The 112,100-nt window shown below is 67.7% G+C and carries 105 protein-coding genes (2 of these 105 cut by a window edge); 68 read left to right on the forward strand and 37 right to left on the reverse strand.

Annotation, left to right across the window (positions count from 1 at the left end; genetic code table 11):
* Positions 1 to 461, reverse strand: the beginning of a protein-coding gene (locus tag ABIA73_RS08230) for a nucleotide disphospho-sugar-binding domain-containing protein (RefSeq protein WP_223482968.1). The gene continues 772 nt to the left of window position 1, outside the view; the window shows 461 of its 1,233 coding nt (coding positions 1–461); it begins with the start codon at positions 459 to 461; the stop codon falls past the left edge of the window.
* 203 nt (positions 462 to 664) lie between these two features.
* Between ABIA73_RS08230 and dnaQ the strand changes: the two genes are divergently transcribed.
* The 8 genes from dnaQ to ABIA73_RS08270 all read left to right on the forward strand — a co-directional run bounded on the left by dnaQ (position 665) and on the right by ABIA73_RS08270 (position 8,291).
* Positions 665 to 1,174 (forward strand): DNA polymerase III subunit epsilon, encoded by a 510-nt coding sequence (gene dnaQ / locus ABIA73_RS08235; protein WP_354275631.1) that lies wholly within the window; start codon positions 665 to 667, stop codon positions 1,172 to 1,174.
* Positions 1,175 to 1,414: 240 nt separating this feature from the next.
* Entirely contained in the window at positions 1,415 to 1,651 is a 237-nt protein-coding gene (gene rpmB, locus ABIA73_RS08240; protein ID WP_005411638.1) for a 50S ribosomal protein L28, read from the forward strand.
* Positions 1,652 to 1,661: 10 nt separating this feature from the next.
* Positions 1,662 to 1,829 carry a 50S ribosomal protein L33 gene (gene rpmG, locus ABIA73_RS08245; protein WP_170272460.1) on the forward strand — a complete coding sequence of 56 codons (168 nt, stop codon included), beginning with the start codon at positions 1,662 to 1,664 and terminating at the stop codon, positions 1,827 to 1,829.
* 206 nt (positions 1,830 to 2,035) lie between these two features.
* A complete protein-coding gene (cls, locus tag ABIA73_RS08250) occupies positions 2,036 to 3,454 on the forward strand; it encodes a cardiolipin synthase (protein WP_025878058.1) in 1,419 nt (472 codons plus the stop codon).
* A gap of 24 nt (positions 3,455 to 3,478) precedes the next feature.
* On the forward strand, positions 3,479 to 4,900 hold the full coding sequence (locus tag ABIA73_RS08255; protein WP_354275632.1) for an FAD/NAD(P)-binding protein: 1,422 nt from the start codon (positions 3,479 to 3,481) through the stop codon (positions 4,898 to 4,900).
* A gap of 9 nt (positions 4,901 to 4,909) precedes the next feature.
* Positions 4,910 to 7,102: a DNA helicase II gene (gene uvrD, locus ABIA73_RS08260; protein ID WP_059065625.1), complete on the forward strand. Its 2,193-nt coding sequence runs from the start codon at positions 4,910 to 4,912 to the stop codon at positions 7,100 to 7,102.
* Positions 7,103 to 7,199: 97 nt separating this feature from the next.
* A complete protein-coding gene (locus tag ABIA73_RS08265; RefSeq protein WP_059065622.1) occupies positions 7,200 to 7,526 on the forward strand; it encodes a low molecular weight protein tyrosine phosphatase family protein in 327 nt (108 codons plus the stop codon).
* A gap of 210 nt (positions 7,527 to 7,736) precedes the next feature.
* Positions 7,737 to 8,291, forward strand: a complete 555-nt coding sequence (locus ABIA73_RS08270; protein ID WP_033832536.1) for a hypothetical protein — start codon at positions 7,737 to 7,739, stop codon at positions 8,289 to 8,291.
* Between the two features lie 89 nt (positions 8,292 to 8,380).
* Here ABIA73_RS08270 and ABIA73_RS08275 read toward each other — a convergent pair whose 3' ends face one another.
* The gene (locus tag ABIA73_RS08275) at positions 8,381 to 8,539 is read right to left on the reverse strand and encodes a hypothetical protein (protein ID WP_165780913.1); all 159 of its coding nucleotides are present in this window, start codon (positions 8,537 to 8,539) and stop codon (positions 8,381 to 8,383) included.
* A gap of 78 nt (positions 8,540 to 8,617) precedes the next feature.
* A complete protein-coding gene (gene rtcR / locus ABIA73_RS08280; RefSeq protein ID WP_354275633.1) occupies positions 8,618 to 10,210 on the reverse strand; it encodes an RNA repair transcriptional activator RtcR in 1,593 nt (530 codons plus the stop codon).
* Between the two features lie 187 nt (positions 10,211 to 10,397).
* Between rtcR and ABIA73_RS08285 the strand changes: the two genes are divergently transcribed.
* The 4 genes from ABIA73_RS08285 (at position 10,398) to ABIA73_RS08300 (ending at position 15,438) form a co-directional block, all read left to right on the forward strand.
* Positions 10,398 to 11,945 (forward strand): VWA domain-containing protein, encoded by a 1,548-nt coding sequence (locus tag ABIA73_RS08285; RefSeq protein WP_025878049.1) that lies wholly within the window; start codon positions 10,398 to 10,400, stop codon positions 11,943 to 11,945.
* Positions 11,946 to 12,474: 529 nt separating this feature from the next.
* On the forward strand, positions 12,475 to 13,701 hold the full coding sequence (locus ABIA73_RS08290) for an RtcB family protein (protein ID WP_134833270.1): 1,227 nt from the start codon (positions 12,475 to 12,477) through the stop codon (positions 13,699 to 13,701).
* Between the two features lie 81 nt (positions 13,702 to 13,782).
* Positions 13,783 to 14,799, forward strand: a complete 1,017-nt coding sequence (gene rtcA / locus ABIA73_RS08295) for an RNA 3'-terminal phosphate cyclase (RefSeq protein WP_354275634.1) — start codon at positions 13,783 to 13,785, stop codon at positions 14,797 to 14,799.
* A 192-nt stretch (positions 14,800 to 14,991) separates the two neighbouring features.
* On the forward strand, positions 14,992 to 15,438 hold the full coding sequence (locus ABIA73_RS08300; RefSeq protein WP_025878044.1) for a universal stress protein: 447 nt from the start codon (positions 14,992 to 14,994) through the stop codon (positions 15,436 to 15,438).
* 628 nt (positions 15,439 to 16,066) lie between these two features.
* On the opposite strand, the gene ABIA73_RS08305 is transcribed toward ABIA73_RS08300, so the two are convergent.
* Complete coding sequence (locus ABIA73_RS08305; RefSeq protein WP_025878043.1) at positions 16,067 to 16,351, reverse strand: DUF2782 domain-containing protein; 285 nt, start codon at positions 16,349 to 16,351, stop codon at positions 16,067 to 16,069.
* A 97-nt stretch (positions 16,352 to 16,448) separates the two neighbouring features.
* Here ABIA73_RS08305 and polA point away from each other — a divergent pair, with 97 nt between their 5' ends.
* Both polA and ABIA73_RS08315 read left to right on the forward strand, forming a co-directional pair.
* On the forward strand, positions 16,449 to 19,223 hold the full coding sequence (polA, locus tag ABIA73_RS08310; RefSeq protein ID WP_248151463.1) for a DNA polymerase I: 2,775 nt from the start codon (positions 16,449 to 16,451) through the stop codon (positions 19,221 to 19,223).
* A gap of 315 nt (positions 19,224 to 19,538) precedes the next feature.
* On the forward strand, positions 19,539 to 20,021 hold the full coding sequence (locus ABIA73_RS08315; RefSeq protein WP_025878041.1) for a DUF421 domain-containing protein: 483 nt from the start codon (positions 19,539 to 19,541) through the stop codon (positions 20,019 to 20,021).
* A gap of 144 nt (positions 20,022 to 20,165) precedes the next feature.
* On the opposite strand, the gene hemF is transcribed toward ABIA73_RS08315, so the two are convergent.
* The 6 genes from hemF to ABIA73_RS08345 are packed head-to-tail and all read right to left on the reverse strand — an operon-like array spanning position 20,166 to position 26,909.
* On the reverse strand, positions 20,166 to 21,062 hold the full coding sequence (gene hemF / locus ABIA73_RS08320) for an oxygen-dependent coproporphyrinogen oxidase (protein WP_059065612.1): 897 nt from the start codon (positions 21,060 to 21,062) through the stop codon (positions 20,166 to 20,168).
* Positions 21,063 to 21,072: 10 nt separating this feature from the next.
* Positions 21,073 to 22,254 (reverse strand): hypothetical protein, encoded by a 1,182-nt coding sequence (locus tag ABIA73_RS08325; protein WP_354275635.1) that lies wholly within the window; start codon positions 22,252 to 22,254, stop codon positions 21,073 to 21,075.
* A gap of 41 nt (positions 22,255 to 22,295) precedes the next feature.
* Complete coding sequence (locus ABIA73_RS08330; protein WP_354275636.1) at positions 22,296 to 23,489, reverse strand: hypothetical protein; 1,194 nt, start codon at positions 23,487 to 23,489, stop codon at positions 22,296 to 22,298.
* A gap of 37 nt (positions 23,490 to 23,526) precedes the next feature.
* A complete protein-coding gene (locus ABIA73_RS08335; RefSeq protein ID WP_059065607.1) occupies positions 23,527 to 24,090 on the reverse strand; it encodes a hypothetical protein in 564 nt (187 codons plus the stop codon).
* A 30-nt stretch (positions 24,091 to 24,120) separates the two neighbouring features.
* Entirely contained in the window at positions 24,121 to 24,540 is a 420-nt protein-coding gene (locus tag ABIA73_RS08340) for an NUDIX hydrolase (RefSeq protein ID WP_025878033.1), read from the reverse strand.
* Positions 24,537 to 26,909, reverse strand: a complete 2,373-nt coding sequence (locus ABIA73_RS08345) for a S9 family peptidase (RefSeq protein ID WP_354275637.1) — start codon at positions 26,907 to 26,909, stop codon at positions 24,537 to 24,539. Before ABIA73_RS08345 ends, ABIA73_RS08340 begins: the two co-directional genes overlap by 4 nt.
* A gap of 166 nt (positions 26,910 to 27,075) precedes the next feature.
* Here ABIA73_RS08345 and ABIA73_RS08350 point away from each other — a divergent pair, with 166 nt between their 5' ends.
* From ABIA73_RS08350 to ABIA73_RS08475, 26 genes are all read left to right on the forward strand, one after another.
* The gene (locus tag ABIA73_RS08350; RefSeq protein WP_025878030.1) at positions 27,076 to 27,405 is read left to right on the forward strand and encodes a hypothetical protein; all 330 of its coding nucleotides are present in this window, start codon (positions 27,076 to 27,078) and stop codon (positions 27,403 to 27,405) included.
* A 37-nt stretch (positions 27,406 to 27,442) separates the two neighbouring features.
* A complete protein-coding gene (locus ABIA73_RS08355) occupies positions 27,443 to 28,087 on the forward strand; it encodes an RNA polymerase sigma factor (RefSeq protein WP_099844141.1) in 645 nt (214 codons plus the stop codon).
* Entirely contained in the window at positions 28,084 to 28,299 is a 216-nt protein-coding gene (locus tag ABIA73_RS08360; protein WP_080149569.1) for a hypothetical protein, read from the forward strand. The genes ABIA73_RS08355 and ABIA73_RS08360 overlap by 4 nt, the downstream gene beginning before the upstream one ends.
* 264 nt (positions 28,300 to 28,563) lie before the next feature.
* The gene (locus ABIA73_RS08365) at positions 28,564 to 29,961 is read left to right on the forward strand and encodes a cytochrome ubiquinol oxidase subunit I (protein ID WP_080149570.1); all 1,398 of its coding nucleotides are present in this window, start codon (positions 28,564 to 28,566) and stop codon (positions 29,959 to 29,961) included.
* A 1-nt stretch (position 29,962) separates the two neighbouring features.
* Entirely contained in the window at positions 29,963 to 30,976 is a 1,014-nt protein-coding gene (gene cydB / locus ABIA73_RS08370; RefSeq protein ID WP_025878022.1) for a cytochrome d ubiquinol oxidase subunit II, read from the forward strand.
* A gap of 229 nt (positions 30,977 to 31,205) precedes the next feature.
* Entirely contained in the window at positions 31,206 to 31,952 is a 747-nt protein-coding gene (locus tag ABIA73_RS08375) for a beta-ketoacyl synthase chain length factor (RefSeq protein ID WP_279208192.1), read from the forward strand.
* On the forward strand, positions 31,945 to 32,742 hold the full coding sequence (locus tag ABIA73_RS08380; protein ID WP_025878020.1) for a lysophospholipid acyltransferase family protein: 798 nt from the start codon (positions 31,945 to 31,947) through the stop codon (positions 32,740 to 32,742). The genes ABIA73_RS08375 and ABIA73_RS08380 overlap by 8 nt, the downstream gene beginning before the upstream one ends.
* A complete protein-coding gene (locus ABIA73_RS08385; RefSeq protein WP_005411610.1) occupies positions 32,729 to 32,986 on the forward strand; it encodes a phosphopantetheine-binding protein in 258 nt (85 codons plus the stop codon). Before ABIA73_RS08380 ends, ABIA73_RS08385 begins: the two co-directional genes overlap by 14 nt.
* 16 nt (positions 32,987 to 33,002) lie before the next feature.
* On the forward strand, positions 33,003 to 33,260 hold the full coding sequence (locus ABIA73_RS08390; RefSeq protein ID WP_025878014.1) for an acyl carrier protein: 258 nt from the start codon (positions 33,003 to 33,005) through the stop codon (positions 33,258 to 33,260).
* 22 nt (positions 33,261 to 33,282) lie between these two features.
* A complete protein-coding gene (locus ABIA73_RS08395; protein ID WP_032976935.1) occupies positions 33,283 to 33,834 on the forward strand; it encodes a COG4648 family protein in 552 nt (183 codons plus the stop codon).
* Entirely contained in the window at positions 33,827 to 35,515 is a 1,689-nt protein-coding gene (locus ABIA73_RS08400; RefSeq protein ID WP_279208193.1) for an ApeI family dehydratase, read from the forward strand. The genes ABIA73_RS08395 and ABIA73_RS08400 overlap by 8 nt, the downstream gene beginning before the upstream one ends.
* Complete coding sequence (locus tag ABIA73_RS08405) at positions 35,505 to 36,275, forward strand: glycosyltransferase family 2 protein (RefSeq protein WP_080149573.1); 771 nt, start codon at positions 35,505 to 35,507, stop codon at positions 36,273 to 36,275. The genes ABIA73_RS08400 and ABIA73_RS08405 overlap by 11 nt, the downstream gene beginning before the upstream one ends.
* 1 nt (position 36,276) lies before the next feature.
* A complete protein-coding gene (locus ABIA73_RS08410) occupies positions 36,277 to 37,218 on the forward strand; it encodes a lysophospholipid acyltransferase family protein (RefSeq protein WP_025878007.1) in 942 nt (313 codons plus the stop codon).
* Entirely contained in the window at positions 37,208 to 38,758 is a 1,551-nt protein-coding gene (locus tag ABIA73_RS08415; protein ID WP_279208194.1) for an HAL/PAL/TAL family ammonia-lyase, read from the forward strand. The genes ABIA73_RS08410 and ABIA73_RS08415 overlap by 11 nt, the downstream gene beginning before the upstream one ends.
* Entirely contained in the window at positions 38,745 to 39,176 is a 432-nt protein-coding gene (locus tag ABIA73_RS08420; protein WP_025878003.1) for an acyl-CoA thioesterase, read from the forward strand. Before ABIA73_RS08415 ends, ABIA73_RS08420 begins: the two co-directional genes overlap by 14 nt.
* Positions 39,173 to 39,802 (forward strand): outer membrane lipoprotein carrier protein LolA, encoded by a 630-nt coding sequence (locus ABIA73_RS08425; RefSeq protein WP_354275638.1) that lies wholly within the window; start codon positions 39,173 to 39,175, stop codon positions 39,800 to 39,802. The genes ABIA73_RS08420 and ABIA73_RS08425 overlap by 4 nt, the downstream gene beginning before the upstream one ends.
* Positions 39,795 to 42,140, forward strand: a complete 2,346-nt coding sequence (locus ABIA73_RS08430) for an MMPL family transporter (protein ID WP_088101872.1) — start codon at positions 39,795 to 39,797, stop codon at positions 42,138 to 42,140. Before ABIA73_RS08425 ends, ABIA73_RS08430 begins: the two co-directional genes overlap by 8 nt.
* A 62-nt stretch (positions 42,141 to 42,202) precedes the next feature.
* On the forward strand, positions 42,203 to 43,477 hold the full coding sequence (locus tag ABIA73_RS08435) for an NAD(P)/FAD-dependent oxidoreductase (protein ID WP_032976809.1): 1,275 nt from the start codon (positions 42,203 to 42,205) through the stop codon (positions 43,475 to 43,477).
* The gene (locus tag ABIA73_RS08440; RefSeq protein WP_033832520.1) at positions 43,465 to 44,019 is read left to right on the forward strand and encodes a DUF3261 domain-containing protein; all 555 of its coding nucleotides are present in this window, start codon (positions 43,465 to 43,467) and stop codon (positions 44,017 to 44,019) included. Before ABIA73_RS08435 ends, ABIA73_RS08440 begins: the two co-directional genes overlap by 13 nt.
* Positions 44,016 to 45,203 carry a beta-ketoacyl-[acyl-carrier-protein] synthase family protein gene (locus ABIA73_RS08445; RefSeq protein WP_025877995.1) on the forward strand — a complete coding sequence of 396 codons (1,188 nt, stop codon included), beginning with the start codon at positions 44,016 to 44,018 and terminating at the stop codon, positions 45,201 to 45,203. Before ABIA73_RS08440 ends, ABIA73_RS08445 begins: the two co-directional genes overlap by 4 nt.
* Positions 45,200 to 45,658 (forward strand): hotdog family protein, encoded by a 459-nt coding sequence (locus tag ABIA73_RS08450; protein WP_025877993.1) that lies wholly within the window; start codon positions 45,200 to 45,202, stop codon positions 45,656 to 45,658. Before ABIA73_RS08445 ends, ABIA73_RS08450 begins: the two co-directional genes overlap by 4 nt.
* Entirely contained in the window at positions 45,655 to 46,386 is a 732-nt protein-coding gene (locus ABIA73_RS08455) for a 3-ketoacyl-ACP reductase FabG2 (RefSeq protein ID WP_279208197.1), read from the forward strand. The genes ABIA73_RS08450 and ABIA73_RS08455 overlap by 4 nt, the downstream gene beginning before the upstream one ends.
* Positions 46,386 to 47,624: a beta-ketoacyl-ACP synthase gene (locus ABIA73_RS08460; protein ID WP_025877989.1), complete on the forward strand. Its 1,239-nt coding sequence runs from the start codon at positions 46,386 to 46,388 to the stop codon at positions 47,622 to 47,624. Before ABIA73_RS08455 ends, ABIA73_RS08460 begins: the two co-directional genes overlap by 1 nt.
* Before the next feature lie 37 nt (positions 47,625 to 47,661).
* Entirely contained in the window at positions 47,662 to 48,102 is a 441-nt protein-coding gene (locus tag ABIA73_RS08465; RefSeq protein ID WP_025877987.1) for a hypothetical protein, read from the forward strand.
* Between the two features lie 159 nt (positions 48,103 to 48,261).
* Positions 48,262 to 48,522 (forward strand): YcgL domain-containing protein, encoded by a 261-nt coding sequence (locus ABIA73_RS08470; RefSeq protein ID WP_025877986.1) that lies wholly within the window; start codon positions 48,262 to 48,264, stop codon positions 48,520 to 48,522.
* Positions 48,515 to 51,853, forward strand: a complete 3,339-nt coding sequence (locus tag ABIA73_RS08475) for an ankyrin repeat domain-containing protein (protein ID WP_312400705.1) — start codon at positions 48,515 to 48,517, stop codon at positions 51,851 to 51,853. The genes ABIA73_RS08470 and ABIA73_RS08475 overlap by 8 nt, the downstream gene beginning before the upstream one ends.
* 246 nt (positions 51,854 to 52,099) lie before the next feature.
* On the opposite strand, the gene ABIA73_RS08480 is transcribed toward ABIA73_RS08475, so the two are convergent.
* Entirely contained in the window at positions 52,100 to 53,887 is a 1,788-nt protein-coding gene (locus ABIA73_RS08480; protein WP_032976814.1) for a monovalent cation:proton antiporter-2 (CPA2) family protein, read from the reverse strand.
* A 344-nt stretch (positions 53,888 to 54,231) separates the two neighbouring features.
* Between ABIA73_RS08480 and mgtE the strand changes: the two genes are divergently transcribed.
* The gene (gene mgtE / locus ABIA73_RS08485; protein WP_025877611.1) at positions 54,232 to 55,602 is read left to right on the forward strand and encodes a magnesium transporter; all 1,371 of its coding nucleotides are present in this window, start codon (positions 54,232 to 54,234) and stop codon (positions 55,600 to 55,602) included.
* Positions 55,603 to 55,739: 137 nt separating this feature from the next.
* Positions 55,740 to 58,466, forward strand: coding sequence for a bifunctional acetate--CoA ligase family protein/GNAT family N-acetyltransferase (locus ABIA73_RS08490; RefSeq protein WP_099844117.1), 2,727 nt, complete (start codon positions 55,740 to 55,742; stop codon positions 58,464 to 58,466).
* A gap of 42 nt (positions 58,467 to 58,508) precedes the next feature.
* On the opposite strand, the gene ABIA73_RS08495 is transcribed toward ABIA73_RS08490, so the two are convergent.
* The gene (locus ABIA73_RS08495; RefSeq protein ID WP_025877607.1) at positions 58,509 to 58,889 is read right to left on the reverse strand and encodes a YbjQ family protein; all 381 of its coding nucleotides are present in this window, start codon (positions 58,887 to 58,889) and stop codon (positions 58,509 to 58,511) included.
* A 45-nt stretch (positions 58,890 to 58,934) separates the two neighbouring features.
* Between ABIA73_RS08495 and ABIA73_RS08500 the strand changes: the two genes are divergently transcribed.
* Positions 58,935 to 59,636 (forward strand): alpha/beta fold hydrolase, encoded by a 702-nt coding sequence (locus ABIA73_RS08500; protein WP_223482991.1) that lies wholly within the window; start codon positions 58,935 to 58,937, stop codon positions 59,634 to 59,636.
* A 73-nt stretch (positions 59,637 to 59,709) separates the two neighbouring features.
* On the opposite strand, the gene dkgB is transcribed toward ABIA73_RS08500, so the two are convergent.
* The gene (gene dkgB, locus ABIA73_RS08505) at positions 59,710 to 60,519 is read right to left on the reverse strand and encodes a 2,5-didehydrogluconate reductase DkgB (protein ID WP_033832513.1); all 810 of its coding nucleotides are present in this window, start codon (positions 60,517 to 60,519) and stop codon (positions 59,710 to 59,712) included.
* Between the two features lie 85 nt (positions 60,520 to 60,604).
* Complete coding sequence (locus tag ABIA73_RS08510; protein WP_025877602.1) at positions 60,605 to 61,819, reverse strand: MFS transporter; 1,215 nt, start codon at positions 61,817 to 61,819, stop codon at positions 60,605 to 60,607.
* Positions 61,820 to 61,924: 105 nt separating this feature from the next.
* On the opposite strand from ABIA73_RS08510, the gene ABIA73_RS08515 reads away from it, so the two are divergent.
* Entirely contained in the window at positions 61,925 to 62,827 is a 903-nt protein-coding gene (locus ABIA73_RS08515) for a LysR family transcriptional regulator (protein ID WP_218788177.1), read from the forward strand.
* A gap of 102 nt (positions 62,828 to 62,929) precedes the next feature.
* On the opposite strand, the gene ABIA73_RS08520 is transcribed toward ABIA73_RS08515, so the two are convergent.
* A complete protein-coding gene (locus ABIA73_RS08520; RefSeq protein ID WP_218788176.1) occupies positions 62,930 to 65,050 on the reverse strand; it encodes a methyl-accepting chemotaxis protein in 2,121 nt (706 codons plus the stop codon).
* 183 nt (positions 65,051 to 65,233) lie between these two features.
* Between ABIA73_RS08520 and ABIA73_RS08525 the strand changes: the two genes are divergently transcribed.
* Both ABIA73_RS08525 and ABIA73_RS08530 read left to right on the forward strand, forming a co-directional pair.
* A complete protein-coding gene (locus ABIA73_RS08525; protein ID WP_032976824.1) occupies positions 65,234 to 65,689 on the forward strand; it encodes an Rrf2 family transcriptional regulator in 456 nt (151 codons plus the stop codon).
* Positions 65,679 to 66,584, forward strand: coding sequence for an NAD(P)/FAD-dependent oxidoreductase (locus ABIA73_RS08530; protein ID WP_032976825.1), 906 nt, complete (start codon positions 65,679 to 65,681; stop codon positions 66,582 to 66,584). The genes ABIA73_RS08525 and ABIA73_RS08530 overlap by 11 nt, the downstream gene beginning before the upstream one ends.
* A gap of 66 nt (positions 66,585 to 66,650) precedes the next feature.
* Here ABIA73_RS08530 and ABIA73_RS08535 read toward each other — a convergent pair whose 3' ends face one another.
* The gene (locus ABIA73_RS08535) at positions 66,651 to 67,607 is read right to left on the reverse strand and encodes an aldo/keto reductase (protein WP_105164849.1); all 957 of its coding nucleotides are present in this window, start codon (positions 67,605 to 67,607) and stop codon (positions 66,651 to 66,653) included.
* A gap of 169 nt (positions 67,608 to 67,776) precedes the next feature.
* On the opposite strand from ABIA73_RS08535, the gene ABIA73_RS08540 reads away from it, so the two are divergent.
* Positions 67,777 to 68,634 (forward strand): class I SAM-dependent methyltransferase, encoded by an 858-nt coding sequence (locus ABIA73_RS08540; RefSeq protein ID WP_059065564.1) that lies wholly within the window; start codon positions 67,777 to 67,779, stop codon positions 68,632 to 68,634.
* A gap of 80 nt (positions 68,635 to 68,714) precedes the next feature.
* Positions 68,715 to 69,254: a pseudouridine synthase gene (locus ABIA73_RS08545; protein WP_354275639.1), complete on the forward strand. Its 540-nt coding sequence runs from the start codon at positions 68,715 to 68,717 to the stop codon at positions 69,252 to 69,254.
* A gap of 90 nt (positions 69,255 to 69,344) precedes the next feature.
* On the opposite strand, the gene ABIA73_RS08550 is transcribed toward ABIA73_RS08545, so the two are convergent.
* Together ABIA73_RS08550 and hrpB are read right to left on the reverse strand one after the other, a co-directional pair.
* On the reverse strand, positions 69,345 to 69,734 hold the full coding sequence (locus tag ABIA73_RS08550) for a hypothetical protein (protein ID WP_025877588.1): 390 nt from the start codon (positions 69,732 to 69,734) through the stop codon (positions 69,345 to 69,347).
* Positions 69,735 to 69,862: 128 nt separating this feature from the next.
* On the reverse strand, positions 69,863 to 72,370 hold the full coding sequence (hrpB, locus tag ABIA73_RS08555; protein WP_140228480.1) for an ATP-dependent helicase HrpB: 2,508 nt from the start codon (positions 72,368 to 72,370) through the stop codon (positions 69,863 to 69,865).
* A 68-nt stretch (positions 72,371 to 72,438) separates the two neighbouring features.
* On the opposite strand from hrpB, the gene ABIA73_RS08560 reads away from it, so the two are divergent.
* On the forward strand, positions 72,439 to 73,236 hold the full coding sequence (locus ABIA73_RS08560; protein WP_025877584.1) for a TatD family hydrolase: 798 nt from the start codon (positions 72,439 to 72,441) through the stop codon (positions 73,234 to 73,236).
* An 81-nt stretch (positions 73,237 to 73,317) separates the two neighbouring features.
* On the opposite strand, the gene ABIA73_RS08565 is transcribed toward ABIA73_RS08560, so the two are convergent.
* The 4 genes from ABIA73_RS08565 to ABIA73_RS08580 form a co-directional block, all read right to left on the reverse strand.
* Positions 73,318 to 74,235, reverse strand: a complete 918-nt coding sequence (locus ABIA73_RS08565) for an NAD-dependent epimerase/dehydratase family protein (protein WP_502960547.1) — start codon at positions 74,233 to 74,235, stop codon at positions 73,318 to 73,320.
* A 10-nt stretch (positions 74,236 to 74,245) separates the two neighbouring features.
* Positions 74,246 to 75,184 (reverse strand): 2-dehydropantoate 2-reductase, encoded by a 939-nt coding sequence (gene panE, locus ABIA73_RS08570; protein ID WP_315829950.1) that lies wholly within the window; start codon positions 75,182 to 75,184, stop codon positions 74,246 to 74,248.
* 686 nt (positions 75,185 to 75,870) lie between these two features.
* On the reverse strand, positions 75,871 to 76,671 hold the full coding sequence (locus ABIA73_RS08575; protein ID WP_354275641.1) for an ABC transporter permease: 801 nt from the start codon (positions 76,669 to 76,671) through the stop codon (positions 75,871 to 75,873).
* Complete coding sequence (locus ABIA73_RS08580; protein ID WP_051501690.1) at positions 76,668 to 77,636, reverse strand: ABC transporter ATP-binding protein; 969 nt, start codon at positions 77,634 to 77,636, stop codon at positions 76,668 to 76,670. The genes ABIA73_RS08575 and ABIA73_RS08580 overlap by 4 nt, the downstream gene beginning before the upstream one ends.
* Positions 77,637 to 77,720: 84 nt before the next feature.
* Between ABIA73_RS08580 and ABIA73_RS08585 the strand changes: the two genes are divergently transcribed.
* Positions 77,721 to 78,470, forward strand: a complete 750-nt coding sequence (locus tag ABIA73_RS08585; protein WP_354275642.1) for a ferredoxin--NADP reductase — start codon at positions 77,721 to 77,723, stop codon at positions 78,468 to 78,470.
* A 17-nt stretch (positions 78,471 to 78,487) separates the two neighbouring features.
* Here ABIA73_RS08585 and ABIA73_RS08590 read toward each other — a convergent pair whose 3' ends face one another.
* The 4 genes from ABIA73_RS08590 to ABIA73_RS08605 form a co-directional block, all read right to left on the reverse strand.
* Complete coding sequence (locus tag ABIA73_RS08590) at positions 78,488 to 78,769, reverse strand: DUF1883 domain-containing protein (protein ID WP_025877572.1); 282 nt, start codon at positions 78,767 to 78,769, stop codon at positions 78,488 to 78,490.
* Positions 78,770 to 78,856: 87 nt separating this feature from the next.
* Entirely contained in the window at positions 78,857 to 80,029 is a 1,173-nt protein-coding gene (locus ABIA73_RS08595; protein ID WP_025877570.1) for a lytic polysaccharide monooxygenase, read from the reverse strand.
* Between the two features lie 215 nt (positions 80,030 to 80,244).
* Entirely contained in the window at positions 80,245 to 81,414 is a 1,170-nt protein-coding gene (locus ABIA73_RS08600) for a lytic polysaccharide monooxygenase (RefSeq protein ID WP_354275643.1), read from the reverse strand.
* A gap of 236 nt (positions 81,415 to 81,650) precedes the next feature.
* Positions 81,651 to 82,136: a DUF1203 domain-containing protein gene (locus ABIA73_RS08605; RefSeq protein WP_354275644.1), complete on the reverse strand. Its 486-nt coding sequence runs from the start codon at positions 82,134 to 82,136 to the stop codon at positions 81,651 to 81,653.
* Positions 82,137 to 82,406: 270 nt separating this feature from the next.
* On the opposite strand from ABIA73_RS08605, the gene ABIA73_RS08610 reads away from it, so the two are divergent.
* From ABIA73_RS08610 to ABIA73_RS08620, 3 genes are read left to right on the forward strand one after another with little or no spacing between them, the layout of a single operon-like run.
* The gene (locus tag ABIA73_RS08610; RefSeq protein WP_354275645.1) at positions 82,407 to 83,933 is read left to right on the forward strand and encodes an alpha/beta hydrolase; all 1,527 of its coding nucleotides are present in this window, start codon (positions 82,407 to 82,409) and stop codon (positions 83,931 to 83,933) included.
* Positions 83,930 to 84,676 carry an ABC transporter ATP-binding protein gene (locus ABIA73_RS08615; RefSeq protein ID WP_025877565.1) on the forward strand — a complete coding sequence of 249 codons (747 nt, stop codon included), beginning with the start codon at positions 83,930 to 83,932 and terminating at the stop codon, positions 84,674 to 84,676. Before ABIA73_RS08610 ends, ABIA73_RS08615 begins: the two co-directional genes overlap by 4 nt.
* The gene (locus ABIA73_RS08620; RefSeq protein ID WP_059065550.1) at positions 84,673 to 85,857 is read left to right on the forward strand and encodes an ABC transporter permease; all 1,185 of its coding nucleotides are present in this window, start codon (positions 84,673 to 84,675) and stop codon (positions 85,855 to 85,857) included. The genes ABIA73_RS08615 and ABIA73_RS08620 overlap by 4 nt, the downstream gene beginning before the upstream one ends.
* 72 nt (positions 85,858 to 85,929) lie before the next feature.
* Here the strand turns inward: ABIA73_RS08620 and ABIA73_RS08625 are convergent, their stop codons facing one another.
* Positions 85,930 to 86,733, reverse strand: coding sequence for an AraC family transcriptional regulator (locus ABIA73_RS08625; RefSeq protein ID WP_279208207.1), 804 nt, complete (start codon positions 86,731 to 86,733; stop codon positions 85,930 to 85,932).
* 75 nt (positions 86,734 to 86,808) lie between these two features.
* On the opposite strand from ABIA73_RS08625, the gene ABIA73_RS08630 reads away from it, so the two are divergent.
* The gene (locus ABIA73_RS08630) at positions 86,809 to 87,063 is read left to right on the forward strand and encodes a hypothetical protein (protein WP_059065545.1); all 255 of its coding nucleotides are present in this window, start codon (positions 86,809 to 86,811) and stop codon (positions 87,061 to 87,063) included.
* A gap of 74 nt (positions 87,064 to 87,137) precedes the next feature.
* On the opposite strand, the gene ABIA73_RS08635 is transcribed toward ABIA73_RS08630, so the two are convergent.
* Together ABIA73_RS08635 and ABIA73_RS08640 are read right to left on the reverse strand one after the other, a co-directional pair.
* A complete protein-coding gene (locus ABIA73_RS08635; protein ID WP_059065543.1) occupies positions 87,138 to 88,145 on the reverse strand; it encodes an energy transducer TonB in 1,008 nt (335 codons plus the stop codon).
* 200 nt (positions 88,146 to 88,345) lie between these two features.
* Positions 88,346 to 88,975, reverse strand: a complete 630-nt coding sequence (locus tag ABIA73_RS08640) for a TIGR00645 family protein (protein WP_059065540.1) — start codon at positions 88,973 to 88,975, stop codon at positions 88,346 to 88,348.
* 113 nt (positions 88,976 to 89,088) lie between these two features.
* Here ABIA73_RS08640 and ABIA73_RS08645 point away from each other — a divergent pair, with 113 nt between their 5' ends.
* The 3 genes from ABIA73_RS08645 (at position 89,089) to ABIA73_RS08655 (ending at position 92,702) form a co-directional block, all read left to right on the forward strand.
* Positions 89,089 to 89,778, forward strand: coding sequence for a glutathione binding-like protein (locus tag ABIA73_RS08645; RefSeq protein ID WP_033832494.1), 690 nt, complete (start codon positions 89,089 to 89,091; stop codon positions 89,776 to 89,778).
* Between the two features lie 157 nt (positions 89,779 to 89,935).
* The gene (locus tag ABIA73_RS08650) at positions 89,936 to 92,161 is read left to right on the forward strand and encodes a S9 family peptidase (RefSeq protein WP_100437056.1); all 2,226 of its coding nucleotides are present in this window, start codon (positions 89,936 to 89,938) and stop codon (positions 92,159 to 92,161) included.
* Positions 92,162 to 92,186: 25 nt separating this feature from the next.
* Positions 92,187 to 92,702 carry a cytochrome c oxidase assembly factor Coa1 family protein gene (locus ABIA73_RS08655; protein ID WP_354275646.1) on the forward strand — a complete coding sequence of 172 codons (516 nt, stop codon included), beginning with the start codon at positions 92,187 to 92,189 and terminating at the stop codon, positions 92,700 to 92,702.
* Between the two features lie 624 nt (positions 92,703 to 93,326).
* Here the strand turns inward: ABIA73_RS08655 and ABIA73_RS08660 are convergent.
* The gene (locus tag ABIA73_RS08660) at positions 93,327 to 93,881 is read right to left on the reverse strand and encodes a DUF6990 domain-containing protein (protein WP_354275647.1); all 555 of its coding nucleotides are present in this window, start codon (positions 93,879 to 93,881) and stop codon (positions 93,327 to 93,329) included.
* 19 nt (positions 93,882 to 93,900) lie between these two features.
* The gene (locus tag ABIA73_RS08665; RefSeq protein ID WP_354275648.1) at positions 93,901 to 94,083 is read right to left on the reverse strand and encodes a hypothetical protein; all 183 of its coding nucleotides are present in this window, start codon (positions 94,081 to 94,083) and stop codon (positions 93,901 to 93,903) included.
* Between the two features lie 312 nt (positions 94,084 to 94,395).
* Here ABIA73_RS08665 and ABIA73_RS08670 point away from each other — a divergent pair, with 312 nt between their 5' ends.
* Positions 94,396 to 96,192 (forward strand): DUF885 domain-containing protein, encoded by a 1,797-nt coding sequence (locus ABIA73_RS08670; protein ID WP_354275649.1) that lies wholly within the window; start codon positions 94,396 to 94,398, stop codon positions 96,190 to 96,192.
* 76 nt (positions 96,193 to 96,268) lie between these two features.
* Here the strand turns inward: ABIA73_RS08670 and ABIA73_RS08675 are convergent, their stop codons facing one another.
* On the reverse strand, positions 96,269 to 96,724 hold the full coding sequence (locus tag ABIA73_RS08675; RefSeq protein ID WP_354275650.1) for a hypothetical protein: 456 nt from the start codon (positions 96,722 to 96,724) through the stop codon (positions 96,269 to 96,271).
* A 181-nt stretch (positions 96,725 to 96,905) separates the two neighbouring features.
* On the opposite strand from ABIA73_RS08675, the gene ABIA73_RS08680 reads away from it, so the two are divergent.
* The 4 genes from ABIA73_RS08680 (at position 96,906) to ABIA73_RS08695 (ending at position 99,507) form a co-directional block, all read left to right on the forward strand.
* Positions 96,906 to 97,154 carry a hypothetical protein gene (locus tag ABIA73_RS08680; protein ID WP_032952021.1) on the forward strand — a complete coding sequence of 83 codons (249 nt, stop codon included), beginning with the start codon at positions 96,906 to 96,908 and terminating at the stop codon, positions 97,152 to 97,154.
* Between the two features lie 123 nt (positions 97,155 to 97,277).
* Positions 97,278 to 98,195 (forward strand): bestrophin family protein, encoded by a 918-nt coding sequence (locus ABIA73_RS08685; RefSeq protein ID WP_218788169.1) that lies wholly within the window; start codon positions 97,278 to 97,280, stop codon positions 98,193 to 98,195.
* A gap of 19 nt (positions 98,196 to 98,214) precedes the next feature.
* A complete protein-coding gene (hemB, locus tag ABIA73_RS08690; protein ID WP_032976846.1) occupies positions 98,215 to 99,204 on the forward strand; it encodes a porphobilinogen synthase in 990 nt (329 codons plus the stop codon).
* A gap of 33 nt (positions 99,205 to 99,237) precedes the next feature.
* Positions 99,238 to 99,507 (forward strand): gas vesicle protein GvpG, encoded by a 270-nt coding sequence (locus ABIA73_RS08695; protein WP_025877541.1) that lies wholly within the window; start codon positions 99,238 to 99,240, stop codon positions 99,505 to 99,507.
* 341 nt (positions 99,508 to 99,848) lie between these two features.
* Here ABIA73_RS08695 and ABIA73_RS08700 read toward each other — a convergent pair whose 3' ends face one another.
* Positions 99,849 to 100,712, reverse strand: coding sequence for a hypothetical protein (locus ABIA73_RS08700; protein WP_218788168.1), 864 nt, complete (start codon positions 100,710 to 100,712; stop codon positions 99,849 to 99,851).
* Positions 100,713 to 100,760: 48 nt separating this feature from the next.
* On the opposite strand from ABIA73_RS08700, the gene aroE reads away from it, so the two are divergent.
* From aroE to dinG, 3 genes are all read left to right on the forward strand, one after another.
* Positions 100,761 to 101,606, forward strand: coding sequence for a shikimate dehydrogenase (aroE, locus tag ABIA73_RS08705; protein WP_033832490.1), 846 nt, complete (start codon positions 100,761 to 100,763; stop codon positions 101,604 to 101,606).
* Positions 101,607 to 101,609: 3 nt separating this feature from the next.
* Positions 101,610 to 101,960: a hypothetical protein gene (locus ABIA73_RS08710; protein WP_025877535.1), complete on the forward strand. Its 351-nt coding sequence runs from the start codon at positions 101,610 to 101,612 to the stop codon at positions 101,958 to 101,960.
* Between the two features lie 152 nt (positions 101,961 to 102,112).
* Positions 102,113 to 104,215, forward strand: coding sequence for an ATP-dependent DNA helicase DinG (gene dinG / locus ABIA73_RS08715; protein ID WP_025877533.1), 2,103 nt, complete (start codon positions 102,113 to 102,115; stop codon positions 104,213 to 104,215).
* Positions 104,216 to 104,255: 40 nt separating this feature from the next.
* Here dinG and ABIA73_RS08720 read toward each other — a convergent pair whose 3' ends face one another.
* A complete protein-coding gene (locus tag ABIA73_RS08720; protein ID WP_223483003.1) occupies positions 104,256 to 104,867 on the reverse strand; it encodes a hypothetical protein in 612 nt (203 codons plus the stop codon).
* Positions 104,868 to 104,949: 82 nt separating this feature from the next.
* Complete coding sequence (gene ilvD / locus ABIA73_RS08725; protein ID WP_025877530.1) at positions 104,950 to 106,788, reverse strand: dihydroxy-acid dehydratase; 1,839 nt, start codon at positions 106,786 to 106,788, stop codon at positions 104,950 to 104,952.
* Positions 106,789 to 107,290: 502 nt separating this feature from the next.
* Here ilvD and ABIA73_RS08730 point away from each other — a divergent pair.
* The 3 genes from ABIA73_RS08730 to ABIA73_RS08740 are packed head-to-tail and all read left to right on the forward strand — an operon-like array spanning position 107,291 to position 109,693.
* Positions 107,291 to 107,860, forward strand: a complete 570-nt coding sequence (locus tag ABIA73_RS08730; RefSeq protein WP_032976852.1) for a DUF1190 domain-containing protein — start codon at positions 107,291 to 107,293, stop codon at positions 107,858 to 107,860.
* Between the two features lie 7 nt (positions 107,861 to 107,867).
* Positions 107,868 to 109,046, forward strand: coding sequence for a glutathionylspermidine synthase family protein (locus tag ABIA73_RS08735; RefSeq protein ID WP_354275651.1), 1,179 nt, complete (start codon positions 107,868 to 107,870; stop codon positions 109,044 to 109,046).
* Entirely contained in the window at positions 109,046 to 109,693 is a 648-nt protein-coding gene (locus tag ABIA73_RS08740) for a hypothetical protein (RefSeq protein WP_025877524.1), read from the forward strand. The genes ABIA73_RS08735 and ABIA73_RS08740 overlap by 1 nt, the downstream gene beginning before the upstream one ends.
* A gap of 163 nt (positions 109,694 to 109,856) precedes the next feature.
* On the opposite strand, the gene ABIA73_RS08745 is transcribed toward ABIA73_RS08740, so the two are convergent.
* On the reverse strand, positions 109,857 to 111,155 hold the full coding sequence (locus tag ABIA73_RS08745) for a DUF58 domain-containing protein (protein WP_059065525.1): 1,299 nt from the start codon (positions 111,153 to 111,155) through the stop codon (positions 109,857 to 109,859).
* On the reverse strand, positions 111,152 to 112,100 hold the 3' portion of the coding sequence (locus ABIA73_RS08750) for an AAA family ATPase (RefSeq protein ID WP_025877520.1). Its footprint extends 38 nt past the window's final position; 949 of the gene's 987 nt are visible here — the last part of the coding sequence; its start codon lies off the right edge, out of view — the gene reads right to left on this strand; it ends in the stop codon at positions 111,152 to 111,154. Before ABIA73_RS08750 ends, ABIA73_RS08745 begins: the two co-directional genes overlap by 4 nt.

Genomic DNA, 112,100 nt, shown 5'->3' on the forward strand with positions numbered 1-112,100 from the left:
CGGTTCAACCAGCCCGGCGAGCGTCCGGGCGGCAGGAAGGGCGAGCGGAACGCGCGCGTCGGCGTCAGCGGGATCATGCCGGCGCCGATCACCGGAAGGCCGCGACGCTCGCCGACGCTCATGCCGACGAACGCAGCCAGGCCACCGGTCAGGATCGCATCGCAGCCGTCGGCTGCAGCATCGGCCTGGCGCATCCAACCGGCGACGTGTTGCAGCGCCATCCGTGCCAGCCCGGTGCTGGCGGCGGCCACGCCATTGCCGCGTGAGACCAGCGCCACCACTTCGTCGTGGATGTCGCCTTCCAGCGCGGCGTGCGGGACGCCCAAGGCCTTCGCGCTGTCGAGGGTGCCGCCGTCGGCCAGCAGCATGACCTCGTGACCGGCCGCGATCAGCCCATGGCAGAGCATGACCAGCGGGCGCGTATCGCCTTCGGTGCCGTAGGTGAGGGCCAGCAGTCGCATTGGAGCCTCCGCAGTGAATCACCAGTATGCCGACATCGCTGTGTTCATCCACGCTCCTGCCGACGCACCGCGTGGGACAATCCCGCCTCATCTGCCCCCGCCGCACGGGGCGCGCGCAACAGGATCCAGCACCGCATGACCGCACTGCCATCCCTACCGTCCCTTGTCTGCCGCATGCCGGCCGCTGCATACCGGCGTGCGCCGTGAGCCGCGTCGTCGCACTGGACACCGAAACCACCGGTATCTCGCATCGCCTGGGCCATCGGGTGATTGAAATCGGGGCGGTGGAACTGGTCGATGGACAACTCAGCGGCCGCCAGTTCCACACCTACCTGCAGCCGCAGCGGAAGGTGGACTGGGGCGCGCAGCGCGTGCACGGCATCAGCGATGCCATGCTGGTGGGCAAGCCGCTGTTTGCGAGCAAGGCCGCCGAACTGCTGGAGTTCCTGCGTGGCAGCGAGATGGTCGCGCACAACGCCACCTTCGATGTCGGCTTCCTCGACAACGAGCTGCGCCTGGCCGGCATCGCCGGTGGGCTGGCCCAGCACTGCCGCGTGACCTGCAGCCTGAAGCTGGCCCGCAGCCGTTGGCCGGGCATGCCCAACAAGCTCGATGATGTGCTGCAGCGCCTGCGTATTCCCGGCACCCGCGGCCTGCATGGCGCACTGAAGGATGCCCACCTGCTGGCCCAGGTGGTACCGCACCTGCGCTGAGAGCAGGGCGCCGTCATCGTGTTCAGGCGTGGCCTGTGGGTAAGTTGCGCAAGGTCTTGATTGCGTGCATAATGCGCGGCTCGCTGTGTCCGGTTTCGTGCCGGGCGGCGCCCCCGGGAGCACGTCCCCGGCCGCCCAACGCCAGCGTAACCCTTTGATTCTCTTGACGTGTGGTGGGCAACCACCGAGGCCGCCGTCCCCCGGGCTACGGGGAGACACAACTTACTATCGAGGTGCGCCATGTCCCGCGTATGCCAGGTTTCCGGCAAGCGAGTGCAGACGGGTAACAACGTCTCGCACGCCAACAACAAGACCCGTCGTCGTTTCCTGCCGAATCTGCACGAGCGCCGCTTCTGGGTTGCCAGCGAGAACCGCTGGGTGAAGCTTCGTGTTTCCGCGCATGCACTGCGCACCATCGACAAGAACGGTATCGATTCCGTTCTGGCTGAGCTGCGTGCGCGCGGCGAAAAGGTCTGAGGAGTAGACGATCATGGCAGGCAAGCGCGATAAGGTCCGTATGATTTCGACCGCTGGTACCGGTCACTTCTACACGACCGACAAGAACAAGAAGAACACCCCGGGGAAGATGGAATTCTCCAAGTACGATCCGGTCGTGCGCAAGCACGTCCCGTACAAGGAAGGCAAGATCAAGTAATCCGCAAGGATTGCGGGTCGCTTCCGAAAAAACCCGCCCTCGTGGCGGGTTTTTTTGTGCCCCCCGCCCCCGGTAGGTGTCGACCTTGGTCGACACGTTCCGACCCCGTGGGTGCCGACCGTTGGTCGGCACGCTGTCCCCAGCGCTGCTCGACTCTGCACACCCCGCTGGGCAGAATGGCCCCACACCTCCCAACGGGCGACGCGATGCTGTTCGAGTGGCTGCTGGGCTCGTACCTGCTGTTGATCGACTGGCTGATCCGGCTGGTGGCGCTGTGCTGGATCCCCACCCGCACTACGCCGGGCGCGGCGCGCAGCTGGCTGCTGCTGGTCGGCTTCGTGCCGCTGCTGGGCCTGCCGCTCTATCTGCTGTTCGGGCATCCCTGGCTGTCGCGCGAGCGCATCCGCCGGCAGGCCGAGGCCTCGCAGGTCATCCGTGAAGAACAGGCGCTGCAGCGCCGCCTGCGCTGGACGCCGCAGCCCGATTCGGCCAGCGCCGAAGTGGTGCCGCTGGTGCAGCGCCAGGGCGATTTCATGCCAGTGCACGGCAACGCGATCGACCTGCTGACCGACTATGACGAATCACTGCACACCCTGATCGCCGACATCGACCAGGCCCAGGACCGGGTGCACCTGCTGTACTACCTGATGTTCGATGACACGGTGGGCGAGGCCATCGTCGAAGCCCTGCAGCGTGCCGCAGCGCGCGGGGTGCAGTGCCGCGTGCTGCTGGATGCGGTCGGCGCCAAGCGGGGCCTGCGCGCATACAGCAAGCGGCTGCGGTCACGTGACATCGAAGTGCGCGCGATGCTGCCCGGCGGCCTGCGTTGGCGCCGCAGCGGACGCATGGACCTGCGCAACCATCGCAAGATCGCGGTGATCGACAACGAAGTGGGCTATGTCGGTTCGCAGAACCTGGCGCGCCCTGAATTCGTTGCGGGCCACCCCAACCGCGAGCTGGTGGCGCGCGTGCGCGGGCCTGCGGTGGCGCACCTTGAAGCGGTGTTCGCCAGCGACTGGTACATCGAAACCGGGCAGCGCCTGGAGGTCATCGCCGACGTGCCGGTGTGCAGCGAGGACATCGCCACCCAGCTGCTGCCCAGTGGCCCGGCCTACCCGTACAGCAACGCGCGCGATGCGGTGGCCGCGCTGATCCATCTTGCCCGGCGCCGGCTGGTGATGGTCACGCCCTACTTCGTGCCCGACGAAGCAACGCTGAGTGCACTGCGCATCGCCGCGCTGTCCGGCGTGCAGGTGCAGCTGATCCTGTCGGCCAGCAACAACCAGCGGCTGACCTCGTGGGCGCAGGAGGCCTACTACGACGAGCTGCTGCGCTGCGGTGTGCAGATCGCGCTGTACGAGCCGCAGTTCCTGCATGCCAAGCACATGAGCGTGGATGAGGACATCGCCGTGCTCGGGTCGATCAACATGGATATCCGCTCGTTCGCGCTGAATGCCGAAATCGGCCTGATCTGCTACGACCGACAACTGGTCACGCAGTTGTGTGCCATCGAGGACGACTACCTGCGCCAGTCGCGCCTGCTGGACCTGGAGCAGTGGCGCAAGCGTCCCGCGTGGCTGCGCAGCCGCGAGGGCATCGCGCGCCTGGCCGATGCCTTGATGTAGGCCAGCGCCAGCCGGGCAGGGCCGATGGCCTACAATCGGCGCATGACTGATTCACCGCGTAGTGGCGAACTGGACCTGGCGATCATCGGTGGTGGTGCGGCCGGGGTGCTGGTGGCGATCCAGGTGTTGCGCCAGGCCCGAGCGCCGCTGGCGCTGGCCATCTTCGAGCCGGCCTCGCAGCTGGCACAGGGCATTGCCTATGCCACGCCGTGGCCGGAGCACCTGCTGAACGTGCCGGCGGCGAAGATGAGCGCCTTTGCCGACCAGCCTGGCGACTTCCTCGATTTCCTGCAGGCCGCCAACGCGTACCCGGGCGAGGCGCGCGAAGTGCTGGGCGAACGCTATGTGTGTCGCCACTACTTCGCTGCCTACCTGCAGCAACGCCTGCGCGAGGCCGAAGCGGCCAGTGCGGCGCGATTGCAGATGGTGGCCCAGCCGGTGATGGCGTTGCATCCGGATGACCACGGTTACCAGCTGCAGCTGGGCGATGGCCAAGCATTGCATGCAGCGCAGGTGGTGATCGCCACCGGCAACAGCATGCGGCCGCTGCCGGTGGACGGCGCCGATGCGTTGCCCGCCGATGACGTGGTCGAGGCCTGGGATTACGACGGCGTACGCACGCTGGCCAGTGACCATGCCCTGGCCATCGTCGGCTCCGGGCTGAGCATGGCCGACACCGTGCTGGCGTTGGTGGCCGGCGGCCATAGCGGACCGCTGCACGTGATCTCGCGCCACGGGCTGCTGCCATTGCCGCACGCCCACGGCGGTCTGCCGGCGTTCGACCCGCAGGAGCTGCTGACGATGAGCCTGCGCCAGCGCCTGCACGCGCTGCGCCAGCACGCGCGCAAGGCACAGGTCGACGGCATGCCCTGGCAGGGCGTGATGGATCGCATCCGCCCGCACGGCCAAGCGCTGTGGCAGAGCATGGACGCCGCCGACCAGCGCCGCTTCCTGCGCCACGTGGTGCGCTACTGGGACGTGCACCGCCATCGCATTGCTGAACCGGTGGCTGAGCAGTTGCAGGCGCTGCAGGCCAGCGGCCAGCTGCGCGTTCACCGCGCCCGCCTGCAGCGCGTGTGGCGCGACGGTGATGCCCTGCGGCTGTCGGGCCGCGAGGCGGGCGGCGGCAACGTGCAGTGGACGATCGCTGCGGTGGTCAATGCCACCGGTGTGGAGACCCGCGCCTCGGCACTGCGCAATCCCTTGCTGCAGCAACTGCAGGCCGATGGCCTGGCCCGCTCCGGGCCGCATGGGCTGGGCCTGGACAGCAGTGTGCCGGGCGACCGGTTGTGTGCAGCGGGTGGCCAGCCACAGGCGCGCCTGGGGGTACTCGGCAGCCTGCGCATCGGTAGCCTGTGGGAAAGCCTGGCGGTGCCTGAACTGCGTCAGCAGGCGCAGGCACTTGCCACGCAGGTGGTCGCAGGAGCTGCGACGTCGATGCCGTAAAATGGAGGCATGGATGTCTCCCACTTGCTTGAGGGCCTGAACCCGGCCCAGCGCGAAGCCGTCTCCGCTCCCCTCGGTCACCACCTGGTGCTGGCCGGTGCCGGGTCGGGCAAGACGCGCGTACTCACCCACCGCATTGCTTGGCTGCATGAAGTCGAAGGCGTGCCGACCCACGGCATCTTCGCGGTGACCTTCACCAACAAGGCCGCCGGCGAGATGCGCCATCGCATCGACGCGCAGCTGCCGCATGGCAGCCGCGGCATGTGGATCGGCACCTTCCACGGCCTGGCCAACCGCCTGCTGCGCCTGCACTGGCAGGATGCCAAGCTGCCTGAAGGCTTCCAGGTGATGGATTCGGACGACCAGCTGCGGCTGGTCAAGCGCGTGGTGCAGGCGCTGGAGCTGGATGACGGCAAGTACCCGCCCAAGCAGATTGCCTGGTGGATCAACGCGCAGAAGGATGAGGGCCGCCGCCCGCAGCACATCCAGCCCGAGCCGAACGATGCGTGGCTGGAAACCATGCGCCAGGCCTACGCCGAGTACCAGGCGCGGTGTGACCGTGCCGGCCTGGTCGATTTCGCCGAGCTGCTGCTGCGCGCGCACGAACTGCTGCGCGACAATCCGCCGTTGCTGTCGCACTACCGCGCGCGGTTCCGCGAGATCCTGGTGGACGAATTCCAGGATACCAACGCCATCCAGTACGCCTTCGTGCGCGTGCTGGCCGGGCACGAGGGCCACGTGTTCGTGGTCGGTGATGACGACCAGGCCATCTACGGCTGGCGCGGTGCCAAGGTCGAGAACGTGCAGGGCTTCCTGCGCGATTTCCCGGGCGCGCAGACCATCCGCCTGGAGCAGAACTACCGTTCCACCGCCAACATCCTCAGTGCCGCCAATGCGGTGATCGCGCACAACCCGGACCGCATCGGCAAGCAGCTGTGGACCGACAGTGGTGACGGCGAGCCGATCGACCTGTACGCGGCGTACAACGAGATGGACGAGGCGCGCTACATCGTCGAGCGCGCACGGCAGTGGGTGCGCGACGGCGGCAGCTACACCGAAGTGGCCGTGCTCTACCGCAGCAACGCGCAGTCGCGCGCGCTGGAAGAAGCGCTGCTGAGCGAACAGGTGCCGTACCGCGTGTATGGCGGCATGCGCTTCTTCGAGCGCGCCGAAGTGAAGGATGCGCTGGCCTACCTGCGCCTGCTGTCCAACCGCAACGACGACGCTGCATTCGAGCGCGCGGTGAATACGCCCACCCGTGGCATCGGTGACCGCACGCTGGACGAAGTGCGCCGCGAAGCGCGCGCCCAGGGCATCTCGCTGTGGGAAGCCACCATGCTGGTGACCCAGGGCAGCGCACTGGCGGCACGAGCCCGCAATGCGCTGGCCGGCTTCCTGGTGCTGGTCAACGAACTGCAGGCGCAGACCCTGCAGATGACCCTGGCCGAGCGCGTGGACCATGTGCTGGTGCGCTCGCAGCTGCGTGAGCACTGGAGCAAGGAAAGCCGCAACGCGCTGGATTCGGAATCGCGCACCGACAACCTCGACGAACTGGTGTCGGTGGCCTCGCGCTTCGTGCGCCGTGCCGACGACATCGAGGAAGTGGGCGAGGACATGGACGAGCTGGTCGCGTTCCTGGCCTACGCGGCGCTGGAGGCCGGTGAGGGCCAGGCGCAGGCCGGCGAGGAAGGCGTGCAGCTGATGACGCTGCACTCGGCCAAGGGCCTGGAATTCCCGCTGGTGTTCCTGGCCGGCGTGGAAGAGGGGTTGTTCCCCAGTGCACGGTCGCTGGAGGAAAGCGGGCGGCTGGAGGAAGAGCGTCGGCTGGCCTACGTCGGCATCACCCGCGCGCGGCAGAAGCTGGTGCTCAGCTACGCCGAATCGCGGCGCATCCACGGCCAGGACAACTACAGCCTGCCTTCGCGTTTCCTGCGCGAGATCCCGCGCGAGCTGCTGCACGAAGTGCGGCCGAAGGTGCAGGTGTCGCGGCCGGCGTCGATGGGCGCAAGCCGGGTGATGGGACACGCCGCCATCGAAACGCCGCCGATCAAGCTGGGTGCGCTGGTCAACCATCCCAAGTTCGGCGAAGGCATGGTGACCGACTACGAAGGCAACGGTGCCCACGCACGCGTGCAGATCGAGTTCGCCGACGCCGGCAGCAAGTGGCTGGTGATGGCGTATGCCAACCTGACGGTGATCTGATCAACGCCGGGGTCGGATCCCTCCCGTAGGAGGGCTCTGACCCCAACGCGATGGAAAGCAGCCGAGCACGGGCTCGGCTCTACAAAGGCGAGTGCTCATGACCCGCAACGTGCTCTTCCTCTGCAGCCAGAACCGTCTGCGCAGCCCGACGGCCGAGCAGGTGTTCGCCGATTGGCCGGGCGTCGAAACCGCCTCGGCCGGGTTGCTCGCCGACGCCGAGGAAGTGCTCAGCCCCGAGCTGCTGCAGTGGGCCGATCTGGTGTTCGTGATGGAGCGGGCGCACCGCAACCGGCTTTCCAGCCGCTACAAGGCATGGTTGAACGGCAAGCGGGTGATCTGCCTGGATATTCCCGATGACTACGAGTACATGGACCCGGTGCTGGTGGAACTGCTCAAGCGCAAAGTGATCCCGTTCCTGCGCTGACCGGAGTGATTGCAGGGCCGAGCCCACGCTCGGCTGATTCTACGGGGAAAGGCAGCCGAGCACGGCTCGACTCTACAAAAGGCAGCCGAGCATGGGCTATGCCGCTCGTGCTGACCGTCACCCTTCGGGCCGTCGCAAGCGACGTTGGCAGCGGTTCCTGCCGCTACCTTCGGCTCTACAATGGCGGCCACATCTCCCAGGAACGCCCTCATGACCGAACCCACGCTGCATGTCACCGTGAAGTTGAACGCCAGGCTGCAGCCCGAGCATCGCCATGAGCTGTTCGAGGATCCGCTGGACGCGCTGTTGCAGGCGGCCGAGCTGGGCGGGATCACCGGAGGCGGTACTGCGATGTCCGACGAGGGCGAAGTCGAGTACGGCGATATCGAAGTGGCACTGGTCGATGCCGCGGGCGTGCCGAAGCTGGTCGACCTGCTGGAGCAGCTGGGGGCACCGAAGGGGTCGCAGGTGCAGGGCGCAGGCGAGGCCGACCGCAGCTTCGGCGTGACCGAAGGCCTGGGCATCTACCTGGATGGCCTGACCCTGCCTGACGAGGTGTACGAGCAGTGCGATTCGAACCACGTATTCGAACAGCTGTCCGAGCGCATCGATGGCCTGGGCGAGATCTGCAGCTGGTGGCAGGGCCCGAGCGAGACCGCGCTGTACATGTACGGCCAGTCGTTCGAGGCGATGCGTGAGGCGATCGCCGAGTTCGTCGGCAGCTACCCGCTGTGCCAGAACGCACGCGTGGTGCAGATCGCCTGAAGCTGCGGTTTCGGGTGGAGCGGGCCGGCTGCTCCAGGTGCCGGGATAGCGGCGGCTGCCGGCCAGCGGCCGGCACTACCGGAGCGCGGTCAGCGTGCTGGCTGGGCGGCCGCAGCCTGCTGAGCGTTGTCGGCCTTGGCCAGTGATTTGCCGAACTGGTAGCCACCCACGAGCAGGACGAAGGCAGCGACACAGGCCAGCACGATGATCAGGCCGGTTTTGGAAGTCGAGCGGGGGCGGTCCTGCATGGGAAATCTCCGTTCAGGTAGGGGGTCGCAGCCGGAGCATGCGCCGTGACCGGTGCACGCGCAAGCCGGGCCGTCGCGCTACCGGGCCGGCCCCCGCACCTGCTCCCAGTCCAGCCCGAACTTCGCCAGGTACTTGCGCAGGCGGTCGGCGTCGTTGGTGCTGGCGCGCTGCGTGCGCGAGACCGCAAACAGCTCGCGCCCGGCGGCGGACAGCGACTTCGAGCGTGCACAGACCCGCACCACTTCTTCCAGCTGCACGCGGTCGAAACGGTCCAGCGCGTCCACGGCCTCGCCCAGCAGGGCATCCAGCGGAGACGGCGCATCGCCGCCGCGCCACTGTGCCCGCAGGCGCGCGATCTCGTCCTCCACGCCCTCGATCTGGATGCGCCCGGCGCTGGCCAACGTGGCCAGGCGCATGATCGACGCGCCCAGGTCGCGGAAGTTGCCACGCCACGCCGCTTCCGGGCTGGTGGCGAATGCGAGATAGCGCGTGCGCGCCTCGGTGTTGAAGCGCACCCGCGCATGCTGGTCCAGCGACCAGCGCTCCAGCTCGAACTCGATGTTCGGCTCGATGTCTTCCATGCGCTGCGCCAGCCCGGGCAGGTGGTACGTCCACAGGTTGAGGCGCGCCAGCAGGTCTTCGCGGAAGCGACCTTCCAGCACCGACTGCTGCAGATCGCGGTTGGTGCCGGCGATCAGCTGGAAATCGCTCTCCACTTCGCGGTCACTGCCGACCGGCAGGAAGCGCTTCTCTTCCAGCGCCCGCAGCAGCATCGCCTGTTCGTCCTGGCCGAGTTCGCCGATCTCGTCCAGGAACAGCAGCCCTTGGTGCGCTGAGCGCAGCAGGCCGGCACGGTCGCTGGAAGCGCCGGTATAGGCGCCTTTGGTGTGACCGAACAGGGTGCTCATCGCACCGTCGCCGCGCAGCGTGGCGCAGTTCACTTCGACGAAGCGACCGGGCAGCTGGTGCTTGAGCTTCTTCAGCTCGAACACGCGCTTGGCCAGCTGGCTCTTGCCGGCGCCGGTCGGTCCCATCAGCAGCATCGGCGCGCGCGAGCGGGTCGCCACCGTTTCGATCTGCTCGATCATCCGGTTGAAGGCGGCGTTGCGGGTGGCGATGCCGCCCTTCAGCAGGTCGCGATTCAGCAGCTGCTGCTGGGCGAAGCGCTGGGCGATGTGGTCGTAGCGCGACAGGTCCAGGTCGATGATCGCGTACGTGCCGGCGGCACCGTCCTGCTTGCGCGGTGGCGAGGTCTGCAGCAGCCGTCCGGGGAAATGACGGCTCTCGGTCAACAGGAACCAGCAGATCTGCGCCACGTGCGTGCCGGTGGTGATGTGGACGTAGTAGTCCTCCTCCTCCGGCTGGAACGGGTAGCGCGCGAGAAAGTCGTGCAGGGAGGCGTAGACCCCCTCGAATTCCCATGGATCGGCCAGGTAGGTGTCGTGACGCTGCACGCTGATGCCCGGCGCGGCCTGCGCCAGGTCCTCGCAGACCACGCGCGCCAGCTTGCTGTAGCGGCGCTCATCCAGCAGCAGCTCGATGCGGTCGGGCAGGAAATCCTCATGCATGCCCAGCGAAACGGTCGGGCGCCACTTCTGCCAGCGGCCCGGACCCTCGCCTGCGTCGAGCTGGGTGCCCAGCATGCCGAATACCACCTGCCGACGCGCCATATCCATTCCTATAAAAGAGGCGCGGGAAATATATATCTTTTCGCCGATGTTCGCTGGGCAGGACAGTCTTATTTCATTGAAATCATTTCGAAATCAATGGCATGCGATTGTTTCGCAAAAGTTGGCACGGCCATTGCTCTATATCCGGCAAGACACGACGCGGGCTGTTCCCGCCGAGGACATCAGCATGGCCAACCTTTCGCTCTTCTCCTGGATGCGCACGCCGCAGCCGCCGCAGGCAGACACCGTCAATGAAGCCGGTGGCCTGGCCTACCGCCGCGACCCGCGTGCGGCGCTGGCGCTGTATGCGGCCACCGGGTGCCTGAACAACACCTTCTACAGCGACGCCGAGGCACAGCTGCAGCAGGTGCTGGCGCTGACCGCGCAGGTCGAGCCGCGCTTCATTGCCCGCACCGCCCTGTACGCCCGCCAGGTCGCACACATGAAGGACATGCCGGCGCTGCTGCTGGCGGTGCTGAGCCTGCGCGACCCGGAGGCGTTCGCCCTGGTTTTCCCGCGGGTGATCGACAACGGCCGCCAGCTGCGCACCTTCGTGCAGATCATGCGCAGCGGCCAGGTGGGGCGCCGCTCGCTGGGCTCGCTGCCCAAGCGCAGGGTGCGTGAGTGGATCCAGCAGGCGTCGGCGGAAACGCTGGTGCGTGCGGCGATCGGCCAGCAGCCGTCGCTGGCCGATGTGATCCGCATGGTGCACCCGAAGCCGGCCAACGCCGAGCGCAAGGCGTTGTATGCATGGATCATCGGTCGTCCCTACGACGAGGAGCAGCTGCCGGCAGTGGTGCAGGCGTACGAGGCGTTCAAGCGTGACCCGCGCGGACTGCCGCCGGACCTGCCGTTCCAGTACTACAGCACGCTGCCGCTGGACGCGGCGCAGTGGTCGGCACTGGCCCGCAATGCATCGTGGCAGTCGATGCGGATGAACCTCAACACGTTCGCCCGCCATGGCGTGTTCGACGATCCGGCGATGGTGCAGGTGATCGCAGAGCGCCTGCGTGATCCGCAGCAGGTGCGTCGTGCCCGCGTACTGCCCTACCAGCTGCTGATGGCCTTCCACGCCGGCGGTGGCTTGCCGGCGCCGATCCTGGAAGCGTTGCAGGACGCGATGGAGATCGCCACGGCGTCGGCCCCGGCATTGCCCGGGCGGGTGGTGGTGGCGGTGGACGTGTCCGGTTCCATGCAGTCGCCGGTAACCGGCTACCGCAAGGGCTCCAGCACGGCGGCGCGCTGCGTGGACGTGGCGGCGCTGGTTGCAGCCTGCGTGCTGCGCGGCCAGCCGCAGGCCAAGGTGTTGCCGTTCGATACCGAGGTGCGCCACGTGCGCCTGAACCCGCGCGACAGCGTGATGACGTTGGCCCGCCAGCTGGCCATCAACGGCGGTGGTACGTCGGTCAGCGCGCCGCTGCACTACCTCAACCTGCGGCGCGAGCCGGTGGACCTGGTGGTGCTGGTGTCGGACAACGAGAGTTGGCGTGACACCCGCCAGGGCGGCCAGACGGCCACGATGCTGCAGTGGGATGCACTGAAGCGTCGCTGCCCACAGGCGCGGCTGGTGTGCATCGACCTGCAGCCGGTGGCCAGCAGCCAGACCGTGCAGCGCGGTGACGTGCTGCACATCGGTGGCTTCAGCGATGCGGTGTTCGACCTGATGGCGCAGTACGCCGCTGCGGCCGAGGACGGCAGCAGCTGGGTCGAGCGCATCCAGGACATGGCGTTGTAAGGCGGCAGGGAGGCCGCACGGACCGCCCGGCTGGCAATGGGGCCAGCCGGGCAGGGCCAGGAATTCGTTTTCGCGGTGAATGCTGGTGGAACTACATTGGTTGTCCCTTCGGGGTCGGGTTCGAGTCCCGCGTTTCCTGCCTGTCGTGGGGAGGCAGACGTTCCACCTCCCTTGTCACCGCACCTTTTCAAACGGCACCGGCAACGGTGCCACCGCTTCAATGCCGGCAGCGCGAATGCCGGAGGAACTACAGCCCCTTAAGCTCCAGGTCGCGGGTTCGACTCCCGCCTGCCACGGCAACGCGGCAGTAGCTCAGTGGTAGAGCAGGATGTTCCTCCAGATTCTTGTCGTGCTGCCGGCACCTTCGCTTTCGTTGCGCGGGGAATGCAGGTGGAACTACATCGGAAGCCCTTCGGGGTCGGGTTCAAGTCCCGGCCGTCCTCCGCGGCAACGCGGGTGACGGAATGTTCCACCCCCTTTGTCACCGCACCTTCTTTGTTTTTTGCTTTGGATGAAAGGAAACATCACCATGACCACCCTCAATTACGACGTGATCCAGCAGCCGGGCGCTGCACCGATCAAGCTGTGGACCCGCGGCGTGCCGCTGGAAGACCAGGCGCGCGAGCAGCTGCAGAACATCGCCAAGCTGCCCTTCATCCACAAGTGGATCTCGGTGATGCCCGACGTGCACCTGGGCAAGGGCGCGACCGTGGGTTCGGTGGTGCCGACCATCGGCGCGATCATTCCTGCAGCGGTGGGCGTGGACATCGGCTGCGGCATGATCGCGGTGCGCACCACGCTGGTTGCCAGCGACCTGCCGGACAACCTGTCGGCGGTGCGCAGCGCGATCGAGCGGGCGGTGCCGCACGGCCGCAGCGTCACCCGCGGGGGCCGCGACAAGGGCAGCTGGGACACGCCGCCCGAACTGGCGGTGGAAGGCTGGGCGCAGCTGGTCGATGACTTCGCATTGATCTGCGAGCGTCACCCGCGCCTGAAGAACACCAACAACCTCAAGCACCTGGGAACGCTGGGTACCGGCAACCACTTCGTCGAGGTCTGCCTGGACCAGGAGCAGCGCGTGTGGTTCATGCTGCACTCCGGTTCGCGTGGCGTAGGCAATGCCATCGGCACCTACTTCATCGAGCTGGCCAAGCAGGAAATGCGCCGCTGGATGATCAACCTGCCCGACCAGGACCTGGCCTACCTGCCCGAGGGCAGCCAGCACTACGGCGACTATGTGTTCGCGGTGGACTGGGCGCAGCGTTTCGCACGCATGAACCGCGAGGTGATGATGCGCAACGTGGTGGCCGCGGTGCGTACGGTGATCAGCAAGCCGTTCGAGGCCGAGGCCGAGGCGGTGAACTGCCACCACAACTACGTGAACCGCGAGACCCACTTCGGCAAGGAAGTGATGCTGACCCGCAAGGGCGCGGTGAGTGCGCGCAAGGGCGAACTGGGCATCATTCCGGGCAGCATGGGGGCCAAGAGCTTCATCGTGCGTGGCCTCGGCAACGAGGACAGCTTCCACAGCTGCAGCCACGGTGCCGGCCGCGTGATGAGCCGTACCCAGGCACGCAAGCTGATCACGGTGGATGACCACGCCAAGGCCACCGCGCACGTGGAGTGCCGCAAGGATGCGGAGGTGGTGGATGAATCGCCGGCGGCCTACAAGCCGATCGAGGCGGTGATGGAGGCCCAGCGCGATCTGGTCGAGATCGTGCACACGCTGCGCCAGGTGGTGTGCGTGAAGGGATGAGGCAACCCGTGCGCGGCGTACACTGCGCCGCGCACGGCAGCAAGGCCCGGCATCGAACAACGGGCACGGAGGAACAGACAGATGGACATGATTGAACTGGATGGCGGGCACGGAGGCGGACAGCTGCTGCGCTCGGCACTGACCCTGAGCCTGTGCACCGGCACCGGCTTCACGCTGCACAACATCCGCGCGATCCGGCGCAAGCCGGGGTTGATGCGCCAGCACCTGACCGCGGTGAACGCTGCGGCGCGGGTCGGCAACGCCTGCGTGCACGGTGCAGAACTGGGCGCTACCTCGCTGCGTTTCGAGCCGGGGCGGGTGAGCGCCGGCACCTACCACTTCGCGACCGGCAGCGCCGGCTCGGCAACGCTGGTGCTGCAGACCGTGCTGCCCGCGCTGTGGCGCGCGCAGGGGCCGTCGCAGCTGCGCCTGGAAGGCGGTACCCACAATCCGCTGGCACCCAGCGCGGATTTCATCGCGCAAAGCTATCTGCCCGCGCTGGGCCGGATGGGCGTGCAGGCGTCGATGCAGCTGCTGCAGCACGGCTTCCATCCAGCCGGTGGCGGCGTGATGGAGGTGCAGGTGCAGCCGTGCGCGGCGTTGCAGCCGCCGTCGTTGGAGGTGCGTGCACCGTTGCAGGCGATCGAGGCACAGGTGCTGATGTCCGGCCTGTCCAGCGGCATCGGCCTGCGCGAACTGCAGGTACTGGCCGAGACGCTGGGCGTGGACCCGCACCCGCGCAACGTGCAGTCGATACGGCCGGCGCTGGGACCGGGCAATGTCGCCCTGGTGCGCGTGCGTCATGGTGATCACGTGGAGGTGTTCAGCGGCCACGGCGAGCGCAGTGTCTCCGCCGAGCAGGTCGGGGCGCGCCTGGCCGGGCAGGTCAAGCAGTACCTGGACGGGACCGGTGCTGTTGGCGAGTACCTGTCCGACCAGTTGCTGCTGCCGATGGCGCTGGCAGGCGGCGGTGCGTTCACCACCCACGTGCTGAGCGATCACCTGGTCAGCAATGCTCGGTTGATCGAGAAGTTCCTGGCGGTGGAATTCGACTGGCAGCCGCACGACGGTGGCTGGCGGGTGACGGTGCAGGCCTGAGTGCCCGCCGGGCGTGGCCCGGCGCTACCGGAGCATTCCAGTCGCCTGTCGATCCTGGGCGCGTCGGCCGATCATGCCGCGCTGCGCAGGCATCGCTGCGCACTGCCGGATTGATCCTGCGCAAGGCACGATCTCCACACAGGCTGTGTAATGGTGTCGTTCCCACTGGCTGGATCACCGCGGAGCCCCACCATGTACAAGCGCATCCTGATCGCCACCGATGGCTCGGAGCTGGCCGACAAGGGCCTGGCCAAGGGCCTGGAGCTGGCCAAGGACCTCAACGCCGAGGTCGACATCGTCACCGTCTCCGAGCCTTGGGCCGTCGGCATGTACGACGCCATGGGCTGGAGCGTGGGCTACATGAACAGCCCGGAGTACAAGGCCGACCGCGAGGAAGGCGCGCAGAAGGTGCTGCAGCCGGCCCTGGCCAAGGCGGCCGAGCAGGGCATCACCGCCAATCCGGTGCATGTGCTGGACCGCTACGCGGCCGACGGCATCATCGAGACGGCGGGCCAGCGCAACAGCGATCTGATCGTAATGACCTCGCACGGCCGCCGCGGCGTCACCCGCGTGCTGCTGGGCAGCCAGACCGCCGAGGTGCTGGCCCGCAGCACGCTGCCGGTGCTGGTCATCCGCTGATACGGAAGCGTTCCCGGGGAGGGGACCCGACGCCGGCCGCAGGATGCGCGCCGGCGTTGTTTTTTATCGGCGGCCCGAAGAGCATCCACGCATGGCGTGGATCTACTCCAGTTCACCGTCAAAGGTCCACGCCATGCGTGGATGGGGCCACCGCAATGCCCAGTAGATCCACGCCATGCGTGGATGGGGCCACCGCAATGCGCAGTAGATCCACGCCATGCGTGGATAGGGCCACCGTAATGCCCAGTAGATCCACGCCATGCGTGGATGGGGCCACCGCAATGCCCAGTAGAACCACGCCATGCGTGGATAGGGCCACTGCAGTGCCCAGTAGATCCACGCCATGCGTGGATAGGGCCACCGCAATGCCAGTAGAACCACGCCATGCGTGGATAGGGCCACCGCAATGCCAGTAGATCCACGCCATGCGTGGATAGGGCCACCGCAATGCCAGTAGATCCACGCCATGCGTGGATAGGGCCACCGTAATGCCCAGTAGATCCACGCCATGCGTGGATGGGGCCACCGCAATGCGCAGTAGATCCACGCCATGCGTGGATGGGCCGTGCCGATCGCCTTGATGGGGTCAGAGCCCTTTCCCGTGGAAAGGGATCCGACCCCGGCCACGTCACCAGCTGTACAGCTTCCAGTACACCGGCGACACGCCATCCTTGTCATTGTCGAAGCGGCCATCGCCGTTCTTGTCATACATGTAGAACGGGGCGCCGCGTGCCGGCGTCACCTTGACCATGCGCAACTGGCCGGACACCCGGTATTCCTCGATGGTGTCGCCGTTGTCCATCGTGCGCTTGGAAACATCGGCGCCCTTGACGTCCACCGGGGGAGCGCCCGCACCGCCCATGCTGGCGCAGCCAGCAAGCAGGAGCAGGGAAGCCAGCATCAGGGTCTTCATCGGCGGGGCCTTTGCCTGGAAAGAGCCTTGATTATGCCCCAACGCCGCGTCGCTGCCGTGTCGCCGCGATGCAGGAACAGGCGCGTAGAATCGACACATGAGCAGATTAGTCCTGATCGACGGGTCCAGTTACCTGTACCGCGCGTTCCACGCGCTGCCGCCCCTGTCCAATGCACAGGGTGAGCCCACCGGCGCGCTGTTCGGCGTGGTCAACATGCTGCGCTCGACGCTGAAGGAGCGCCCGGCCTACGTCGCCTTCGTCGTCGATGCCCCCGGCAAGACCTTCCGCGATGACCTGTACGACCAGTACAAGGCCAACCGCCCGCCGATGCCCGATGAACTGCGCAGCCAGGTCGAGCCGATGTGCCGCATCGTCGAAGCGCTGGGCATCAGCATCCTGCGCATCGACGGCGTGGAGGCCGACGATGTGATCGGCACCCTGGCCCTGCAGGGCGTGGCACAGGACCTGAAGGTCACCATCTCGACCGGCGACAAGGATTTCGCGCAGCTGGTCCGGCCGGGCATCGAACTGGTCAACACCATGACCGGCAGCCGCATGGATTCGGACGCGGCGGTGATGGACAAGTTCGGCGTGCGCGCCGACCAGATCGTCGACCTGCTGGCGCTGATGGGCGATACGGTGGACAACGTGCCCGGCGTGGAGAAGTGCGGGCCGAAGACGGCCGCCAAGTGGCTGGCCGAATACCAGCATCTGGACGGGGTGATGGCAGCGGCGCCGACCATGAAGGGCAAGATCGGCGAAAACCTGCGCGCCGCACTGGAGCGCCTGCCGCTGAACAAGGAGCTGGTGACCATCCGCACCGACGTCGCGCTGGACGCCAGCCCGACCACGCTGGCCCTGCGCGATCCGGATGTGCCCACCCTGGGCGAGCTGTACCTGCGTTACGGCTTCACCCAGGCATTGAAGGAGCTGGGCGGGCCGGTACCGGCGCCTGCAGTGGCCAACGACGCGACGCCGAGCCTGCGTGGCACCGCGGCCGGCTTTGCCCGTGGCAGCGCCGAAGCGCCGCCCGTCGGCGAGCTCGATCCGGCGCTGTCGGCGCCCGGCGAGTACGAGACCGTGCTGACCACCGAGCAGCTGCAGGCCTGGGTCGCGCGCGTGCAGCAGGCTGACCTGGTCAGCTTCGACACCGAGACCGACGCACTGGATGCGATGCGTGCGCGCCTGGTCGGCATCAGCCTGGCGGTGGAACCGGGCAAGGCCGCCTACATCCCGGTCGGCCACGATTATCCCGGCGCGCCGGCACAGTTGCCGCTGGCACAGGTGCTCGATGCGCTGCGGCCGGTGCTGCAGGACCCGGCGAAGAAGAAGCTGGGCCAGCATGGCAAGTACGACCTGCACGTGCTGCGCCGCCATGGCGTGGACGTGCAGGGCTACCACGACGACACCATGCTTGAGAGCTTCGTGCTCAATTCCACCGCCACCCGCCACGACATGGATTCGCTGGCCCTGCGTTACCTGGGCTACAACACCATCAAGTTCGAGGACGTGGCAGGCAAGGGCGCCAAGCAGATTTCGTTCTCGCAGGTAGGCATCGACGAGGCCGGCCGCTACGCCGCCGAAGACGCCGACATCACCCTGCGCCTGCACCACGCGCTGCAGCCGCAGCTGCTGGCCGAACCGACCCTGGACAGCGTGTACCGCAGCATCGAGATGCCGCTGGTGCCGGTGCTGGCCAGCATCGAAGCCAATGGCGTGCGGATCGACACCGACGAACTGCGCCGGCAGAGCCAGGACCTGTCCTCGCGCATGCTGGCCGCGCAGCAGAAGGCCACCGAACTGGCCGGGCGCAGCTTCAACCTGGATTCGCCCAAGCAGCTGCAGGCGGTGCTGTTCGACGAGCTGAAGCTGCCGGCGGTGGTGAAGACCCCCAAGGGCCAGCCCAGCACCAATGAAGAGGCGCTGGAGGCGATTGCCGAGCAGCACGAGCTGCCCCGGGTGATCCTCGAGTACCGTGGCCTGGCCAAACTGCGCAGCACCTATACCGACAAGCTGCCGGAGATGGTCAACTCCGAAACCGGCCGGGTGCACACCAGCTACCACCAGTCCGGTGCCGCCACCGGCCGCCTGTCCTCGTCCGATCCGAACCTGCAGAACATCCCGATCCGCACCGAGGATGGCCGCCGCATCCGCCGTGCGTTCATCGCCCCGGAAGGCTTCCAGCTGCTGGCGGCCGACTATTCGCAGATCGAGCTGCGGATCATGGCCCACCTGTCCGGAGACCCGGGCCTGGTGCGGGCCTTCGAGCAGGGCGCTGACGTGCATCGCGCCACCGCCGCCGAGGTGTTCGGCCGCACCCTGGAAGAAGTGACCAGCAACGAGCGTCGCGCGGCCAAGGCGATCAACTTCGGCCTGATGTACGGCATGAGCGCGTTCGGACTGGCCCGCAACCTCGGCATCGACCGTGGCCAGGCGCAGGACTACGTGGCGCTGTACTTCAGCCGCTATCCGGGCGTGCGTGACTTCATGGAGCGCATGCGCGAGCAGGCCCGCGAGCAGGGCTATGTGGAGACCCTGTTCGGTCGCCGGCTGTACCTGAACGACATTCATGCACGTAACCAGGGCCTGCGTGCTGGCGCTGAACGTGCGGCGATCAATGCACCGATGCAGGGCACCGCCGCCGACATCATCAAGCGCGCCATGGTCGATGTGGACAAATGGCTGCGTGACAGCGGCGCACCGGCGCGGATGATCCTGCAGGTGCACGATGAACTGGTGTTCGAAGCCGAGGCCGGTTTCATCGAAGAACTGCGTAGCAATGTCGTGCAGCGCATGTCGCAAGCGGCACAATTGCGGGTGCCGTTGGTGGTCGATACCGGTACTGGCAGCAATTGGGATGAGGCGCACTGAGTCGCATTCAGGCCGAAAACGCTGTGAATTCGTTCATTTGCATGATATTTCTGACTCAAACATGAATGTTTCCCTGATGGGTGCTTATTAAATTGGGCCCCTTCACGAACCGTTAGTGTTCGGAGTGCTTCTATAACTCCCGACAGGCGCAATGCCTGTCGTGGATCTCTCCCATCCCCTGGAGCAGATCTCGGAACGGGGGCTCCTCCCCAAGCGCCCGTTCCCCGGCCCCGTTGACCTCCCCCTGGTCAGCGGGGCTTTTTATTTGTGCGCTGCTGCGCCACGCTGGGCCACCGCCCAGCAGGGAAACCCGCAATGCCCGATCTGTTCGACTTGGCGATGCCGTGGTGGGAATTCATCCTGCGCGCGGTGGTGGTCTACGCAGTCGTGCTGGGCATGGTCCGGCTCAGCGGCAAGCGCGCGCTGGGACAGGTCACCCCGTTCGACGTGCTGCTGATCGTGCTGCTGGGCAATGCGGTGCAGAACGCATTGCTGGGCACCGATACCTCGCTGGCCGGCGGCCTGCTGCTGGCCGCCACGCTGATCCTGCTGAACTATGGCGTCGGCTGGATCACCGCCCGCAGCCGCCGCATGGAACGGCTGATCGAGGGCGAACCGGTGGTGATCGCGCGCAACGGCAAGCTCTTCGACAGTGTGCTGCGGCGCGAGCTGGTCAGCCGCGCCGATTTCGATGTCGCCATGCGCCAGCAGAGCTGCATCGGCGTGGAAGAAGTGGAACTGGCACTGCTGGAAACCAACGGCCACATCACCATCATTCCCAAGCGCAAGGACGATTGAGCGGGTGCGGTCGATATCGAGCTGGCCCGACCGCCTGTCGCCTCGGCCCGGTCCCGGTCCCGGTAGTGGTCGAGCTTGCTCGACCGCTTTCTGCGCGGCGCCCACAGCCGTCGAGCAGGCTCGACGCCTACCAGAGGCCACACATCACACCCAGTCGCGCGGCACCAGGTAATCGGCCAGGCGCGCCTCGGCGCTGCCTTCGTCGGGGCTGAAGCCGTACTCCCAACGCACCCGCGGCGGCAGGCTCATCAGGATGCTCTCGCTGCGCCCGCCACTCTGCAGGCCGAACAGCGTGCCACGGTCGTAGACCAGGTTGAACTCGACGTAGCGGCCGCGGCGGTACAGCTGGAACTCGCGCTCGCGTTCGCCGTAGGGCGTGTCCTTGCGCTGCTGCACGATCGGCAGGTAGGCATCGAGGAAGCCATCGCCGACCGCGCGCAGGTAGGCGAAATCGCGTTCGAAATCGCCGTGCAGATCATCGAAGAACAGACCACCCACACCGCGCGTCTCATTGCGGTGGCGCAGGAAGAAATACTCATCGCACCAGCGCTTGTGCGCGGCGTAGCGTTCGTCGCCGAACGGTGCACACAGATCGCGCGCCACCCGATGCCAGTGCTGCATGTCCTCGTCGAACGGGTAGAACGGGGTCAGGTCGAAGCCACCGCCGAACCAGCTGGCCACCACCTCGCCGTCGCGCTGGGCCTGGAAGAAGCGCACGTTGGCGTGGGTGGTCGGCACGTAGGGGTTGAGTGGGTGGAACACCAGCGACACACCGGTGGCGCGCCACGAGGCACCGGCCAGTTCCGGCCGGTTGGCCGAGGCCGACGGCGGCAGGCGGCTGCCCGCCACATCGGAAAAGCCGATACCGGCCTGCTCGAACACCGCGCCATCGCGCAGCACGCGGGTGCGGCCACCGCCACCTTCGGCGCGCTGCCACAGATCTTCCTGGAAGCGTGCCCGGCCATCGGCGGATTCGATCGCTGCGCAGATGCGGTCCTGCAGGTCGGTGAGGTAGGCGCGCACGCGCTCGAATTCGTTCATGGCGCGTACTTTACCGCAGCGCCGTGCCTGCGCTGGCACGCGCCCCGCAGGTCGGCGACGAACCGTCACGCTGGTAGCGGGCGAAGCGGGCCCAACGGTCGTTGCCGACAAGATCGCCATTGGCCAGCTGCCAGAACACGTGGTCCTCACCTTCCTCGTTCCGCACCCGGATGGCGCCCGCGCGCATCACCGCCGGCTGCCTGCCGGACGCATCGACCTGGACCTGGGCGTCGTCGCCGAACACCAGGGAGTGGCCCTGCGCCGCATAGCGGCCGCAGGGCAGCGTGGCCAGGTCCACGATGACCAGGTCTGCGCTGCTCAGTGCGGCCAAGGGCGCGACGCTGCTGCAGGCCTGCGGGTCCCGACCGCTGCTGCAGGCCAGCTGCAGGGCATCGCGGGCCGGCAGCAGGCGCGCCGATGCCCACAGCGCCACAGCCGCGGCATGGCAGGAACTGGCACTGGGATGCTCGCGGCACAGCATGCTGACCTCGTCCAGCTGCGCTGCCGGTAGCGGCACGTCGCGCGGGATGCTTCGCGCCACCGAGAACGCCCAGGCCGCATCACGGACCCGGCCCACCGCTTCGGCCTGTCTGCATGCTTCTGCGTCGACGTCCGTGCTGCCACGCTGGCATGCCGCAGGTTCAGCAGGCTCCTCGCGATTGCTGGCCAGGGCGATGTCGAGCACCAGGGCATTGCGGGCGTCGCTGCGATAATCCTCGATCAAGCGATTGCAGCCGGCCGGCACGCCTTCACGGCACCACTGCCGCCAGCGCTCGGGTCCGGCCACTGCCATGTCATCCATGCAGCTGGCGATATCGGCGCGGCAGCTGCCCGCTGCGAACACCGGCGACGCCTTGCAGACCGCCGTGCTTTCCAGCGTGTAGTAACGCTCTTCGCCGGCCAGCGAGTGGCCCTCGTCGATGATCTGCAGGGCCTCGATGTCGCCGGTGGCCAGGTTGGCCAGCATCAGCACGTCCTCCAGCTGCTCCAGGTTGTAGGGCTCCGGGGCCGCGCCGGGGATGAGGCGGGAGCCCTGCACTGGGCTTTCCACCGTCAGCCGGGCGCCGCTGTCAGCGTCCTTGAAGGTGCCGCACAGCAGTGGTTGCGCGGATGCTGCCGGGCCGAGCGACAACAGCAGCGCGGCGATCCACCCGCGTGACAGGTGGCCGCGGTGGGCAGTGGAGGGGGGCATGCAGGAACTCCTTGCAGAAACGGTACGTGGAACGATGGTCATCATCGGCGGGCAGACGGCGCGGTATCACGGGTGGGCGCAGCCTTGCAGCGCACAGCACCCGGCTGCCGCTGGTAACGCTGGTAGCCGGTCCAGGCATCCATGCCCAGCAGGTCGCCATTGGCCAGCAGGCGCAGCACATGATCGCTGCCGTGGTCATTGCGCAGATGGATGGCACCGTCCAGCAGTCGCACCTGCGAGCGCTGGCTACCGATCGTCGCGTGGCCATCGTCGCCGAACACAACCGCATCGATCGTGCCGCCGTCGGCCCGGTACAGGCCACAGGGTGGCTCGGTCGCATCGACCAGGCGCAGCGCGGCACCGAGTGCCTGCAGGGGCTCGACCCGTTCGCATGCGCTGTCGCGACCGCTGTCGCAGACCACCTGCAACGCCTGCACGGCCGCCCGCGGATCGCGCGCATTCAACTGCTGCTCGGCCACTTCGGTGCAGAAGCGGCCAGCGCGCTGCTGCAGGCACAGCTGCTGCAACTGGTCGCGCTGCGCCGCCGGCAGTTCCACCCACGCTGGATCGATGCCACGGGCGAACGCCTGGCCACTGGCCTGTGCCACCGCGGCGGCCAACGCGTCACGACGGGCATCACGGCAGGTCAGCACCTCCTCGCGCTCCGCATCGGTGGTGCAGGGCGCCGGTGCGGCGGTAGCCAGCGCTACGCCCTTGGCAGACGCGGCGGCGAGGAGCGCATCGTCCACGTAGCCCAGCAACAGGCCGCTGCAGGCCGCGCCCACGCCCTGTTGGCAGGCGGTCAGCAGCTGCGGCGGCGTCGCCGCGTGCAGGCGAGCCATGCAGCGGTTCGCATCGGCCAGGCAGCTGCCGGCGGCGTTCACGGCCACCGGCTGGCAGACCGCCGGTGCACGCAGCTGATAGTCCTGCAGCGTGTCGTTGATGCGTCTGCCATCAGCACTGGCAGTGAGCGCTGTTGCCACGCCGTCATCCAGGTTGACCAGCACCAGGCCGTTGCCATCGCGTTCGATCTGCAGCGATTCGAGATCAAAGCCCGTCGCCAGGCGACGGCCCCGGTTGTGTGAGTCGATCACCAGCGCGGCATCATTCTGCGCATTGACGTACCGGCCACATCGCAGCGGCGCGGGCGTGGAAGCGGAGGCTGCGGCCGGCGCCGGCGGGGTGGCCAGCAGCAGCGCAGTGACGACCAGAAACATTCGGAGCAGGGCAGGCATGCGACATCCTTGTCGAAGGCGGAACGCGGGAGGGGAGTCAGCGGAAGCGGCAGCGGATGTCCGGTCGCAGCAGGCGCCAACCCAGCCAGCCCTGCAGCCCCGCAAACAGCACCGAGGTACCGACCAGTGTCAGCGTGAACAGCACACGCTGCACCTGCAGCTCATGCTGTGCCGTGGGGTCGCTGGCGAGCAGCGCGATCAACACCAGCAGCAGGCGGTCCATCCACCAGGCGATCACGAAGTTGGCCAGCGCGCTCAGGCCCAGCATCCACACATAGGCCCACAGGCCCCAGCGTCGCTCGCGCCACAGGCCCCAGCTGGCCAGGGTCGAGAACAGGCAGAGCAGGGCAACCAGCAGCGAGGTGGCCGCCGGGTGTTTCAGCATCCACCACAGGCTGCCGTCGAGCTGCTGTTCCCATGCCAGTGTCACCAGCGTGGTCCAGAACCCGGTACGGGCCAGTACCGCGGCCATCAGCGCCTGCGCGAGGAAATAGAGGGTGACCAGCAGGCTCAGCCAGAACGAGCCCTGCGCCACTGCGCCGACCCAGTTGCTGGGCGGCGGTGGGGCAGGTGCTGGAATCGAGGGAATCGAAGCTGACATCCGTTGTCCGGGTGAGCGATGCCCGCCGGGTCAGCGGGCCGTCGCCAGGGCAGCGACCGCCGGCAGGATATGGTGTTCACTCAAGGGTGCCAAGGGCCGGCCGTGCGGCGGCTGCAGCGGCACCCAGGCCAGTTCGGCGATCTCCGCACGCGCGCACGGCTCACCTTCGATCCACACCCGCCAGGCCTGCGCCTGCACGCGATGGCCGGGCTCGTTCACCGCCCAGTCCTCGAAACTCCCGAGTGCGATGGCCGAAGCGGTGTGCAGCTGTACACCCAGTTCCTCGTCCAGTTCGCGTGCCAGTGCCTGCAGGGGTGCCTCGCCCGGGTCGGGCTTGCCGCCTGGCTGGATGAAGCGGCTGGCACCGTGCTTGCGCACCACCAGTGCCCGGCCACGGTCATCGAGGATGACCGCGGCCACGATGTGGATCGTGGCCGCGGCAGCACTCACTTCAGGTTCTGCTCGAACAGCTTGAGGATGCGCTTGTACTGGTCCAGCCAGGAATCGGCACGCACGTAGCCATGGCGCTCCAGCGGGTACGGCGCGATCGACCAGTTGTCCTTGTGCAGCTCGATCAGGCGCTGGGTCAGGTTCACCGAATCCTGGAAGAACACGTTGTCGTCCATCATGCCGTGGGCGATCAGCAGGTTGTCCTGCAGGTTCTGTGCGTACTCGATCGGCGAGGACACGCGGTACGCCTCCGGATCGATGTCCGGGGTGTTGAGGATGTTGCTGGTGTAGCCGTGGTTGTACTGGTGCCAGTCGACCACCGGGCGCAGCGCGGCGCCGGCCTTGAACGTGCCCGGCGAGCGGAACAGGGCCATGAAGGTCATGAAGCCGCCGTAGGAGCCGCCGTAGATGCCGGCGTGGTCACGGTCACCCTGCTGGGTGTCGACCAGCCAGTCCAGGCCGTCCTTGTAGTCTTCCAGCTCCGGGTGGCCCATGTTGCGGTAGATCGCCGTGCGCCAGTCGCGGCCATAGCCTTCGCTGCCGCGGTAGTCCATGTCCAGCACGATGTAACCCTTCTGCACCAGCAGGTTGTGGAACATCTGCTCGCGGAAGTAGGCCGGGTAGCGCTGGTGCACGTTCTGCAGGTAGCCGGCACCGTGCACGAACATCACGATCGGGTACTTCTTGCCGGGTTCCTTGTTTTCCGGCTCGTAGTACTTGGCCCAGACCACGCCGGCGCCATGCTTGGACGGCACCGCCACCAGCTTCGGCTGGATCCACTGGCGCGCCTTGTACCCGGCGGTACGGGTATCGGTCAGCACGCGCGCCTGGCCAGTGCCGGTACTCGGCACCACCGCCAGCTGCGCCGGCAGGTAGGCGCCGGAATAGCGCACCAGCAGCTGCTGGCCGTCCGGCGACAGCGAGAAATCTTCCACGCCATTGAGGCTGGTCAGCTCGCGCACCTGGCGGGCAGCGGTATCGACCGCGCAGACTTCGTAGTCATGCGGGGCCTGCTGGTTGCACAGGAAGTAGAAGCCCTTGCCGTCGGCCGACAGCACCGGCGCCGAGGTTTCCCACTTGCCGCTGGTCAGCGCCTGCGGCTTGCCGCCACCGGCCTGGGTGTACAGGTGCGAGAAGCCGGATTCCTCGGACAGCAGCCACAGCGTGCGGCCATCGGCCATCCAGCCGAAATCGTTGAAGCCCCAGTTGATCCAGGCGTTGTCGGTCAGCCGGTGGCGGTTCTGCACGCGGCCGTCGGCGGCAGCAACGCTGACGATCCAGCGGTCCTTGTTGTCGTTGGCGCGCAGCATCACCGCGGCCTGCTGGCCGTCAGCGCTCCAGCGGATGCCACCGCCCATGAAGTCGCTCATCACCTGCACGCTGCGGTCGCCCTTCAGTGCGTCCTTGCCGGCCTTGCGGCGCAGCTCGGCCAGCGGATCGGTGCCGATGCCCGGCAGGCTGGACAGCGACAGCTTCTCGGCCTTGCTGCTGCGTACATCCACGAACCACAGGGTGTGCGGCTCGAAGCCGTTGCGGCCGACGCGCTGACGGGTGTCCTCGGTTTCCTCATAGCCCGACTCGGTCACGTACAGCGGCATCTTGCCGCCGCGGCCGTCATCGAAGTCCTTCGGCTTGGTGGTCACGATCAGGTGGCCCAGGTCCGGCGACAGCACGCTGTCGACGATCTCCACGTCGGCACCCAGGAATACCGGACCCGGTGCGCGGGTCGGGTCGGCCTGGCGCCAGCGCTGGTCCTGGTCCTTCAGCGCCTCGCGCTGTTCGCGGTCGCGGCGCAGGGTTTCCAGCGTGCGCAGCTGCTGGTCGCGCAGCACGTCGGCCTTCGGCGGCGTGCTGGGATCCTTTTCGGCTTTCAGGCTGGCCACCTGCTGCACGCCGCTGGCGGCGGTCCAGTGGAACCAGTTCTGGCCGACGCGCCAGATCACGCCATTGTCGGCGGCGAAGTTCACGCCGCTGGCGCGCTCGTTGCTGCGGGTCAGCTGGGTCAGTGCGCCGCTGCGCAGGTCGCGCACGAACACGTCGCCGTTGCGCACGAACGCGCTGCGCGTGCGGCTGCGGTCGTACACCGGATCGGCCACGTCCAGGCTGCCGCGCTGGTCATCGGCCACCTGCGCGGCCACGCCACCGGCGATCGGCTGGCGGAAGGTGTCGCGCACCGGGCTGCCGTTGCGCTTGAGCTGGTATTCCACCTGCTGGCTGTTCCACGACCACCAGGCCTTCTCCACCGGCGGACCGATCCAGTCCGGGTCGGCCATGGCCTGTTCGATGGTGATCGGTGTCGGCGCAGCCTGCGCGGCCGGAGCGGCCAGCACGGCAGACAGCAGGAGGGACAGGGGCAGCACTCGGGACATGGGCGGACGGCACCAGAAGAGGAAACCGGGCAAGCGTAGCAGCCGTCCCGGCCCCGGGCAGGGGCCACAGGTCATGGCAGCGGAATCGGCAAAGCGGTGCAACCGGTCGGCAGGGTCGCGCATCCAATCTCCTGAACCCGCATCATCTACCGGACAGGAGCACGACATGCAGGAACTCATCCCGATCACCCTCTTCATCTGCATCGCCTATGCGATCCATGCCATCGCCGATGCGCGTGCGCGCAGCAAGCTGGTGGCACCGCACGTACCGGAAGAGGTGATCCGCTCGCTGGCGGTGCTGGAAGAGGAACGCCGCCGCCAGGGCGCGCTGCGCTGGGGCATCAGCCTGGTCTGCCTGGCGTTGGCCATGGCGCTGCTGGAGGCCATCGGTGCACGCGACCTGACGTTCGGCGCAGCTGCCGCGCTGGTCGGCAGCGCAGGGCTGGGCCAGCTGCTGGCTTGGCACTTCACCCGCCCCGCCACGCGCAAGGGCTGAGCCGGCGCATGCTGCGGGCACAAGGGGCGCCCCCCGCATGAGCCTTCTGGGGGGAGCACTGGCTGCACTGCGCGGGCGGCGGCGCAATGTCCCCGTGGAGGAGCCCTCTGCGTGGTCGGACGACCGCGCTCTGGTGGGCGCGATCATCGACGGCTCGCAAGCGGCCTTCGCGCAGTTGGTGGAAACACATCAGCGCACCTGCGCGCATGTGATCGGGCGCATGGTCGGCGACCGCGACCAGGTGGCCGATCTGCTGCAGGAAACCTTCCTGGCCGTGTTCCGCCAGCTGCACCGGTTCCGTTTTGAATCTTCGTTGCGGACCTGGATTTCGCGCGTGGCCTACACCACCGCGCTGCAGCACCTGCGGCGGCGGCGACTGGAAGCGCAGTGGATGGTGGCGGTGGAGGTACCTGAAGAGCTGGGTATCGGCGATGAAGGGCCGGGCCCGGCCGAACTCAGCGAGGCGCTGCAGGCCGGCCGCCAACTGGGCGCGGCGCTGGAGCGGTTGAGTGCGCCGCAGCGCCTGATCGTCGGGCTGCACTACCTGGAAGACTTCGATCTGGCCGAGATCGAGCAGGTGACCGGGCTGGCCCGGGGTACCATCAAGAGCCACCTGCACCGTGCGCGCCAGGTCCTGAAACAGGAGCTGGTGAAGCACGCCACCGCCGGAGAACTGTTGTGAGCCGACCAACCGATTCCCGCGAACCCGACGAGCGTGCGCTCTCGCAGGCCTTGCATGAACAGGTAAGGCAGGACGACGTGCCGGATGTGAGCGAAGCGCTGCAGAAGCGGATTGCGTCCGAGTCGCGCGACAGCAGCGTGGGCTATGCGGTGGTGCAGATCGTGTTGCTGGGCGCGTTGCTGGCGATGGGCGTCTGGTATTTCTGGCGGTGAACGCCCCGCCGGGCATGGCCCGGCGCTACCGCGTGAATCAGCGCCCCGCCGGGCATGGCCCGGCGCTACCGCGTGAATCAGCACCCCGCCGGGCATGGCTCGGAGCCACCAATGATGAAATGACGTGTAGCGCCGGGCTATGCCCGGCGGCTTCCACGCACCCTGCGACAAAGTGAAGCAGCGCGTCACCCGGTCGCATCCCGGCTTAACGATATCCCCCTAAAGTGGTCTGGTATCCCACCGGCACCTGGCAGGAGGCGTCCCTTGGACGCGTTGTTGTTGTCGCGGATCCAGTTCGGATTCGTCATCAGTTTCCACGTACTGTTCCCGGCCTTCACCATCGGTACGGCCAGCTGGCTGGCCTTCATCGAGTGGCGCTGGCTGCGCACGAAATTGCCCGTATGGCGCGAGCTGTATTTCTTCTGGCAGAAGATCTTCGCGGTGTCCTTCGGCATGGGCGTGGTCAGCGGCATCGTCATGGCCTTCCAGTTCGGCACCAACTGGCCGCGGCTGAGCGAAGTGGCCGGTACGGTGATCGGCCCGCTGCTGACCTACGAAGTGCTGACCGCGTTCTTCCTGGAAGCCAGCTTCCTCGGCGTGATGATGTTCGGCTGGGGCCGGGTGTCGCCGCGCCTGCATTTCCTGTCCACCTGCATGGTGGCGCTGGGCACGCTGTTTTCTACCTTCTGGATCCTCTCGTCCAACAGCTGGCTGCATACGCCGGCCGGCTACGAGATGGTCAACGGCATCGTGCACCCCGTCGACTGGTGGCAGGTGGTGTTCAATCCGTCCTTCCCGTACCGGCTGGCGCACATGGCGCTGGGTTCGTTCATCACCACCTGTTTCGTGATCGGTGGTGTGGGCGCGTGGTATCTGCGCAGGGGAACGCACGTGGAAGCGGGGCGGCGGATGCTGATCGCGGCGGTGGCGTTCGCGGCGCTGACCGTGCCGGTGCAGATCTTCGTCGGCGACATGCATGGCCTGAACACGCTCAAGCACCAGCCGATGAAGATCGCGGCGATGGAAGCGCACTGGCATGAGACCAAGGAGGGCGAGGGCGTGCCGCTGGTGGTGTTCGCGCTGCCCAACGAGAAGGAGGAGCGCAACGATTTCGAGGTGGCCATTCCCAAGCTCGGCAGCGTGATCCTCACCCACACCCTGGACGGTACGTTCGATCCGCTGACGTCGGTGCCGGCCAGCGAGCGGCCGCCGGTGACGCCGGTGTTCTTCGCCTTCCGCATCATGGTCGGGCTGGGCACGCTGATGCTGGTGCTGGCCTGGGTCTCGGCCTTCCAGCTGTGGCGGAAGAAGCTGCTGGCCTCGCCGTGGCTGCTGCGTGGCTGGAACTGGATGCTGCCCAGCGGCTTCATCGCGCTGCTGTCGGGCTGGTTCGTCACCGAAATGGGGCGGCAGCCGTGGGTGGTCTATGGCGTGCTGCGCACCGCCGATGCCGTTGGCCCGCAGAGTGCATGGATGACCGCGCTGTCGCTGGGTGTCTATGTGATCGGCTATGCCTTCGTGTTCGGCTGGGGCATCTGGTACCTGGTGAAGATCCTGCGCCACGGCCCGCAGCCGTACGACGAAGGTCCCTCGCTGGACCATGGCAGCCACACCCCGGCGCGGCCGCTGTCGGCCGCCGACGAACCGCTGGAGGAGCGCTGACATGGACCTGATGACCTGGCTGCCGGTGGCATGGTTCGCGGTGATCGGCTTCGGCGTGCTGATGTACGTGGTGCTGGACGGCTTCGTGCTCGGCATCGGCATCCTCGCCCCGTTCGCCGAGGACGAGGAACAGCTGGACCTGATGATGAACACCGCCGCGCCGATCTGGGACGGCAACGAGACCTGGCTGGTGCTCGGCGGCGCCGGCCTGATGGCCGCCTTCCCGAAGGCGTACGCCGTACTGCTGTCGGCGCTGTACCTGCCGGTGCTGCTGCTGGTGGTGGCGCTGGTGTTCCGTGGCGTGGCCTTCGAGTTCCGCTTCAAGGCGCACCGTTCACGGCGGCTGTGGAGCGTGGCGTTCGGCCTCGGTTCGCTGCTGGCCACGTTCGCCCAAGGCGTGATCCTCGGCACGCTGGTGCAGGGCCTGCCGCTGGTCGATGGCGTGTACCAAGGCGGCGCGTTCGGCTGGTTCAGCCCGTTCGCGATGCTGACCGGTGCCGCGCTGGTAGCCGGCTACGCGCTGCTGGGCAGCACCTGGCTGATCCTGAAGACCGAAGGCCGCGTGCAGGCGCTGGCCCGGCAGATGACCCGCCCGCTGGTGGTCGCGGTGATCGCGGCAATGGGCCTGGTCAGCAGCTGGCTGCCGTTCCTGCAGTCGCGGCTGATGGACCGCTGGTTCAGCGACGGCAACTTCTGGTGGTTGTCGCCGGTGCCGCTGCTGACCTTGGCGGTGGCCATCGCGCTGTGGCGCAGCGCCACCCATCCGCGTCGCGACCTGCCGCCGTTCCTGCTCAGCCTGGCCTTGTTCGTGCTGGGCTTCGCTGGCCTGGTGCTGGGCATGTGGCCGTACCTGCTGCCGCCGTCGATGACGCTGTGGCAGGCCGCCGCGCCGGCCTCGTCGCTGGGCTTCACCCTGGTGGGGCTGGTGGTGCTGCTGCCGGTGATCCTGGGCTACACGGCATGGTCCTACCGGGTGTTCCGCGGCAAGGTACGCGCCGACGCCGGCTACCACTGAACCGGCTCGCTGGATCGGTCCATGCGGGGGGCGGTCGCTGACCGCTCCCCGTTGTGCTTTGTGAAACATGTCATCCCTGTGTCGGACGTGCTAGCGTGCGCTCCTTTCCGGCAGCCAGGGGGGCAGCCGGCGACGTCCTGGACGGATGCATGGCTGCAGGAATGGGGGGCAGCCGCGTGTCGCCGTAATGGCTCGAGACTCTCGTTCGCCCATCGAAACATCACCGGTAATGATCGAATTTTCCGTTGTCGACTGGGCCGCCTGGGCGCCTGGCCTGACCGAGCGTAGCCAATGGATGGGCTGGGCCGGAGCACCGTTCCTGCCGCAGGGCGAGGACACGCCGGCGCTGGCCGAGATTCCGGCCATGCAGCGCCGCCGGATCGAGCGCCTGGGCCGCATGGCGATCCAGGCCGCGTGCTGGTGCGAGGACGGGCAGGGCGCTGACAGCCAGGTGCCGCTGGTGTTCGCCAGCCGCCATGGCGATGTCGCCCGTTCGATGGACCTGCTGGGCTCGCTGGTGGACGATCAGCCGCTGTCACCCACCGGCTTCGGCCTGTCGGTGCACAACGCGATCGCCGCGCTGTATTCGATCGCCCGCGGCCACCGGGGCAACTACCTGGCGTTGTCCGCTGGCCAGTCGACGGTGGAAGCGGCGTGCCTGGAGGCCGTCGGCCTGCTTGGTGATGGTGCCAGTGAAGTGCGGATCGTGGTCTATGAGTCGCCGTTGCCCGACGTTTACGCCGAATTCGCCGACGAACCCGACCCGTTCTTCGCCTGGTGCTGGCGCCTGGCACCCGCCGGTACTGCCGGCGGCAGCGATCTTTCGCTGTCCTGGCAGGTCGCCGGCGACGCCGAGCCGACCGCGCCGGGCGTGTTGCCGCATGCGCTGGACCTGCACCGCTTCCTGCTGGCCGGGGATCCGCAGCTGCAGCACGTGACCCAGGGCCAACGCTGGTCCTGGCGCCGCCGTGGCTGAGGCGCTGCGCCGCCTTGATCATGCCTGGCGGGTGTTCGGCACCGGCCTCAGCTTCGCCGCGTTTGGTGTCGGCGGTCTGTTGCTGGGTGTGCTGGTGATGCCGGTGCTGCTGCTGATGCGCGACCCGGTGGCGCGTCGCCGCCGGGCCCGCCGGCTGGTCCAGCGTGCCTTCGCCAGCCATGTGTGGCTGATGTGCCGGCTGGGCGTGATGACCCTGCAGGTCGACGGGCGCGAACGCCTGCAGCGCGACGGCCTGCTGGTGCTGGCCAACCACCCGACCCTGATCGACGTGGTCTGCCTGATCGCCCTGCTGCCCAACGCCGACTGCGTTGTGAAGCGGGCGGTGGCCTGCAACCCGTTCATGCGCGGCCCGGTGCGTGCCGCCGGTTACATCTCCAATGACGACGGCGCTGGGCTGGTCGATGACTGCGCGGCGGCCGTGCACGCCGGCGGCACCCTGGTGATCTTCCCGGAAGGCACCCGCAGCGTGCCGGGGCAGCCGTTGCGGCTGCAGCGTGGCGCGGCCAACATCGCCGTGCGCGGGCGCCTGGACATCACCCCGGTGCGCATCACCTGCACCCCGCCGACGTTGACCAAGGGCCAGAAGTGGTATCGTGTACCCTCACGTCGTTTTCACGTTCAGCTGCAGATCGGCGAAGATATCCCGATCGCGCCGTTCCTGGCCGAAGATGACTCGCCAAGGGGGGATGCCCTGGCGGCCCGTCGCGTCACCGACCACCTCACTCGTTATTTCGACCTGTCTGGAGATCCGACCCGTGCAAGCACTTGAGCACGAGATCAAGGAATTGATCATTTCCTCGCTTTCACTGGAGGACATCACCCCGGAGGACATCGATCCGACCGCGCCTCTGTTCGTGGAAGGCCTCGGCCTGGACTCGATCGATGCACTGGAACTGGGCCTGGCGCTGCAGAAGAAGTACGGTGTCAGCCTCTCGGCCGACTCGGAAGAAACCCGTCGCCATTTCTCCAGCGTGCGCGCGCTCGGCGAGTTCGTCGCCGCCCGCCAGTCGTAAGGCGCCAGGAACTGCCATGACCAAGAATGAACTGTTCGAGCGCATCGTCCGCATCCTGACCGACAGCTTCGAGATCGAGCCGGCGCGGATCAGCCCGGAATCGCGCCTGTACGACGACCTGGACATCGACAGCATCGATGCCGTGGACCTGATCGTGCAGCTCAAGCCGCTGCTCGGCCGCAACCTGCAGCCTGAAGCGTTCAAGGCCGTGCGCACCGTCCAGGACATCGTCGATGTCGTGCATGGCCTGCTGCCCGGTCAGGCCGCTGCCTGACAGCAGCACGGACGCCGCGACCATGGCACGGGCACGCATGGTCGTGGTGGCAGCGATTTCGCTTGCCTATCCGGTGCTGGTCTACCTGGCGATGGGCCGCTTCGAGCCACGCTGGCTGTCGCTGCTGCTGTTCGCGCTGGCCCTGCTGCGCGCGCTGAGCACCCGCCAGCCCTTGTGGTGGGCCGCCGCCGCCGGCGCGGGCCTGCTGGCCGGGCTGGCCACCGTGCTCAACCAGGCACTGCCGCTGAAGCTGTACCCGGCGCTGGTGAACGTGGTGATGTTGACGGTGTTCGCCACCAGCCTGCGCTTCGGTCCGCCGCTGGTGGAACGCCTGGCGCGCCTGCAGGAGCCGGACCTGCCACCGTTCGCGGTGGTCTATACCCGCCGCGTCACCCAGGTGTGGTGCGGCTTTTTCGTTCTCAATGGTGGTCTCGCCCTGCTCACCGCGCTGTATGCGTCGGACCGGGTCTGGATGCTCTACAACGGAATGTTGGCGTACGTGATGATGGGATTGTTGTTCGGGGGCGAATGGCTGGTACGGCGTCGGGTCAAGGCAGCGCACGCGCATGGCTGACTGGATTGCCCTGGACCGGCTGCTGATCGCGGCGCAGCCCGGTCGTGACATCGGTATCTGCGATGGCACTGCCCTCGACCATGTCGCCTTCCGCCTGCGCGTACTGGCCTGGCATGACGCTTTCAGCGCTGCCGAAGGTCGTGACTGGGCGCTCTACTTCGATGACACCGTGGCCTTCGCTGCAGCGTTGTTCGGTGCCTGGCATGCCGGCAAGCGGGTGTTCCTGGCCGCCGACAACCTGCCCGCGACATTGCAGGCGCTGCAGCCGCAGGTGAGTGGCTTCGCAGGTGACCTGTCGGCGGATTACCAGCCGTTGCAGGCCACCGACAGCGCCGCCGACGACGTGGCGCTGCTGCCGTTGGACGAGCGTGCCTGCGAACTGTGCGTGTTCACCTCCGGCAGCACCGGCCAGCCCAGCGCGATCAGCAAGCGGCTGGACCAGCTGGCGCGCGAAGTCGATGCGCTGCAGGCTGCCTTCGGCGCCCAGCTCGACGGTACCCAGGTGCATGGCACCGTGTCCCACCAGCATATCTACGGCCTGCTGTTCCGCGTGCTGTGGCCGCTGGCTGCTGGCCGTGCGATCCAGCCCCGGCGCTTCTTCCACGAAGACCTGGTGGGCGCGCTGGCCGGTACCGACACGGTGCTGGTGGCGACCCCGGCCCATCTCAAGCGCCTGCCCGAGCAGCTCGACTGGGCCAGCCTGCACGGCCGCCTGCGTGCGGTGTTCTCCTCCGGCGGCCCGCTGCCCGAGGACGCCGCGCGCCAGGTCCGCCAGTGGTTGGGCGTGGCGCCCACCGAGGTTTACGGCAGCAGTGAAACCGGTGGCATCGCCTGGCGCCGCTGGGACACCGATGCACCGCCGTGGCAGCCGTTGCCGGGCGTGCAGTGGCGGATCGAGGAGGACTGCCTGGCGGTGGCCTCGCCGCACCTGGAGACGTTGGACTGGTGGCGCACCCAGGATCGCGTGGAAGCACTGGCCGATGGCCGCTTCCGCCTGCTGGGCCGTGCCGACCGCATCGTCAAGATCGAAGAACGCCGCGTTTCGCTGGATGCACTGGAGCGCGCGCTGCGCGAGGATCCAGAAGTCGAGGACGTGCGCGTGCTGGTGCTGCAGGGCCAGCGCGAGCAGTTGGCGGCCGTGGTGGTGCCGGCCGATCCGGCGTTGGCACGTGCCGGTGACAGCGCACGGCGTGCGCTGGGACAGCGGCTCGGTGCGCGGTTGGCGCAGGGCCACGATGCGGTCACCCGGCCGCGGCGCTGGCGCCTGGTCGAATCGCTGCCGATCAATGCCCAGGGCAAGGTCACCCAGGCCGCACTGGTGGCGTTGTTCCAGCCGATGATGCCGGTGCCGGTCTGGGACTGTCGCGACGAGGCGGCGGCCACCCTGCGGATGACGCTGGACCCCGCGCTGCGCGCGTTCCAGGGCCACTTCCCGCAGGCGGCGATCCTGCCCGGCGTCGCCCAGCTGGACTGGGCGGTGCGCTTCGGCCGCCAGGCCTTCGTGTTGCCGGTTGGTTTCCAGCGCATGGATGCAGTGAAGTTCCAGCGCGTGGCCCGCCCCGGCGACGAGCTGACCCTGCACCTGGACTGGGACACCGGGCGCGGCGTGCTGACGTTCCGCTACACCTCGGTGCATGGCGTGCACGCCAGCGGCAGGGTGGTGTTCGCCGATGCGCATTGAGCCGGCCACCGCTGGCGGCGCGTTCGCGCCGCTGGTGGTCATTCCCGTGTACGACCACGAACACGCCATCGGCGCGGTCGTCGATGGCGTGCAGGCTGCGGGCCTGCCCTGCCTGCTGGTCGACGATGGCTCGCAGCCGTCCTGCGCGCTGGTGCTGCGGGAACTGGCACAGCGAGCGGGTGTCGACCTGCTGCGGCTGGACGTGAACCAGGGCAAGGGTGGTGCGATGCTGGCCGGTTTCGCCGAAGCGCAGCGTCGTGGGTATACCCATGTGCTGCAGATCGATGCCGACGGCCAGCACGACACCGGCGACCTGCCGCGCTTCATCGACGCCGCCCGCGCGCGGCCGGACGCCGTGATCTGCGGCATTCCCGCCTACGATGCCAGTGTGCCGAAGGCGCGCCTGTATGGTCGCTACGCCACCCACATCTGGGTGTGGATCAACACGCTGTCGCTGCACCTGCGCGACACCATGTGTGGATTCCGGGTGTATCCGCTGCCGCCGGTGCTGCGCCTGGTCGGCGAGGAAACCATCGGCCGGCGCATGGATTTCGACACCGAAGTGATGGTGCGCCTGTACTGGCGGCAGGTACCGGTCGACCACCTGGCTACGCGGGTGACCTATCCCGCCGACGGCGTTTCGCATTTCGATGTGTGGCGCGACAACGTGCGCATCAGCCGCATGCATACCCGGCTGTTCTTCGGCATGCTCTGGCGCGCGCCGCGCCTGCTGTGGCGCCGCCTGCAGGGGCAGGGCTGAGATGAGCCACGCGCACGACGCCCCGCACTGGGCCGACATCGGCGAGTCCACGTCGGTGGCCGGCGTGCTGTTCCTGTGCTGGGTGCACCGCTGGTTCGGGCGCTGGCCGTTCCACCTCTGCGTGTGGCCGGTCGTGGCCTGCCACTGGCTGGGCAACCGCGTTGGTCGCCAGGCCTCGATGCAGTACCTGCAGCGGCTGCAGGCCCATGCCGGTGCGCTGGGCCATGCGCCCACCCGGCGCGACAGCCTGCGCCACTTCTTCAGCTTCGCCGACACGATGCTGGACAAGATTCTCGGCCTCGGCGGCCGCTATCCGCCCGAGCGCATCCGCCTGCAGCGTGACCTGGTGCTGGGCAGGATCGCGCGCCGCGAAGGCGGCCTGATCCTGACCGCACACATCGGCTGCCTGGAACTGTGCCAGGTGCTGGCCGAGCAGGTGCCGGGCTTCCGCATCACCGTGCTGGTGCATACCGCGCACGCGCAGCGCTTCAACCGGCTCTTGCAGCGGCTGGACCCGCTGGCCGCGGTGGAGCTGGTGCAGGTTACCGAGATGGGCCCGGCCACGGCGATGATGCTGGCCGACAAGGTCGCCTCGGGGGGCTTCGTCGCCATCGTTGGCGACCGCGTGCCGGTGCAGGGCGGGCGCAGCGTGATGGCTGATTTCCTCGGCCACCGCGCGCCGTTCCCGATCGGCGCCTATGTGCTGGCGGCCGCGCTCGGCTGCCCGGTCTACACGATGTCGTGCCTGCACCAGGGCGACGGCTATCGGGTGGCATTCGAACAGTTCGCCGACCGCGTGGTGCTGCCGCGCGGTTCACGCGATGCCGCACTGGCCGAACAAGCGCAGCGCTTCGCGCGCTGGCTGGAACTCCAGGTCATCCAGTCCCCGCTGGACTGGTTCAATTTCTTCCCCTTCTGGGATCAGGCTCCTCATGACGATTGACGCCGTACCCGTGTGCCGTTTCGGCGATGCACCGCTGACCATCGAAGACGTGATCGCCCTGGCCCAGCGCAAGTGCGAGGCCGCGCTGAGCGATGTGCCGGCGTTCCGCGCACATATCCAGCGTGGTGCCGACTTCCTCGACCGCCTGCTGCGCGAGGATGGCGTCATCTATGGCGTGACCACCGGCTACGGCGATTCGTGCACGGTGAACATTCCGCCGGCACTGGTCGCCGAGCTGCCGCACCACCTGTACACCTACCATGGCTGCGGCCTGGGCCGTTACCTGGACCCGGCCGAGACCCGCGCCGTGCTGGCCGCGCGCCTGGCCTCGCTGGTGCGCGGCATGTCCGGCGTCAGCGTGCCGTTGCTGGAAGGCCTGGCCACGCTGCTGCAGCACGATGTGCTGCCGTTGATTCCGGCTGAAGGCTCGGTGGGCGCCAGTGGCGACCTGACCCCGCTGTCGTACGTGGCGGCCGTGCTGTGCGGCGAACGCGAGGTGCTGCACGACGGCCGCGTGCAGCCGGCTGCCGACGTGCTGGCGAAGATCGGCATGACCCCGCTGAAGCTGCGGCCGAAGGAAGGCCTGGCGATCATGAACGGCACGGCGGTGATGACTGGCCTGGCCTGCCTGGCCTGGCAGCGCGCCGATTACCTGGCACGCATGGCCACGCGCCTGACCGCGTTCAACGTGCTGTCCAGCGATGGCAACGCGCACCATTTCGATGAAACCCTGTTCGCCGCCAAGCCGCACCCGGGGCAGTCGCGCATTGCCGCACGCCTGCGCAGCGACCTGCACAGCGAGCGCCCGCCGCGCAACGAGCAGCGCCTGCAGGACCGCTACTCGCTGCGCTGCGCGCCGCACGTGATCGGCGTGCTGGAAGACACCCTGCCGTTCCTGCGCCAGCTGATCGAAACCGAACTGAACAGCGCCAACGACAACCCGCTGATCGACGCCGACGGCGAGCGCATCCTGCACGGTGGCCACTTCTACGGCGGGCACATCGCGCTGGCGATGGACACGCTGAAGAATACGGTTGCCAACATCGCCGACCTGCTCGACCGGCAGCTGGCGCTGGTGGTCGACGCCCGCTACAACCACGGCCTGCCGGCCAACCTGTCGGCGGCCACCGGCCCGCGCGCGGCGATCAACCATGGCCTGAAGGCGCTGCAGATCAGCGTTTCGGCGTGGACGGCCGAGGCCCTGAAGCAGACCATGCCGGCCTCGGTGTTCTCGCGGTCAACCGAATGCCACAACCAGGACAAGGTCAGCATGGGCACCATCGCCGCGCGCGACTGCCTGCGCGTGATCGAACTGACTGAACAGGTGGTGGCGGCCATGCTGATCGCTGCCCGCCAGGGCCTGGCGCTGCGCGAACGGGTTGGCATGAACGCGCAGCTGCATGGCAGTCTGGCCGACATGTACGCCGACCTGGGGCAGCGCATCGCCCTGGTCGAAGAAGACCGCGCGCTGGATCGCGAACTGCGGGAACTGCTGGTGGAGATCCGCGCGCAACGCTGGGAGCTGTATGTCGGTGAATGAAGGTAACGAACTGGTCGGTGAGGTCGAGCTGGCCCCTGCTTTCCATGACTGCGATCCGATGAACGTGGTCTGGCATGGCAACTACTTCAAGTACTTCGAGATCGCGCGCTGCGCGTTGCTGAAGCGCTACGACTACGACTATCCGCAGATGCTCGAATCGGGCTACCTGTGGCCGGTGGTCGACGCGCGGGTGAAGTACGTGCGGCCGTTGCTGTTCGGCCAGGCGCTGCGCGTGCGCTCGCGCATCGTCGAGTGGGAGAACCGGCTGAAGATCGAATACGAGATCCTCGATGCGGAAAGCGGCCAGGTGCTGACCCGCGCAATGACCATCCAGGTCGCGGTCGACGCGGCCAGCAAGGAAATGCTGTACCAGTGCCCGCCGGTGCTGTGGCAGCGTCTTGGAGTGCCTGCCCCGTGAACCGATCCCTTCCTCTTACGCGCGTGCTGCTGTGCGCGCTGCTGCTGGTGGCCGCACCGCTGGTGCAGGCGGCCGATGCCGCCGTCGATGCCATCACCCAGGCCGTCGCCCGACCGGACGTGCTGCGCGGGCAGTTCACCCAGGAAAAGCAGGTCAGCGGTTTCAAGAACCCGCTGCGTTCGCAGGGCCAGTTCGTGGTCGCGCGCAAGCACGGCGTGATCTGGTCCACGCTCAAGCCGTTCCCGTCGGAGGTGGTGGTCACTGCCGACCGCATCCTCAGCCGCCAGCGCGATGGCAGCACCCGCGTCGAACTGGACGCGCGCCAGCAGCCGGCGATGCGCTCGGTCAACGCGATCATGTTCGCGTTGATGAGCGGTGACGTGCAGGCACTGTCCAGCCAGTTCAACGTCGAGGCCACCCGTGAAGGGCAGGGCTGGCGCCTGAAGCTGACGCCGAAGTCGGCGATGCTGGCCAAGGCCTTCCAGTCGCTGACGTTGCAGGGCGACCGTTACGTGCGCCAGGTCGAGATCATCGAAGCCAACCAGGATCGCACCCGCATCCAGTTCACCGCGCTGAGCGAAGCGCCGGCCGCGCTGAACGCCGACGAGGCGCGCCGCTTTGAGTGACAGCGCCGCACCGGATCGCCTGCGCCGCTGGTGGCACTGGCTGGGCATCGCCTGGCTGCTGCTGTTGCTGGTGCTGGGTGCGCAGCAGTGGCGACTGTGGAGCCAGGAGTCGCGGATCGACACCGACATCCTCGCCCTGCTGCCGCAGGACGCGCACGACCGCCTGCTCAGCGACGTCACCCGGCGCATTGCCGATGGCAGCTCGCGGCAGGTGGTGGTGCTGCTCGGCAGTACCGACGGTGCCGCTGCCAAGCGCGCGCAGGCCGCGTTCGCCGCGGCGATGGCCAGTGATGCCGACAGCGCGCTGCTGGTGCCCAGTGGTTCGATCGAAGGCTGGTTCGATGAGGCGCGTGCGTTCTACGCACCGTACCGTGATCGCCTGCTGACCCCGGCCCAGCGCGAGCAGTTGCAGCAGGCCGAACCCGGTGCGTTGGCCGAACAGGCACTCGGCGCGCTGTACGGCCCGATGGGCGCGCCGCGGTTGACCGAGTGGCGGCAGGATCCGCTGTCGCTGTGGCCGCAGTGGTGGCAGCAGCAGGCCCAGGGCTCCGGCCTGCGCCTGGGCGATGACGGCCTGCTCGAGGCCGAAGGCAAGCACTGGGCGGCGCTGCAGTTCGATACGCCGGGCTCGGCCTTCAGGCTCGATGGCGAGCGTCATCTCGATGGCCTGCTCGAACGCGCCGGACAGGCGGCCAAGGCCGCTGCGCCGGATCTGGAGATCCTGCATGCCGGCGTGCCGTTGCATGCCGAAGCGGCTGCCGTGCAGGCCAACCAGGAGATCAACACCATCGGCTGGGGCTCGCTGGCGGCGGTGCTGCTGCTGGTGTGGCTGGCGTTCCGCTCGCTGCGGCCGATCCTGCTGGTTGCCGCTTCGTTGCTGATCGGTTGTGGCGTGGCGCTGGCGGTGACCGTGCTGGTGTTCGACAAGGTGCATGTGCTGACCCTGGTGTTCGGTGCCTCGCTGGTTGGCGTGGCCGAGGACTACGGCATCCACTGGTTCGCTTCGCGCCAGGCCGAGCCGGCCGACCGTCGCTGGAAGCTGCTGCGGCATCTGCTGCCGGGCCTGTGGCTGGCGCTGCTGACCAGTGCGCTGGCGTACCTGGCGCTGGGCCTGGCGCCGTTCCCCGGCCTGCGGCAGATGGCGCTGTTCTCGGTGGTGGGGCTGGCCGCTGCCTTCCTCACGGTGATCTTCTGGTTCCCGTGGCTGGACGGTGGCGAGATCCGTACCACCCGCTTCGCGCAGTGGCTGGGCAACACGCTGGAGCGTTTCCCGCGCCTGCACGGGCGTCGCCCGGTGGCGATCTTCCTCGGCGTGGCCGCGCTGGTGTCGGCCATCGGCATCGCCCGCCTGCAGAGCAACGACGACCTGCGCAGCCTGCAGTCGTCGCCGCCGGCGCTGATGGCCCAGCAGATCCGTCTCAGCCAGTTGCTGGGCATGCCCAGCCCGGCGCAGTTCTACCTGGTGCAGGGCAGCGATGCCGCACAACTGCTGCAGCGCGAAGAAGCGCTGACCACGCGCCTGCGTGAACTGACCCACGACAAGCGCATCGGCGGTTACCGCGCAATCAGTGACTGGTTGCCATCGCCCGCACGGCAGCAGGCCGATGCGGCGTTGACCGCCAGGGTGGAACCCGGCGTGCTGGCCGCCGTGGGCGAAGCGGTGGGCGAGCCCCTGCAGCGCCCCGCATTCGCAGCGGCGCCGCTGAGCGCCGAGGCCTTCCTCGCCTCGCCGGCGTCGCAGCCGTTCCGCCACCTGTGGGTCGGCAATGTGGGCGGGCAGATGATCAGCGTGGTGATGGTCGATGACCTGTCGCGCGCCGATGCACTGGCCACCCTGCGCGGTGCTGCCGAAGGCCTGGACGGCGTGCGCTGGGTCGACCGTACGGCCGATTTCTCGCAGCTGCTGGGCCACTACCGCAAGCTGATGGGCGGCCTGCTGCTGGTCGGCATCGTGCTGGTGTTCGGCGCCCTGTGGCTGCGCTACCGGCGCCAGGCCTGGCGCGTATTCGCACCGACCCTGGTGGCCGGCGCGCTCACCCTTGGATTGCTCGGCCTGTTCGGCCAGCCGCTGCAGCTGTTCAACGTGCTGGCACTGATGCTGCTGCTGGGCATGGGCATCGACTACGGCATCTTCCTGATCGAGCACCGCGGCGATGCCAGCGCCTGGCTGGCGGTATGCGTGGGTGCGGCCAGCACCTGGCTGTCGTTCGGCCTGCTGGGTCTTTCGCAGACGCCGGCGCTGCGTGCGTTCGGGCTCACCCTGCTGTTCGGCATCGGCCTGGTGTGGCTGATCTCGCCGCTGTTCCGGCCGCCACCGCATGACGCTCCACCGGCCTGACCGGGCACGCTTCATTCCGATTCCTCCGCTTTTCCACCTGATCGAGCAACAAGGACGCACCGATGACTACTGCTGTGGATGCCGCTGATTCTTCCCGCCACGAAGACGTGGAACGTACCGAGATCCTGATCATCGGCGCCGGCCCGGCCGGTTCGGTGGCCGCGGCGATGCTGCGCCAGCAGGGCCGCAAGGTACTGATGCTGGAGCGCCAGCAGTTCCCGCGCTTCTCCATCGGCGAGAGCCTGCTGCCGCAGAGCATGGAATACATTGAAGCGGCGGGCCTGCTGCAGGACGTGGTCGAGGCGGGCTTCCAGTACAAGAACGGCGCGGCCTTCGTGCATGGGAAAGCGCGCACCGCGTTCGACTTCAGGAAGAAGTTCTCGCCGGGCTGGGGCACCACCTACCAGGTGCAGCGCGCCGACTTCGACAACGTGCTGGCGCGTGGCGCCGAGCGCATGGGCGCGACCCTGCGCTTCGGCGACGAAGTGCTGTCCGTCGAGCCGGGCGAGCAGCCGCTGGTAAGCGTGCGCCGCCCCGATGGCAGCGAGTACCGCATCGAAGCCGATTTCATCCTCGACGCCTCTGGCTTCGCGCGCCTGCTGCCACGCCTGCTGGACCTGGAATCACCGTCCAACTTCCCGGTGCGGGGCGCGATCTTCTGCCACGTGCGCGACAACATCCCGGCCGAAGCGGAATTCGACCGCAACAAGATCCTGATCACCACCCATCCCGAGCACATCGACGTCTGGTACTGGACGATTCCGTTCTCCAACGGCTGCTGCTCGCTGGGCGTGGTCGCCGAGCCATCGTTCTTCGAGCGCTACGAAGGCGACGACCTGCAGAAGCTGCAGGCCATCGTCGGCGAGGATCCGAACCTGACCTCGCTGCTGGCCAATGCCGAATGGGCGGTGCTGCCGGTGCGCCGCATCACCGGCTATTCGGCCAATGTCAGCTCGCTGTGGGGCCCGGGTTATGCGCTGCTGGGCAACGCCGGTGAGTTCCTCGACCCGGTGTTCTCCTCCGGCGTCACCATCGCGTTCAAGTCGGCGCAGCTGGCCAGCGAATGCCTGAAGCGCCGTTACGCGGGCGAGACCGTGGACTGGGAAAGCGAATTCTCGATTCCGCTGCGTGCTGGTGTGAAAACCTTCCGCCGCTTCGTCGAAAGCTGGTACCAGGGCGGCTTCCAGAAGATCATCTACCACCCCGACCAGCAGCCGCAGGTACGCGACATGATCAGCTCCATCCTGGCCGGCTACGCCTGGGACACCAACAATCCGTATGTGGCCGACGACAGTGGACGTCGCATGCGCGTGCTGGAGGAACTGTGCAGCGCCTGATCGTCCGCCTCTCCGCGGTCCTGCTGTGCCTGCTGCTGGCCGCCTGTGCCAGCCGCATGCCGCGGCCGCTGGTCGACCTGCCGCCGCTGCGGCTGGCACCGTCCAGCCTGCCGGCGCCGCTGGCCCTGCAGCAGCAACTGCACTTCCGCTTCGGCAGCCACGAGCGTGATCTGGATGCGCTGCTGGAAGCCGACGCGCAGCAGGTGCGGCTGGCCGTGCAGGCGATGGGCCAGACCGGCGTGCGCCTGCAGTGGGACGGCCAGCAGCTGACCCAGCAGCGTGCACCGTGGCTGCCGCCACAGGTACGTGCCGAACGCGTACTGGATGACCTGCAGTTCGCGCTGTGGCCGACGGACGCCATTGCCGCCGCGCTGCCGGCCGGCTGGCAGGTGAGCGACGACGGCCGCCAGCGCAGCCTGTCCCGCGACGGCACCGTGTGGCTGCAGCTGCAGCGCCTGGGCGATGGCAGCGTGCAGCTGGACAACCGCGCCGAGGGCTACACCCTGCGCATCGAATCGATCGACATGGCCGGCCAGGAATGAAGAGCGCTCCCATTTTCCTGAACGACCTCGGCGTGGTCTGCGCGTTGGGCGAGGGCCGCACCGCGGTGGCTGCTGCGCTGTTTGCCGATGCGCCCGGCGGCCTGAGCGACAACGCCAACCTGCTGCCGGGTCGCACGCTCGCGCTGGGCGAAGTGCACAGCCCGCTGCCGACGCTGGAAGAACTGCCGGTGTCCCTGCGTGGCCGCAACAATGCTCTGCTGGACGTGGCACTGGCGCAGATCGCGCCGGCCGTTGCCGATGCCATCAACCGTTACGGCGCCGAGCGTGTGGCGGTGGTGCTGGGCACCAGCACCTCGGGCATCGGTGAATCCGAGCAGGCGCTGCGTACCCGCGCCGAGCACGGTCATTGGCCCGAAGGCTTCGACTACGCACAGCAGGAAATGGGCACCGCCGCGCAGTTCGTGCGTGAGCGCAGCGGTGCCCTGGGCCCGGCCTGGACGCTGTCCACGGCCTGTTCGTCCAGCGCCAAGGCGTTGATGTCGGCCGCGCGCATGCTGCGTTCGGGCATCGTCGATGCGGTCATCGCCGGTGGTGCCGATTCCCTGTGCCGGTTCACCGTTGCCGGGTTCAGCGCGCTGGAATCGGTCTCCGCAGTGCGCTGCAATCCGTTCTCGCAGCATCGCTGCGGGATCAACATCGGCGAAGGCGCCGCGCTGTTCCTGCTGACCCGCGATGCAGGCCCGGTCAGCCTGGCGGGGTGGGGTGAGTCGGCCGACGCGCACCATATGTCGGCACCGGACCCGCAGGGTCTGGGTGCCATCGATGCCCTGCAGCAGGCGTTGCAGCGTGCTGGCTGGGCACCTTCGGAAGTGGATTACGTGAACCTGCATGGCACCGCGACAGGCCACAACGACGCCATGGAAAGCCACGCCGTGGCGCAGGTGCTGGGCACCGCCGTGCCGGCCAGTTCGACCAAGCCACTGACCGGCCACACGCTGGGTGCGTCCGGTGCGATCGAAGCGGCGCTGTGCTGGATCCTGCTGGCCGAGAATCCGCAGCAGCAGCTGCCACCGCACTGGTGGGACGGCGTGGCCGATCCGGCGCTGCCGGCGTTGCCGCTGGTAGCCCCGGCGACCTTCCTGCAGCAGCTGCCGCGGCGGGTGCTGAGCAATTCGTTCGCCTTCGGCGGCAGCAATGCCGTACTGGCACTGGAGCGCCGATGAACATGCCGCTGTATGCCATCGAAGAGGTGGTGCCGCACCGCCAGGACATGTGCCTGCTGGACCGCATCCTGCGCTGGGACCAGGACGGCATCGAGGCGGAACTGGTGGTGCCCGAGGCCGGCCTGTTCATCGAAGACGGTGCGGTCCCGGCATGGGTCGGCATCGAATACATGGCCCAGGCCATCGCTGCCTGGGCCGGCTGCCGCGCACGCACGGCCGGCAACCCGCCGCAGCTGGGCTTCCTGCTTGGCAGCCGGCGCTACACCAGCACGCGCAGCAGTTTCCCCAGTGGCACCCGCCTGCAGGTGCAGGCGCGTTGCGAGCTGTTGGGCGACAATGGATTAGGGATGTTCGCCTGCCGCATCCTGGCAGGCGAAGAAGAATGGGCGGTTGCCAACGTGTCGGTGTTCGAACCGGCCGACTCGATGGCCTATCTGGAGAGTGGACAGGCATGACAGGGAATCCAAGCGTGCTGGTGACCGGCGCGAGCCGGGGCATCGGCCGGGCCATTGCGCTGCGTATCGCGCGCGATGGCTTCGACGTGGTGGTGCATTGCCGCAGCCGTGTGGAAGAAGCACAGGCGGTGGCCGACGAGATCCAGGCGCTGGGCCGGCAGGCGCGCGTGCTGGCCTTCGACGTGGCCGACCGTGCTGCCGCGCGTGCTGCGCTGGAGGCTGACGTGGAGGCACATGGCGCCTATTACGGCGTGGTGTGCAATGCCGGCATCGCCCGTGACGGCGCGTTCCCGGCATTGTCCGAGGACGACTGGGACCAGGTGATCCACACCAACCTGGACGGTTTCTACAACGTGCTGCATCCGCTGATCATGCCGATGGTGCGGCGGCGCAAGCCGGGCCGCATCGTCACCCTATCCTCGGTGTCCGGCGTGGCCGGCAACCGTGGCCAGGTCAATTACAGTGCGGCCAAGGCCGGCATCATCGGTGCCAGCAAGGCACTGGCGCTGGAACTGGCCAGCCGCCAGATCACCGTCAACTGCGTGGCCCCGGGCCTGATCGAGACCGACATGCTCAACGAAGAAGTGGTCGATCACGCATTGAAGCTGATCCCGGCCGGCCGCGTCGGCCGTCCCGAGGAAGTGGCGGCCACGGTCGCGTTCCTGCTGTCCGAGCCGGCCGGCTACATCACCCGCCAGGTGATCTCGGTCAACGGAGGGATGATCTGATGGCCGCCGATCGTCGCGTGGTGGTCACCGGTGCTGCCGCCATCAGTCCGCTCGGCCACGACTGGCCGACCATCCAGGCCCATCTGCGCAGCTGCCGCAATGCTGTGCGTTCGATGCCGGAATGGGATGTGTATGCGGGCCTGAACACCAAGCTTGCCGCGCCGGCGCAGGACTACGAGCTGCCGCCGAACTACAACCGCAAGACCACCCGCTCGATGGGCAAGGTGGCGATCATGTCGGTGCGCGCCACCGAGGTCGCCCTGCGTGAGGCGGGCCTGTTCGAGCACCCGGTGCTGCGCAGTGGCCGTACCGGCGTGGCCTATGGCTCGTCGTCGGGCAGCCACGAAGCCACCGGCGAATTCGGCCGCATGCTGCATGAGTTCACCACCGACGGCATCAGCGCCACCACCTACCTGAAGATGATGAGCCACACCGCGCCGGTCAACATCGGTGTGTTCTTCGGCTTGTCCGGGCGTGTCTACACCACTTCCAGCGCCTGTACGTCGGGCAGCCAGGGCGTGGGCGCCGGCTATGAAGCGATCCGCAGCGGCAAGCAGACGGTGATGGTGGCCGGTGGGGCCGAACAGCTCGACGCCACGGCTGCGGCGGTGTTCGACACCCTGTTTGCCACCAGCACGCGCAACGATGCACCGCACACCACCCCGCGTCCGTTCGATGCCGGCCGCGATGGCCTGGTGCTGGGCGAGGGCGCCTGCACGCTGATCCTGGAGGATCTGGAACACGCGCAGGCACGCGGCGCGACCATCCTCGCCGAGATCGTCGGTTACGGCACCAACAGCGACGGCCAGCACGTCACCCAGCCCAGCGCCGATACCATGGCCCAGGCCATGCGCCTGGCGCTGGAAGACGCCGGTCTGCAGCCGGCACAGATCGACTACGTGAACGCCCATGGCACCGCCACCGACCACGGCGACATCGCCGAGACCCAGGCCACCGCCCAGGTGTTCGGCAGCCGCGTGCCGATCAGCTCGTTGAAGAGCTACGTCGGCCACATGCTGGGCGGTTGTGGCGCGTTCGAAGCCTGGATGAGCATCGAGATGATGCGCGCCGGCTGGTTCGCGCCCACCCTGAACCTGGTCGAGGTGGACCCGCGTTGCGGCCAGCTCGACTTCATCACCGGGCAAGGCCGCGAGCTGCAGGCCGAGTACGTGATGAGCAACAACTTCGCCTTCGGCGGCATCAACACCTCGCTGGTGTTCCGCCGCTGGAGCGCGTGACCCCGCCGTACCCGCACCCCAACAAGGAGACGTTCCGATGCGCCGCACCCTGCTGATCGCCACTGCCACCGCGCTGCTGGCCCTGACTTCCACCGCTTCGGCGCGCGATACCCGCGTCGAACAGTCCCTGCGCGAGCTGATCAGTTCGCAGGCCGCCAAAGATGCCGGCATCGACGGCAGCGTGCGCTTCTACCTGGCCGGCCAACCGGTCAGCGTGCAGCAGCGCCTGGGCGAAGACGTGACCAACAAGAAGACCAACGCCGCCAACAAGAGCGACGTCGAGGCCTGCAACTGGGTCGCGCTGTCGGCACTGCTGGCCCTGCAGGACGGTGCCAAGTCGCGCGGCGCCAACGCCGTGGTCGACATCGTCAGCTACTACAAGAAGAACGAGTTCAAGAGCGCGACCAACTACGAGTGCTGGGCCGGCACCTTCGTCGCCGGCGTGGCCCTGAAGGGCACCTACGCCAAGGTCAAGTAAGCGCTGCCGACCGGTGGCGCAGCCTGAACGGCGCCGCCACATTGCTGAACCTCAACGGGGAAACGCCGTCGATCGCGCCGCCATCGTCGCGTGACGGCTTTCCCCGGTGTCGGCTTTCCGACACAATCACGGCTCTTCCCGGGTTATCGTCCCGTGGACATGCACGCCTACGTCTATAAAAGCCAACTCAAGCCGGACACCTACGTCTATCTCGCCCGACGCGATGACTTCAGCGCTTTGCCTGCGCCGCTGTCGGCGTCGTTGGGTCCGCTCGTCTTCGTGCTGGACGTGACCCTGGACGCGGAGCGCCGGCTGGCCCAGGCCGACCCGGCCAAGGTGCGCAGCGAACTGACCGAGCGCGGGTTCTACCTGCAGGTGCCGCCGTCGGTGAGCAGCATGATGCTGCGCCACTATGACTGAGCTTTCCCGATCCCGCGCCCTGTCGCTGGCCTTCACCCTGGGTGCCTTGCTGGCCCTGGGTTCGGCGCTGGGCGGCCTGCCCGGTGCGGTGCTGGCGGCACTGGCACAACCGGCGTTCGCATTGGGAATCTCGTGGTGGCGGCGCAGCCGTGCGCTGCTGCCGCCGAAGGTGATCGTCCGCCAGGACCTGCCGGCGCTGCTGGCACTGTGGATCGCCGCGCCGTTGCTGCTGGCCCTGTTGCTGGCCTGGCCGCTGGCCGCGCTGCGCGACAGCGGTAGCCTGGCTGCGGTGCTGGGCCTGAGCGTGCTGGTCAGCGCTGGCCTGCTGGCGGCTTGGCGCACCTGGCCGCTGTGGAATGATGTCGAGCGTCTCGACGGTGGCCTGGCCCAGCATTGGCAGGCGCTGGCCGGCCGCGACCTCAGCGCCTGGCGTGGCCTTGGCGTGGCCGCACTGGTGATGGCCCTGGCCGCACTGGTGGTACTGCCGACCTGGCCGGGCCTGCTGCCGGAAAGCGCGCGTTGGCCGTCGGCACTGGCGGTGCTGCTGCTGTCGCCGCTGCTCCACCTGCTGCTGCAGCGCATCGCACCGGCGCCGCTGGTCTCGCTGCGCGGCCCGGTTGGCGCTGAACTGCCGGTTGATCGCGAAACGCTGTTCAGCGCTGCGGTGGACACCACACCGCTGGAAGCATTGGCGCCGCAGGAGCTGACCCCGGCCCTGTACGAAGCCGCACGCCACGGCCGCATCGACCGCGCGCTGCAGTTGCTGCAGGCCGGCGCCGATCCGCATTCATTGCCTGACCCCAACTGGCGCGACCAGCGCAGCCTGGCTGTACTGGCCGCGGTATTGCCGGACCTGCGCCTGCTGCGCGAGCTGATCGGCCGCGGCGTCGATGTGAACGCGCCGCACCGTGGCATGACCCCGCTGCTGGCCGCGACCCGCGACAGCTGGCATGGGCGTCCGGAAGCGGTGATGACCCTGCTGGCCAACGGTGCCGATTCGCGCGCCACCGACAGCGAGGGCAACACGCCCCTGCACCACGCCGCGCGCAGTTCCGACCCGGGCGTGGCCGCGCTGCTGCGTGATGCGGCGGCTGAAGTGGACGCACTGAACCGTGATGGCTGGTCGCCGCTGGCGGTGGCCTGCCAGGTCGGCAACTGGCGCCTGGCGCGCTTCCTGCTGGAGCGTGGCGCGCGCAGCGAACCGGCTGACGGCACCCCGGTGCTGCTGGCCGCGGCCGCCACCGAGGACGACGATCCGGCCGGCGTGCAGCTGCTGCTCAAGCACAAGGCACGTACCGACGCGCGCGACCGCCAGCGCCGCAGCGCGCTGCATGAAGCCGCACTGGCCGGCCACGTGGACATCATCGGCGTGCTGCTGGCCGCCGGTGCCAACCTGGAAGCGCGCGATGCGCTGGGCCGCACCCCGTGGCTGGAAGCCGCACGCGCCGGCCGCGCTGCCGTGGTCGAGCACCTGCTGCCGCACAAACCCGACCTGGTTGCGGTCGACACCGATGGCCGCAACGCGGTGCTGCTGGCCACGATGGCCGAGGACGTTTCGCCGTTGTTGATCAAGCGCCTGCTGGAACTGGGGATCGCCGCCGACGGCAGCGATCCGGCCGGCCGGCGCGCGGTGGACTATGCCGCCGAAGCCGGTCGCTGGGCGATCGTGGCCCTGCTGGACCCGTCCTACCCGCTGCCCGCCGCGGTCAGCGATGGCCTGGCCGAGCGCGGTGAGACGGCCAGCGCCAGCGGCCTGTTGCCCGACCGCCCGCCGTTGACCCTGCTGCGCGAGGCGCTGGGGTTCGGCAATACCGATGGCATGGCCGCACTGGCCAGGCTGTGCCAACCCGAAGAACTGGGTGGCCTGCTGCTCGATCCGGAGCTGGCGCTGGAGCCGCGTGCGGTCGACTGGCTGCTCGCCCATGGTGCCGATCCGTACGTGCGCGACGCCTGCGCAGATACGCCGATGTTCGCGCTGCTTTCGCGTGGCATCGATGCCGTGCCAGCCCTGCAGGTGATGCTGCAGCACGGCCTGTCGCCGGCCGGGCGTGGTGGCCTGGCGCGTTTCCTGGCCGCCTGTGCGCAGCACGACCAGGCGGCGCGTGGCCTTGAGCAGCTGGCGCTGGAACTGCTGGAGCGGGGCGCCGATCCGTTTGCCGCCTCGCCAGCCGGTGATCCGCCGTTGTCGCTGGCGGTGCGCCTGGGCTGGCTGCGCCTGCAGCAGGCCCTGCTCACCACCGGCGTGGACCGCGAAGCACGCGACAGCCATGGCATGACCGCGCTGCATCTGGCCACCGCACTGGCGCGCGAAAGCGCCTTGAAGCTGTTGGTGCAGCACGGCGCCTCGCCGGAAGCGCGTGCTGCCGATGGGCAGACACCGCTGGGCGTGGCGTTGTCGATCGGTCGTCGTGATCTGGCTGATTGGCTGGACTGGCGCGTCTGGCCGCTGCCGCGCCGGACCCTGCGCGAAGGCGATCTGCCGGCCGCCGCGATGGCCGGTGATGTCGACGCCGTGCGTCGTTTGAATGATCTTGGCTTTGCCGTCGACGCCGTCGATGCGCAGGGCTGCACCGCACTGCTGCGTGCTGCCGGCGGTGGCCACCTGGCCGTGGTCGACCTGCTGCTGGCGCGCGGCGCTGATCCGCAGCATGCCGCTGCCAGTGGTGCCACGCCGTTGTCAGCGGCGGTCAGCATGCGCCAGGTCGAGATCGTCTCGGCCCTGCTCGACGCCGGTGCGCAGCTCGAACACCGCCTGCCAGGCGGGGTCACCGTGCTGATGCTGGCCTCGGCGCTGGGCCTGCCGGACATCGTGGCGCGCCTGCTCACCGCCGGTGCCGATGTGCACGCCGGCGATGCCCAGCAGCTGGCGCCGCTGCACTGCGCAGCCCTGTATGGCTTCAGTGCGCGCGACCGTTCGCGCCTGCTGGCGCTGCTCGATACCCTGCTGCTGGCTGGTGCAGAGCCGGACCAGGCTGCCGCCGGTGCGGTCACGCCGTTGCTGCTGCTGCTGGGCGCGCGCGCCGAACCGGGCACTGCCTGCGACGAGCAGGTGGTGATGGCCGCCGTCGAGCGCCTGCTGGATGAAGACGTCAGCCTGGACGTGCGCGATCCGCGCGGCTTCGGTCCGCTGCACCTGGCTGCCCTGCACGGGTTGCCGCTGCTGGTGCAGCGCCTGCTGCGCGCCGGTGCCGACCCGGAAGCACGTGACGGCTTGAACCGCAGCCCGCGCGAGATCGCGGTGATGCGCGGCTTCATCGACGTCGCCGCCGAGTTCGAGCCGCGCGTGCCGGGTGTCTCTTCGATGGCCAGGTTCCTGCGCGACAACGGCTGACCCCTGGGCGCGGTAGTGCCGGCCGCTGGCCGGCAGCTTCGCAATCCTGGCGAGGTTCATGAGGTTGCCGGCCAGCGGCCGGCACTACCCAACCCCGTCGATCAGCGTTGCTTGTCGCCGTCGCTTTCCGCGTCCGAGCCGCGCGTGCCGGGCGTATCGTCGATGGCCAGGTTCCTGCGCGACAACGGCTGAAGGTCGCCTTCCATTGGGTGGGTGCCGACCGTTGGTCGGCACACCGGCCCGCGGTCAGCGCTCCTTGTCGCCGTCGCTTTCCGCGTCCGCTTCGAACAGGTGCATCAGGTCGTTGCGGGCATCGCGCGAGGTCTGGATCACGGCGGCCTCGTCGTCGTAGACCAGGTACTGGTCGCGCAGCAGCTTCTCGTCGTGCTCGCGGAACTGCTGCACATGGCGCTCGGCCACGTTCGGTGCCACGCCCAGCGCGGTCAGCACGCGCCCGCTCATTTCCAGGCTGGTACCGAATACTTCGCGGAACGGTTCGGCCGACATGTCCATCAACCGCCAGGCATGCTGGCGGTTGCGCGCACGCGCCAGCACCGTCGCGTCAGGGTACAGGCGGCGCACCATGCGCACCGCCCGCAGGTTGGTTTCCGGGTCGTCCACGGTGATCACGAACACGTCGATGTGCTCGCCACCGGCGGCGCGCAGCATCTCCGGCCGGGTCGGATCGCCGTAGTACAGCTGGTTGCCGAAGCGGCGCAGGTCGGCCACCGTGTCCGGGTTCGCCTCCAGTGCCACGAACGGCACCTTCTGCGCGGTGAGCAGGCGCGCGATCACCTGGCCGAAGCGGCCCATGCCGGCAATCAGCACCTTCGGGCGATTGTCCGGCGCCACCTTGTCGGCCTCCGCCGCTTGGCGGGGCGCGACCTTCTCCTCGCCGAGCAGGCGCATCAGGGCGATCATCAGCAACGGGGTGATCGCCATCGACAGGCCGACGATCGCCACCAGCCGGTCATGGTTGGCATTGCCCAGCAGATGCGCACGCTGGGCTTCGTTGAACACCACGAAGGCGAATTCGCCGCCCAGCCACAACACGCTGCCCAGCAGCAACGACTGCCGCGAGCTGAGTCTGGCGATGCGGCCGATGGCGTACAGCAGGCTGAACTTCACCACCAGCAGGATCGCCACGCCCGCAGCGATCATCCACGGTTCGGCGGCGATGCGGTCCAGGTCGATGCCCATGCCCACGGCAATGAAGAACAGGCCCAGCAGCAGGCCCTTGAACGGCTCGATCTGCGATTCCAGCTCATGCCGGAATTCCGAATCGGACAGCAGCACGCCGGCCAGGAATGCCCCCAGGCTGGGGCTCAGGCCGGCTTCCTGCATGAACCAGGCGGTGCCCAGCACCACCAGCAGTGCGGTGGCGGTGAACACCTCCGGGCTGCGGGTGCGGGCGATGATGCCGAACACCCGGCGCAGCACCGGCCGCCCGCACAGGATCACCACCGCCAGCGCGCCCAGCGCGACGGCCGCATCTTCCCAGCGCAGCGTCTCGTTCTTGACCCCGCCCAGCAGCGGAATCGCGGCCAGCAGCGGAATGGCGATCAGGTCCTGGAACAGCAGGATGGCAAATCCCAGCCGGCCATGGTCGCTGTTGATCGCCTTGTGTTCGGACAGCAGCTGCAGGCCGACCGCAGTCGACGACAGCGCCAGCGCCACGCCCACCACCAGCGCGCTCTTCCACTGGAAGTGATCGAGCAGCAGCAGGCCGCCCAGCACCAGCCCGGACAGCGCCACCTGCGCCGCGCCCGCACCGAACACCGAGCGCCGCATCACCTTCAGCCGGGCCGGGGACAGCTCCAGCCCGATCACGAACAGCAGCATGACCACGCCGATCTCGGCCGCGCCGAGGATGCGGTCGGCGTCCTGTACGAAGCCCAGACCGTCCGGACCCAGCACCACGCCGGCCGCCAGGTAGCCCAGCACCGCGCCGAAGCCGAACTTCTTGAACACCGGCACCGCGATCACCGCGGCCAGCAGCAGCACCAGTGCCAGTTCCAGACCACCGCTATGCATGGGAATACCTGGTCATCGGGAGGCCGGCTGTGCGTCCGTTCGGCGGGGAGGGGAAGCGCGGCGGATGCCACCTGGGCATTATGCGCGCGCCGCTGTGTACGCACGAGAACGGCAGCGGGCCCATTGTCCGGTCAGCGTGGCGGGTTGACCTGCACCGACCGCAGGTCCAGACTGCCCGCCGCTGCCGGCGTGTCCGGCAGTACACCCCTCCGGAGTCCCCAACCCATGTCCAGCGACAGTAGAAGTCGACCTCGGTCGACGCCAGCGATGGCCACCGCCTGACACCGGGACGGTTTGCCTGCGTTGGCGTTGCGCGAGGTCGCACCCCATGAAGGCGAATCACCATGAACCAGAAGCAATTGCTGCGTCCGGTGGCCGATGCCGCAGCATTGTCGGCACCGCTGGCGAACTACAACACCGCCGACGCGGTGGAATTCCTCAACACGCTCGAACTGCAGCGCGCCGCCGAGACGCTGGCCGCGCTGTCGTTGCCGCGTGCAGTGAAGATGCTCGAGGCGCCGGAGCTGCACCGCAGTGGCGAACTGGTTGCCGCACTGCCGCCGGCACGCGCGGCCGCGCTGCTGGGGTTGATGGCCGACGACCGTGCCACCGATATCGTCCACGAGCTGGATGAAGAAGAACGCGCGCGGCTGATTCCGCTGCTGGGCAACGAAGCCCGGCAGACCATCCAGAAGCTGCTGAGCTACCCGCCGAACACCGCCGGTGCGCTGATGACCACCGAGTTCGTCGCCGTGCCCGCCACCTGGACCGTGGCCCAGACCCTGCAGCACATCCGCCAGGTCGAACGCACGCGCGAGACCGTGTATGCGATCTACGTGCTCGACCCGGCCAACCAGCAGCTGCAGCAGGTGGTGACCATGCGCCGGCTGATCACCGGGCTGCCGGAGGAATCGATCCTGGATGTGGCCCAGGTCAATCCGCCGGTGATGGTGGATGCGCAGATGGACCAGGAAGACGTGGCGCGGCTGATCCGCCGCCACGATCTGCTGGCCATTCCAGTGGTGGACGCGCAGCAGCACATGCTCGGCATCGTCACCGTCGATGACATCCTCGATGCGCTGATCGAAGAGTCCACCGAAGACGCGCACAAGTTCGGCGGCATGGAGGCGCTGGACAAGCCGTACATGCAGATCGGCTTCTTCGAGATGCTGCGCAAGCGCGCCGGCTGGCTGAGCGTGCTGTTCGTCGGCGAGATGCTGACCGCCAGCGCGATGCAGCACTACGAGGACGAACTGGCGCGCGCGGTGGTGCTGACCCTGTTCATTCCGTTGATCATGAGCTCGGGTGGCAACTCCGGTTCGCAGGCGACCTCGCTGCTGATCCGCAGCCTGGCGCTGCGCGAACTGCGCCTGCGCGACTGGTGGAAGGTGGCACTACGCGAAGTGCCCACCGGCATGGTGCTCGGCGCCATCCTCGGTTGCCTGGCCATCGTACGCATCGTGATCTGGCAGCTCGGTGGCTTCCATGACTACGGCGAGCACTGGATTCTGCTGGCGATCACCATCGGTGCCGCGCTGGTGGGCATCGTCACGTTCGGCTCGCTGTCCGGGTCGATGCTGCCCTTCATCCTCAAGCGGCTGGGCTTCGACCCGGCCAGCGCCTCGGCCCCGTTCGTGGCCACCCTGGTGGATGTGACCGGCCTGGTCATCTACTTCAGCATCGCCGCGATGATCCTGCACGGGACGCTGCTGTAACGGGGGGGCGTCATCCACGCATGGCGTGGATCCACTGGTTCTGGCCGGCGCAGTAGATCCACGCCCTGCGTGGATGCGATGCCAGGTTCCTGCGCACGATCATGCCGCCGCAGCGCCGGTCCGTGTAACGTAGGCACATGAGTACCTACCACCTGCAGTCCGTGTTCCGTCCGCAGTCGGTCGCGGTGATCGGCGGCAGCCCGCGTGAGCGCTCGGCGGGCCGCGCGGTGATGCGCAACCTGCGCGGCACCGGCTTCCCCGGCAAAGTGGCATGGATCAACCCGCGCCATGCCGAGATCGATGGCATCCGCACGGTGAAGCGGCTGAAGGACCTGGACTGGGTGCCGGAACTGGTGGTGATCACCGCACCGGCCGCCATCGTGCCGCAGGTGGTACGCACCGCTGCCGAACGTGGCGTGCAGGCCGCGATCATCCTCACCGCGCACCTGGGAGAAGGCCCGGGCTCGCCATGGGCACAGGTGGAGGCCGCCGCGCGCGCGCATGGCCTGCGCATCCTCGGCCCGCACTGCCTGGGCGTGATCGCACCACATGCACGGCTCAATGCCAGCATCGCCGCGCATTTCCCACAGGCCGGCGACCTCGCGCTGATCTCCGAATCCTCGGCGATTGCCGCCGCCCTGGTGGAATGGGGCGTGGCGCGCTCGGTAGGGTTCTCCGCCGTGGTTTCGCTGGGCGACACCATGGACGTGGACTTCGGCGATCTGCTGGATTACTTCGCCACCGACTACCGTACCCGCGCCATCCTGCTCTATGTCGAGCAGATCAAGGACGCGCGCAAGTTCATGTCGGCCGCGCGCGCCGCTGCGCGTGCCAAACCCGTGGTGGTGGTGAAGTCCGGGCGCGCCGAACGGGTACAGCCGGGCAGCGCCGATACCCACGTGCAGGCACTGGCGCGCGCCGATGATGTGTACGGCGCGGCATTCAACCGTGCCGGCCTGCTGCGGGTGAGCGCACTGGACGAACTGTTCACCGCGGCCGAGTCGCTGGGCCGGCTTGGCACCTTCCCCGGTCGTCGCCTGGCCATCCTCAGCAACGGCGGTGGCGTCGGCCACCTGGCGGTGGACCAGCTGATCGCCCTGCAGGGCACGCTGGCGCAACTGTCCGACAGCACCGTGCAGAAGCTGGATGCGGTACTGCCGCAGGGCTGGACGCGCAGCAACCCGGTCGACATCGTGGTCGACGCCGATGGTGATCGCTATGCCACTGCCATCGAAGCGTTGCTGGCCGACAGCGAGAACGATGCGGTGCTGGTGGTCAACGTGCCTACCGCGTTCACCTCGTCGGCCGATGCGGCGCAGGCGCTGACCCGTACGCTCGGCCTGCGCCCGCGCCACCACCGCGACAAGCCGGTATTCGCGGTGTGGCTGGGCAACGACGACCAGGCCACTGCCACCCTCAATGCCGCACGCGTGCCGACCTATCCCACCGAAGCGGAGGCCGTGCGCGGCTTCCAGCATCTGGTGCGTTACCGGGAGGCACAGAGTGCGTTGATGGAAACGCCGCCGAGCCTGCCGCAGGATTTCAGCGTGGATACCGCGCGTGCGCGCGCGCTGGTCGAAGCCGCGCTGGCCAATGGCCAGGGCTGGCTGGACCCATTGGCCACCCATGAACTGCTGAAGGCCTACGGCATCCCCTCTGCACCGGTGATGCATGCGCGCGATGCGCACGAGGCGATGGACCTGGCGCAACCCTTGCTGGAGCGTGGTGCGACAGTCGCGCTGAAGATCCTGTCGCCCGATATTCCGCACAAATCCGAAGTGGATGGCGTGCGCCTGAATCTGGCGACGCTGCCGGCGGTGCAGAGCGCGGCCAAGGCGATCCTTGCCCGCGCACGGCAGTTGCGGCCGGACGCGCGCATCGACGGCCTGCTGGTGCAACCGACCATCGTCCGCCCGAAGGCGCGCGAGATCATCGTCGGCATCGCCGACGACGCCACGTTTGGACCGGTGATCGTGGTCGGGCGCGGTGGCACGGCGGTGGAAGTGATCAACGACAAGGCGCTGGCGCTGCCGCCGCTTGACCTGCGCCTGGCCCACGAGCTGATCGGCCAGACGCGGGCCTCGCGCATCCTCAAGGCCTATGGCGATGTGCCCGCCGCCGATGAGCGTGCACTGGCACTGGCGCTGGTAAAACTGGCGCAGCTGGCGGCGGACATTCCCGAAGTGCGCACGCTGGACATCAATCCCCTGCTGGTGGACAGCAAGGGCATCCTCGCACTGGACGCGCGCGTGGCGGTCGCGCCGTCGCGCATCCTGCACAAGGGCCGTGGCCATCCACGCTTCGCCGTGTTCCCGTATCCGAAGGAATGGGAGCGCACCATCGAGCTGTCCGATGGCGGTCGCGCGTTCGTGCGCCCGGTGCGGCCGGAAGATGACGCGCTGTTCCGTGCGTTCTTCGCGCGTGTCAGCGACGAGGATCTGCGTCTGCGTTTCTTCCAGTCGGTGAAGCATTTCAGCCACGAGTTCATCGCCCGCCTGACCCAGCTGGACTACGCGCGCTCGATCGCATTGGTGGCGCTCGAACCGCGCAGCGGCGAGATGCTCGGCGCGGTGCGACTGCATGCCGATGCGGATTACCACCGTGGCGAGTACGGCATCCTGATCCGTTCGGATCTGAAGGGCCACGGCATCGGCTGGCGCCTGATGGCGATCATGATCGAGTACGCCAAGTGGCTGGGCCTGGACGTGGTGGAAGGCCAGGTGCTGCGCGAGAACAGCACCATGCTGGCGATGTGCCAGAGCCTGGGCTTCAAGACCCGGCTGGACCCGGACGACCCGACGGTGATGATGGTGACGTTGCCGGTGCAGCAGGTGGAAGTGCCCGACGTCCCGCCGGTGGCGTGACCGTGACGGTAGCGCCGGGCCATGCCCGGCGGAACTTCGGATTCAACGCAGCGGCTCGACCACCACCGCCGTGCCATAGCACAGCACTTCGGTCAGGCCGGTCATCACATCGGTGGCGTCGTAGCGCATGCCGATGACCGCGTTTGCACCCAGCTGCCGCGCATGCTTGACCATGTCGCGATAGGTTTCCTCGCGCGCCTGCTCGCACAACTCGGTGTAGATGGTGATGTTGCCGCCGAAGATCGTCTGGATGCCGCCAAGGAAGTTGCCCACGATCGAGCGCGAGCGCACGGTGATACCGCGTACCACGCCCAGGTTGCGCGCGATGCGGTAGCCGGGCAGCTCGAAGGCGGTGGTCACCATCGAATCCTCGAAGCGCGCTGCTGACGTGGTCGGGGTACCGCTGTTGTAGGGGTCGGCCATGGGTGTCTGGTCGTGTTGTGGGTTTGAAGACGCCACAATACCCGCATGACCGACCGCATTCCCCTGCTGCTGCTCCCGGGCCTGCTCAACGACGCCGAACTCTGGCGCGCCCAGCTGGCCGACCTGGCCGATATCGCCGACTGCACCGTGGGCGACCAGACCCGCGGCGAGACCCTGCAGGCCGTTGCCGAGGAGGTACTGGCGCAGGCGCCGGAACGGTTTGCGCTGGCCGGTTTCTCACTGGGCGGCTTCGTCGCCCAGCAGATCCTGCGCACCGCGCCGGAGCGTGTGCTGCAGCTGGCCCTGATCGACACCTCGATCCATGCCGACTCCCCGGAACGTGCCGAACAGCGCCGCAGCCAGCGCGCCAGCGTGCGCCTGCCCGGTAAATTCCACGGCTTTGGTGACGCGCTGATGCGCAGCTATATCGACGCCTCGCGGCTGGACGACTACGTGCTGGTGCAGCGCGTGCGTGACATGACGGCACGGCTGGGTGCGGAGGTGTTCCTGCGCCAGAGCGCGCTGGAGCGCAGTGATGGCCACGATGTGCTGGCCGGCTACCGCGATCCGCTGCTGATCGTCTGTGGTGCGAACGACCGCATCACGCCGTTGGCGGTGAGCGAGGAGATGCACGCGCTGGTGCCGCATTCGCAGCTGGTGGTGGTGCCCGATTGTGGGCACCTGGCACCGATGGAGAAGCCGGACGAGGTGAGTGCGGCAATGCGCGGATGGTTGTTGCAGTACTGATGGATCCGCCGGGCATGGCCCGGCGCTACCCACCGTCATCCGGTAGCGCCGGGCCATGCCCGGCGGCCGTTCTTCAATCCCAGGCCGGTGCGATGCCTTCCGGATTGGCCAGGCGGTGGCCACGGTCCAGCTTGGCGATCTGCGCCATGTCGTCTTCGGTCAGGCGGATCGCGGCGGCTTCCAGGTTGCTGGCCAGGTTCTCGCGCTTGGTCGATGACGGAATGACCGCGTAATCCTGCTGCAGCGCCCATGCCAGCGCGATCTGTGCCGGGCTGGCCTGATGACGGCCGGCGATGGCCTGGATCACTGGGTCCTTGATCACCTCGCCGTAGGCCAGGCTCATGTAGGCAGTGACGCGGATCCCGTTGTCCTGCAGGAACTTCACCAGCAGGCGGTTCTGCAGGTAGGGGTGGATCTCGATCTGGTTGGTGGCGATGGCATCGGCGCCGAGGATCTCGATCGCCTTGCGGGTCTGGGCGATGGTGAAGTTGGAGATACCGATCTCCCGGGTCAGCCCCTGTGCCTTGGCCTCAGCCAGGGCAGGCAGGTATTCCTCCATCGGCGTATCGACCTTGTCGTTCGGTGACGGCCAGTGGATCAACGCCAGGTCGACATGGTCGGTGCGCAGCTTTTCCAGACTGGTGCGCAGGCTGGCCAGCAGCGCATCGCGCTTGAACTCGGTGATCCACACCTTGGTGGTCAGGTAGATCTCGTCACGCGGCACGCCCGACTCGGCGATGGCCTGGCCGACCTCGGCTTCGTTGCCGTAGATCTGCGCGGTGTCGATGGCGCGGTAGCCGACGTCCAGCGCGTTGCGCACCGAGTCGATCACGGTCTGGTCTTTCAGGCGGAAGGTGCCGAGGCCGAAAGCGGGGACAGTCATGGAGAACTCCAAAGCGGGGGAAGGAGGTGATCGCAAAGGGTAGGGCAGGGGCCGTGTGCATGCCGGCAACGGTGCATTGCATGCATCAGTGCGCGCTCACCGCAATGCCTTCGGCGCGATCGCCGATACCGTCGCGACGGTCCAGGCGGCCGCTGAGTGCCGTCAGTGCGAACGCACCGACCACCACCAGCGCACCCAGCCACGGCGTATGCATCAGGCCGATGTGCTCGACCACCAGGCCGCCCAGCGACGCACCCAGCGCGATGCCGATGTTGAAGGCGGCGATGTTCAGGCCCGAAGCCACATCGGTCGCCTGCGGTGCGTAGCGCTGTGCCTGCTTGACCACGTACACCTGCAGGCCGGGCACGTTGCCGAACGCAACCGCGCCCAGTGCCAGCACGGTCAGCAGCATCAGCCAGGTGTTGTGGGCGGTGAAGGTCATGACCAGCAGCACGATGGCCAGCAGCGCGAAGATGCGCTTCAGCGCGGGAATCGGGCCCATGCGGTCGGCCATGCGGCCGCCCCACAGGTTGCCGATCGCCACCGACACGCCATACACCAGCAGCACCAGGCTGACCGCGTTGGCCGAGAAGCCGGTGACGTCCTGCAGGATCGGCGCCAGGTAGGTGAAGGACAGGAAGGTGCCGCCGTAGCCAAGCGCGGTGATGGCATACACCATCAGCAGGCGCGGCTGCGCCAGCACGCCCAGCTGCTGGCGGAAGGTGGCCGGCGCGCTCTGTGCCAGGCCGCGCGGCACGAACAGCAGGCTGCCCAGCAGCGCGATCACGCCCAGGCCGGCCACGGCCAGGAAGGTCGCGCGCCAGCCCAGGTGCTGGCCGATGAAGGTGCCCAGCGGCACGCCGGTCACCAGCGCCACGGTCAGGCCGGTGAACATGATGGCGATCGCGCTGGCGGCCTTCTCTTTCGGCACCACGGCGGTGGCGATGATCGAGCCGATGGAGAAGAACACGCCGTGGGCCAGGCCGGTGAGGATGCGGGCGACGATCAGCGAGGTGTAGCCCGGTGCCATCCATGCGATGACGTTGCCGAGGGTGAACAGCACCATCAGCGCCACCAGCAGGGTCTTGCGCGGCACGCGGCCGGTGAGCGCGGTCAACACCGGCGCGCCGACGGCCACGCCCAGGGCATACAGGGAGACCAGCAGGCCGGCCGAGGGCAGGCTGACCTGCAGGTCGGCAGCGATGGTCGGGATCAGGCCGACGATGACGAATTCGGTGGTGCCGATGGCAAAGGCACCGAGGGTCAGCGCCAGCAGGGCGAGCGGAATGCCACGGATCATGACAGTATCCAGAGGGAAGGAAGGCGCGCAGTGTGCGCGGCCGACCTTTGCCGAAAAACCGGTCTTCACGCCAATCACTCTTGCCGCGTGGTCAATAATGGCGCCATGAAAACCACCCTCGACGAAATGCAGGCCTTCCTGGCGGTGATCGACAGCGGTTCGATCAGCGCGGCTGCCGAGCAGCTGGGGCAGACACCTTCGGGCGTGAGCCGCGCGCTGGGCCGTCTGGAGGACAAGCTGGGCACGACCCTGCTGACCCGTACCACCCGCCGCCTGCACCTGACCGCCGAGGGCGAGGCCTACCTGCGCCATGCGCGGGCGATCATCGATGCAGTGGAATCGGCCGAGGAACAGATGGCGGCGCGGCGCGAGCGTCCGGCCGGCCGGCTGCGGGTGGATGCAGCGATGCCGTTCGTGCTGCACGTGATCGCGCCGCTGGTGGCTGGCTACCGCGCGCGCTATCCGGACGTGCAGCTGGAGTTGAACAGTTCCGAGCGCTACATCGACCTGCTGGAACGGCGCACCGATCTGGCGATCCGTATCGGCCCGCTGGCCGATTCCACCCTGCATGCGCGGCCGCTGGGGCGCTGCCGGCTGCAGGTGCTGGCCAGCCCGGCCTATCTGGCCACGCACGGCCAGCCCGCCAGCGTGGTGGCATTGGGTCAGCACACGCTGCTGGGGTTCAACGAGCCGGAGTCATTGAACCGTTGGCCGCTGCCGGGCGATGCCGAGGGGCAGCTGCTGGTGCGGCCGGACATCGCGGTGTCCAGCGGCGAGACCCTGCGCACGCTGGCGGTGGAGGGCGTGGGCATCACCTGCCTGTCCGACTTCGTGACCGAACGCGACCGCGCGGCCGGCAGCCTGGTGCCGGTGCTGGCCGCGCAGACGCTGGATGTGTACCAGCCGATCCATGCGGTGTACTACCGCAACACGGCCGTATCGGCACGGATCAGCTCGTTCCTGGATTACCTGGGCGAGGCGATGGCCGCCTCGGATTACCTGCGCTGATGGAGTGTCCGGGTTGCCGGCCAGCGGCCGGCATTACCGGGAATCGCACGCATGGTAGTGCCGGCCACTGGCCGGCAACCCCCACACTGCCCGGTGGATCCGTCAGGCCGCGCGCGCCAGCGCACCCTTGCTCGCCGTCGCGGTTCCCAGATCAAACACATCCACCGCTTCGATCAGGCGATCCGCCTGCTGTTCCAGGCTGCGTGCCGCGGCGCTGGCTTCTTCCACCAGCGCGGCATTCTGCTGGGTGGTGCCATCCATCTGGATGATGGTCTGGCTGACCTGCTCGATGCCGGCCGACTGCTCCTGTGACGCAGCGGAGATCTCGGCCATGATGTCGGTCACGCGCTGCACCGACGCGACGATCTCGGCCATGGTGTCGCCGGCCTGGCGCACACGCTGCGCACCGTGGCCAACCTGTTCCACCGACGCCTCGATCAGCGATTTGATTTCCTTGGCCGCCGCCGCCGACCGCTGCGCCAGCGTACGCACTTCACTGGCGACCACTGCGAACCCGCGGCCCTGCTCGCCGGCACGCGCCGCTTCCACCGCGGCATTCAGCGCCAGGATGTTGGTCTGGAACGCGATGCCGTCGATGACGCTGATGATGTCGGCGATCTGCCGCGACGAGCCTTCGATCGCATCCATCGTCGCCACGACCTGGCCGACCACTTCGCCGCCGTGCGAGGCCACGCTGTGCGCACCGATCGCCAGCTGGTTGGCCTGCCGCGCGTGCTCGGCGTTCTGGCGCACGGTGGAGGTCAGCTCCTCCATCGACGCGGCGGTTTCTTCCAGGTTCGCCGCCTGCTGTTCGGTGCGGCGCGACAGGTCGTTGTTGCCGGCGGAAATTTCCGCAGCAGCGGTATGGATGCTGCCGGAGGCGTGCTTGATGTCGCTGACGATCGTCGCCAGCTGTGCAGCGGTGGCGTTGGCATCCCCCGCAATGCGGGCGAACACGCCCTGGAAGTCGCCGTCCATACGCGCACCCAGTCGACCCTCGGCAATGGCACGCAGCATGGCCGAGACCTCGCCCAGGTTCTGTTCGGTGGTCTGCATCAATCGGTTCAGGCCATCGACCATCGCGCGGAAATCATGCTCGAAGCGCGCACTGTCGCCGCGCTGGCTGAAGTCGCCCGCTGCCGCAGCTTCGGCCAAGCGGCGGATCTCGCCGTTGATCGCGCCCAGGTTGGATTTCACCGCATCCAGCGCCTGGGTGATCACGGCCTTCTCGCCGGGCAGGCGCTCCATGTCCAGGCTGAGATCGCCCACTGCATAGCGGCCCATGATCGTGATCGCGCGCATCTTCACCTGGATGTGCGCATCGACCAGGGTGTTGGTGTCGGCCACCATCGTGCCGTAGGCGCCGGGGAAGGCGCTGCTGTCCATGCGGTGGCTGATCGTGCCGGCGTCGTGTGCCCTTGCCATCGCGGTCTGCGCATCAAGCACGCCACGCAGGGTGCTCTGCACGGCCTGCATCGCCTGTGCCAGGCGACCGATCTCGTCGCGGCTGCGCACCTGCACCACGTGGTCGAGGTCACCGGCGGCAACCGCACGCGCGGCCGCTTCCACCGCCAGCACCGGCTGCACCACGGCGCGCCGCAGCCACCAGCCAAGGGCGATCAGCAGCAGCACGGCGGCGCCGATGGTCAGCGCGGCGCATACCACCAGCACCTGTCGGGAATCCTGCGAACGCGCGGTCACTGCAGCCTCGGCTACCTCGGTGGCACGCACGCTCAGGGCATCCAGCGCACTGGCCACCGGACGGTCCTTGCCGCGCACCAGGGAATCGCCAACCGCCGGGTCGTAGCTGGCGTCAGCGAAGGCCTGCAGTGCGGCATGGTAGTCCTGCTGCAACTGTGCGTGCAGGCCGGAAAACGCCTGCGCCAGTTCGCGCGTGCGCGCATCGGGGCTGGCGGCCAGGCCCGTGGCCAGTTCGGCAACGACGCGGCCTTCGTTGTCGAAGGCCTGCAGGTGATGCTGGCGCAGCGCGTCATCGTGGCCGCGCAGCAGCACGTTCTTCCACTCCTGTACCTGTCCGCGGAATTCGCGTTGCAGGCGCTCGGCGTCACGGCTGTGGGCAACCTCCGGCGGTACGTCGGTGGACAGCTTCAACCAGGCCGACGCCAGGCCCGCCAGGGCGCATACCAGGACAACAGCCAGACCAACAGAAACGGCACCGAGCAGCTTCGACTGCAGCCGCGGCGCATGGGAAGAGGCTTTCATGGGACGAGATCTCGGAAGGGGTGCGATGCGGTATCGACCGTCCTTTAGCGCTCTGAAGTGCGATGCGTGTCACATTCCCGTTCTGTTTAGTGATGTGAAGAATGTGTTTCATTGGACAAATGTGTCCATATGGAACGAAAGAAGACCCTCGACAGGTGGTTTAAATGTAACTATTGTTGTTACATGAAATCCGCGAACCCGCTTTCCGACGCCCTGCACGTGATGGCCCATCTGGTCGGCCAGCACGGGCCGCGAACCTCCGAACAGCTGGCGACCTGCCTGCCGACCCATCCGGTGGTGATCCGCCGCCTGCTGGCGCAGATGCACAAGGCCGGCCTGGTACGCAGCACGCGCGGCCACGGTGGCGGCAGCCAGCTCGCCCGCGATGCGGCGACGATCACCCTGTACGACGTCTACCAGGCCATCGGCGCGCCGCCGATGGTCCAGGTCGGTACCCGCGAAGGCAGGGGCGGCTGCCCGATCCAGCAGCTGGTCAACCAGGCCCTGCTGGAGAGTGCCCGCGAAGCGCAGCGCCTGCTCGAGCAGCGGCTGCAGGCAACCACCCTCGACCAGCTTGGCGCCGACTTCGCCCGCCATCTTGCCCATCACCGTTCCCTGGAAGGTCACCATGAATCCTGATGTCCTCATCGTCGGCGGCAGCTACGCCGGCATCGCCGCCGCACTGATCCTGGCGCGTGCGCGCCGGCCGGTCACGATCATCGATGCGGGTTCGCCGCGAAACCGTTTCGCCAGCCATTCGCACGGCGTGCTGGGCCTGGACGGCATCAGTGGCGCCGAATTGTTGAAGAACGCGCGCCAGCAACTGTTGGACTACCCGAGCGTGCGTTGGCTGAATGCCGAAGCGGTGCAGGCCACGCTCCGCACCGAAGGTGTGGAGGTGCGTACCGCCGACGGCCAGGTACTGACCGCGCGCAAGCTGCTGCTGGCCACCGGTATCGCCGACCAGCTGCCCGATCTGCCCGGCCTGGCCGAGCGCTGGGGCAGCACCGTGCTGCACTGCCCGTACTGCCATGGTTATGAAGTGGGTGGCGGTTCGATCGGCCTGCTCGGCGGCCATCCGATGTCGGCCGGCAAGGCGCCGCTGTTCGCCGACTGGGGCAACGTCACCTTCTTCAGCCAGGGCCTGCCGATCAGCGAGGAGGAGCTGGCCGCCATGCAGCAGCGCGGCGTGCAGGTGGAAACCACGCCGGTGGTAGGTGTGCACGGCGAGCAGCCGACGTGGCTGGAAGTGGAACTTGCCGACGGTCGCCGTGTTGCCCAGCGTGCGCTGTTCGTGCCGGCCATGCAGCAGATGGCCACGCCGCTGGTGCAGCAGCTAGGTTGCGCGCTGGTGGAGAGTCCGCTGGGCGTGCTGGCCGAGGTGGACATGATGAAACAGACCTCGGTGCCGAACGTGTACGCCGCCGGTGATGCGACCACGGTCGGCAACATCACCCTGGCCATGGCAGAAGGCGTGCGCGCGGGCATCGGCATGCACCATGCGCTGGTGGCCGAAGACAGCCTGCCGCGCTGACGCAAAGCATCCACGCATGGTGCGGATCCGTTGAAGGGTGCCGACGTTGGCCGGCACCCTCCGCCTTCAACCTTCCACGCTGGCCGCATCCAGCTGTGCCACGTCATGCACGCTCAACGCCACGTTCGCCGCCGCCAGCAGGTCGTGCAGCTGCTCCACGCTGGTGGCACTGACGATCGGTGCGGTGATCGACGGCCGTGCGATCTGCCATGCCAGCGCGATCTGCGCGGCAGTGGCGTTGTGCTTGCTGGCCACGTCATCCAGTGCTTGCAGAATGCGCAGGCCGCGCGGGTTCAGGTAACGCTTGACCACGGTGGCGCCGCGCGCGGAACTCTTGCCGGCATCGTCCGGCGTGCGGTACTTGCCACTGAGGAAGCCGCTGGCCAGTGCGTAGTAGTTGATCACGCCGATCTGCTCGCGCTGCACCAGCGGTTCCAGTTCCTTCTCGTAGCCGGCGCGGTCGTACAGGTTGTACTCCGGCTGCAGGGTTTCATAGCGCGGCAGCCCGTAGTCGGTGGAGACCTTCAAGGCGTCGGCCAGACGCGTGGCGCTGTAGTTGGACGCGCCGATCGCGCGCACCTTGCCCGCCTCGATCAGGCGACCGAACGCGGCCAGGGTCGCTTCCAGCGGCGTGGATTCATCGTCCTCGTGAGCCTGGTACAGATCGATCACCTCGGTCTGCAGGCGACGCAGCGAATCCTCCACCGCCGCATTGATGTTGTCCGGGGTGAGGCCGGGGCGCTCGGCCCATTTGGCCACCTTGGTCGCCAGCACCACCTTGTCGCGCTTGCCGCTGCGCGCGAACCACTTGCCCAGCAGCGTCTCCGACTCGCCACCCTGGTTGCCCGGCACCCACGCCGAGTACACGTCGGCGGTGTCGACCAGGTTGAAGCCGGCATCGACGAAGGCATCCAGCAGGGCGAAGCTGGCCTTCTCATCAGCGCTCCAGCCGAACACGTTGCCACCGAAGGCGAGCGGAGCTACATGCAGGCCTGAACGGCCCAGTTCGCGGTTTGCCGTCATGGGCACGGACTCCTTGGGGGAAGTCCTTCAGGATAGAACGCGATGTGTGACCGCGCTGCGGCGCTGACCACAAAACTGTGTTCCGCACCGCGCACGCGGCTAACGTTTTGTGAACACCTGCGGCGCGGCGGCTGCTAGTCTCGCCGCATCTTCCGCTGGAGTCGCCCCGATGATTGCTGCCTCATCCCTGCGTGGTTGCCGCCTGCTGCTTGCTTCGGCGCTGCTGGTTGCCGTTCCCGCATTCGCCGCGCCGGCCACGGTCGCACCGGCAAAGATCCAGGTGTCGCCCGCGATCGATGCCGCGGTGAAGGCCTCGACCCGCGACCCCGCCAACGTCAAGCGCGACGGTTTCCGTCATCCTGCGCAGACCTTGGGCTTCTTTGGCGTCGCGCCGGAAAAGACCGTCATCGAGATCACCCCGGGCAATGGCTGGTACTCGGAGATCCTGGCGCCGCTGCTGCGCGACAAGGGTCATTACATTGCCGCGGTGGTCGATCCGCAGGCCGTGGCTGAAGGTCGCGGCCGCGACTACCAGCAGCGTAGCCGCGACAGCCTGGAAAAGAAGTACGCCGCCGCACCGGCACTGTTCGATAAAACCGCCGTGGTTGCCTACGACCCGGCCAAGCCGGTGTTCGGTGCAGCCAACTCGGCCGATGTGGTGCTGACCTTCCGCAACGTGCACAACTGGCGCAAGGCCGGCCAGGCGCAGGGCATGTTCCAGGGCTTCTTCAACGTGCTCAAGCCGGGCGGCGTGCTCGGCGTGGTCGAGCACCGCGCCAAGGCCGACGTGGCCGACGCTGACGACACCGGTTATGTGGGCCAGCAGCAGGTGATCGCGATGGCCGAGGCCGCCGGTTTCAAGCTCGACGCGCGCACCGAGGTCAATGCCAACCCGCGCGATACCAAGGACCATCCGAATGGCGTGTGGACCCTGCCGCCGACCAACCAGCATGACAAGGCGGATGACGCCAAGTACCAGGCCATCGGTGAAAGCGATCGCATGACCCTGCGTTTCGTGAAGCCGTGACCCGGTAGCGCCGGGCCATGCCCGGCGAGCACGCGGCGTGGCATGGGACAATGCCCTGCCCGCCGCCTGCCGTCCCCACGATGCTGATTGCCTTCAACAAGCCGTTCAACGTGCTCTGCCAGTTCACCGACCGCAGCGTGCCGCCGCGGCCGACATTGGCCGGCTTCGGTTTGCCGCCGCGCGTCTACGCTGCCGGCCGCCTCGACCATGACAGTGAAGGCCTGCTGCTGCTGACCGACAACGGTACGCTGGCGCACAAGTTGACCGACCCGAAGCACAAGGCGGACAAGCTCTACTGGGTGCAGGTGGAAGGCACGCCCAGCGATGGGCAGCTGCAGCTGCTGCGCGATGGCGTGGTGCTCAATGACGGGCCGACGCTGCCGGCGAAAATCGAGCGCCTCGATCCTGCGCCTGAACTGTGGCCGCGCGATCCGCCGGTGCGCTTCCGCAAGACGGTGCCCGACAGCTGGCTGGCGATCACGATCCGCGAGGGGCGTAACCGCCAGGTGCGGCGGATGACCGCTGCGGTGAACCTGCCGACGCTGCGGCTGGTACGCGCTGCAATGGGGCCATACCGGCTGGATGACCTGCAGCCCGGGCAGTGGCGGCAGATCGGCTGAAAAAAAGGCCGGAGGCCTTGCGGCGTCCGACCCTCGTGCAGCGTCATTGGGTCAGAGCCCTTCCTGCGGAAGGGTTCCGACCCCGGTCAATCAGGCGTCGCTGCCGATATCGCTGTGCTCGTCGACCACGGTGTCGTTGCGGCGATCGCGCGCATTGATGCGCTGGGCCTGGCCGTTGACCACATGGCCGTTGGCGGCCTTCTTCTTCTGCTGCTTGCGGTACAGCGCATAGCCCAGCAGGCCTACGCCCACGGCAGCTGCCGCGATGGTCACCGCCGGATTGCGGCGGGCGAACTTGGTGGCGACCTTGCCGCCGGTCTTCACCGCGCCAAGGGCGGCACCGGTCTTGATCCAGTCGCTGGCCTGCGGGCCGAGGTGACGCAGGCTGCCGCCCGCGCTCTTCAGGCCATCGCCTGCGGTATGGGCCAGGTCGAGGGCGCGCTCCAGGGCGCGGTCGGTGATTACGGTCAGCTTGCTCATGCGGGGGTGTCCTTGCCTCGGGTCGAAGTCCAGTGTCGCCTGTTGCCCGTAAACGGTATGTCAGTCAGGCGGGCGCGTGGTGTGACTCTACCGCAGCCATTCAGGAACGGGCGGGGTGTCGGCGCGCATTACGTCCCGCGCGGCTTGGCCCGGTGGGTCGCGGTAGCCGTCCAAGGGTCGTCCGGCCACGGGTGGCGCGGGTAACGGCCCTTCATCTCTTTCTTCACCTCGGCGTAGGTGTTTTCCCAGAAATTGCGCAGATCCTGGGTGACCTGCAACGGCCGGCCACCCGGCGACAGCAGGTGCAGGGTCAGCGGCACCCGGCCATCGGCGATGCGTGGCGTATCGGCCAGGCCGAACAACTCCTGCAGCTTCACCGCCAGCACCGGCGGCAACGGCTCGCCGCTTTCGCCGTCCAGCGCGTAGCTGATCGGCCGCTCCAGCCCTGACGGCACGGTGATCCGGGTGGGCGCGTGGCGCTCGACCAGCTGCCGTTGCGACCATTCCAGTGGCGACTTCAGCGCTTCGCCGAAACTGGCCTCGTCCAGTGCATCCAGCCGTGTCCTGCCCGCGAACGCCGGCTGCAGCCACTGCGCACGGTTGGCCAGCAATGCGGCATCACTGCAGTCGGGCAGGCCCAGCTCCGGCATCCAGCGCCGCAGCGATTCCACCCGTGCCTGCCACTGGCGCAGACCGTCGGTCCATGGCAATGCCTGCAGGCCAAGCTCGGCAACGGCGTCGGTCAGTGCCTGCGCCGCCAGCTGCGGATCAACCCGGCCAGCCGAACGGCTGTCCATCACGATGCGGTCGAAGCGTGTTTCGCGCAGCGCGACCAGGGCGCGGCGGGTGTCATCCCAGCGCACCGCGTCTTCGGTTACGAAGCGCTCGGGCCAGTGCCTGCGCAGATAGCCTTCATCCACCGGTGCGGCGCGCAGCAGCAGCGCGTCGCGCGCCTCGAAGCGCAGTTCGCTGGCCACCAGCCACGGTTCGCCCCGCAGGTCGCTCAGTTCATGCAGGCGGGCGCTGCGGCCGTTGGCCAGCAGGTAACGCAGCGGGTCGTTCGGATGCTGGAAGGCAATGCGATCGGGGAAGGCATGGGCCAGCAGGTCGCCCAGTTCGTGGGCCTCGATGCTGGCGGGCGGTGTAGCGTCACAACGCAGGCGACGGCGCCACTGTTTGGCAGCGGCATCGATGGCGGCCAGGCCACTGCGATTGGCGTCGGCCGGCGCACGGCCGTTGCGGAAGGCCGCCAGTGCGCGCCAGCGTGCGGCCAGTGCATCACCGCCCTGGCGCAATGGGTCACGAGCTTCCAGCAATGCCGCCAGATCGGCGGCCAACGCCTGCGCGCGGGCATCAGCTGCGGCCAGCAGCATCGCGGCCATCCGCGGGTGGGTGCCCAGCGCCAGTACGCGACGGCCGAGTGCAGTGATCGCGCCGCTGCTGGACAACGCGCCCAGGCGCTGCAGCAGTTCGCGTGCGGCGGCCATCGGCCCGGTCGGTGGCGGGTCAAGGAAGCGCAGGTCGCTGCTGCCCCAGGCGGCCAGTTCCAGCGCAAGGCCGGCCAGTTCAACCTGGTCGATCTCGGCGCGACGCTGCGGTTCCAGCCGCTGCGACTGCGGCCACAGCCGCCAGGCCACGCCCTCGGCCACGCGCCCGGCACGGCCGGCACGCTGGTCGGCCGAGGCCTGCGCAATGGCGACCACGTCCAAGCGGGTGAATCCACTGTTGGGGTCGTAGCGGGGCTCGCGCGCCTGGCCGCTGTCGATCACCACGCGCACGCCGGGCAGGGTCACCGAGGATTCGGCGACGTTGGTGGCCAGCACCACGCGGCGGCGGCCGTCGCTGGCGGCCTGCAGCACGCGCGCCTGCTGTTCCACCGGCAGTTCACCGTGCAGGGCCAGTACGTCCACCGCAGCGCCAGCAAGACTGTCCTGCAGGCCTGCCTGCACGCGTGCGATCTCACGTTGGCCGGGCAGGAACACCAGCAGGTCACCGGGGTGCTCGGCCAGCGCCTGCTGCACCGCGCGCCGCACCTGCAGTTCCAGCGCCTCGTCACGCCGGGCAGGGAAGTGGCTGATCGCCACCGGATAGCTGCGGCCTTCGCTGCTCAGTCGTGGTGCATCGAGGAAGCGCGCCAGGCGTTCACCATCGAGCGTCGCCGACATCACCAGCAACCGCAGGTCATCGCGCAGCTGCGACTGCACGTCCAGCGCCAGCGCCAGGCCCAGGTCGCCACTGAGGTGGCGCTCGTGGAATTCATCGAACAGGATCGCACCCACGGTTTCCAGCATTGGATCGTCCTGCAGCATCCGGGTCAGGATGCCCTCGGTGACGACCTCGATGCGCGTGCGCGCCGATACCTTGTTCTCGAAGCGGATGCGGTAGCCGACGATGCCGCCGACCTCCTCACCGAGCTGGCGCGCCATGAACATCGCGGCACTGCGCGCGGCCACCCGGCGTGGTTCCAGCAGGATGATCCTGCGGCCCTCCAGCCACGGCGCATCGAGCAGCGCCAACGGCACCTGGGTGGTCTTGCCCGCGCCAGGCGGGGCTTCCAGCACCAGCCGCGGGTGCACGGCCAGGTGCTGCTGGATCTGCGGCAGCAGCGGAGAGATGGGGAATTGCGGGGCGTTCATCTGCAAAGGATAAGGGGCCATGGCGGGCACGGGTACAATGCGCGGGTTTTCCTGCCTCTGCTGCCCCCATGCATCTGATCGATATCGGCGCCAACCTGACCCACGACTCCTTCGACCGCGACCGCGACGCCGTGCTGGACCGCGCACGCCAGGCCGGTGTGGTGCAGATGATCATCACCGGTGCCAGCCGCGAGCATTCGCCGCTGGCCCTGCAGCTGGCGCAGCAGCACCCGGGCTTCCTGTACGCCACCGCCGGCGTGCACCCGCACCACGCGGTGGAGTACACCGACGAGTGCGATGCGGAGATGCGCGCGCTGCACGCCCATGCCGAAGTGGTGGCGGTGGGAGAGTGCGGGCTGGATTACTTCCGCGATTTCTCGCCGCGCCCGGCGCAGCATCGCGCGTTCGAGCGCCAGCTGCAGCTGGCCGCAGACAATGGCAAGCCGCTGTTCCTGCACCAGCGCGACGCGCATGCCGATTTCATGGCGCAGATGAAGAACTTCGAAGGCCGCATCGGTCCGGCCGTGGTGCACTGCTTCACCGGCGAGCGCCAGGAGCTGTTCGATTATCTCGACCAGGACTGGTACATCGGCATCACCGGTTGGCTGTGCGACGAGCGGCGCGGTGGCCACCTGCGCGAGCTGGTGAAGAACATTCCGGCCAACCGGTTGATGATCGAGACCGACGCACCGTACCTGCTGCCGCGCACCTTGAAGCCGATGCCGAAGGACCGCCGCAACGAACCGGTGTTCCTGTCGCACATCGTGGAAGAGCTGGCGCGGGACCGTGGTGAGGATGTGCAGACCACGGCGGCAAACGCCACGGCTGCCACGCGTGCGTTCTTCCGGTTGCCGGACGCCGCCTGATCGGCAAACGGTAGTGCCGGCCGGGAGCGCCCGGATCCGGTAGCGCCGGGCCATGCCCGGCGAGCGAAGCGGTAATATCCGTCAGCGGGGAGCGTCCGGATCCGGTAGCGCCGGGCCATGCCCGGCGAGCGAAGCGGCAAGATCCGTCAGCCCTTCCCGATACGTTGGAAACCGCGGCGTCCAGCCCAGCGCGTCGCGCGTGCTGCGGCTGTCGATGCGCTTGCTGCTCTGGTAGAAGCGCCGCAATGTCGCGCTCACTGATGGATCGTCCCAGGCCACCGCGGGCGGCAGGGTAAATCCCCCCAGCTGCGCAGCGAAGGCCAGTACATCCTGCGGCGGCGCCGGTTCGTCATCGCTCGGCAGATACAGTGCGTTGGCCATGGGGCGTTGCATCGCGGCGATCACCACCGCAGCCAGGTCGTCCACGTGCAGGCGATTGAACACCAGCCCTGGCCGCACCACGTGCCGCGCGCGGCCCTGCGCCAGCTGCAGCAGCGCGTTGCGCCCGGGTCCGTAGAGGCCCGGCAGGCGGAACATCGCCGAGGCGATACCGCGCGCATCCGCCAGCGCACGCCATTGCGTTTCGGCGAGGCGACGCTGCATGCCTGCCGGCCCGGTGGCATCGGCCACGCTGTGCTCATTGATCCAGCCACCGTCGCGGTCGCCGTAGACCGAGGTCGACGACAGGTAACCGAGCCAACGCAGTGAACTGCTGTCGCGCAACGCGGCATGCAGCAGGCGCAGCGCCGGGTCGCCCTCGGCATCGGGAGGGACGCTGCACAGCACCGCGTCGGCATGGGCAATCGCAGCCAGCAGGCTCGGGGCAAGCGCGGCGTCGGCACGCAGCTGATGACGCGGCAGGCCATCGTCAGGTGCCGACGCCGGATCGCGCACCGTGCCTTCCACGTGTACGCCCTGGGCCTGAAGGCGCGCGGCCAACACGCGGCCACTCCAGCCCATGCCGAGGATCAGTACGCGCTTCGGCAACGGGCCAGGCATGTTCATCGGATCACACCGAGCGCTGGGCCTGGTAGGCCTGCAGGCTGCTGTAGGCGACCTGCAGCAGCAACGCTTCCTGGCCCGCGGCGCGCGCACGCGCCAGCATGTCGCCGACGATCTGGGCCGCTTCCACCTGCTGGCCTGCCTCCAGGTCGCGCAGCATCGACGCCTTCAACGCCGAACCGGCCTGGGTCAGGGTGCCACGCGCGGTGTCCTGCGCCGCCTGCGGCACCGGCTCACCCGCTGCTTCGGCCACCGCCAGGCATTCGTCATAGAGCCCACGCACGATGGCGTCGCCGTCGTCGGTGGCCACGATCGTGCCGATGTCCGCACGCAGCAGGCAGGTGGCCGCCGCCAGCGCGGTGAGGAACGTGTACTTGATCCACTGTTCCTGGTCGATGTGCTCACTGGCCAGATGATCGAGATTGGCCTGCGAGCAGGCTGCTGCGAACGCCTGCACGCGCGCGGAGATCGCACCGCCATCGCGTTCGCCGAAGGTCAGCTTGGCCGGCTTGCCCAGGTGCAGCACCGCCCCATCAGGCGCCTTGGTCGCACTGATGAAGCACAGACCGCCGAGCACGGCGTCGCGGCCGAAGCGCGCGTCGAGCGCGTTGTAGTGATGCAGGCCGTTGAGGATCGGCAGCACGGTGGTGCCCGCGCCCACCGCCGGGGCGATGGCATCGATCGAGCTGTCCAAGTCGTAGGCCTTGCAGCTGAGGATCACCAGATCGAACGGCTTGTCCGCGGCCAGCGCAGGCAGGGCATCTGCGGTGACGTGCTGCACCGGGAACGTGGCATCGCCCACCGGGCTGCGCAGCACCAGGCCATCACGATCCAGCTGCGCAGCGCGCGCGGGGCGCACGAGGAAGGTCACGTCCACGCCAGCCTGGGCCAGGCGACCACCGAAGTAACCGCCGGTACCGCCGGCGCCGAGGATCAGGATACGCATTGCACGCTCACTGCAGTTGGGGGATTCACTGCAGCGATTGTGCCGGAGTTTGCGGCCAACGGCTGAGCCCCTCGTGGTGGTTCGCGCAAAGCGCGGTCCATGAGGCTGGCCGGGTGGGTAGGTTGCGCAGGGGACGCCGTAAATACGTCCCTGTAGGCTCGGTCGCCGCATCCATGCGGCTCACGCCCCTGCACAACCTACCCACCCGGCCACGGACGTGTTCCGTGTGCGTCCACCACGGAAAACAAAGAAGAAAATCAAAAGCAACAGCGGGTCGCTTCGCTCGTTCCTCGCGATCATCTTTCCGATGGATCTATATCCATCAGCTCACAAACGAAAAGAGCCGAGCAGATGCTCGGCTCCATCGCGAATGCTTCATCCACGCATGGCGTGGATCTACTGTGTCGACCAGGGTCGACACCCACCAACAGCAGCACAGACGCCGTTCCGACAGCAGCGGAAAACTGTCGAAGGCGGGGTGGTGTCGGGTTGCGGGGTGTCCGCGCCATGGATGGCGCGGCCAAGCCTACAAGGACGTACTTGCGGCGTCCCCGCAACCCGACACCATCCCGCCATCCCACGGATATCTCGCTTTTGACGTTGACGTTGCTGTTGACGTTGCTGTTGCCGGCCAGCGGCCGGCACTACCAGCGCGGGTGCAGGGCCGCAGGCCCTGCAGAACAGCCTCAGCTGCGCATGCCCACGCCACGGCGCAACAACCACAGCGCCAGCGCCGTCAGCACCACCACGAAACCGATCATCAGCGCATACGCCACCACCACCGGCACATCGCTGCTGCCCAGCAGGCCATAGCGGAACGCGTTGACCATGTAGAAGATCGGGTTCGCGTGCGTGGCCGCCTCCGCCCATGGCGGCAGCAGCTCCACCGAATAGAACACGCCGCCCAGGTAGGTCAGCGGAGTCAGGATGAAGGTCGGCACGATCGCCACGTCATCGAACTTCTTCGCATACACCGCGTTGATGAAGCCGGCCAGCGAGAAGATCGTCGCGCCCAGGATCACCGTGGTCAGCGTCACCAGCGGATGCGGGATGCGCACCGGAGTGAAGAACATCGCGATGATCAGCACGATCACGCCCACCATCAGGCCGCGCAGCACCGCACCGGCCACGTAGCCCCACAGGATCACCCAGTTCGGCATCGGGCTGACCAGCAGCTCTTCCACGTGGCGGCCGAACTTGGCGCCGAAGAACGAGGAGCTGATGTTGCCGTAGCTGTTCTGGATCACGCTCATCATCACCAGGCCCGGCACGATGAACTGCATGTAGGTGTAGCCGCCCATGTCGCCCACGCGCGAACCGATCAGGCCGCCGAAGATCAGGAAGTACAGGGTCATGGTGATCGCCGGCGGTACCAGGGTCTGGCCCCAGATGCGCATGATGCGGGCGACTTCGCGGCGCACGATGGTCATCAGTGCGATGCGGTTGTGCTGGCCGTCGGTCAGGACCGGGGTCGGGGTGCTGCTCATGCGGACGTCTCCTGGTTGCCAGTGAGGCGCACGAACAGTTCCTCCAGGCGGTTGCTCTTGGTACGCATCGAGCGCACGCGGATGCCCGCCGCGTTCAGTGCCTCGAACACGCGGTTGAGGTCCATCGCACGTGGCATGTCGATGTCCAGCGTATGGCCGTCGGTGGCGGTCAGGGTTGCCCCCTCGATCACCGGCAACTGGGCGGGCAGGGTGCCGTCGATGTCCAGCAGGAAGCCTTCCACGTCAAGCTTGGCCAGCAGTTCGCGCATCGGGCCCTGGGTGACGATCTGGCCGTGGTCGATGATGGCCAGGTTGCGGCACAGGTGCTCGGCCTCTTCCAGGTAGTGGGTGGTGAGGATGATCGTGGTGCCGGCGGCGTTGATCTCCTTCAGCACCCGCCACATGTCGCGGCGGATCTCGATGTCCACGCCAGCGGTCGGTTCGTCCAGGATCAGCAGGCGCGGCCGGGTCATCATCGCGCGGGCGATCATCAGCCGGCGCTTCATGCCACCTGACAGGGTGCGGCTCATCACCTGCGCCTTCTCCCACAGGTGGGCGCGCTTGAGCTCGACTTCGGCCATCTGCTCGGCTTCGGCGCGCGGCACGCCGTAGAAGCCGGCGTAGTTCACCAGGATGTCGAAGGGCTTTTCAAACAGGTTGAAGTTGATCTCCTGCGGCACCAGCCCGATCAGGCGCATGGTGGCGCTGCGGTTGCGCACCAGGTCGCTGCCGAACACTTCCACCTGGCCCTCGCTGAGGTTGACCAGGGAACTGATGATGCCGATCAGGGTGGACTTGCCGGCACCGTTCGGGCCCAGCAGGGCGAAGAAGTCGCCCGGGGCCACTTCCAGCGAGACCCCTTTCAGGGCCTGGGTGCCGTTGTCATAGGTTTTACGCAGGTCGCGCACGCGCAGGGCGGGCGCCGTATCGTTCAGGGAAGCCAAGCTCGAAGCCTTCGCGCCCATGGGCTGGCGCTGGAGAGGGGCGGGGAAGGTCTATTATAGAAGACCCCGAGGGCTTGCCCCGGCTACACACTGTCCCGAAAAGTCGTGCCTGTCCAATTCCCCATCAAACTGGTCGACCGCCGCATGCTGGCGCCCTCCATCGGCCATTACCAGTTCGTGCGTGACGACGGCCAGCCGCTGGATTTCCAGCCCGGCCAGTTCATCCAGGTCCATTTCAGCTACGCCGATGGCACCGAAACCAAGCGCAGCTATTCGCTGGCGACCATCCATGACCACGCGCTGGGGCCAGGCGAGGCGGTGGATATCGCGGTCAGCTTCGTACCCGGTGGCGCCGCCACGGCGCTGTTCGAGGCGCTGGACATCGGCGGCCAGGTCAGCGCGTCCGGTCCCTACGGTCGGTTCTGCCTGAACCCCGGCGACCACAACGGCCGCTACCTGCTGATCGCCACCGGTACCGGCGTCACCCCGTACCGCTCGATGCTGCCGTTGCTGGCAACGGCGATGGCCGAGCGTGGCGTGCAGGTGGTCCTGCTGCAGGGCGCCCGCAGCCCGGGGGAACTGCTGTACAGCGAAGACTTCTACAGCTTCGCCGAAAAGCACCCGAACTTCCGTTATGTGCCTTGCCTGTCGCGGGAACTGCCGGCCGAGCCGCACCCGGAAGTACACCATGGCTATGTGCAGCAGGCGCTGGCGGCGTTCACGCCGGACCCGGCCACCGACATCGCCTACCTGTGCGGCAATCCGGACATGGTCGACGCCTGCGCCGAAGCGCTGAAGGCGGCGGGCCTGGGTAATCCGCAGATCCGCCGCGAGAAGTACGTCAGCAGCAAATAAGACCGCTGCCGCCGGGATCAGGCAGGTGGCAAGGGGCGCGGCAGCACCTGCACCGAGGCTTGGGTGCTGCCCGCCAGTCCGGCCATGTCTATGGTCAGATGCCATGGGCCCGAAGAGGGCACCGTGAGGTGGAAGGGTGACGTGCTGACCAGCCCGCCGTGGAACTGATGCCTTCGCCCATTCCGGTAACTGGCCAGATTGCTTGGTGTCATCAAGCGCACGTTGGCGGCGCGGGTCAGAGTGATTTCAATCACGTCACCCGCCTGCAGGATTCCAAGGTCCCATTTCAGGTAGTTCATCTGCTTCTGCCCTCCGGATGGCCGTTGCGAGTGCAGGCCGCGGTGATCAGTGGAGGCAGCCAGCGGCTGCCTCCGGCTCCTTCCCGGTCAGTACGGCACCCACGCATCGCGCCAGGCCGAACCCACGCCCGGCCGGTAGGCCTCGGCGTTGACGTTGCACCACGCGCCTTCCGGGAACGGGCGGCAGGCGTACAGCTTGCCGTCGGTGCCCTTCACCACGGTCTCGCCGGGCTTGTAGCTGCCAAGTCCGGCCGGATACACGAAGTCGTAGTCGCCACCCGGCGGTGGATCCACAGGATCGACCGGATCCGGAACGCGTGTGTCGAGCTGGAACCGATGACCCGGCTTCAGATAGACGCGGTTCTCGGTGGCCGAGGCGATCGGCCTGATCACACCATTGTTCATCACACCAACGCGCGCCTGCTGTGCACTGGCGTTGACCGCATGGGCCAGAGCCAGCGGCCACTGGTTCGCCGCAGTCTGGCCGGCGGCCAGGGTGATCTCCGGGCGCTCCAGATCGTTGCCTTGGGCGTTGAACACGCGCAGGGTCAGGGTGGTGCCCACTTCCAGCGCGCCGCGGGCGGTGACCGGACCGGCATCCTGCCATTGCGGTGGCGGCTCGACGCCACCGCCTCCCTCGAAACGCACGTCCATGCAGGTATAGAAGGCCTCGGCCGAATCCGAGCGCTGCCAGGTGTTGTAGATCAGGTGCTGGCCGCTGCGCTGGGGCAGTGGGCAGTCCAGCTTGTAGACACCGCCCGCGGACAACGGGACGTCGCCCAGCGTGCAGAACTCCTGCAGGTCGGCCCAGCGCAGCGGGCTGCCCGGCTGCCAGCCATCGCGGGTGACGTAGAACTTCCATTCGCGGGTGGCATGCGGGGCAGAGGCAAGAAATTCAAAGGTGTAACGGCCGTTGCCATCGGCGCGGATCGGCGTGGTCGACCAATCGGACCGGTCCAGATCCAGGCCGCGGTACTTGCTGTTGCCACCGCTGCACAGCTCGCCGTCGGGAACGACTGCCTGGTGGTTGCCATTGGCATTGGCCTGGTTGATGCCGGCCCAGTCGTAGAAGGGCTGTGCGCCGCCGATGTCCTTGGCCGCAGCACAGGCGGGGTTGGTCGGCTGCTCTGGATTGCCCTGGTAGCAGGCGTACACCCGGCTGGTGGGTTTGGACATGGTGCCGTGTGCCAGCGCGCTGGCAGAGGCGCCCAGGCTGGCGATGGCAGCCACCGCGAGAGCAAGTCGATTGAGCGGTTGCATGATGGGGTCCTGTGGACGGTGGAAGGTCCAGCGAGTCTCCACACGATGCACAGCGCCAACCATTCAACGATTCCGAAAAGCTGCAGGCTGCGACGGGATGTGCAGTGCCTGCGCGAACGGGTTAACACTTCAAGCCGGACCCGCAGGCCTGCCTCTGCCCCATTGCAGAAGCGGGGCGGCACGCGCGCGCCACCCCCGCTCAGTCACTCAGTCACTCAGTACGGCAGCCAGGCATCGCGCCAGGCCGAACCCACACCCGGCCGGTACGCCTCGGCATTGACGTTGCACCACGCGCCTTCCGGGAACGGGCGGCAGGCGTACAGCTTGCCGTCGCTGCTCTTCACCACGGTCTGCCCGGGCACGTAGCTGCCGATACCGGCCGGATACACATGGTCGAAATCACCGCCGGGTGACGGCGTACCCGGATCTGGCACCTTGGTGTCCAGCTGGAAGCGGTTGCCGTCCTTCAGGTACACGCGGTTGTCGGTGGCCGAGGCGGTCGGCGTGATCGCGCCGTTGCTGAGTACGCCAACGCGCGCGTGCTGGGCACTGGCGTTGACCTTGCGCGCAAGCGCCAACGGCCACTGCGCCGGCGTGGTCTGGCCTGCGGCCAGGGTGGCTTCCACGCGTTCCACGTCGTTGCCGTTGGCATTGAACACACGCAGCGCCAGGGTGGTGCCCACCGGCAGCTCGGTACGTGCAGTCACCGGCCCGGCATCCTGCCACTGCGGCACCGGCGTGGTACCGCCGCCGCCTTCAAAGCGCACGTCCATGCAGGTATAGAACGCTTCGGTGGAATCGGCGCGCTGCCAGGTGTTGTAGATCACATGCTGGCCGCTGCGCTGCGGCAGCGTGCACTGCAGCTTGTAGGTGCCATCGGCCGACAGCGGCGTGTTGCCCAGCGAGCAGAATTCCTGCAGGTCGGCCCAGCGCAGCGGGCTGCCCGGTTGCCAGCCGGCGCGGGTGACGTAGAACTTCCAGTCGCGCGTAGCGTGCGGGGCGGTCGCCTTGAACACGAAGGTGAACCTGCCGTTCGCATCGGGCTGGATCGGTGTGGTCTGCCAGTCGCTGCGCTCCAGGTCCAGGCCGCGGAAGGTCGGGTTGTTGCCGCTGCACAGCTTGCCGTCGGGCACCACGGCCTGGTGGTTGCCGTTGGCGTTGGCCTGGTTGATGCCGTTCCAGTCGTAGAACGCCTGCGAGCCGGCCACTGCCTTGGCGGCCGCGCAGGCCGGGTTGGTGGGGTTCTCCGGGTTGCCCTGGAAGCAGGCATAGACGCGGCTGACCGGGGTGATCATCGTGCCGTGTGCAGCGGCGTTGCCGGCAACGCCAACACCGGCGCCAACGAAGACGGTGGCCAACAGCAATGGGGTGTATCGCAGAGACATGGCGCATCCTTGTGGTCGTCGAAGGGAGCGGTGACCGCAGCACCCACGCCGTATCGGGCGACGGACGATGAGCGGTACCGCCGCGAGTATCGAGCTGCAACACGCAGTGGGAAACCACGTCAATGCCGATCCGTGACTACGTGTGTGAAGCCCTTCCCGCAGGCTTCACGCCACACTGAACGAACACGCTGGCGGTCACGCCTGCGGCGCGGCGACGATCACGTTCCCGTGCAACGTCATTGCCGCGGGGGGCCGACCCGATTCACCTGGCACGAAAAGCATCCATGTCCTGCGTTGTGCAGCTGCACGAAGGCCACCGTTGTATCGGCGAACAGCCGGTCCAGGTGCGTGGCAACCTCGGTGCCCTGGCAGACCAGGCCGCTCAGCATGAAGTCCGCGCTGTCATAGGCGCGCACCGAGATCAGCCGCCGCTGCACGTAGGCAGGTACCACGCCCGCTGGCAGCACGCAGCGGGTTGCACCGCGCTGCACGAAGATCGGGCCCGAGGAGCGGTATGGCGAATGCGTGGCCAGGTGTGTGTAGGGCAGCAGAAGCAGTTCTGCACCGGCAGGCGCGTCGGTCAGGCTGACCCTGCAGGGGTAGCCGCCGCTGTCGCCGGCGCGCCGGCGCACGATTCCCCGCGCGGCCAGCGCATCGTCGCTGGATTCGAAAAGCGCCTCGAACGGCTGGTGGTCGATGCCACTGAGTTGCCACGGATGCATGGAGTGTCTCCCGGTTCTGCGCGCATTCTGCCGGCGCCACGGGCCGCCTGCTCGCCATTTTCCGCCACCTCATCGCGCTGGCCGATACCCCCTGTAGCGGGCAAAGGACGAGGGTCGCAACCGTCTGGTGGCCGTACCGACGCCGGCCCAGGACATCCGCCTGTCGCCGCCAGCGCCCGGCGCGTGTAAGTTGGGCCACATTCGATTGGTCACATCTGCCGCGGCACACCGTCGTGGTGGACAGGAACATCCCCAGGGGAATCACGCACGATGCAAAGACACCATTTCGCGCGGGCCGGGTTGCTGGCCAGCATGCTGATTGCCGGCTGCAGTGCACCGCCGCAGGCAGGGTCCGACGGCGCGGGCGATACACCCAGCCGCCGCTACGGCCAGATCGATTTCCGCCCCTGCACGCTGGCCACCGAAGGTGCCAATGCCAACGTCGAGGCGCAGTGCGCGACGTTCCAGGTGCCCGAAGACCGGAGCAGGCCGGATGGCCGCAGGATCGATCTGCGCGTGGCCTGGCTGGAGTCGGGCAACAGCGGTTCGGGCCTGCCGGACCCGGTGTTCTTCCTGGCCGGCGGACCTGGCCAGGCGGCCAGCGAGGTGGCCGTCATCGTCGATACGGCACTGCGCCAGGTGCGCAAGCAGCGCGACATTTTCCTGATCGACCAGCGCGGTACCGGCGGCTCCAATCCGCTCAGCTGCCTGGGCGCGGACGGCAAGGAGCTGCCGATGGATGAAGACGCTGCGCCCAGCGAGGCACTGCTGCGCGAGTACGCGGAGCGCTGCGCTGCGTCGCTGAAGGACCGTGCCGACCCGCGCTTCTATACCACCGCCGAAGCCATCGCCGATCTGGACGCGGTACGCCAGGCGCTGGGCGCCAACACGCTGAACCTGGTCGGTGGCTCGTACGGCACCCGCGTTGCCCAGCGCTACGCGGCCGCGTACCCGCAGCACACCCGCAGCATCGTGATCGATGGCGTGGTACCGAACGAGCTGGTGGTCGGCGGCGATTTCGCCACGACCTTCGACAACGCGATCACCCTGCAGTCCGAGCAGTGCCGCAAGGATGCTGTCTGCAGCAAGCGCTTCCCGGTCGACACCCGTGCGCAGCTGCGCAGCGTGGTGGAAACCCTGCGCCGCGCGCCGGTCACGGTCGACTACCGCGACCCCGGCACCAACGCACCGCGGCAGGAGGTGCTGACCCCGGACAGCGTGGTCGGCCTGGCGTTCGCCTTCTCCTACGTACCGCAATACTCCTCGCTGTTGCCGCTGGTGCTGGATGAAGCGGCACAGGGTCGCTATGCACCACTGGCGTCGCTGGCGCGCGGTGCGACCCGCAGCATGGATTTCCAGATCAACCGCGGCATGCAGTGGTCCGTGATCTGCAGCGAAGACGCTCCGCGCTACCAGGCGCCGGTCGAAAGCAGCGACAGCCTGGTCGGCCCGGAAGTGGCGCGCGCGTTCTTCGCCGCCTGTCCGGTGTGGCCGCACCAACCGGCTGCGGCGGCTGCGGCAGTGCCGCTGCACAGCGACCTGCCAGTGCTGCTGCTGTCCGGCGAACTGGACCCGGTGACGCCGCCGCGTTACGCCGAGCAGGTGCTCAAGGGCCTGCCGAAGGGACGCGCGCTGGTTGCCCGCGGCCAAGGCCACGGCACCCTCACCGCCGGCTGCATGCCACGCCTGCTCGGCCAGTTCATCGACACCACCGATGCCAAGGCGCTGGATGCCAGCTGCCTGGACACGCTGAGCTACGTGCCGGCGTTCACCTCGTTCAACGGATGGGCCCCATGATCGTCGCCGACAACCTGCACAAGGCCTTCAATACCCGCACCGGTCGCATCCAGGCGGTGGCCGATGTCGGCTTCCGCGCCGAGGATGGCCGCATCACCGGCCTGCTCGGGCCGAACGGCGCCGGCAAGACCACCACCATGCGCATGCTCTACACGCTGATGACGCCCGATGAAGGCAGCATCACCGTCGATGGCATCGACGCGGCCCGCGATCCGGTGGAAGTGCGTCGCCACCTCGGCGTGCTGCCGGATGCACGTGGCGTCTACAAGCGGCTGACCGCACGCGAGAACATCGCCTACTTCGGCGAGCTGCATGGCCTGTCGGCGTCGCGCATCCGCGAACGCATCGAAGTGCTGTCGCATGCGCTGGACATGGCCGACATCCTCGATCGGCAGACCGATGGCTTCTCGCAGGGCCAGCGCACCAAGACCGCCATTGCCCGCGCGCTGGTGCACGACCCGCGCAACGTGATCCTTGATGAACCCACCAATGGCCTGGACGTGATGACCACCCGCGCGCTGCGCCGCTTCCTGCTGGGCCTGCGCGAGGAAGGGCGCTGCGTGATCCTGTCCAGCCACATCATGCAGGAGGTCGGCGCGCTGTGTGACCACATCGTGATCATCGCCAAGGGTACGGTGATGGCCGCCGGCAGTGCCGATGAACTGCGCGCGCAGTCCGGCGAGCCCAACCTGGAAGATGCGTTCGTGAAACTGATCGGCAGCGAAGAGGGCCTGCACGCATGAGCATGATGTCGACCCTGATGACGGTGATGCGCAAGGAACTGCGCGACCTCTCGCGTGACCGCCGCACACTGCTGCTGACCCTGCTGTTCGGCCCCGTGCTGTACCCGCTGCTGATCCTGGGCATGGGCAAGCTGGCGGAAAGCCGCGTGCGCATCCAGATCGAACAGCCGCTGCAGATCCCGACCATCGGTGCGGAGAATGCGCCGAACCTGGTGCGCTTCCTGGCGGCGCAGGGATTGAACGCCGCGCCGGCACCGAAGGATCTGGCCGAAGCGATCCGCTCGCAGGAGATCGACGTCGCCCTGCGCATCAGCCCTGAGTTCGGCAAGGACTGGGCCGATGGCAAGCCCGCGCTGGTGGAAGTGATCCGTGACAGCACCCGTCGTGCCGCCGAAGTGCCCAGTGCGCGGCTGCAGGCGGCCCTGGCAACCTACAACGGCCAGGTTGGTGCGCTGCGGCTGATGGCGCGTGGCGTAGACGCACAGGTTGCACGACCGCTGGATGTGGCCACCCAGGACATGGCCAGTGCCGAGGCCAAGCGCGGCATGATGCTGTCGATGCTGCTGCCGGTGCTGCTGACGCTGACCTCGTTCATCGGCGGCGCGTACCTGGTGATGGATGCCACCGCCGGCGAGCGCGAACGGCAATCGCTGGAGCCGTTGCTGGCGACCCCGGGATCGCGCAGTGCCATCGTCAGCGGCAAGATCGCCGCCGCCTGCGTGGTCGGCTTCGCCTCGTTGCTGCTGACCTTGATTGCGTTCAAGGCCAGCGCACAGATCGCGCCCGGCAACGTCGGCCGGCAGCTCAACATGAACATCGGCTCGATGCTGCAGATGCTGCTGGTGATGGTGCCGATGCTGCTGATCGGCACCTCGTTGCTGACCTTCCTCTCGGCTGCGGCCAAGAGCATGAAGGAAGCGCAGAGCCACATGACCTGGCTGGTGCTGCTGCCGATGCTGCCCGGCTACGCGCTGATGGCTTACCCGGTGAAGAGCGAGCTGTGGCAGTACGCGGTGCCGTTCCTGTCGCAGAACCAGATGCTGCTGAAGGTGATCCGCCACGAGGTGATCAGCCCGACCATCTGGGCGATCTACCTCGGCGCCAGCCTGGCGCTGGCCGCCGTGCTGTGGTTCGCCGCCGTGCGCCGCTACCACAACGAGCGGCTGGCGATTTCCGGCTGAGTGGAACCGGTAGCGCCGGGCCATGCCCGGCGGATGTGGCACGAGGCCCGGTCATGCCGGGCCTCGTGCATTTCAGCGCTGTGAAGCGTTTCCTTCTGCATACCGCGCCGGCGTCACTCCCATCTCGCGCTTGAATATCGCGATGAAAGCGCTGGGCGTGTCGTAGCCCAATGACAGCGCCACGGTAGTGACGGATTCACCGGCCAGCAATCGCGGCAGGGCCAGCAGCACGCGCAGGCGCTGCCGCCAGCGGGTCAGGGTCATGTTCGTTTCGGCCTGCCAGCGGCGGGCGAGGCTGCGACTGGACAGGCCGCTGGCGACTGCCCAGTCCTCGACGGTGCGGGTGTCATGTGGCGCACGTGCCAGGGCGGCGGCGATGCGGCGCAGGCGGCGGTCACCGGGTTGCTGCAGCGCAAGTGGCAACGGCGTGCCTGCAGCGATCTCATCGGCGATCACCCCGGCCAAGCGCTGTTGCCGCGCATCCAACGCCTGCCCGCACCAGTGCAGTGCCCGCGGCACCGCCACCTGCAGCAGGTCGCTGGGCTGGAAGATGCGCGGTGCATTGGGCAGTCCCGCGCAGGCCGCCTTGCTGAAGTACAGGCTCCAGCCATCGAAGCTGCCGATGCTGGAAAGCGCATGCGGGTGCTGTGGCGGAAGCCACGCCACGTGCCCGGCCGGAAGCAGCCAGTGGGTGTCGCCCACCTCGATCCGCAACAGGCCGGTGTGGGCACCCAGCAGTTGCCCGCGCGCGTGCTGGTGGCGGGCGGTGCGCCGTGAACCCGGCATCGCCAGCTGCGTGCCGAGCAGGGCCGGCCCCTCACTGCCATCGGCCAGTGCAGGATCGATCAGTGGTGTCTGGAATGTCTGTTCTGCCATATCGATTGGCAGTTATACGGCAGAACGGTCGATGGCGAGCGTCGACACTGGGCGCCCACCTCCCAGGAGCACGCCATGCAGCCGCACGACATCCTTCCCGACCACCAGAACGCTGTGCAGGTGAATGGCCTGACCGTGCGCAAGGGCAGCGTCGGTGCTTTTCTCGCCACCGTGCGGGAGTGGCAGGACCCGGCCCGTGATGCCGACCTCCGTGCCGCCGCCGAAGCCGATCTGCGCAGCCTGCTGCCCGGGCTGCACGCGCTGGGCCTGTTCCAGGTGCTGAGCGCGCGTGATCCTGCGCTGCAACGGTTGATCGACAGCGCAGCCTGAAACGCACAAGGCCCGGACATGCCGGGCCTTGCTCCAGAACCGCCGGGCGCGGCCCGGCGCTACCGCCTTGGGCATCAGCCGCCCGGTGCGAACACCAGCGTGCGGCGGGTCGTGACCGGGGCTGTGACCGGCTCGAAGCGCCAGCGCTTGACCGCGTTGAGGGCTTCGCGATCGAAGACACGCGATGGCGTGGCGCGCAGTACGCGCGCATTGGTCACCGAGCCGTCGGTGCCGACGGTGATCTCCACCAGGACTTCGCCGGAGGTACCCGAACGCAGTGCTTCGGCCGGGTAACGCGGGGCTGGCGTGCTGACCGGGCGCAGGCTTGGTGCAGCGGCGGTCGCGACCTGGCGGGCGGCGTTGGCCTGCTGCGCAGCGGCCTGCTGCTGCTTCTGCTCGGCATCGCGACGCGCGGCAGCCTGGCGCTCGGCTTCCTGGCGCTCGCTGTCACGGCGGGCAACGTCCTGCTGCGCAGCAATCTGCTTGGCCGCTTCGGCTTCCTTGGCACGCTGTTCGATCAGGCGCTGCTGCTCGGCCAGCTGCTTGGTGCGGTCTTCAGCGTCCTTCTTGACCTTCTCGGTCTCGTCTTCGGTGCGCTTGGCGGCAACCTGCACGCCCTTGGTCAGGCCTTCCTTCAGGCGCGGCAGGGCCGGGGCCGAGGCATCGACCTTTTCGATCAGGGCGACCAGCCGCTGCGCTTCAGTGAAATCCTCGCGGCCCAGATGCTGCTCGGCGGCGATCAGGGTGTAGGGCAGAAGATCGGTCAGCGCGCTCTTCACCGAGGCATCGTCCGGCGTCTTGTCGCGCAGTGCCAGGTAGTACTCGATGGCGTTGTCGCCGGCCGGGGCGTACATGCGGTTCTCGCGCAGTGCCTGGCTGGCCGATTCGCGCAGCTGCTCGGTACCCATCGACTGCACCTTGGCGGCCACTGCCGGTGCGGCTGGTGCTGCAGCGGCAGGGGCAGCGGCGCCCTGCGCGGCCGGAGCCGGTGTTTCATCCTTGCCCGAGCAGGCAGCCAGGGCCAAAGCCAGAGCGACCGGCAACCACCGGCGCGCGGCAGCGATCATTGCGACGTGCGACATCCTGCTCCCCTCTAAGAAGACGACGTTACGAAAAACGTAGATACGCATGGCCGGGACGCAAGGTCCGGGCGTGGCGGGGGACGTTTCCCAGCGTCACCGTCGCCTGTAGCGAGGGTGCAATCTAGCATCCCGGCCACCCTTGCGCACAAGGGCCGGGAGCGGAGCCGGCAACGGCAGTCGTGCCGCCGCCGGCGTTGATGTCAGTGCGCGACAGCCTTGCTGTGGCTGTTGGACATCAGCTTGTCGGTCCAGGCGATGCCGATGGCCGAGAGGATGAACACGCAGTGGATGATGGTCTGCCACAGCACGCCATCGGGGGTCAGGGTGGTGCAGGTATCGGCGCCGGCGTTGTAGAAGCTTGCCGATGCCGACGAAGCCGCCGCAGCCCATTGCTCCGGCTTGCACAGCGGCAGGCCGTTCAGCGGGCTGGCTGCGATGAACGTCTTCAACAGATGGATCGAGGAGATGCCGATGATCGCCATCGCCAGCTTCACCTTCAGCACGCTGGCGTTGACGTGGCTCAGCCATTCCGGCTGGTCCGGGTGGCCTTCCAGACGCAGGCGCGAGACGAAGGTTTCATAGCCGCCGACGATCACCATCACCAGCAGGTTGGAGATCATCACCACGTCGATCAGGCCCAGCACGATCAGCATGATCTGCTGCTCGCCCATCGACACCGAGTGCGAGATCAGGTGCCACAGTTCCTTGCCGAACAGGAACACATAGACGCACTGGGCAACGATCAAACCCAGGTACAGCGGCAGCTGCAGCCAGCGCGAGGCGAAGATCAGGGTGGACAGCGGGGAGAGCGGCGGACGGTTTGCACTCATGCGGAGGATGCTGCGTTTCGGGGGAGAGGCGAGGTTACCGGCCCGCCATGACGGTGCCAAGCCAACGCACGCACTAGACTTCAGGTTCCTTTCCGTACCCCAGAGCCGCCGCCATGATCGACCTGTATTACTGGCCTACCCCGAACGGCCACAAAGTGACCCTGCTGCTGGAAGAAGCCGGCCTGGAGTACCGCATCCATCCGGTCAACATCGGTTCGGGCGACCAGTTCAAGCCGGAGTTCCTGGCCATTTCGCCCAACAACAAGATGCCGGCCATCGTCGACCACGCCCCGGCCGACGGCGGTGCGCCGCAGAGCGTGTTCGAGTCCGGTGCGATCCTGCTGTACTTGGCCGAGAAGACCGGCCGCTTCCTGCCGGCCGACCCGCGTGGCCGCGTCACCACCCTGGAATGGCTGTTCTGGCAGATGGCCGGGCTGGGCCCGATGAGCGGGCAGATGGGCCACTTCAATGTATACGCGCCGGAGAAGATCCCGTACGCGATCGAGCGCTACGACAATGAAGTGCGCCGCCTGCACGGGGTGATGGACAAGCGCCTGGCCGAGCACGCCTTCCTGGCCGGCGAGGAGTACACCATCGCCGACATGGCCAGCTACCCGTGGGTTGGCGCCTACGACAAGCTGCCGGCGGACTTCGACGCGTTCCCGAACCTCAAGCGCTGGCACCAGGCCATCGCCGCCCGCCCGGCGACCCAGCGCGCCTATGCGCTGCGCCAGCAGGTCAACCCGGACGCGGGCAAGCCGCTCAGCGACGAAGAGCGCAGGCACCTGTTCGGCAAGCGCTGACCCGGGAAGGTGGGTGCCGACCGTTGGTCGGCACTCATTATGGGAAGACCTCATGGGCAGAAGGTCATGCTGTCTTCCTGCACCGCCTTGGTTAGGATGGACGCTGACCGTCCCGCGCCTGTCGCGGTGGCGGACCTGCCGTTTGCCGGGACCCTCCATGCGCCATCTGTTCGCCTCGCTCGCCCTCATGCTTGCCACCAGTACCGTCGCCCACGCTGAAAAACTCACCCTGGAAGCCATCACCGGCCCGCTGCCGTTGTCCGGCCCGACCCTGATGAAGCCGAAGGTGGCGCCGGATGGTTCGCGCGTGACCTTCCTGCGCGGCAAGGACAGCGACCGCAACCAGCTGGACCTGTGGAGCTATGACATCGGCAGCGGCCAGACCCGCCTGCTGGTGGATTCGAAGGTGGTGCTGCCCGGCACCGAAACCCTCAGCGACGAGGAAAAGGCCCGCCGCGAGCGCCAGCGCATCGCCGCCATGACCGGCATCGTCGACTACCAGTGGTCACCGGACGCGCAGCGCCTGCTGTTCCCGCTGGGCGGCGAGCTGTACCTGTACGACCTCAAGCAGGAAGGCAAGGCCGCGGTGCGCCAGCTGACCCACGGCGAAGGCTTTGCCACCGACGCCAAGCTGTCGCCCAAGGGCGGCTTCGTCAGCTTCATCCGCGGCCGCAACCTGTGGGTAATCGACCTGGCCAGCGGAAAGCAGATGCAGCTGACCGGGGATGGCAGCACGACCATCGGCAACGGTATCGCCGAATTCGTCGCCGACGAGGAGATGGATCGCCATACCGGTTACTGGTGGGCACCCGACGATTCGGCCATCGCCTACGCCCGCATCGATGAAAGCCCGGTGCCGGTGCAGAAGCGTTACGAGGTCTATGCCGACCGCACCGATGTGATCGAACAGCGCTACCCGGCCGCCGGCGATGCCAACGTGCAGGTGAAGCTGGGCGTGATCTCGCCGGCCGAACATGCGCAGACGCAGTGGATCGACCTTGGCAAGGAACAGGACATCTACCTGGCCCGCGTCGATTGGCGCGATCCGCAGCACCTGAGCTTCCAGCGCCAGTCGCGCGACCAGAAGAAGCTCGACCTGGTGGAAGTCACCCTGGCCTCGAACCAGCAGCGCGTGCTGGCCCACGAGACCAGCCCGACCTGGGTGCCGCTGCACAACAGCCTGCGTTTCCTCGATGACGGCAGCGTGCTGTGGTCGTCCGAGCGCACCGGCTTCCAGCATCTGTACCGCATCGACAGCAAGGGCAAGGCCACCGCGCTGACCCACGGCAACTGGTCGGTGGATGAACTGCTGGCGGTCGATGAAAAGGCCGGCCTGGCGTACTTCCGTGCCGGCATCGAATCGGCGCGCGAAAGCCAGATCTACGCCGTCCCGCTGCAGGGTGGCCAGCCGCAGCGCCTGTCGAAGGCGCCAGGCATGCACAGCGCCAGCTTCGCGCGCAACGCCAGCGTGTACGTGGACAGCTGGTCCAACAGCAGCACGCCGCCGCAGATCGAACTGTTCCGCGCCAATGGCGAGAAGATCGCCACCCTGGTCGAGAACGATCTGGCCGATCCCAAGCATCCGTATGCACGCTACCGCGACGCGCAGCGCCCGGTCGAATTCGGCACGCTCACCGCGGCCGACGGCAGGACGCCGCTGAACTACAGCGTGATCAAGCCGGCAGGCTTTGATCCGGCCAAGCGCTACCCGGTGGCGGTGTACGTGTATGGCGGCCCGGCCAGCCAGACCGTCACCGACAGCTGGCCTGGCCGTGGCGACCATCTGTTCAACCAGTACCTGGCCCAGCAGGGCTATGTGGTGTTTTCGCTGGACAACCGCGGTACCCCGCGCCGCGGCCGTGACTTCGGCGGCGCGCTGTATGGCAAGCAGGGCACGGTGGAAGTGGCCGACCAGCTGCGCGGCGTGGCGTGGCTGAAGCAGCAGCCGTGGGTGGACCCGGCGCGCATCGGCGTGCAGGGCTGGTCCAACGGCGGCTACATGACCCTGATGCTGCTGGCCAAGGCGTCGGACAGCTACGCCTGTGGCGTGGCCGGCGCACCGGTCACCGATTGGGGCCTGTACGACAGCCACTACACCGAGCGCTACATGGACCTGCCGTCGCGCAACGACGCCGGTTACCGCGAAGCACGCGTGCTGACCCACATCGAGGGCCTGCGCTCGCCGCTGCTGCTGATCCACGGCATGGCCGACGACAACGTGCTGTTCACCAATTCGACCAGCCTGATGAGCGCGCTGCAGAAGCGCGGCCAGCCGTTTGAACTGATGACCTACCCCGGTGCCAAGCACGGCCTGTCCGGTGCCGACGCACTGCATCGCTACCGCGTTGCCGAAGCTTTCCTGGGGCGTTGCCTGAAACCTTGATCATCATCCGGGAAGGAGCCCGCCCATGACCCTGCCGCCGCCGATTCCTGCGCCCTCCACCCTGGCTCCCGGCTGGTGGTGCCGGCATTGGCGCTGGGCGATGCCGTTGGCGGTGCTGCTGTTCCTGGCCGCACTGGGCGGCGCCATCGCCTGGAGCGTGCTGCGCTGGACCGAGGCCGCGCACGACAGTGCGCCGATGCGCGAGGCCATGCGCCGCGCCGGCTGCAGCGTCGAACTGGTGCAGGTATTCGGCGAACCGCTGCAGGCCGGCACGCTGCCGCTGGGCAGCATGCAGACCGCCATCAACGGCGAGCGCGACGTTGGCCTGACCGTGGCGCTGGAAGGACCGCATGCGCACGGCCGCCTGTTCGTGAAGGGCACCCGCAGCGACGACGTGTGGGATTACCCGGTGATGTACGTGCTGGCCGAAGACAAGCAGACCTTCGACCTGAGTGCGCTGGATGATGCCGAGGCGGCCGGCGAATGCGAACTGCAGGCCTGCCGCGATCGTGGCGAATGCGCGCTTACGCTGGCGCTGTGACTGTACGACGGCCGCGGAATCAGAGACTGTCGCGATCCGCCACAGTTGAATTTACTCTTCACGATCAAGCCTCGGCTCGGCTCAGTACGTCTCATGGAAGACCGCTCAATTCCGACACCGCACGACGCTGGTGAGCCGGTTCTCTATTGGCGCAGCCTTCAATCTTCACTGCTTCGATAGCGTGGATTGATAGTGCGAACGACGTCCCGGAATGCTGGCGCAGGCTCACTCCAATGATTGATCCGTTGCAGCGGAGATCTGGCTGCAACGCTTCACTTCATCCTGGAAGGAGCGTGCAATGCGAACGTATGCATTGTCCGCGACCCTTCCGAAACCCTGTTCGATAGCGTCCAGAGTGTGATCTACCGGCCTGCGGGTAGCGGAGGTGCGCAACGAGAGGAGCGCTCGATGCCAGACATGCAGTGGGTGGGCAGGGTGAAGTCCGTAGCGTTTGATGTTGAAGGGAAGCTAGGGCAGCCCCCGTACGTGAGAATCTGGTCGGACGCTTCAGGAACACATGCGAGATTCAGCCATGGGTTCTGGCATTACACGCTGGACGGCGATCGACTGGTAAAGCGTGATGTGCGCCGCGCTCTACGAATTAACGGGGCTATTTGTTATCGATCAAGCCCTATGTTTCCTGGCTATCGAAATTGCTCTATCAATCATTTCAGTAGTTATGTATGTCACAAAGCCAAGACGATCGCCCAGCTCAAAATTTCTCCGGTACGATTCAAGGCGATCCACCTCCCCGGCAATCGCCAAGGCCGCTAAGTGACGTAGCGGCATGGCGCCTTTAGCATCTGTTGGCAGATTTCTATAAGCAGCCAGTCCATCTTCAAGGCTTTGAGCATGCGCCCAGGAGATCGCTTTCTCTGACAATATAGACACATAATTAGCTGAGAGCTCGGCCAACTTCTCAGGGAGTTCATTACTCACAATTACAGGGGCATAATGTCTCCGCTTGTCCAGGATTAGTCCAACTGCTGTTGAAAATTCCTCTGATGAGATTGAGGGCATAAGTGAAACAAGAAAATGATCCGACCTTCTCCCTACATACGGAATAACCTGAACTTGGCGATGACCAGCATTCGCTATGCAGAAATAGTCGCCTGCCTCATCCCTCCCGCAGGCCCAACCTTGTTCTTTCAGGGCTGAAGCCACATCTTTTTCGTTCATCATTTAGCGCCTGGAAAATTCATAAATTCAACTGGAATACCAATTCGATAGCCTTGTTCTCTAAGCGTATCCCAGGCGTCATGCCGAAATCGTCTGCGATTTTCCCTCTGGGAATTGAACTGCCATCTCGAATTTGCGGAAAAATTTCAGACTGTTGAAGACTCAAGTCTGCACTTCCCGTTTTAACCTCAATAATTTTCATATTCCAATTCGACGCGGAAGAAGGGCCTGACTAGCGTGCCGTCATGGCCTTGGGTTGCGGTGACAGGACCTGCCCGCGGTTGAATGTATGGGCATCTCCGCTCATCCGGCATGAGGGCATGCCAACTGGATCCGTTGACCTTCACGACAACGCAAGAGTCCTGCGCGAAACGAAGGGCATTGTTGCCAGCTTTTATCCGGATCCGCCATCGCATGATTCCGATGTCCCAAATGCGGTCGCCGTGACCTCCAGCCGATTGTCGCCATCGTCGTGAGCGCGTAAGTTGCGGGCAACCCTTTGCTGGAGTGTCCCATGAAGCCGATCGCGTTGGCCGTTGCCCTGGCCCTGACCGCCGCCCCGCTGCTGTCGGCCCCACCGGCCCTGGCCGCACCGGCCGCCAAGGCCTCCACGCCGGCCAGCCCGGCCTGGGTCGCGCGCAGCAACGCGCTGGCGCAGATCCTGCTGGATGCCCAAGGCCCGTTCCAGCCCGAGGAGACCGGCTTCTTCGGCGTGCCCGGCTACGACGACAAGGTCGCCGACCTCGGCCCGGACAACGACCAGCGCTACCGCGCCGCGATGGCCAAGGCCCGCGACGAACTGAAGGCCAAGCTGGCCAGCGAGAAGGATCCCAACGTCCGCCAGGACCTGGAGATCATGATCGCCGCCGCCAACCAGAGCATCGAAGGCAGCGAGCTCAACCAGAAGTACCTGCTGCCGTGGCGTGATGCGCCGCAGAGCGTGTTCAGCGGCCTCAACCTGCTGCTGTCCGACCAGGTGCCGGCCGAGCGCCGGGCCAAGGCGGTCGATCGCCTCAAGGCGTATGCGGGCCAGCAGCCGGGCGGCACCGCGTTCACCACGCTGGCCCGCCAGCGTTACGAAGAGCGGTTGAAGGACAGCACACTGCTGCAGCCGACGAAGATCGAAGTGCAGCAGTCGCTGGACAACGTCGAGACCTACATCACCGGCATCGAGTCGTTGCTGAAGAAGTACCAGGTCACTGGTGCCGACGAGGCGATGAAGGCGCTTGCCGCACAGATGAAGGACTACGCCGCATGGACCCGCAAGGAGGTGCTGCCGAAGGCACGTGCCGATGCGCGCCTGCCGGCTCCGTTGTACGCCTACCAGCTCAAGCAGGTCGGCATTGATATCGACCCGAAGCTGCTGATGCAGCGTGCGCAGCTGGAGTTCATGGAAACCCGCTCGGCGATGCGCCAGCTGGCGCCGCTGGTGGTGAAAGAGAAGGGCCTGAAGGTCAGTGATCCGAGCGACCCGGTGGCGGTGATCCGCGCGCTGAAGAGCGAGAAGATTGCCGATGACCAGCTTGAAGGCCACTACCGCAAGGTGATCGATGCCATCGATCCGTTGATCCGCGAACACCGCATCGTCGACGTGCCGCAGCGCGCGATGCAGATGCGCTTGGGCTCGGCCGCCGAAAGCGCTGCCAGCCCGGCACCGCACTTCCTGCCTGCGCCGCTGGTCAACAACACCGGGCAGCAGGGCACCTTCGTGCTGCCGCTGGGCAACCCGGCCGCCGGTGCGGGTGCGCAGTACGACGACTTCAACTTCGGTTCGGCGGCCTGGACGCTGAGCGCGCATGAAGGCCGCCCGGGCCACGAGCTGCAGTTCACCGCGATGGTTGAGCGTGGCGTGTCGCTGGCGCGCACCATGTTCGCGTTCAATTCGGTGAACGTGGAAGGCTGGGCGCTGTATGCCGAGGCGGAGATGGTGCCGTACGAGCCGCTGGACGGGCAGATGATCGCGCTGCAGTTCCGCCTGTTGCGTGCCGCCCGCGCGATGCTGGACCCGATGCTCAATCTCGGCCTGACCGACCGTGCCAACGGCGAGCGCGTGCTGATCGAGCAGGTGGGTCTGTCCAAGGCGATGGCCACCCAGGAACTGGACCGTTACATGGTGCGCATGCCGGGCCAGGCGGGCAGCTACTTCTACGGCTACACCCGCATCCTCGAACTGCGCATGCAGACCGAGCTGGCACTGGGCGCGAAGTTCGACCGCCTGGCGTTCAACAACTTCCTGCTCGACCAGGGCCTGTTGCCGCCGGACCAGCTGGCCGAAGCCGTGCAGCAGCAGTTCGTTCCGAAGTACCGGTAACGCCGGGACACGCCCGGCGAGCGCAGCGGAAGAGACGCCGGGCATGGCCCGGCGCTACCCGCGGTGACGCTGCCGCTCAGCGCTGCGGGGTGATCGTCTGCGTCGGCAGGCGTGCCGGCGCCGGATCCGGTACCCAGATCGCCACGCCGGCGGCGCGCTTCTGCGTCGTCGGTATGCCGATGCCCACGCCGCCGCCCACGTGCGAACCGTAACTGCCGGCACCCACCGACATGCCGACCGGTGAGCCGCTGCTGCCCACGCCCATCAGGATCACGCCGTTGGCACCCAGTGCAGCCGCTTCGCGCTTGAGGCGAGCCACGGCGGCATCGGTCTGGCCCTGCGTGCCGAAGCCCACCGCCGAAGACGATTCCAGCTGGGCGATTTCCTGCGAACCGGCGGGCGGCGTCGAATAGATCTGCACCTGGGACGGATCGATCGGCGCGCGGGCGCGGCCCAGCATGACCTTGGAGGTACTGGCGCAACCGGCAACGGTCAGCAGCATGGCCGCCAAGGCGACCCAACGGATGTTCATGGCGTATACCCCTGTAGGACTGGTTCGGATCATCAGCCGGGCACTCTGAATCGGCGCCAACATCGGGGCTCGACCCATGGCCGCACGCTAGCACGGGGCCGGTGAGGCTGACGGCAACGGCGGTAGGCGGCGCTGCCGGGAACGGCTATGGTTGGCGCATGAACAACCACGGGAGGGCGCTATGGGTGTGATCAGTCTGTTGTGGGGCGTGCTGGCGCTGCTGTGGATGATCCTGGCGTTGATACCGCTGCTGGGCTGGGGCAACTGGTTCCTGATCCCGTTCGCCGCGGTCGGCGCGATCATCGCCGCGCTCGGCATCCTGTTCACCCACCCCAGCAAGCGCGGCCGGGCGTGGACCGGGCTGATCCTGAACGGCATCGTGGTGGTGGTCGGCATCCTGCGCTTGGGGCTGGGCGGCGGCGTGATCTGAGCCGGCCGGGCCGGTGCGACCGGGCGTCGCAGGGACACGGCCGCCGGCCGGGCAGGGAGTAGAATGGGCGGCTGCGCGAGCCCCCCGCGTGCCTGTCGAACCGCGCCCTGCGCGGCTGCTCCCATGATCATTCGTTCCCGTCCCCACGGCTGGCAACTGCTGTACATCCTGCGTGGCTCCATCGTTCCGGCCATCGCGCCGAAGGTGCTGGCCATCCTCATCCTGTCCATCGCGGTCGCCGCGGTGGTGGAACTGGCGCCGCCGATCGGCATCGAGCGTGTCTCGGTCACCCCGTTCACCCTGCTCGGCCTGGTCCTGTCGATTTTCCTCAGCTTCCGCAACAGCGCCTGCTACGACCGCTGGTGGGAGGGCCGCAAGCTGTGGGGCCAGCTGGTGTTCGAATCGCGCTCGCTGGCGCGGCAGGTACAGGTGCTGCTGGCCGACGACGCACCGCGCCGCCAGCGCCTCGGCTACCTGACCACCGCCTTCGCCTATGCACTGGCCGCGCGCCTGCGCGCCCGCGACGTCGCGCTGGCGGCGGTGCCATGGCTGGACGAGGAACAGCGCGGGCAGCTCGCCCAGCGCGAGAACGTGCCCGATGCGTTGCTGGCGATGATCGCCGCCGAACTGGCCCAGGCCCGTCGCGCCGGCACGCTCGATTCCATTCTTTACGTCCAGCTGGAAGAGCGCCTGCACGCGATGTCCTCGATCCAGGCTGGCTGCGAACGCATCCTGACCACCCCGCTGCCGTTCGCCTACACCCTGCTGCTGCACCGCTGCGCGTGGATGTTCTGCGTGCTGCTGCCGTTCGGCCTGGCCAGCTCGCTGGGCTGGGCCACGCCGGTGCTGTCGGCGGTGCTGGCCTACGCCTTCTTCGGCCTGGACCAGCTGGGTGAAGAAATGGAAGACCCGTTCGGCCTGGAGCCGAACGACCTGCCGCTGGACGCGCTGGTGCGCACCATCGAGATCGACCAGCTCGACGCCCTCGGCGAACGCCCGTTGCCCGCACCCCTGCTGCCGCAGGGCTACCTGTTGCAATAGCCACTCCCCGGAGCCTGCCATGCCTCATCCCCATTACCGCCCGCGGCGCATGCGCCATGACGAATTCTCGCGCCGCCTGATGCGCGAGAACACGCTGACCACCAACGACCTGATCTATCCGGTGTTCGTGCACGAACCGGCCGGTCGCGTGGCGGTGCCGTCGATGCCGGGCGTGGAGCGGCTGTCGATCGAAGAGCTGCTGAAGGTGGCCGAGGAAGCGCTGGAACTGGGCATCCCGGTGATCGACCTGTTCCCGGTGCTGGATGCCTCGCAGAAGTCGCTGGACGCCTCGGCGGCGTGGGCCGAGGACGGCCTGGCGCAGCGTGCGATCCGCGCGCTGAAGTCGCGCTTCCCGGAGCTGGGGGTGATGACCGACGTGGCCCTGGATCCGTACACCACGCACGGCCAGGACGGCATCATCGATGACAAGGGCTACGTGCTCAACGACATCACCGTCGAAGCGCTGGTCAAGCAGTCGCTGTCGCATGCCGAGGCAGGCGCGGACATCATTTCGCCGTCGGACATGATGGATGGCCGCATCGGTGCGATCCGTCGTGCGCTGGACGCCGACCACCACCTCAACGTGCGCATCATGGCCTACTCGGCCAAGTACGCGTCGGCGTTCTACGGTCCGTTCCGCGATGCGGTGGGCAGCGCGGCCAGCCTCGGCAAGGCCGACAAGAAGACCTACCAGATGGACCCGGCCAACGGTGACGAGGCGATGCGCGAGATCGCGCTGGACCTGGAGGAGGGCGCGGACATGGTGATGGTCAAGCCGGGCATGCCGTACCTGGACCTGGTGCGGCGGGTGAAGGAAACCTTCGGGGTTCCGACCTTCGCTTACCAGGTCAGTGGCGAGTACGCGATGATGAAGGCGGCGTTCGCCAACGGCTGGCTGGACGAGCGCGCCTGCGTGCTGGAATCGCTGCTGGGCTTCAAGCGTGCCGGCGCCGATGGCGTGCTGACCTATTTCGCGCCGCAGGTGGCGCGTTGGCTGCGCGAGCGCTGACAATAGCGCCCACGACGGACGGAGGAACACGCGATGGGACCTGAAATGGGTTGGATGCAATGGCTGATCTGGGGCACCGGTACGCTGGTGTTCGGGGCCATCATCGTCGGCGTGTTCGTTGCTGCCTGGCGCGCCGCGCGGCGCCCGCCCGAGCAGCTCTCCGCTGCGGCCCGGGTCGCCCGCGAGCAGGCCGTGCCGGAAAGCGTGCAGGCCGAACTGGCCGCCCTGAACCGGCGCAAGGACAACGGCCAGCTCAGCGAAGCGGAGTACGAACAGCAGCGCGCGAAGGTGCTGTCGCGCTGAGCGCCGTGGCCCGGGACCCGGGCCATCCACGCATGGCGTGGATCTACTGGTAGCCGCCAACCTTGGTTGGCGCTCCGTGCGCCGACCGAAGTCGGCACCAGCCAGAAGGCGTCATCCACGCATGGCGTGGATCTACTGGTAGTCGCCAACCTTGGTTGGCGCTCCGTGCGCCGGCCGATGTTGGCACCGGCCAGAAGGCGTCATCCACGCATGGCGTGGATCTACTGGTGGCGCCAACCTTGGTTGGCGGTTTTGTTTCTGTGCCGACCAAGGTCGGCACCTACCGGAGCGGGGGGGGGCGGTCGGTATCCACCGAACCATCATCCACGCATGGCGTGGATCTACTGCATGCACCCGGGCACTGCCGCCACCTTCGGCACGGCCAGCCGGTACACATCCACGCCACCGGCGCGGGGCGACTTCGCCGCGCTGCTGGCCACCATCATTTCGCCCGGCTTGGCGTTGTCGACCACCGGCGCGCCGGTCCAGCCGCTGGCCTGGTTGAACGACAGTCCGATCGGCTGCAGCGCAGCGCCCGTCCATGCACAACCGCTGGTCCAGACCTGCGCGGTGTCACCGCTGCCACGGCTGAAGGCCACCGCGCCAGCGCTGCCCAGCCAGTCGCCATCGGTTTCATCGGCGGGGCTGTTCAATGCCTGCAATGCCGTCGCCGGGCCTCGCACGCCCTGCGCGTCCAACGAGGCCACGAACAGGTCCCAGCCGGCACCACGGCCCTGCTGGCGGGCAAACAGCAGCTGTCGCCCGTCCGCGCTCAATGCCGGCCCGCGCTCTTCATGGCGGCCACCATCGCCTGCCAGCGCTTGCGGCGCCCCCACGCTGCCATCGGCGGCGATCGCCGCCCGGTACAGCCCCGACCGGCCCTCGCGGCCTGCGGCGAACAGCAGCCAGCGGCCATCGCGGCTGAAATACGGATCGCGCACCTCGCCAGACACCGCCAGCGGCAACGCCTGCGCCTGCTGCCAGCGGCCGTCGACCACGCGCGCCTGCCACAGCCCCCAGCCGGCCTCGCCACGGCGGGCGAAGACGATGCGCTGGCCATCGGCGCTGATCGTGGCCCGGCCTTCATCGGCACGGGTGGAGACCACGCCCATGCCTTCGATGCCGTACTCGTTCAACGCCATCGCCACCGGGGCAGAGAGTAGACTGGCGGCGAGCACCAGCAGGGTCGGGGCGATACGCATCATCCAGGTCCATGCACGAAAGAGCACCAGTCTAGCCAGCTTGAGGATTCCATGACCGATCGTTACGCCGTCTTCGGACACCCCGTCGCCCACTCGAAGTCGCCGCAGATCCATGCGGCGTTCGGTCGCCAGGAAGGCATCTCCCTCGACTACCGCAGCATCGATCTCGCCCCGGACGCATTCCTGGCCGGGCTGGAGGCGTTCGCCTCCGAAGGCGGGGTCGGTGCCAACGTCACTTCACCGCACAAGGAAGCGGCGTTCTCGGTGTGCACTACGCTGACCGCACGCGCGCGCCGCGCCGGCTCGGTCAATACCCTGCTGCGCAAGGGCGACCGCTGGCACGGTGACACCACCGATGGCATCGGCCTGGTGCGCGACCTCACCGACCGCCACAGCCTGGACCTGCGCGGCCGCCGCGTGCTGCTGCTGGGTGCCGGTGGTTCGGCGCGCAGCGTCGCTCCGGCGCTGCTGGATGCCGGCATCACCGAACTGGTGGTGGTCAACCGCACGCCGGAACGTGCCGATGAACTGATCGATGCCATGGGCGAGCCGGGCCGCGCGCTCAGCCGCTACTGGGACGATCTGCGCGACCTCGGTGATTTCGAACTGATCCTCAACGCCACCTCGGCCGGCCGCGATCGCGACGCCGAGTTCAAGCTGCCGCTGTCGCTGGTCAATTCGATGACCACGGCCGTCGACCTGAACTACGGCGAGGCCGCCATCGCCTTCCTGGCCTGGGCGCGCGCCGCGCAGTGCCGCAACACGGTCGATGGCCTGGGCATGCTGGTCGAGCAGGCGGCGGAGAGCTTCCTGCAGTGGCATGCCGTACGCCCGCAGACCGACGAGGTCTACCAGCAGCTGCGCGCCGGTGCAGGCGCCTTCGCCGGGCAGGACTGATCGATGGATACCCAGGCTCTGATGGTCTCCCTGCTGACCATGGTCGGCGTGCGCCTGCCGGTGCTGATTGCCCTGTGCGTCGGCCTGGTCTGGGTGATGGGCGCGCCGCGCGATCCGGCACGTACCGGCGCGCTGACCGGCCTGCTGCTGTTGCTGGCGTCCAGCATGGGCAGCCTGCTGGCCAACCTGGTGCCGATGTGGATGGTCAGCAACGGCGACTTCGGCGCGATCTCGCAGCTGAGCACCGTGCTGGGCGTGGTGCACTTCGGCCTGGCGATGCTGGATGCCGTCGGCACGGTCCTGCTGGTCTGGGCACTGGTACGGTTGCTGCGGCAGCGCGCCGCTACGCCCTGACTCCGATGGCGGCCTTGGCCGCGTCGGTAGCGTTGCGGGGCGCGCATCCAGCCATCGCGCGACGCGGCTGACCCTGTTCAGCGCCCGCGCCTCGGAGCCCGTGGCCGGCCATGCGACAATGGCCGGCCTGACCCCGCTACGGTAGTTCTGGCGTGACCGAAACCGTCGCCGCTCCACGCAAGCTCGATGACACCTTGAAGGACGCGATCCGCAAGGCGTACACGACGCTGCAGGCCAACACCCCCGGCTTCTCCACCCGCCGCTCGCAGAGCCAGATGATCGGCGTGGTGTCGCGTGCGCTGTCCACCAGCGGTGGCGTGGGCGTGGTCGAAGCGCCGACCGGCGTTGGCAAGAGCCTGGGCTACCTGACCGCCGGGGTGCCGATTGCCCTGGCCAGCAAGAAGAAGCTGGTGATCAGCACCGGTACCGTGGCGCTGCAGTCGCAGCTGGTCGAGCGCGATATTCCGAACTTCCTCAAGGCCACCGGCCTGGAGGCGACCGTTGCCCTAGCCAAGGGCCGCACCCGCTACCTGTGCACGCGCAACGCCGCCGAGGCGCACGGCGAGGGCGCGCAGAACGGCATGTTCGAGGACGAGCAGCCGCTGTTCGACCGCCCGCTGGCGCCGATCGAGATGGACATCGCCAAGCGCCTCACCGTGGCCTTCACCAGCGGCAGCTGGGACGGCGACATCGACAACGCACCGGAAACCATCAGTCCTGGCCTGCGTAGCCGCATCACCACCCCGGCCTCAGGCTGCGCGGGGCGACGCTGCGCGTACTCGGCGCAGTGCGCGGTGCTGCGCTCGCGCAACACCGTGCGCGATGCGCAGATCGTGGTCACCAACCACGCGCTGCTGCTGTCGGCGCTGTCCATTGGTGACAGCGACAACGGCCAGCCGATGATCGCCGCGCCGTCGGACATGCTGCTGGTGCTCGACGAAGGCCACCACGTGGGCAACGTGGCCATCGACCAGGGCGCGGCCAGCCTGGCATTGGATGAAATGGCCAAGCGCACCGGCCGCCTGCAGATTCTGATCGCCGGTGCCTACCGCGCGGTCGACAAGGATCGCCTCGGCAACCTGCTGCCGAACGAAGCCATCGACGCGGCCAGCAACGTGGCCAAGGGTCTGCGTGCGTTCCGCGACCACGTCGAGGCGGTATGGATGCCGGCGCCGGCCGACGAGGAGCCGATGTGGCGCGCGGCCAACGGACGCCTGCCCGAGGCCTGGCGCGAGCCGATCGAGGCGCTGGCCGACGATACCCGCAGCCTCTACAACTGGGCGCACGCGGCCACCGCGCAGGTCGCCAAGGGCAAGCCGGACGATCCGGCGCGCGAGCGCCTGCAGCGCAACCTCGGCATGGCCCTGGAGATGATCGAGCAGCAGTACAACCTGTGGCAGGTCTGGCGCCGCGAAGACAAGGAAGGCGCGCCACCGATGGCACGCTGGGTGACCGCCACCCGCGATGGCGACCTGGTGCTGCATGGCTCGCCGGTGTCGGCCGCGCACGTGCTGCGCAAGCTGTTGTGGGATGAAGTGGATTCGGTGGTGATGACCTCGGCGACGCTGACCGGTGGCGGCGACTTCCAGGCGCTGGCGATCGACAACGGCATCCCCGAAACCGCCGAGATGGTCTCGCTGTCCTCGCCGTTCGACCTGCCCAACCAGGCCGAGCTGATCGTGCCGCCGTTCCCGGTCACGCCCGATGACCGCGAAGGCCATCCGCGCGAAGTGGCGCGCTACATCGGCAAGGAACTGGACTGGACGAAGGGCTCGATGGTGCTGTTCACCTCGCGCTGGAAGATGGAGAAGGTGGCGGGCCTGATGCCGGCCGCCAAGCGCAAGCAGGTGCTGGTGCAGGGCGAGATGTCGAAGACGCGCATGATCGACGAACACCTGCGCCGTGTCGCCGCCGGCGAGGGTTCGGTGCTGTTCGGGCTGAACTCGTTCGGCGAAGGCCTGGATCTTCCCGGTGAGGCCTGCACCACGGTGGTGATCACCCAGGTGCCGTTCGCGGTGCCGACCGATCCGCAGACCGCCACCCTGAGCGAATGGGTGGAAGCGCGTGGGCTCAATGCGTTCAACCTGATCGCGATCCCGCATGCGCTGCGCACGCTGACCCAGTTCGCCGGCCGCCTGATCCGCACCTCCACCGACACCGGGCGGGTGATCATCCTCGACTCGCGCCTGCTGACCCGCCGTTACGGCAAGCGCATCATCGACGCGCTGCCGCCGTTCAAGCGCACCATCGGCTGAGCCCGCACTGGTAGCGCCGGGCCATGCCCGGCGGAGAGCCTCAACCGCCTTCCGGCTTCCGGCAGGCCGGGTTGCCCATCGCATTGTGGTAATCGCGGTCGAAGCAGCGCAGGAAGGCATCGAGCACATCGAGATTCGGCGGCCAAGGGGCATCCACCTGCTGCCCGCCTTTGGTAGTGAAGTGGAAACGACCGCTCCTGATGTTCTCCGCCATCGTGGGTGGCGTCGGTATCGCGACCAGCGCGGCACGTGCCTTTTCCAGTCCGCTGCGATCACGCCGCAGGAACGCGATCGTGCCGTCCACGTAGGCGTTCCAGTAGCCGGGGTCGGTGTCCTTCGGCTTGTAGGTGCGCTGCATCAGCGCAATCGCCTGCGCGGTTTGCCCAAGCTCCGCGCGCAGCTGCCCTTCGTGCCAGACGAGGGTGGTGTTGCCCGTCGCCTTGGGCAATGCCGCATACGCGGCCAGCAGGTCCGCGGCTTCCTGGGTGCAGCCGCGATCGGCCAGCGGGCGCCAGCCCCCGTCCATGTCCTGGTCGAACATGCCCGGTTCCATCGCCAGCATCGCCGCGCGGTCGTAGCTGCAGTCAGGGGCCTGCGGCGGTTCGGCGCTCGCGCCCATGGCCACGGCCAGTGCGAGGAAAAGTGACGTCATCACAACCTCCGTGTCGGTGATGTTGGGATACCTTAGCGGACTACGAGGGAGGCTGCCGGCCAGCGGCCGGCACTACCGGTCTTCAGTCGCCCAGCAGGGCGGTGTTGCGCACGGCGCCCTTGTCGGCGCTGGTGGCCAGCAGGGCATAGGCCTTCAGCGCGCTGGTGACCTTGCGTGGGCGCGGTGCGCGCGGCTTCCAGCCCCGTGCATCGGCGTCGGCGCGGCGCTGGACCAGCGTCGCCTCCTCCACCAGCAGGTCGATGCGCCGCGCCGGGATGTCGATGCGGATGCGGTCACCATCCTCCACCAGTCCGATCACACCGCCGCTGGCCGCTTCCGGCGAAACGTGGCCGATCGACAGGCCCGAGGTGCCACCGGAGAATCGGCCGTCGGTCAGCAATGCGCACTGCTTGCCCAGGCCTTTCGATTTCAGGTAGCTGGTCGGGTACAGCATCTCCTGCATGCCCGGGCCGCCCTTCGGGCCTTCGTAGCGGATCACCACCACGTCGCCGGGCTTCACTTCATCGGCAAGAATGCCGGCCACGGCGGCGTCCTGGCTTTCGAACACGCGCGCATTGCCTTCGAACACGTGGATCGATTCGTCCACCCCTGCCGTCTTCACCACGCAGCCGTCGACGGCGAGGTTGCCGCGCAGCACGGCCAGCCCGCCTTCCTGCGAATAGGCATGTTCCAGCGCACGGATGCAGCCTTCGGCGCGATCCTGGTCCAGCGACGGCCAGCGCGTGGCCTGGCTGAAGGCCTCCTGGGTGGGAATGCCGGCGGGACCCGCCTTGAAGAAGGTGTGCAGGGTGTCGTTGTCGCTGCGCATCACGTCCCAGCGATCCAGTGCTTCACCGAGCGTGGCGCTGTGCACGGTCGGCACCGAGGTATCCAGCAGGCCGGCGCGATCCAGTTCACCGAGGATGCCGAACACACCACCGGCGCGGTGCACGTCCTCGATGTGGTACTTCGGCGTGTTCGGTGCCACCTTGCACAGCTGCGGCACGCGCCGCGACAGTGCATCGATGTGGGTCAGGTCGAAGTCGACCTCGCCTTCCTGCGCGGCGGCCAGCAGGTGCAGGATGGTATTGGTCGAGCCGCCCATGGCGATGTCCAGGGTCATGGCGTTGGCGAACGCGGCCTGGGTGGCGATGCCGCGCGGCAGCGCACGCGGGTCTTCGCCGCCATACCAGCGGTGGCAGAGTTCGACGATCAGGCGGCCGGCGCGACGGAACAACGCTTCGCGGTCGGCATGCGTGGCCAGGGTGGTGCCGTTGCCCGGCAGCGACAGGCCCAGTGCTTCGGTCAGGCAGTTCATCGAGTTGGCGGTGAACATGCCCGAGCACGAGCCACACGTCGGGCAGGCGCTGCGCTCGTAGTCGGCGACCTTCTCGTCCGAAGCGCTGTCATCGGCAGCGACGACCATCGCGTCGACCAGGTCCAGCTTGTGCTCGGACAGCTTGGTCTTGCCGGCTTCCATCGGTCCGCCGGAGACGAACACCACCGGGATGTCCAGGCGCAGCGCCGCCATCAGCATGCCGGGGGTGATCTTGTCGCAGTTGCTGATGCACACCAGCGCATCGGCGCAGTGGGCATTGACCATGTATTCGACGGCGTCGGCGATGATCTCGCGGCTGGGCAGCGAGTACAGCATGCCGTCGTGGCCCATGGCGATGCCGTCGTCCACGGCGATGGTGTTGAATTCCTTGGCGACGCCGCCAACCTGTTCGATTTCGCGCGCGACCAGCTGGCCAAGGTCCTTCAGGTGCACGTGGCCGGGCACGAACTGGGTGAAGGAGTTGGCGATGGCGATGATCGGCTTGTGGAAGTCGCCATCCTTCATGCCGGTGGCACGCCACAGGGCGCGGGCACCGGCCATGTTGCGGCCGGCGGTGGAGGTGCGGGAGCGGTATTCGGGCATGGCTGGCGGAACGGGCGGGCCGTACGACGTGGGGGTCGGTTGATCATGGCCAATTTTTTCGGTTGCTGCTGCAACCACCGGAGGCGGTCCGGCCGGGCTGCGCCCTGCACCTGCCGAATCAACGTCAACGTCAAAATCAAAAGCGGGCTATCCGCGGGATGGCGGGGTGGGTCCGGTGGCGGGGGACGCCGTAAATACGTCCATGTAGGCTCGGTCGCGCCTTGCTCGTGTGCGCTGTCCTGCGCACACGGCAAGACCGGGGTTGGGCGTCCTGCCCAACCCGCCCGAGGCATGCCTCGGGCCCATGGCGCTCACGCCCCCGCCACCGGACCCACCCCGCCTCCGACAGGTGGCCGTGGGCCAGTAGATCCACGCCATGCGTGGATCAAGCTCGGATGACAACGAAAATGAAATTCCGTTCATCTTTCCTACTTTGCCGATTCCGGTTGTTGGCCCGGATTTGGCATGATGGGGCATTGTTCCGACTTGAAGGCATGAGGCCATGAAACGTTCCCGCACCACCGCGCTGCTGCTGATGAGCGCTGCGCCGCTGCTGTTCACTGCCTGCCAGAAGGAAGAGCAGGTGCAGGTGCAGGAAGGCCTGTATACCTCGGTGGAGGCCTGCACCACGGCTACCGCTGATCCTTCGGCGTGCCGCAATGCGTTTGCCGAGGCGCAGAAGAAGTCTGCCGACGCAGCGCCGAAGTACGCGACCAAGGAAGCCTGCGAACAGGATTACAAGCCTGAGCAGTGCGTGCAGCAGCACACCTCGGCCGGCACCTCGTTCATCGGGCCGATGATGATGGGCTTCTTCATGTCGCAGATGCTGAGCAACCGCGGTGGCCTGGCCCCGCAGGCGCCGGCTTCGGCGCCGGCCTACCAGGACAAGAGCGCCGGTTGGGCGCGTCCTGCCCCGGGCGGCAGCGGCGGCCTGAACACCGCCAGCGGCATCGGCGCGGGCAAGGCCGGGCTGGCCCCGGTCAGCAGCGAACCGAACCGTGCGGTGACCGCCAGCCGCAGCGGCTTCGGCAGCACCAGTGCGCGCCGCAGCGGCAGCAGCGTCGGCGGCTGATCGACCCATGCAACGTATCCGTATTGCCGAGCGCGCCCAGTGGCGGGCGCGCGCGGAGGAAGCCGGTTTCCGCTTCCACACCATCGACGGCCAGCCGTACTGGGATGAAAGCGCGTATTACGCGTTCACCCTGCGCCAGATCGAGCAGGACATCGAAGACCCCAGCGCCGAACTGCACCAGATGGCGATGGACCTGGTCGGCGATGTCATCGCCAGCGAGCGCCTGATGGACCAGCTGGCGATCCCCGCGCATTACCGCGACTGGATCGCCGACAGCTGGCGCCAGCGCCAGCCGCACCTGTACGGGCGCCTGGACCTGGCCTACGACGGCACCGGCCCGGCCAAGCTGTACGAACTGAACTACGACACGCCGACCTCGCTGTTCGAAGCCAGCTTCTTCCAGTGGCAGTGGCTGGAGGACCAGCGCAACGCCGGCCGCCTGCCGCAGCACGCCGACCAGTTCAACGCGATCCATGAAGCCCTGGTCGAACGCTTCGGCGAACTGGCCACGCAGCTGCCGCCGCCGCTGTATTTCAGTGCGGTGGGCGGCTCGGACGAAGACCGCGGTACGGTCGAGTATCTGCGCGACTGCGCTTCGCAGACGGGCCTGCACGGGCAGGCGATCGCCATCGAGGACATCGGCCTGTCCGAAGACGGGCGCTTCACCGCGCTGGACGATACGGTCATCGGCACGCTGTTCAAGCTGTACCCGCTGGAAGACCTGATGGCCGAGGAATTCGGTCGTGCGCTGCCGGGCTCGGGCGTGCAGCTGCTGGAACCGGCATGGAAGGCGGTGTTGAGCAACAAGGGCATTCTGCCGTTGCTGTGGCAGCGCAACGTCGGTCACCCGAACCTGCTGGAAGCACATTTCGATGACGGCAGCGCGCTGGCATCGGGCTGGGTGCGCAAACCGCTGTTCTCGCGCGAAGGTGCCAACATCGAGATGCACCTGGCCGACGGCAGCACGCAGCGTAGTGATGGCCCCTACGACGGTCCGGCGATTCTCCAGCGCGCGCATCCGCTCACCCGCTTCGAAGGCGGTTACCCGCTGATCGGCAGCTGGGTGATCGGCGACCACGCCTGCGGCATCGGCATCCGCGAGGACGACAGCGCGATCACCCGCGACAGCGCGCGCTTCGTGCCGCACGCGATCGTCGACGAGGCGCCGACGCGGATCTACGTCTGATGGCGGTGCAACGCCCGCCCGGTCGGCGCGGGCGTCCTGCTCCCGTGCCGGGCCGTCATTTCGACGATGGTCGCGGCCTGAATGCGTTCGCCGACCGCATCGCGGTGCGCTGCCACCGCTGCGATACGCCGGGCTGGGTGCTGGCGAGCTGGCAGCCCTACCGTTGGACGGTGCGTTTCCGCTGCACCGGCTGCAGCGTTGCGCTGGACAGTGGCGACTGGGTGGGCGCGGTGTGCATGCAGGGGCGTCGGCCGTGCGGGTACTGCGGGCACCAATGGCTGTACGTGCATCGCCGGATAGCGTCGGGCGTTCGTTCGCCGGCCACCTTTCCCGCGCGATGTGGGCAATGTGGGCGCAGCAGCGATGTCGACGTGTCGGCCACCCCGCTGCGCGATGCCGAGCCGGCTGATCCACATTTCGGCCTTCCGCTGCATCTGGTCGAGCCGACCCGCGCAGGTCTGCTTTGGGCCTACAACGCCGAGCATCTGCAGGCGCTTCATGAGTACGCTGTCGCGACACTGCGTGAAACCAAAGGGCATCATCGCTCGATGTTCTCGCGGCTGCCGCAGTGGATGAAACTGGCGCGGCATCGCGTGCTGCTGCAGCGCGCGGTGGAGCGGTTGCAGAAGCGCTTGCTGCAGGGGTAGTGCCGGCCGCTGGCCGGCAACCGCTGTGGGTAGAGGCCGGCCTTGGTCGGCGCCGTTGATGGTGTGCCAACCAAGGTTGGCATCTACCAAGGCGGAGCGTCGGTAGCGCCGGGCCACGCCCGGCGGTTGTGGTGATCCGCCGGCCAGCGGCCGGCATTACCGGTTACAGCAGCCCTTCGCGCTTCACCGCCAGATAGCGCTCCACCAGCGCGGCGGGCAGGGCATCGGCCGTGACGTCCAGCACCATCACCCGTTCGGCACGCAGCGCGTCATGCGCCTGCGCGCGCTGTTGCAGGTACAGCGCGGCGGCACCGGCCTGCGCGGCATCTTCCACCGTGTGCACCTCACCTTCCAGCGCAGCATCCAGCTCGCGCTCGCGCAGGCTGGCTACGCACACCAGATGACGGCGCTGCAGCAGGCGCACCGCCGCAAGCAGGTCTTCGATGTCCTCGTCGCGCACGTTGCTGACCAGCATCACCAGCGCGCGCCGGGGCTGGCGCAGTGAGACTTCGGTGGCGGCAGCCAGGTAATCGGTGGCCACGGCCTGCGGCTGCAGGTCGTAGCTGGCGCGCAACAGATGCTGCACCGTGTCCATGCCGCGCTGCGGCGCCACCCAGCGACGCTCGCCGCCTACCGCGAACAGGCCGGCAGCATCGCCCTGGCGCAATGCCAGGTAGGCCACCACCAGCGAGGCGTTCAAGGCATGGTCGAAATGCGAGAGTCCGCCTTCACTGGCCAGCATGCGCCGGCCGCTGTCGAGCATCAGCAGCAGCTGCTGGTTCTTCTCGTCCTGGTACTCGCGCGAGATCAGCTTGCGGGCGCGGGCGGTGGCCTTCCAGTCGAGCTGGCGCAGGCTGTCGCCGATGCGGTACTCGCGCATCTGGTGGAAGTCGGTGCCTTCGCCACGGCGGCGCTTCACATGTGCACCGACCAGTCGCGAGGCCTGGTCGGCACTGAACAGCGCAAATCGGGTGAGTGGCACGAAGTTGGGATAGACCCGCACCTCCAGCGCCGGTGGCAGCGTGCGTTGCTGCCACCACAACCGCCATGGCGAGCGGATGCGCAGCTGCACGCCTTCGAAGGCAAAGCGACCGCGCTGCTGCGGCTGCACGTGGTAATGCAGCGAACTGGCATGGCCCGCCCGCAACTGCACGCGTTGCGGCAGTGATTCCAGTGGCCAACCGCCTGGCACCAGATCGAATACCTGTACCTGCATGGCCTGCCCGGACTGCAGGCGCAGGCCGATCTCGCGGCGCACGCCCAGTGCCAGGGCTTCGGGCACGTCGCGCTCGACGCTGGGCGATGGTCGTCGTCGCTGCCGCCACAGATCAACCAGTGCCAGCACCGCAACCAGTGCGCCGGCCAGCGCCCAGCTCCAGCGTGGCAGCAGCCCGGCCAGCACCACGCCGCCCAGCGCAGCCCAGGCCAACAGCAACGCCAGCAGCAGCGGCGCAGGCCTCATCGGCGCGGCGCTTCCACCTTGGCCAGCAGCGCACCCAGCACGTCGTCGGCACCCTGGCCTTCGATCTGCAGCTCCGGTGCCAATGCAATGCGGTGGCGCAGGGCGGGTCGGGCGATGTCGCGCACATCGTCGGGGGTGACGAAGTCACGACCGGCCAGCACCGCCTGCGCGCGCGAGGCACGCACCAGGGCGATGCTGCCGCGCGGGCCGGCGCCGACGGCGATGCCCGGCCACTGCCGGGTGGCGGCGACGATGCGCACCGCGTAGTCGATCACTTCGTCATCCACGGTGATTGCCGCGGTGGCCTGCTGCAGCGCCAGCAGTTCGCCGGCACCGAGCACGCGCGGCACCTGGCTCAGGTCGAAATCACTGGCGGCACGGCCGCTGGTGATCGCCGCGACCATGCGCTTCTCGTCCTCCAGCTGCGGATAGTCGATCAGCACCTTCAGCAGGAAACGGTCCAGCTGCGCTTCCGGCAGCGGATAGGTGCCTTCCTGTTCCAGCGGGTTCTGCGTGGCCAGCGCCATGAACGGCGGTGCCAGGGTGAAGGCCTTGCCTTCGATGGTGACCTGGCCTTCCTGCATCACTTCCAGCAGCGCGGACTGGGTCTTGGCCGGGGCCCGGTTGATCTCGTCGGCCAGCAGCAGGTTGGTGAACACCGGGCCGCGACGGATCTTGAAGCTCTCGCTCTTCGGGTCGTACACCGCATGGCCGCTGACGTCGCTGGGCATCAGGTCGGGGGTGAATTGCACGCGGCCATAGTCCAGCTCCAGTGCCTGTGCCAGCGCGCGCACCAGCAGGGTCTTGCCGAGGCCGGGCACGCCTTCGATCAGCACGTGGCCACCGGCCAGCAGGGCGACCAGGATCTGGTCGAGCACATCGGCCTGGCCGATGAAGGCATGGCCGACGGCCTGGCGGATGGCGTCGACGCGTTCGATCAGGCGG

This window comes from Stenotrophomonas sp. 2694, from assembly GCF_040548715.1.
GTDB classification, from domain to species: Bacteria; Pseudomonadota; Gammaproteobacteria; order Xanthomonadales; family Xanthomonadaceae; genus Stenotrophomonas; species Stenotrophomonas indicatrix.

Excerpts from the sequence above, each read along its gene's own strand:
- ABIA73_RS08420 (WP_025878003.1), top strand. The coding sequence starts at position 38,745 with ATGTCGGTGAATGAAGGTAACGAACTGGTCGGTGAGGTCGAGCTGGCC.
- ABIA73_RS08290 (WP_134833270.1), top strand. The coding sequence starts at position 12,475 with ATGACCACCCTCAATTACGACGTGATCCAGCAGCCGGGCGCTGCACCG.
- ABIA73_RS08620 (WP_059065550.1), top strand. The coding sequence starts at position 84,673 with ATGAGCATGATGTCGACCCTGATGACGGTGATGCGCAAGGAACTGCGC.
- ABIA73_RS08315 (WP_025878041.1), top strand. The coding sequence starts at position 19,539 with ATGCCCGATCTGTTCGACTTGGCGATGCCGTGGTGGGAATTCATCCTG.
- ilvD (WP_025877530.1), bottom strand. The coding sequence starts at position 106,788 with ATGCCCGAATACCGCTCCCGCACCTCCACCGCCGGCCGCAACATGGCC.
- ABIA73_RS08510 (WP_025877602.1), bottom strand. The coding sequence starts at position 61,819 with ATGATCCGTGGCATTCCGCTCGCCCTGCTGGCGCTGACCCTCGGTGCC.
- ABIA73_RS08490 (WP_099844117.1), top strand. The coding sequence starts at position 55,740 with ATGAGTACCTACCACCTGCAGTCCGTGTTCCGTCCGCAGTCGGTCGCG.
- cydB (WP_025878022.1), top strand. The coding sequence starts at position 29,963 with ATGGACCTGATGACCTGGCTGCCGGTGGCATGGTTCGCGGTGATCGGC.
- rpmB (WP_005411638.1), top strand. The coding sequence starts at position 1,415 with ATGTCCCGCGTATGCCAGGTTTCCGGCAAGCGAGTGCAGACGGGTAAC.
- ABIA73_RS08275 (WP_165780913.1), bottom strand. The coding sequence starts at position 8,539 with ATGCAGGACCGCCCCCGCTCGACTTCCAAAACCGGCCTGATCATCGTG.
- ABIA73_RS08600 (WP_354275643.1), bottom strand. The coding sequence starts at position 81,414 with ATGTCTCTGCGATACACCCCATTGCTGTTGGCCACCGTCTTCGTTGGC.
- ABIA73_RS08615 (WP_025877565.1), top strand. The coding sequence starts at position 83,930 with ATGATCGTCGCCGACAACCTGCACAAGGCCTTCAATACCCGCACCGGT.
- ABIA73_RS08395 (WP_032976935.1), top strand. The coding sequence starts at position 33,283 with ATGGCACGGGCACGCATGGTCGTGGTGGCAGCGATTTCGCTTGCCTAT.
- ABIA73_RS08475 (WP_312400705.1), top strand. The coding sequence starts at position 48,515 with ATGACTGAGCTTTCCCGATCCCGCGCCCTGTCGCTGGCCTTCACCCTG.
- ABIA73_RS08560 (WP_025877584.1), top strand. The coding sequence starts at position 72,439 with ATGCATCTGATCGATATCGGCGCCAACCTGACCCACGACTCCTTCGAC.
- ABIA73_RS08515 (WP_218788177.1), top strand. The coding sequence starts at position 61,925 with ATGAAAACCACCCTCGACGAAATGCAGGCCTTCCTGGCGGTGATCGAC.
- ABIA73_RS08520 (WP_218788176.1), bottom strand. The coding sequence starts at position 65,050 with ATGAAAGCCTCTTCCCATGCGCCGCGGCTGCAGTCGAAGCTGCTCGGT.
- ABIA73_RS08445 (WP_025877995.1), top strand. The coding sequence starts at position 44,016 with ATGAAGAGCGCTCCCATTTTCCTGAACGACCTCGGCGTGGTCTGCGCG.
- ABIA73_RS08400 (WP_279208193.1), top strand. The coding sequence starts at position 33,827 with ATGGCTGACTGGATTGCCCTGGACCGGCTGCTGATCGCGGCGCAGCCC.
- ABIA73_RS08735 (WP_354275651.1), top strand. The coding sequence starts at position 107,868 with ATGCAACGTATCCGTATTGCCGAGCGCGCCCAGTGGCGGGCGCGCGCG.
- ABIA73_RS08375 (WP_279208192.1), top strand. The coding sequence starts at position 31,206 with ATGATCGAATTTTCCGTTGTCGACTGGGCCGCCTGGGCGCCTGGCCTG.
- ABIA73_RS08675 (WP_354275650.1), bottom strand. The coding sequence starts at position 96,724 with ATGAACATCCGTTGGGTCGCCTTGGCGGCCATGCTGCTGACCGTTGCC.
- ABIA73_RS08500 (WP_223482991.1), top strand. The coding sequence starts at position 58,935 with ATGACCGACCGCATTCCCCTGCTGCTGCTCCCGGGCCTGCTCAACGAC.
- ABIA73_RS08740 (WP_025877524.1), top strand. The coding sequence starts at position 109,046 with ATGGCGGTGCAACGCCCGCCCGGTCGGCGCGGGCGTCCTGCTCCCGTG.
- ABIA73_RS08345 (WP_354275637.1), bottom strand. The coding sequence starts at position 26,909 with ATGTCCCGAGTGCTGCCCCTGTCCCTCCTGCTGTCTGCCGTGCTGGCC.
- ABIA73_RS08470 (WP_025877986.1), top strand. The coding sequence starts at position 48,262 with ATGCACGCCTACGTCTATAAAAGCCAACTCAAGCCGGACACCTACGTC.
- ABIA73_RS08350 (WP_025878030.1), top strand. The coding sequence starts at position 27,076 with ATGCAGGAACTCATCCCGATCACCCTCTTCATCTGCATCGCCTATGCG.
- ABIA73_RS08325 (WP_354275635.1), bottom strand. The coding sequence starts at position 22,254 with ATGCCCCCCTCCACTGCCCACCGCGGCCACCTGTCACGCGGGTGGATC.
- ABIA73_RS08635 (WP_059065543.1), bottom strand. The coding sequence starts at position 88,145 with ATGTCGCACGTCGCAATGATCGCTGCCGCGCGCCGGTGGTTGCCGGTC.
- cls (WP_025878058.1), top strand. The coding sequence starts at position 2,036 with ATGCTGTTCGAGTGGCTGCTGGGCTCGTACCTGCTGTTGATCGACTGG.
- ABIA73_RS08435 (WP_032976809.1), top strand. The coding sequence starts at position 42,203 with ATGACTACTGCTGTGGATGCCGCTGATTCTTCCCGCCACGAAGACGTG.
- ABIA73_RS08580 (WP_051501690.1), bottom strand. The coding sequence starts at position 77,636 with ATGGGCGCGAAGGCTTCGAGCTTGGCTTCCCTGAACGATACGGCGCCC.
- ABIA73_RS08695 (WP_025877541.1), top strand. The coding sequence starts at position 99,238 with ATGGGACCTGAAATGGGTTGGATGCAATGGCTGATCTGGGGCACCGGT.
- ABIA73_RS08410 (WP_025878007.1), top strand. The coding sequence starts at position 36,277 with ATGAGCCACGCGCACGACGCCCCGCACTGGGCCGACATCGGCGAGTCC.
- ABIA73_RS08625 (WP_279208207.1), bottom strand. The coding sequence starts at position 86,733 with ATGGCAGAACAGACATTCCAGACACCACTGATCGATCCTGCACTGGCC.
- ABIA73_RS08450 (WP_025877993.1), top strand. The coding sequence starts at position 45,200 with ATGAACATGCCGCTGTATGCCATCGAAGAGGTGGTGCCGCACCGCCAG.
- ABIA73_RS08595 (WP_025877570.1), bottom strand. The coding sequence starts at position 80,029 with ATGCAACCGCTCAATCGACTTGCTCTCGCGGTGGCTGCCATCGCCAGC.
- ABIA73_RS08665 (WP_354275648.1), bottom strand. The coding sequence starts at position 94,083 with ATGAAAATTATTGAGGTTAAAACGGGAAGTGCAGACTTGAGTCTTCAA.
- ABIA73_RS08330 (WP_354275636.1), bottom strand. The coding sequence starts at position 23,489 with ATGCCTGCCCTGCTCCGAATGTTTCTGGTCGTCACTGCGCTGCTGCTG.
- ABIA73_RS08550 (WP_025877588.1), bottom strand. The coding sequence starts at position 69,734 with ATGAGCAAGCTGACCGTAATCACCGACCGCGCCCTGGAGCGCGCCCTC.
- ABIA73_RS08390 (WP_025878014.1), top strand. The coding sequence starts at position 33,003 with ATGACCAAGAATGAACTGTTCGAGCGCATCGTCCGCATCCTGACCGAC.
- ABIA73_RS08745 (WP_059065525.1), bottom strand. The coding sequence starts at position 111,155 with ATGAGGCCTGCGCCGCTGCTGCTGGCGTTGCTGTTGGCCTGGGCTGCG.
- ABIA73_RS08630 (WP_059065545.1), top strand. The coding sequence starts at position 86,809 with ATGCAGCCGCACGACATCCTTCCCGACCACCAGAACGCTGTGCAGGTG.
- ABIA73_RS08530 (WP_032976825.1), top strand. The coding sequence starts at position 65,679 with ATGAATCCTGATGTCCTCATCGTCGGCGGCAGCTACGCCGGCATCGCC.
- rtcA (WP_354275634.1), top strand. The coding sequence starts at position 13,783 with ATGGACATGATTGAACTGGATGGCGGGCACGGAGGCGGACAGCTGCTG.
- ABIA73_RS08355 (WP_099844141.1), top strand. The coding sequence starts at position 27,443 with ATGAGCCTTCTGGGGGGAGCACTGGCTGCACTGCGCGGGCGGCGGCGC.
- uvrD (WP_059065625.1), top strand. The coding sequence starts at position 4,910 with ATGGATGTCTCCCACTTGCTTGAGGGCCTGAACCCGGCCCAGCGCGAA.
- ABIA73_RS08610 (WP_354275645.1), top strand. The coding sequence starts at position 82,407 with ATGCAAAGACACCATTTCGCGCGGGCCGGGTTGCTGGCCAGCATGCTG.
- hemB (WP_032976846.1), top strand. The coding sequence starts at position 98,215 with ATGCCTCATCCCCATTACCGCCCGCGGCGCATGCGCCATGACGAATTC.
- ABIA73_RS08480 (WP_032976814.1), bottom strand. The coding sequence starts at position 53,887 with ATGCATAGCGGTGGTCTGGAACTGGCACTGGTGCTGCTGCTGGCCGCG.
- ABIA73_RS08535 (WP_105164849.1), bottom strand. The coding sequence starts at position 67,607 with ATGACGGCAAACCGCGAACTGGGCCGTTCAGGCCTGCATGTAGCTCCG.
- panE (WP_315829950.1), bottom strand. The coding sequence starts at position 75,184 with ATGCGTATCCTGATCCTCGGCGCCGGCGGTACCGGCGGTTACTTCGGT.
- ABIA73_RS08255 (WP_354275632.1), top strand. The coding sequence starts at position 3,479 with ATGGCCTACAATCGGCGCATGACTGATTCACCGCGTAGTGGCGAACTG.
- hemF (WP_059065612.1), bottom strand. The coding sequence starts at position 21,062 with ATGAACGAATTCGAGCGCGTGCGCGCCTACCTCACCGACCTGCAGGAC.
- ABIA73_RS08590 (WP_025877572.1), bottom strand. The coding sequence starts at position 78,769 with ATGAACTACCTGAAATGGGACCTTGGAATCCTGCAGGCGGGTGACGTG.
- ABIA73_RS08720 (WP_223483003.1), bottom strand. The coding sequence starts at position 104,867 with ATGACGTCACTTTTCCTCGCACTGGCCGTGGCCATGGGCGCGAGCGCC.
- aroE (WP_033832490.1), top strand. The coding sequence starts at position 100,761 with ATGACCGATCGTTACGCCGTCTTCGGACACCCCGTCGCCCACTCGAAG.
- ABIA73_RS08685 (WP_218788169.1), top strand. The coding sequence starts at position 97,278 with ATGATCATTCGTTCCCGTCCCCACGGCTGGCAACTGCTGTACATCCTG.
- ABIA73_RS08605 (WP_354275644.1), bottom strand. The coding sequence starts at position 82,136 with ATGCATCCGTGGCAACTCAGTGGCATCGACCACCAGCCGTTCGAGGCG.
- dkgB (WP_033832513.1), bottom strand. The coding sequence starts at position 60,519 with ATGACTGTCCCCGCTTTCGGCCTCGGCACCTTCCGCCTGAAAGACCAG.
- ABIA73_RS08730 (WP_032976852.1), top strand. The coding sequence starts at position 107,291 with ATGAAACGTTCCCGCACCACCGCGCTGCTGCTGATGAGCGCTGCGCCG.
- ABIA73_RS08465 (WP_025877987.1), top strand. The coding sequence starts at position 47,662 with ATGCGCCGCACCCTGCTGATCGCCACTGCCACCGCGCTGCTGGCCCTG.
- ABIA73_RS08575 (WP_354275641.1), bottom strand. The coding sequence starts at position 76,671 with ATGAGCAGCACCCCGACCCCGGTCCTGACCGACGGCCAGCACAACCGC.
- hrpB (WP_140228480.1), bottom strand. The coding sequence starts at position 72,370 with ATGAACGCCCCGCAATTCCCCATCTCTCCGCTGCTGCCGCAGATCCAG.
- ABIA73_RS08495 (WP_025877607.1), bottom strand. The coding sequence starts at position 58,889 with ATGGCCGACCCCTACAACAGCGGTACCCCGACCACGTCAGCAGCGCGC.
- ABIA73_RS08655 (WP_354275646.1), top strand. The coding sequence starts at position 92,187 with ATGACCCTGCCGCCGCCGATTCCTGCGCCCTCCACCCTGGCTCCCGGC.
- ABIA73_RS08540 (WP_059065564.1), top strand. The coding sequence starts at position 67,777 with ATGATTGCTGCCTCATCCCTGCGTGGTTGCCGCCTGCTGCTTGCTTCG.
- mgtE (WP_025877611.1), top strand. The coding sequence starts at position 54,232 with ATGAACCAGAAGCAATTGCTGCGTCCGGTGGCCGATGCCGCAGCATTG.
- ABIA73_RS08415 (WP_279208194.1), top strand. The coding sequence starts at position 37,208 with ATGACGATTGACGCCGTACCCGTGTGCCGTTTCGGCGATGCACCGCTG.
- ABIA73_RS08405 (WP_080149573.1), top strand. The coding sequence starts at position 35,505 with ATGCGCATTGAGCCGGCCACCGCTGGCGGCGCGTTCGCGCCGCTGGTG.
- ABIA73_RS08265 (WP_059065622.1), top strand. The coding sequence starts at position 7,200 with ATGACCCGCAACGTGCTCTTCCTCTGCAGCCAGAACCGTCTGCGCAGC.
- rtcR (WP_354275633.1), bottom strand. The coding sequence starts at position 10,210 with ATGGCGCGTCGGCAGGTGGTATTCGGCATGCTGGGCACCCAGCTCGAC.
- ABIA73_RS08285 (WP_025878049.1), top strand. The coding sequence starts at position 10,398 with ATGGCCAACCTTTCGCTCTTCTCCTGGATGCGCACGCCGCAGCCGCCG.
- ABIA73_RS08455 (WP_279208197.1), top strand. The coding sequence starts at position 45,655 with ATGACAGGGAATCCAAGCGTGCTGGTGACCGGCGCGAGCCGGGGCATC.
- ABIA73_RS08650 (WP_100437056.1), top strand. The coding sequence starts at position 89,936 with ATGCGCCATCTGTTCGCCTCGCTCGCCCTCATGCTTGCCACCAGTACC.
- ABIA73_RS08300 (WP_025878044.1), top strand. The coding sequence starts at position 14,992 with ATGTACAAGCGCATCCTGATCGCCACCGATGGCTCGGAGCTGGCCGAC.
- ABIA73_RS08305 (WP_025878043.1), bottom strand. The coding sequence starts at position 16,351 with ATGAAGACCCTGATGCTGGCTTCCCTGCTCCTGCTTGCTGGCTGCGCC.
- ABIA73_RS08545 (WP_354275639.1), top strand. The coding sequence starts at position 68,715 with ATGCTGATTGCCTTCAACAAGCCGTTCAACGTGCTCTGCCAGTTCACC.
- ABIA73_RS08270 (WP_033832536.1), top strand. The coding sequence starts at position 7,737 with ATGACCGAACCCACGCTGCATGTCACCGTGAAGTTGAACGCCAGGCTG.
- polA (WP_248151463.1), top strand. The coding sequence starts at position 16,449 with ATGAGCAGATTAGTCCTGATCGACGGGTCCAGTTACCTGTACCGCGCG.
- ABIA73_RS08460 (WP_025877989.1), top strand. The coding sequence starts at position 46,386 with ATGGCCGCCGATCGTCGCGTGGTGGTCACCGGTGCTGCCGCCATCAGT.
- ABIA73_RS08525 (WP_032976824.1), top strand. The coding sequence starts at position 65,234 with ATGAAATCCGCGAACCCGCTTTCCGACGCCCTGCACGTGATGGCCCAT.
- ABIA73_RS08565 (WP_502960547.1), bottom strand. The coding sequence starts at position 74,235 with ATGCCTGGCCCGTTGCCGAAGCGCGTACTGATCCTCGGCATGGGCTGG.
- ABIA73_RS08660 (WP_354275647.1), bottom strand. The coding sequence starts at position 93,881 with ATGAACGAAAAAGATGTGGCTTCAGCCCTGAAAGAACAAGGTTGGGCC.
- ABIA73_RS08670 (WP_354275649.1), top strand. The coding sequence starts at position 94,396 with ATGAAGCCGATCGCGTTGGCCGTTGCCCTGGCCCTGACCGCCGCCCCG.
- ABIA73_RS08645 (WP_033832494.1), top strand. The coding sequence starts at position 89,089 with ATGATCGACCTGTATTACTGGCCTACCCCGAACGGCCACAAAGTGACC.
- ABIA73_RS08640 (WP_059065540.1), bottom strand. The coding sequence starts at position 88,975 with ATGAGTGCAAACCGTCCGCCGCTCTCCCCGCTGTCCACCCTGATCTTC.
- ABIA73_RS08710 (WP_025877535.1), top strand. The coding sequence starts at position 101,610 with ATGGATACCCAGGCTCTGATGGTCTCCCTGCTGACCATGGTCGGCGTG.
- ABIA73_RS08700 (WP_218788168.1), bottom strand. The coding sequence starts at position 100,712 with ATGATGCGTATCGCCCCGACCCTGCTGGTGCTCGCCGCCAGTCTACTC.
- ABIA73_RS08335 (WP_059065607.1), bottom strand. The coding sequence starts at position 24,090 with ATGTCAGCTTCGATTCCCTCGATTCCAGCACCTGCCCCACCGCCGCCC.
- ABIA73_RS08680 (WP_032952021.1), top strand. The coding sequence starts at position 96,906 with ATGGGTGTGATCAGTCTGTTGTGGGGCGTGCTGGCGCTGCTGTGGATG.